Origin of the sequence: Caballeronia sp. SEWSISQ10-4 2, assembly GCF_030464885.1 — a bacterium.
Lineage (GTDB): Bacteria > Pseudomonadota > Gammaproteobacteria > Burkholderiales > Burkholderiaceae > Caballeronia.
Genome location: NZ_JALPRJ010000011.1, coordinates 56,090 through 165,119, shown reverse-complemented (window position 1 = coordinate 165,119; position 109,030 = coordinate 56,090). Strand labels below are relative to the sequence as shown.

Sequence of the window (109,030 nt, the reverse complement as noted above, 5' to 3'; positions counted from 1 at the left end):
AGCACCAAGCGCCCACACTTATCGGCTGTTAGTTTTTAAAGAACATTCGCCAAAATCGCCAAACCTGAATCCTTCCAGATCCGCCGCTTTCGCGTCGCTGCAGTCGCAGCACAGAAACGAGATTATGAAGAATCTTTTTCTCCTTGTCAACCAAGTTTGTGAGCATTTGCTTTCAAACTTACCGACTTTGGAGGCCGCCTGTTTCTTTAGCGGTCCTCGTTGCGAAACGAGGAGACGAATAATAGGCGATGGCGTGCACCAAGGCAAGGACATCTTCAAACTATTTTCGGCAATGTCCTAACGGCCCTTTGCCAGCCCCATTTCGTCGATGGGAACAGCCTCCGACATGGCCGCGTAACCCGCGTCGCTGGGATGGATATGGTCGCCACTGTCGTAGCGCCGCTGAAGCCGGTCGGGATGGGCCGGATCCCGCAGTGCGCGGTCGAAGTCGATTACGCCATCGAATGCGCGGCTCGAGCGGATCGAGTCGTTCACCGCCGTCCGGATGGCCTCACGTTCCGGCGGCAGCGCAGCCGGCGTCAAGGTTGCACCGTAGATCCGGACCCCGCGCTGGTGAGCCTGTGCAATCAACCGCTGGTAGCCACGCAACAGCGAATCGGCGGTCACGGAGGTGTGCGGATCGTCGCAATCAAGACCGGAGTGCGGGGGCATCGCGGGGAAGTTGATGTCGTTGATGCCGATCAGCAGGATCACGGCGCGCACCCCAGGCTGGCGCAACGCGTCGCGATCGAAGCGGTTCAGAAGTGCATCGCCGTAACACGGTGACGCGCTCAGCAAGCGATTGCCGCTGATTCCCGCGTTCACAACAGCTGTTCCGTCGATGCCTTTTTGCGTCAACCGGCGCGCCAAAGCATCCGGCCAGCGGCGGTTCGCATTCGGCGTGGAGCGCATGCCGTCGGTGATGGAGTCACCAATCGCGACCAGCGTCCGCGCCGGCGCGGTATCGACGGAAACGCTGGTCAGCCACACAAATTGCGTGAATCGGGTACGAAACGCAGCGGCGTCGGTATCAGCGGAATGGTTGCCGGGCGTCGACACGTAGTTCGTCTGGCTCGCCACCCGATGCCACGCGGCCATTTTTTGGCCTGCTCCCATATAAGTACTGACGGCGAGCGGCTGGTGGGCTGCGACGTCGAAGGCGATCGGGTCGCTGTCCATCTGGCCACCCGGCGCGATGGTCACACCCTGCTTGCCGCCGAACGTCACGGGATGGGTCGCTCCCGCGCGTGTCGCCGCCGCATTGCCGGATACGGCGCGCGCCACTTGTATACCCTCGATCACCAGCGGCGTGGTGCCGTATACATTGCTGAAGCGCAGCCGAACGTGCCGGCCGTCGATGGCGGGATAGACGATCTGCCGAACCGTCCGGCCACCGATCTCCGGCGCGCGATACAGCGCCGGCAAGTCGGCTCGCTCCGGAATTGCCTGCAATGCCGTGCTCCAGGCGCTCACCCAGTGTTCAGCCGGGGCGTCGTCGGCGCGAGCACTGGTGGACGGCAGCAGGGAAGCAAACAGCGTCGCGGCGGCAACGGCGGAAAGGGCGCGAAGGTTCATCGTGGAGCGTGGGTTAGGGGGGAAAAAGCGATTGTGCCTGAACGGGCAAACCAGGCGCTTACAGTTCCCGAGCACATCCATCGGCCGGCTTTTCTCGCCGAAAATCGGACCATTTTGTGAAAAGCCCTCAGAATGTCGGCATTCCGCCTCGCGGTTCTCACTTTGTCCGGTACTTATTCAGCATGCATTCCAAAACTTCTCCTAGCACCAGCGCCGCACCCTCCCAGATCCAATGGGAGGAAAAAGGCGAGAACCGTTCGGCGCTCTGGCACTCGGAAAGCGGAATCGCGCCGCCCAAACGCGTTGTGATCGGCGATGACCAGATGACCGCCGATTCCGCGTATCGGCTGGCTTGCGAAGGCACGGCAATCTTGTGGCGCGGCGATTTCCAGAACGCCCGGCAGTTGTTGCAGGCGGTCGCACGACGCATCGAAACACGGCCGAAAAAGTCGGCCAAAGCAAAAGCGAAAGAACGCAGCGCCGCCCCCGATGCACCGCCGGCAGCGCCGCCCGCTCCCGCCGAGGCGTTCAATTTGCATCGGCTCGCCCAGTCGCAGCGAGCGCGCACGCTCGGCATGCTGCTGTTGCCGCTCGACGCGGAGTACGCCATTCCGCTGCGTCGCGCGCCGGTCGTGAAGGAAGCGTGTGAGGAGGCTTATGGCGCGGCGTCAGGTGAGTCGGTCGTGTCGCTGCGTGAGGTGCTCGGGCTGGTCGGCGCGCACGAGTGGCGTAAAAAGGGCGTGGACGTCGAGGCGCTCGGTGCGCGGATTCACCCTTACTACGGGGTGTTTTCGCCGGTCCGCGGCGAGTACATCAAGCTGGTGGCGGATCAGCCGTTGCCATCGAAGGAATTGGCTTTCGATATCGGCACCGGAACCGGCGTGCTTGCCGCCTTGCTGGCGCAGCGCGGCGTGAAGCGTGTGGTGGCGACGGAAATCGATGCCCGCGCGCTCGCCTGCGCGCGCGAAAACATCGAGTTATTGGGATACACGCAGGAAGTGAAAGTGGTCGAGGCCGATCTGTTTCCGGAAGGCCGTGCGCCGTTGATCGTCTGCAATCCGCCGTGGCTGCCGGCCCGGCCGAGCTCGGCCATCGAACATGCAATCTACGACCCCGAAAGCCGCATGCTGCGTGGTTTTCTCGATGGGCTCGCCGCACATTTGACGCCGGGCGGCGAAGGCTGGCTGATTCTTTCCGATATCGCCGAGCACCTTGGTCTGCGTACGCGTGCGGAATTCCAGGAGTGGGTCGACCGCGCCGGGTTGAAGACGGACGGCCGGATGGATATCCGCCCGCATCACCCTCGCGCCGCCGATAAAACCGATCCGCTGTATCACGCGCGTTCGGCCGAAATTACGTCGTTGTGGCGTCTTGTGCCGGCTTGAGTTTCGTCTTTGGCGCGGGCGCTTGAACCCGGTTCACGCCCGCTTCAGATAGGCCAGCGCCGCCTCGCCCGCGATCAAACCGCTCGCGAAACACGCGGTGAGCAGATAACCGCCAGTCGGCGCTTCCCAATCCAGCATCTCGCCCGCGCAGAAAACGCCGGGCAGTGCGTCGAGCATCAAGTTCGAATTGAGCGATTCGAAGGTCACGCCACCCGCGCTGCTGATCGCTTCGGCAATCGGCCTCGGACGCGTCACGGTCAACGGCAACGCCTTGATAAGTTGCGCAAGACGCGCTGTATCGGAGAAATCTTCGCGGCCCAGCACCTCGCGCAGCAAACCCGCCTTCGCGCCCGTCAGGTTCAGACGGCTCTGCAAATGGCTCGACATAGAACGAGCGCCGCGTGGATGGGTCACTTCATCGTGGACACGCTGCTGCGTTAAAGCCGGTACGAGATCCAGAAAAAACGTGGCGTCACCGGCGGTCAGGCGATCGCGAATGCGCGCGGACATCGCGTAGATCAGACTGCCCTCGATACCCGTCGATGTCAGCAAACATTCGCCCGTCCGCCAATCGATCCCGCCGTCCAGCCGCGGCAAGCCGATCGCGACGGCTTTCAGCGGCTCGCCCGCAAAACGGCTGCTGAAGTGCTCGCTCCAGTTGATATCGAAGCCGCAATTCGACGGCACGAACGGCGACACGCCCACGTTGCGCGCTTCCAGATACGGAATCCACGCCGCGTCCGAGCCGAGCCGCGGCCAGCTCGCGCCGCCGAGCGCGAAGACAACAGCATCGGCTTGGACTGAGCGCTCGCCTTCCGGCGTGGCAAATCGCAAAGGCCGCCGCGCTTCGTCGCTCCAACCAATCCACTTATGCCGCATGTGAAATCGCACGCCCGACCCGCGTAGCCGATGCAGCCAGGCACGCAGCATGGGTGCGGCTTTCATGTCGGTGGGAAACACGCGGCCCGAGCTGCCAACGAAGGTTTCCACGCCCAACCCGTGAACCCATGCGCGTAACGCGGCGGCATCGAAACGGCGCAACAACGGTTCAACCTGCGACCGGCGCTCCGCGTAACGCGCGACAAACAATTCGGCGGGCTCGGAATGCGTGAGATTCATCCCGCCCTTGCCTGCCATCAGAAACTTGCGGCCGACCGACGGCATGGCGTCGTAAAGATCCACTTCGACGCCGCCTGCCGCGAGCGCTTCCGCAGCCATCAAGCCGGCAGGGCCGCCGCCAATAACGGCAACGCGCGCGCAATGAATTTCGGAGGATGACGGTGACGGCATGCAGGGGACACGGTTGAAAGCGAAGCCGCATTGTCGCATTCAGCGCCGGGAGCAAACTGAGTTCGCCCGACCTGCCACTGCATAATTCAGCCACAACGTTCAACAGGGGATGTCGATGCAAATCGATTGGTCGAGCATTCGCTCGGGTCAGGCCGACACGCTGCATGACAGCGTGGTCGAACTCTCAGGCTGGATGATTCCGCTCGAACCAGACCCATGCGTCGACTATTTCTTGCTGGCGGCCGACGCTCCGTGCTGTCCCGGTTGCACGCCAAACAATCCGCGATCGAGCATCGAAGTTATTGGTGCCTCACTGATCCGAGTGCAAGACGAACCGGTGACGATTCGCGGACGACTGCGCCGTTTGATCGACGATCCGGCGGGTTGGCGTTATCAACTCGTCGATGCGTGCGTGACAAGCCCCGACAAGCCATTCAGCCGGCGGGCGTTCCTGGCATCGACTGCCGCATTGGGTCTGGCCGCCTGTGCTCGCGGCCGTTTCGCCGGATATACCGACGATCAGGATGCAGCCAGGAATTGGCGCCTAAACGGCGCGCTGACGATGGACATGCACAGCCACGCCGGCCGCGTGATCATCTCCCACGATCCGGCGATTGGCGCCAACCGCCCTTTCGTCCCGCTCGCCGCGCCGATGCGCAGCGGCGGGATGAACGTCGTCACCTTGGCGATCGTCACCGATACCGTGGTCACGCGGGTATCGTCGGATCGCAAGCGTATCGAGGCGTACCGGCCTCCCGCGTCCGGCGAACTGTACGCGCTTGGACAAACCGAATTCGCGCGGGTGCACGCGTTGATCGAGCGCGAGCAATTGAATGTCACCACCGACAGCGCCTCGCTGAAGGCGCGTGCGAACGCGGGGCCGAGCGCGATTATCGCGTCGGAAGGCGGCGATTTCCTGGAGGGGCAACTGGATCGCGTCGATGAAGCGTACGCACAGCACCAGCTTCGCCACTTGCAACTGACGCACTACCGCGTCAACGAACTCGGCGATATCCAGACCGAGCCGCCCGAACATGGAGGTTTGACGGATTTCGGCGCGCAGGTCGTTCGGCGATGCAATGACCTCGGGATCGTCGTCGACGTTGCCCACGGCACATTCGATCTCGTCAAACGGGCGGCGACGGTATCGTCGAAACCGCTGGTTTTGTCTCACACCGCGCTGTCCGCGCATCCAGGCGGCCGAAGCCGGCTGATCAATCCCGACCACGCTCGCGCCGTCGCCGAAACGGGCGGTGTGATCGGCGTCTGGCCAAGCTCCGGGACATTCAGGGACCTGCGGGGGATGGCCGAAGGCGTCAAGCGGATGGCCGATCTGGTCGGCGTTGACCATGTCGGCATGGGCACGGACATGCTGGGCTTTATTTCTCCGCCGGTTTTTACTCACTATGGCCAATTGCCTGACTTTGCGAACGAGCTCCTTGCCGCAGGATTTTCGAACGAAGAAACGGGGAAAATTCTTGGGGAGAATTATCGGCGGGCGTTTGAAGCGAGCGTGGGGTAGGACTGGAAAGATCTGACGAATTCATTCGACACAAAAGCACTCCGCCCTCGCCCCGTCCGAATCTATCTCAAAAAATAACTATTAACCGACCGGACGGTCGGCTTATAATTGCGGCACAGTGACTTCCTAGAGCGAGCGATCGTCATGTACACGCAATCCCTCGATATCCCCGGCAACGTGCAGCCCATCGATCCGGCGTCCGAATCGCCGGAACTCAGCCGTTTCGACTCCGTGATGGCCGCCGACGGCAAGATCGAACCCCAGGACTGGATGCCCGATGCCTACCGCAAGACGCTGATTCGTCAGATCTCGCAGCACGCGCATTCGGAAATCGTCGGCATGCTGCCTGAAGGCAACTGGATTTCGCGCGCGCCGAGCCTGAAGCGCAAGGCGATCCTGCTCGCGAAGGTGCAGGACGAAGGCGGCCACGGCCTCTATCTATATAGCGCGGCGGAAACCATGGGGGTGTCGCGCGATCAGCTCGTCGATGCCCTGCACGCCGGAAAAGCCAAGTACTCGAGCATCTTCAATTATCCGACGCCCACCTGGGCGGACGTGGGTGTGATCGGCTGGCTGGTGGATGGCGCGGCGATCATGAACCAGATCCCGCTCTGCCGCTGCACGTATGGCCCGTATGCGCGCGCCATGATCCGCATCTGCAAGGAAGAGTCGTTCCATCAGCGGCAAGGTTTCGACGCGTTGCTCTCCATGATGAAAGGCACTGGAGCGCAGAAGGAAATGGTGCAGCAGGCGGTGGACCGCTGGTGGTGGCCGGTGCTGATGATGTTCGGCCCGAGCGACAAGGATTCCATCCACAGCGGCCAGTCGTTCAAATGGGGCATCAAGCGGATATCGAATGATGATCTGCGGCAGAAATTCGTCGATGCCACCGTCGAGCAAGCCAGGATTCTCGGCGTCACGCTGCCCGATTCCGACCTGAAGTGGAACGAAGAACGGCAGGCACACGACTATGGCGAGATCGATTGGGAAGAGTTCTGGCGCGTCGTGAACGGTGACGGCCCCTGCAACAAGGAGCGGCTCGCCACGCGCGTAAAAGCACACGACGACGGCCTCTGGGTGCGCGAAGCCGCCCTCGCCTACGCCGCCAAACAAGCTGCGCGTGCTCAAAAGCACGCTGCATAAGGAGAGCGAAAGATGAATAACGAATGGCCGATCTGGGAAGTGTTCGTGCGCAGCAAGCAGGGCCTTGATCACAAGCATTGCGGCAGCCTGCACGCGCCGGATGCCCCCGCAGCGTTGCGCATGGCGCGCGATGTCTACACGCGGCGCCAGGAAGGTGTGAGCATTTGGGTGGTTCCATCGGCGGCGATCACTGCCTCCGATCCCGCCGATAAAGCCGAGTTCTTCGACCCGGCCGGCGACAAGATCTATCGGCACCCCACGTTCTTCGTGCTGCCCGACGAAATCAACCACATGTGAGCGAAGGGTCAAGCCCCATGACGACGCCCCAACATCTCTCCTACGTCCTGCGCCTCGCCGATAACGCGCTGATCCTCGGTCAGCGCAACGGCGAATGGTGCGGACACGGCCCGGTGCTCGAGGAAGACATCGCGCTGGCAAACATCAGCCTCGATCTGATCGGCCAGGCGCGGCTGCTCTACTCGCACGCCGCCACACTCGATGCAGAACTCAACGGCACGAAGAAAACCGAAGACGACTACGCGTATTTCCGCAACGAACGCGACTTCCGCAATTACACGCTGACCGAGTTGCCGCACGCGGGTCCGCTGTCGGGCACGGCGCGTTCGGATCGCGATTACGCCGTGACGGTCGTGCGCAATTTCCTTTATTCGACGCTGATGGCGCATGTTTGGACGGCGCTCACGCAATCGACGGACGCACAACTCGCGGCGATCGCGTCGAAGTCGATCAAGGAAACGCGCTATCACCTGAATCACGCGAGCGACTGGCTGTTGCGTTTCGGCGATGGCACCGAGGAATCGCATCGTCGGGCGCAGGCGGCGGTGGATTACCTGATGCCTTACACGCGCGAGTTTTTCAGTATCGACGACGTGGAAACGAGCATCGCCGATGCGAACATCGGTCCGCTCACGGCGGATCTGGAAACAGCGTGGCGCGAGGACGTGGACGCGACGCTCGCCGAAGCCACGCTGCAAAAACCCGCCGATGCCAGACACGTGACAACCGGCAAGCTCGGCGAGCATTCCGAACACATGGGCTTCCTGCTTGCGGAATTGCAAAGCGTCGCTCGGCAGCATCCAGGCGCGAGCTGGTGAACGCGATGATGACCGCTGAAGCTTCGCTCGACCGCGTTTGGGAAGTGCTGGACGCCGTGCCCGATCCGGAAATCCCGGTGGTATCGATACGCGAGTTGGGCATTCTCCGCGACGTCCGCCGCACCGCCGACGACACGCTTGAAATCGTCATCACGCCCACGTATTCAGGCTGCCCGGCGATGTCCCAGATTGCGGAAGACATTGGCGCCGCGTTGAACGAAGCGGGCTTTGCAAAACATCGTATCGAGACAGTGCTGGCGCCGGCGTGGACCACCGACTGGATGACCGACGCGGCCCGCGACAAACTCAAGCAATACGGCATCGCCCCGCCAATGGGCAATTGCGGTTCAAACGAACACGCCCCGCAAGAGCGGCCGATCCGCTTCGTGCCGCGCGTCGTGGACAAACCGGCCTGCCCGCGCTGCGGGTCATCGCATACCGAACGCCTCGCGCAATTCGGCTCGACGGCGTGCAAGGCGCTGTATCGCTGCATGGATTGCCGCGAGCCGTTCGACTACTTCAAACCGTACTGAAAACGACCATGGCGACTCCGCAATTCCACTCGCTGCGCATCCGCGACGTCCGTCCCGAAACCGCCGACGCCGTCACGGTTTCCTTCGACGTCCCCGAAAATCTACGCGACGCATTCCGCTTCACGCAGGGCCAGTTCGTCACGTTGAAGACGCATATTGACGGTGAAGAAACGCGGCGCTCGTATTCCATTTGTGTCGGTGTGACGGATTACGATCGCGACGGCGAATTGCGTATCGGCATCAAGCGCGTGCGCGGCGGCCGCTTCTCGAACTTCGCTTTCGACACGTTGAAACCCGGCCATGAAATCGAAGTCATGACGCCCGATGGCCGCTTCTTCACGCACCTGAACGCCGATCACGTGAAGCATTACGCCGCGTTTTCGGGTGGTTCGGGCATCACGCCGGTGCTCGCGATCGTCAAGACGACACTGGAAACCGAGCCGACCAGCCGTTTCACGCTGATCTACGGCAACCGCAGCGTGGACGCGATCATGTTTGCCGAAGAACTGGAAGACCTGAAGAACCGTTTCATGAGCCGGTTCTCGCTGTATCACGTGCTATCGGATGATTTGCAGGACGTCGAGTTGTTCAACGGCGTGCTGAATCAGGAAAAGTGCGCGGCCTTCCTGGAGGTGCTCGTTCCCGCGAATGAAATCGATGAAGCCTTCATCTGCGGCCCCGGCCCGATGATGGACGCCGCCGAGGCAGCGCTGAAAAGCGCGGGCGTGCCGCCGCAGCAGGTTCATGTCGAACGCTTCGGGACGCCGTTGCCGCAAGCGGGCGTGCCGCCCATCGAAATCACCGACGACACGCCGGCGGCCGATCTGGAACTGGTTATCGATGGCAAAAAACGCAAGCTGCGCCTGCCGTATCAAGGCGTGAGCGTGCTCGACGTCGGGTTGAAGGCGGGGCTCGCGCTGCCTTATGCCTGTAAAGGCGGTGTGTGCTGCACGTGCCGGGCGAAAGTGCTGGAAGGCGAAGTGCGCATGGAGAAGAACTACACGCTGGAGCAGCATGAAATCGATGCGGGTTTTGTGCTCACCTGCCAGTGCCATCCGGTCTCGGATCGCGTGGTTGTGAGCTATGACGAACGTTGAGCGCCGGGTTGGCGGATTGCGCTGATTCGATTCGCTTACACTAGGGGTCGCCCGTTTCGAAAGCGGTGTGCCGCGTCTTGTCGCCGCACTCACCGCGCGCCGGGCGGCCTTCTTACGTTTGCGGTCACCGTTACTGATGAGCACCATTCACGTTACCAACGGCGACGACGCCGCCGAAAATTTGCGCGAAGCCTTGCAATTAGCGGCCCGCGACGAACGCGTCATCCCGCTCAAGGACGACCTTGCGGTCGGCCAGCTTAGGGGGATCGACGACAACCCGGAAACCCGCGCGCTGTTCTGGCAGCAGGTGCTGAACGAACACAAGTTCGACTTCATATCGAAGCTCAAGGAACAGGACGCACTCTTGCGCGAACTCGCGCAGGACAGCGGGCAGGTCGTGATCTGGCACGGCCAGAGCGCAAGTGACCAGCTAACGCTGCGGCGAGTGGCCTACACGCTGCGCAACGCGCCGCAACGCCTGAACGAAGCCAAACTCAGCCATGAAGACCTGCCCTTCGTCACCGCCGCCGACGGCACGCAACAACGCCGTGCCCGGGATGACAGCGCGACGGCGGCCGGCATGTTCACAGCAGCCGAACTAGGCGCCAAGTTGCCGACGGCCGCGCCCATTTCCGTATTGCGCATTAGCCGTCTGGCGCTGGAATGGCAGGAAGTGAAGCAGATCAATAGCGACACTCGCCGGTGGCGTGACAACACGTTCATTTCCGGCACGTATGCCGACGTCGATGAAACCATCCTCCAGATAGCCAGCGATGGCTGGCAGGAAGCGCGCCGGCTCGCCGGCCAGGTGATGGGCGCGAGCTTCGGCTTTCTGGTCAGCGATGCGATTGCTTTCTGGCGCTGTCGTGAACTCGTCGCGGCCGGCAAACTCCAGATTCGCGGCGATCTCGCCAAGATAGCCGAGGCCAGACTTCGCCGCGCCGTACATTAAATTTGCCGCGCAATAGCCGCGTTTAGAATCCCCGATCGACCCAGCACTTCTTCGAGACTCAATGGCCCGTACAAGAGCGCCTGACCACGACACACAACGCGAGCAGATCCTCGAACTCGCCGCCGCCAAATTCGCGCAGACCAGCTATCCGAGCACGTCGATGGCCGATCTCGCCGCAGCCAGTGGCACCTCAAAGGCGCGGCTTTATCACTATTACGCGAGCAAGGAAGCCATTCTTTTCGACCTGCTCGACCGCTACACGAAGCGGCTGATGCTGATCATCGCGGAAGTGGAAGGCGCGAGCCAGCGCCGCGGCTTGACCGAGCGCGAGGCATTCGCGGAACTGGTCCGCGCGTTCCTCACCGAATACGAAACGTCCCATAGCCGGCACGTCGCGTTGCTCAACGACGTGAAATACCTCGAGGACACGCAGCGTGAAATCGTGCTCGAACGCCAGCGCGGCATTGTCGCGGCGTTCGCCCGGCAACTCGCGCGCGCCTATCCGAAGCGGGCGACCAAGGAAAACCAGACCGCGCTCACCATGATGGTGTTCGGCATGATCAACTGGACGTTCACGTGGCTCAAGCCGGACGGGAAGCTGGGCTATCGCGAGTTCGCGGAGCAGGTTGTCAGCGTGATCGAGCACGGCATGAACGGGGACAGTTAATGTTGCAATGCGGCATTTTGTAGCCGAGGGACCGTGCGTTCCACACAACACGCCACAATTCATTGTTTTTTAACGATTTTTATTGTTAATACATAACAATTAGACGGTAGGCTCCATAGACAATTACGGGTTTTCCCTAGTGCTCATCGGGTGGTTCGGCTAAAATTCGTTTTGCGACGCACCATGTCGCACGACGAATCCAGGAGCCACCATCGTGAACATGCCTTTCAACCGCCACACCGCATCGATCCTCGCAGCAGCCGATCGCTCGCAGACAGCTGCCGGTCGTTCGCCCGTTCTCGTTCGTGAACTGTCCTCCACCGATCGCGAACGCCTGCTCACCCACTTCCTCGCTCTCGACGAAGACGACCGCCTGCTGCGCTTCGGCCAGATCGTGCCGGATCGTGTGATCGAGAACTATGTCGCGAATATCGACTTTTCGCGTGACACCGTGTTCGGCGTCTTCGACGACCGCTTGAACCTCGTCGGTGTCGGCCATCTGGCCTATCTGCCAGCCGAAGGCGACAAGCGTACGGCGGAGTTCGGCGTGTCGGTACTGGAAAGTGCGCGCGGCCGTGGCGTGGGTAGCCGCCTGTTCGAGCGTGCCGCCATCCGCGGCCGCAACACGCACGTTTCAATGCTCTACATGCATTGTTTGTCACGAAACTCGACCATGATGCACATCGCGAAGAAGTCGGGGATGAAGATCGAATATGCGTATGGCGAAGCCGACGCTTATCTGTCGCTGACACCCGCTGACCAGAGCAGCATCATCGCGGAGATGTTGCAGGAGCAAGCAGCGGTCTTCGATTACGCGGTCAAGCGCCAGGCGCGCCGGGCATCGCAAATGTTTCAGGCGTTCATGCCTACTGCGGACGCGGCCTGATTCAGGGCACAAATCAGCAAGCATGCGCAAAAGCACGAAAGGCGGCGAAAGCCGCCTTTTTTGCGTCTGGGGTTTCTAGCTGACAGGGTCAGCGGATGGGCAGCGCCGTCGTTTCCTTGAAGCGCTCCAGCGAGAAGCTGGTTTTAACGTCGATCACCGACGGATGGTGCAGCAATTCATCCTGCACAAAGCGTGAAAAGTGCTCCATGTCTTCCACCTGGACGCGCAGCAAATAGTCCATGTCACCGGTCATCGCGTCGCAGGCCACGACCTCCGGCCATGCGTGCACGGCTTCGCGAAACCGATCGGCGTGCGTCGGCGGATTTTTCATTCCCGCGGTTACCGTCGTCCCACCACGCTTTTCCAGCCGCACACTGACATACGCGAGCAGCCCAAGCCCGAGCAGCCGCGGCTCGAGCAGCGCGACGTAACCGCGAATCACGCCCTCTTCCTCCAGCCGCCGGATTCGGCGCAAGCAGGGACTCGGTGACAGGTTCACCTGATCGGCGATGTCCTGGTTCGACAGCCGTCCGTTCACCTGAAGAATCGCGAGAATTTTCCGATCGATGGCATCGAGTTCGACTTTAGCCATTTTCTGCCTCCCATTGACGTAATGACGGCATGAACGTGCGTCATCGTAGTCATGTGCGATTTAAATCGCAAGTATTCGCCGCGCTTTCATCGATAAACTTGTCTCAATAGTCCTCACGGTTCAGGAGACGAAGCATGCAGGCAACAACTTGGGACAACCCCGTCGGCACGGATGGTTTTGAATTCATCGAATACACCGCGCCCGATCCGGTCGCACTCGGGAAATTGTTTGAACAGATGGGATTTACGGCGATTGCCCGTCATCGTCACAAGGATGTGACGCTGTATCGGCAGGGCGAGATCAACTTCCTGGTGAACGCCGAACCCGACTCCTTCGCTCAACGCTTCGCGCGCCTGCATGGTCCGTCGATTTGCGCGATCGCGTTTCGCGTCGCCGATGCGGGCAAGGCGTACAAACGCGCGCTAGACCTGGGCGCGTGGGGCTTCGACAATAAAACCGGCCCGATGGAGCTGAACATTCCAGCGATCAAGGGCATTGGCGATTCGCTGATTTACTTCGTGGACCGGTGGCGCGGCAAGAATGGTGCGCAGCCCGGCAGCATCGGCGACATCAGCATCTACGACGTCGATTTCGAACCGATTCCCGGCGCTGAGCAAAATCCGGTCGGCCATGGTCTGACGTACATCGATCACTTGACGCACAACGTTCATCGCGGCCGGATGATCGAATGGGCCGAGTTTTACGAGCGGCTGTTCAATCCCCCCCCCCCCCCCCCCCCCCCCCCCCCCCCCCCCCCCCCCCCCCCCCCCCCCCGATGAGTTCGCCGTGCGGCAAGATTCGCATCCCAATCAACGAAGAAGGCTCGGATACGTCAGGGCAGATCCAGGAATACCTCGACGCCTACCACGGCGAAGGCATTCAGCACATCGCGCTGGGCAGCGACGATATCTACAGCACGGTCGACAATCTGCGGAGCGCGAAAATCGCGCTGCTAGATACCATCGACACGTATTACGAGCTCGTCGACCGGCGCGTGCCGAATCATGGCGAATCAGTCGCGGAATTGCGCAAGCGCAAGATCCTGATCGATGGCGTGCGGGATGAAATCCTGCTGCAGATCTTTACGGAGAACCAGATCGGCCCGATCTTCTTCGAGATCATTCAGCGCAAGGGCAATCAGGGTTTCGGCGAAGGCAACTTCAAGGCGCTGTTCGAATCGATTGAACTCGATCAGATTCGGCGCGGCGTGGTGAAGGACACAACAACGCCCGGCTAAGCGCGCCGCGTAGCACCATAAAAAAACCGGGAATCGAATCGATCCCCGGTTTTTTTTGCGGCGTTAACAACAATCCTCAAGCGTCGGAATTGTCCTCGTTATCCGTCGCTTGTTTAATCGAAACCTGTTCGACGCGAACCTGTGAAATTCGCGGGACGCCGGAGACCGTTACTTCCGATCCAGCCGGACCGCCGACGCGAACCGGCGTATTCATCGCAAAAAATGCTGCGGAAACCATCAGAAAGCTTTGGATATATCGTTGTTTCACTACTTCCTCCTTCAACTGCGTGCATCGGTATGTCCAACAATCGTGCGCTCGCCTGCAGGCCGAAACCCCGGCAAACGCGGAACGATCGGGCTGTTTGAATAGGCTCGACGCGAGCGGTTCCCCGATGACATCGAAATCCGGCCGTTTTTACACGTCGTAACACCTGTGCAAAGTTGAAATTACTTTTCAGCGGGTTTTTACCAGTGCTGGAAGAAATCCAAAACAGGCACACTCGGAATCCCGGCTGACGCGTTCACAAGACGCGAACGCCCTAAAGTGCTTTGGTGATCCCAAACGTTGGCGGAGAGACCCCACAATGAATGCCCCCCTTGACGCGGAACAACAAGCTTCCCTAGAAGCCGCGCTAAATTCCGTCACCCTCGACGACAAATACACGCTGGAGCGCGGTCGCGCGTACATGAGCGGCATACAGGCGCTGGTTCGGCTGCCGATGCTGCAACAACAACGCGATCATGCCGCGGGACTCAACACCGCCGGGTTCATTTCCGGCTATCGCGGTTCCCCGCTCGGCGCGCTCGATCAGCATCTGTGGAAAGCGAAAAAACATCTCGCTTCGCACCAGGTCGTGTTCCAGCCGGGCGTGAACGAAGACCTCGCGGCCACGGCCGTCTGGGGCTCGCAGCAGGTCAATCTTTATCCCAGCGCGAAATACGACGGCGTGTTCTCGATGTGGTACGGCAAGGGGCCGGGCGTCGATAGAACCGGTGATGTGTTCAAGCACGGCAATTCGGCGGGCTCCTCCCCGCATGGCGGTGTACTCGTGCTCGCAGGTGACGACCACGCCGCCAAATCGTCCACGCTCGCGCACCAGTCCGAACACATTTTCAAGGCGTGCGGTTTGCCGGTGCTGTTTCCGTCGAATGTGCAGGAATATCTGGACTTCGGCCTGCACGGCTGGGCGATGAGCCGTTACTCCGGCCTCTGGGTCGCGATGAAATGCGTGACCGATGTGGTGGAATCGTCGGCTTCTGTCGATATCGATCCGCATCGCACGCAAATTGTCCTGCCGACAGATTTCGCGATGCCCGATGGCGGCCTCAATATCCGCTGGCCTGATCCGCCTTTGGTTCAGGAAGCGCGGCTGCTCGACTACAAGTGGTACGCGGCGCTCGCCTATGTGCGCGCGAACAAACTGGATCGGATCGAGATCGAATCGCCGCATGCGCGCTTCGGGATCATGACGGCGGGCAAGGCTTATCTCGATGTGCGTCAGGCGTTGAGCGATCTGGGTCTCGACGACGAAACCTGCGCGCGCATCGGCATTCGTTTGTATAAGGTCGGTTGCGTGTGGCCGCTCGAAGCGCAAGGCGCGCATGCGTTCGCCCACGGACTGCAAGAAATTCTGGTCGTTGAAGAGAAGCGCCAGATCCTGGAATACGCGATCAAGGAAGAGCTTTATAACTGGCCCGATGCGCAACGGCCACGCGTGTTCGGCAAGTTCGACGAGAAGGATGGTGCAGGCGGCGAATGGTCCGTGCCGATGGGCAACTGGCTTCTACCTGCGCACTACGAGTTGTCGCCGGCGATCATCGCTAAAGCAATCGCCACGCGGCTCGACAAGTTCGATCTTCCCGCCGATGTCCGCGCGCGCATCGCCACGCGTATCGCGGTGATCGAAGCGAAGGAAAAAGCGCTGGCGCGACCGCGTGTGGAAGCGGAGCGCAAGCCGTGGTTTTGCTCGGGCTGCCCGCACAATACATCGACGAATGTGCCTGAAGGATCGCGTGCGCTTGCCGGTATCGGTTGCCACTATATGACCGTCTGGATGGACCGCAGCACGAGCACGTTCAGCCAGATGGGCGGCGAAGGCGTCGCGTGGATCGGGCAAGCGCCGTTCACCAACGACAAACACGTGTTCGCCAATCTCGGCGACGGCACGTACTTCCACTCCGGGCTGCTCGCAATCCGCGCGGCGATCGCGTCGAAGACCAACATCACGTACAAGATCCTCTACAACGATGCGGTGGCAATGACCGGCGGCCAGCCCGTCGATGGCGTGCTCACCGTGCCGCAAATCACGCATCAGCTCGCGGCCGAAGGTGCGACGAAGATCGTGATCGTCACCGATGAACCCGAGAAATATCAAGCGAACGTGGGATTGGCGCCGGGTATTGATGTGTTCCATCGCGAGAAACTCGACGAGGTCCAGCGTGCGCTACGCGAGATTACCGGCACCACGATCCTGATCTATGACCAGACCTGCGCGACGGAAAAACGCCGGCGCAGGAAACGCGGTACGTATCCAGATCCGGCGAAGCGCGTGGTCATCAATGAAGCCGTGTGCGAAGGCTGCGGCGATTGCTCGGTGAAATCGAATTGCCTGTCGGTCGAACCGCTCGACACCGAATATGGCACGAAACGCCAGATCAACCAGTCGACCTGCAACAAGGACTACTCGTGCGTGAACGGGTTCTGCCCGAGCTTCGTCACGGTTGAAGGCGGACAGTTGAAGAAGCCGAAGGTATCGAGTATTTCCGGCGACGCAATGCCACCGGTGCCCATGCCTGAGCTGCCGTTGATCGACCGGCCGTATGGCGTTTTGGTCACGGGCGTGGGCGGCACGGGCGTCGTGACGATCGGTGCGTTGCTCGGCATGGCATCGCATCTCGAGCAAAAGGGCGTGACCGTACTTGACGTCACCGGCCTCGCGCAAAAAGGCGGCGCCGTGATGAGCCATGTGCAGATCGCGACGCATCCCGGCGATATCCACGCAACCCGCATCGCAATGGGCGAAGCGGATCTGGTGATTGGGTGCGATCCGATCGTGACCGCCAGCGATGAGTGCGGCTCGCGCATGCAACCCGGCCATACCCGTGTGGTGGTGAACAGCGCCGAAACGCCGACTGCTGAATTCATCAAGAACCCGAACTGGCGCTTCCCGGGTGCGAGCGCGGAAGCCGATATCCGCACGGCCGCGGGCGAGCATGTTGCTCTCGTCGATGCCAATCGCTTTGCTGTTGCCTTGCTGGGCGATGCCATTTACACGAACCCGTTCGTGCTGGGTTTTGCGTGGCAGCGCGGCTGGGTGCCGTTGCGGCATGAGTCTTTGGTGCGTGCAATCGAATTAAACGCGGTGCAGGTTGAGAAAAATCTCGCGGCGTTCGAATGGGGACGTCACGCCGCGCATGATCTTGACGGCGTCGAACGGCTCGTCAGGGCGCAAGGTCGCGGCGGGGTATCGTCTGGTTCCTCTCAGCAAGGCGGCAGCAAGATCATCGCGCTGCACACGCCGAAGGCGCTGGATGCGCTGATTGAAAAGCGCATCGCTTATCTCTCCGACTACCAGAACGAAGCGTACGCGGCGCGTTACGGCCGGCTCGTGGCAGAAGTGCGCAAGGTGGAAGCCTCAATGGGTTCTGTCGATGGCCAGTACGCGCTGACCGAAGCTGTCGCGAGGAATCTGCACAAACTGATGGCGTACAAAGACGAGTACGAAGTCGCGCGTTTATATGCCGATCCGGCGTTTGTCGAGCGCTTGAAGGGTAGCTTCGAAGGCGACTGGAAGATCAATTTCCACCTCGCCCCGCCGATGTTCTCGAAGAAGGATGCGCACGGTCATCTCATCAAGAAGCAGTACGGCCCGTGGGTCTTATCCGCAATGAAGGTGCTGGCGAAGATGAAGTTCCTGCGCGGTACTTCGTTCGATGTCTTCGGCAAGACCGAAGAACGGAAGATGGAACGGGCGTTGATCGAGGAGTACGAGGCGCTGGTGAAGGAGTTGATCGGCGGCTTGACGGTCGAGAAATTGCCTTTGGCGATCGAACTGGCGAGTCTGCCCGATTCCATGCGCGGCTATGGCCATGTGAAGGACAACAACGTGAATGCGGCGCGTGTGAAGTGGAATGCGTTGCTCGTGCGGTGGCGTTCGTCACCAGGCGGTGAGACGCGGCAAGTCGCCTAGATTGCCGTTGAATGAAAAGCGCCCGATGATACTCATCGGGCGTTTTTCATTGGCAGTGTCATCGTTGCCCGGTTTTACGTTCGTTATGCCACGACTCGCCGCACGCCATGATGTCGCGACGTCCAATACGCGCTTTTCATCGATTCAACTCGAATGAAGCTTCCTCTCTTCGGTGCATGAATAAGCCGTTGGTCACCGACATAGATGCCGACGTGTGTCGCTTCACCACGGCGTGTATTAAAAAATACGAGATCCCCGGGATGCAAGTCCGACTCGGCAATCGCGCGGCCCTTCCGGCTGATTTGCGCGGAGAGAGGCGGCAACATTACGCCCGTCACGCTCTGATAGACATACCGCACAAAGCCGCTGCAATCGAGACCTTCTTCCGGTGTGTTCCCACCCCAAAGATAGGGCACGCCAATCATCGTTTCGGCTTTTTTCACGACACCGGCAAGCTTGCCGCCCCTGTTGCGGTTCGCCCCGAACGGACCTTGCGCCACCGGCTCCTTGTCGGGAAAAATTCGCTCGGCGAGCGCTTCGCTGTCCAGCGAATTCATATCGGCAATATCAATTGCATCAACGCCCAGTGTCCCGGCACCAGGATCCGAATGCCTCGCGTGCGCCGATGTTGTCGGCAATACGACGCTTACAAGCGCCCGGAGCTTCGCTCCAAACCGATTTAAAGACCTTGTTCATGCTGATTACCTGCAAAGAGTTGTGCGGAATGTGTCCGAAGCGAAACGAATTCAAGAAACGGTCCGTCATATCGGACAGAAGAATGAAACGATCCGCGACTCTACTCAGCATAACTTAGCATTCGAATCAGATTAGTCCGAGTAACGAAGGCATCGCCATACACGCCACACCCTTCTTCATCTCAATAAAAAATCACTAAGCTTTTTTATCGCATCCGGGTTACGTGAGACGGGCGCGCATGAAAAAACGGCGACTGGATCCAACCCGTCGCCGCTTCATGGCCATCTCAATTTACCGATATCAACTCTTCAGGATATCGTAATAAATTTTCACATCACGCTACGTTGCTCGTCGTCGTGACCCGTGCGTTCGCCGACGCCACCGCCGTCATGTTGATAATCCGCCGCACAGTCGCGGCGGGCGTGAGAATGTGCACCGGCTTGTCCGCGCCGAGCAGGAACGGCCCGACGGTCACGCCTTCGCCGCTCACCATCTTGAGCAGGTTGTACGTGATATTCGCAGCTTCCACGTTCGGCATGATCAGCAGATTGGCTTCACCCGTCAGCTTCGACCCCGGGAACGCGGCCTTGCGCACGACCTCCGACAACGCCGCGTCACCATGCATTTCCCCATCGACTTCCAGATCCGGCGCACGCTCGGCGATCAGCTTGCGCGCTTCCGCCATGCGCTTGGATGAAGCCGTCGGCACACTGCCGAAGTTCGAGTTCGACAACAACGCGACCTTAGGCGCGATCCCGAACTTCTCGATTTCGCGCGCCGCCAAAATCGTCATGTCAGCGAGTTGCGCGGGCGTTGGGATCTCGTTGACGTACGTATCGCTGATGAAGAGGTTGCGCCCTTGCAGCATCAGCAAATTCATCGCCGCGAAATTCTCCACTCCTTTCGCTTTACCCAACACTTGCTCAATGAATTTGAGATGGTCGTGATACGTATCGATCATGCCGCAGATCATGCCGTCCGCATCGCCGAGACGAACCAGGATCGCGCCAATCAGCGTGTTGAACTTGCGCAGCGCAGCCTTCGCGTTGTCCGGCGTCACACCTTCGCGCGCGGCGATATTGTGATATTCCTGCCAGCATTTCTGATAACGCGGGTCGTCTTCCGGATTCACTATCTCGAAATCGGCGCCGGGCTTGAGCTTCGAGCCCATCTTCTGAAGGCGCATTTCCACTACCGCCGGCCGCCCGATGATAATCGGCTTCGCAATCTTCTCCAGCAGCACGAATTGCGCGGCGCGCAGCACGCGCTCGTCCTCACCCTCGGCGAACACAATACGCGCCGGCGCCGACTTGGCCGCAGCAAACACCGGCCGCATCACCATGCCCGTGCGATAAACCGTCGTGCCCAGTTCCTCGCGATACGCGTCCATGTCGTGAATCGGCCGCGTGGCCACGCCCGAATCCATCGCGGCTTGTGCAACGGCCGGCGCGATCTTGATGATCAAGCGCGGATCGAACGGCTTCGGAATCAGGTAATCCGGGCCGAATTCGAGGGAATGCCCTTCGTAGGCTTTCGCGACTTCATCGCCTTGATCGGTCTCTTCGGCCAGTTCCGCGATCGCGCGCACGCACGCGAGTTTCATCTCTTCGGTGATTGTGGTCGCGCCCACATCCAGCGCACCGCGGAAGATGAACGGGAAGCACAGCACGTTGTTGACCTGGTTCGGATAGTCCGAACGGCCAGTCGCGATGATCGCATCGGGGCGCACCTTCTTCGCTTCTTCCGGGCGTATTTCCGGCTCGGGATTGGCAAGCGCGAGGATCAGCGGCTGCGTGCCCATGACCTTGACCATTTCCGGCTTGAGCACGCCGGCGCTCGAACAGCCGAGGAACACGTCGGCGTCGTGAATGGCATCGGCGAGCGTGCGGTCCGTCGTATTGGCCGCATACCGTTCCTTCGACGGATCCAGGTTGCCGCGTCCTTCGTAGATCACGCCTTTCGAATCGCAGACCAGGATATTCGACTTGTTCAGCCCCAAGTGAACGAGCAAATCGAGACACGCAATCGCCGCCGCGCCCGCGCCCGAACACACGAGTTTCACTTCGTCGAGCTTCTTGCCGACCACTTTCAGACCGTTGAGAATAGCCGCCGATGCAATGATCGCCGTGCCATGCTGGTCGTCGTGGAAGACGGGAATCTTCATGCGCTCGCGCAGCTTCTTCTCAATGTAGAAGCACTCCGGCGCCTTGATGTCCTCGAGGTTGATGCCGCCGAGCGTGGGCTCGAGCATCGCGATGGCATCGACGAGTTTGTCCGGATCGGTCTCCGCGAGTTCGATGTCGAACACGTCGATACCCGCAAACTTCTTGAAGAGACAGCCCTTGCCTTCCATCACCGGTTTGGCGGCGAGCGGTCCGATATTGCCAAGACCCAGCACGGCCGTACCGTTGGTCACGACGCCGACCAGATTGCCTCGCGCGGTGTATTTCTGGGCGTCGAGCGGTTCGTCGAAGATCGCCATGCAGGCAGCGGCGACGCCCGGCGAATAAGCCAGCGACAAATCCAGCTGGTTGGACAAAGGCTTGGTCGGCGTGACCGAGATCTTGCCGGGCTTCGGAAACTGGTGATACGCGAGGGCGCTGAGCTTCAGTTGTTCGTCCATGATTGGCCTGAGACGTTTAGGAAAAGAGTTGAGAAATTATTGGAATAGAGGGCTCGGAAGCTGTGCGTGGAAATGGTCGAATGTTGTTACGGATCAAAAGCACTTCGCGCGCCCGACCAGACTCGATGACGCCCCGCAACGACCCGGCACATAGGCAACAAAAGCGTTCGCACCGATGCGAAACACCCGGCCATAGCATTTTTCGGGGATAAATAGTGTACACCGCGCCATAAAATTGCCGCGCAGCACCATTTTCAACAGAAACGGTACGTGGGCATGCAAAACCGTATGCATCGATTGCACGGCAACTCCCGGATTCGCAAGACAATTCCAGCAACGAAACAACTGTGTCGCGATCGTCCGGGTCTTATCAGTCGGGTAAAATCCCGGGCTACGCGCGCATCGAACGCCGTCGATATTCCCCTCGACCGGACGTTACCGCTACGCCAGGCGCCAATGGCCGCCGCCGCTTGATCGCCAATCAAAACTGGCCCCAGGCGCCCCTTCAAAATCCAAGGATTCGCCCATGACAGGCTTCGACCGCCAGACGATCTCCGACACCACCGCCAAGATGCTGCTCGAAGTCCAGGCCGTGCATTTCAACGCGGACAAACCGTACATTTTCACGTCAGGATGGGCGAGTCCTGTGTACATCGACTGCCGCAAGCTGATTTCGTATCCGCGCGTGCGCCGCGCCCTGATGGAAATGGCCGAGACCACGATCCTGCGCGATGTCGGCTACGAGCAGATCGACGCGGTCGCGGGCGGCGAGACGGCGGGTATCCCTTTCGCCGCATGGCTATCCGACCGGCTGATGGTGCCCATGCAATATGTGCGCAAGAAGCCAAAGGGTTTCGGCCGGAACGCGCAAATTGAAGGATTGCTGACGGAAGGCCAGCGTGTGCTGCTGGTGGAAGACCTGACCACCGACAGCCGCAGCAAGATCAACTTCATCAACGCGCTGCGCGCGGCCGGCGCGAGAGTGAACCACTGCTTCGTGCTGTTTCATTACAACATCTTCAAGGAAAGCGTCTCGGTACTGAAAGATATCGACGTGGAACTGCACGCGCTGGCTACCTGGTGGGATGTGTTGCGCGTGGCGAAGGAAGCGGGTTATTTCGAAGCAAAGACGTTGGATGAAGTTGAGAAATTTTTGCATGCTCCAGCTGAATGGTCGGCGGCACACGGCGGCGTAACGGCATCGCCGCAATAATTCGTTGACACTGAATTTTCTTTGCCATTAAAAAAGCCGCTCGTTTCAATAAACGAGCGGCTTTTTTATGCAACGACATTAACGGTTATTACGTGTTGGCGGGAAGGGGATCGTCAGGATTTCCATCGCCCATGCAAGCCGAAAGATTTAACAACCCGTCACTCTGGGCATATTGAAACAATTCAGAATCCCGTTCAATTCCCAACTTGCGCATGGCGGTATTCTTTTGCGTGCTGATCGTTTTAATACTGCGCTTTAACTGCGCGGCAATTTCAGTAATGGTCATGCCGGACACGAATAAACGCACCACTTCCAGCTCCCGTTTCGACAACACCACGTCACGCTGCTGGCCACTCGCCGACAAGCCCATGCAGTGGAGCGCGAGACGCACCGACGGCCCGATATAGTCCTGCCCTCGCATCACATGAACAATGGCCAGTCCTATGTGGCTCAGATCGTCTAACTTGTTGATCACGGCCGTCACACCCACTTCACGCAAGCGTTTCAGGAGCGCGGGATTTTCGAGCATGGTCAACACGACGATGCGTACCGTCGGAAACTGACGCCCGATATAACCCAGCAACGGCATGCCGTCGCCATATTGACCGCCCGGCATGGCGAGGTCGGACACGACCACCTCGCAGGGCGATTTTTGCAAAAAGCTGAATCAATTCCGTCGATTGCCGCGCCTACCCAATCACTTCGATTTCGGGAAACTTCAATAGCGCCTGCGCGGCGCCAAACAGAATGACGGGATGGTCATCGGCGATAATGACTTTTATCCGTTGACCCGTTATTTACCCCTCGCTCGTAAATGGACAAATCCCTCGCGCATTATAGGCAATGTGCGCTCGTTCATTACATTGTCCCTTCGGCCGGGAGAGCGAAACTGCGGCTATACCCGACGTTACCGTGTTGCCCCTTGCTGAGTCTTGTTTTGAACATTTGAAAAGTTTTGTCCTTTCGCGCAATGTTAAACTTGAATCCGGCTCTAAGCCTATTTCTGAGACAAAATACATCGTTACAGTGGGTGAAACGCCAGATTTGGCTGCGTCCGTGACAGGAGAACTCGCACCATGCGCTTGGGGATCGGGCTTGTGGTTTGTGCTGTGTACCGCGTTGTTGGTTGGCGTGTCGTCAGGTTCCGAATTTCCCGCCGCTCGTTGCTGCTACCGGCTTTCTGCGCCGCGATGGGATCAAATGTGCCGCGTGCGGTCGCTGAAGTTGTTGTCGCAGTCCCTTTCACCTTGACAAGTACCGACGTCTCCGCGAACCAGCGAATGCCGCTCGCGCTCGTTTTCGACCAGAACGACTGCAAGGGTGGCAACCGGTCGCCGCAACTGTCATGGCGAGGCGCGCCGCCCAGCACGCAAAGTTTCGCCGTCACTGTCTTTGACCCGGACGCGCCCGGCCGCGGCTGGTGGCACTGGGCGGTCGCGGGCATTCCCGCGAGCGTCGCGCAGTTGCCGTCGAACGCAAGCGCCTCTGGCGCCTTGCGCAAGATGGGCGCGGTGGAATCGCGCAATGACTTCGATATCGACGGTTACGCGGGTCCTTGTCCGCCGCCGGGCAAACCGCATCGGTACATCATCACCGTCTACGCGCTCAACAGCAGCGACTTGCGCCTGCGTCAGAGCAGCCCCGCACTCATGTTCGAGCACGAAATCCGCACAACGACCATCGCGAGCGCGCAACTCGTGGTCACCTATGGGCGCTGAACGGCCTTTGTGGCGCGCCGGCGCGTCGAAATTAGCTTTGCTAGACTCGCCGGTGAACGTCACCGGCGTCGTTTCTTTACAGCCGGCCAACTTTTATCGCGAAGACGCGCGGCTCCGCTTGGTTCTTGGGCGACCTACGGCTTTGTATTGCAGACAGGGAAAGCAATGTCGAAAATTGTTATCGTTTATCACAGCGGCTACGGCCACACGAAAAAAGCCGCCGAAGCCGTACTGACCGGCACGATTGACGCCGGCGCGGACGCGAAGCTGCTCGCCGTCGGCGACCTGGACGATGCCGGCTGGGCCGAGCTCGACGCCGCCGACGCCATCATCTTCGGCGCGCCCACATACATGGGTGGCCCATCGGCGGACTTCAAGAAATTCGCCGACGCCAGCTCCAAACCGTGGTTCGCGCAATCGTGGAAGGACAAGATTGCGGCCGGGTTCACCAACTCGGCGACCATGAACGGCGACAAGCATTCGACTATCGCCTACCTCATCACGCTCGCGATGCAGCACAGCATGATCTGGGCTGGCACGGGCATGATGCCGTCGAACACGAAGGCGGCGACGCGCAACGACCTGAACTATGTCGGCGGTTTTTCAGGCTTGCTGACGCAATCGCCGGCTGACGCATCGCCCGACGAAGCCCCGCCGCCGGGCGACCTGGAGACGGCGAAAGCGTTCGGCGCACGAATCGCAGCGGTGACGGCGCGATGGAACGCGAAGTAGATTTTTAGACGGCGTTGCACCGTTTTTCAGGCCAATTGGCCGATGTCCCCGGCAATGCCATCGCGTTGTCGCGGAAGCGCATTAAAATGGCGTTTTGACCACGCTCGGGCGACATGACGTCCGGGCGGGACCGAACCCAGCGAGATCGAGATGACCACGAAAGTATTTGTCGACGGACAGGAAGGCACCACGGGCCTGAAGATTTTCGAATATCTGTCCGGACGGCGTGACGTCGAGGTATTGCGTATCGAGGAAACGCTCCGCAAGGACGTGGAGGAGCGCCGGCGCCTGATCAACGCGTCGGACGTCACGTTCCTGTGCTTGCCGGACGTTGCTTCACGCGAGTCGGTTTCGCTGGTAGACGCGGACAATCACCGCACGGTGGTGATCGATGCAAGCACGGCGTTTCGCACGCACGACGACTGGGCATACGGCCTTCCCGAGCTGATGCCGGCGCAACGCGAGCGCTTGCGCACAGCAAAGCGCATCGCGGTGCCGGGCTGCCACGCATCGGCATTCCTGCTTGCAATGAAACCCTTGGTGGCGGGCGGTCTCGTTTCCGCCGATTTCGCTGCGCACGCGTACTCCATCACCGGCTACAGCGGCGGCGGCAAGAAGATGATCGCGGATTATGAAGCGGGCGGAAATCCGCGGCTCGACAGCCCGCGGCCTTACGCGCTTGGCCTCACGCACAAGCATCTGCCGGAAATGGCAGTGCGCTCGGGACTGAAGCACGCGCCGGTGTTCACGCCGATCGTCGGCAACTTCCTGAAGGGCCTCGCCGTCACTACGTACTTTTCGCCCGACCAGCTCTCTCGCGCCACCAAGCCGCAAGACGTTCAGGCCTTGCTCGCCGAGTACTACACGAACGAACCGTTTGTGCGCGTGTTGCCGTTCAACGCGAATAGCAATCTCGACGACGGTTTCTTCGACGTCCAGGCCTGCAACGACACGAACCGCGTCGAGCTGTTTGTCTTCGGCAACGACGAGCGTTTTGTCACCGTCGCGCGCCTGGACAATCTGGGCAAGGGCGCCTCGGGGGCGGCGATCCAGTGCATGAACCTCGCGATTGGTGCTGACGAGGAATCGGGCCTCTCGCGCTAGTCCAATTATCGATTCGAGCGAATGGTGAGCGCGCCCGAGCGCTCATCGCTAAAAGCCGGTTTCCGCCATTGAGCGAAACCGGTTTTTTTACGCCTTCAATCTGCGCTCAGGGCGGTCTTCAAATCCCCATCTCGACATTCCCGCCCAGGTCAATCTGAACTTCGACTGTGTTTTTCATAGGGATTCTCCTAATTTATTTACGAACGTTCGTTCGTCGATGATTACGCGCTTTCGCACTTAAACTTTCTTCGTTTTGCATCGAAATGAAACGGATTTTCCCTAATCAACCTTACGGAAAAACTATTGTTTCAATGCGCCGTCTGCGCCTTGTCAGTCAAGGCACGGCCGGAAGACCGCTGTTTGAATCGATCTTTTAGACGTTTTAGTCGATTGACATACGAAAAAGTCATAGCGAAATTACACGCGCAAAACTAGATAAGGGAGACAGCGGTATGCCGTATGCCATTTCGAAAGGACTCGCGCTCGCACTTGCGACCGCCCCGTTGTTTGTTGCGTGCGGTGGCGGCAACGCCGACAACCCGGGTCCGATCAACACGCCGCAATGTTCCGGCGCGAGTTGTGGCACGCAAGGCGCGCCGGCTGTCGGCGCGGGCGCGGGACCGCTGTGTCCGGCCAACGCGGATATTGTCGCGAGCGCGTATCTGGGCGGCGCGGGCAGCGGTGAGATCGTGAGCCTGAACATCGATGCTGTGAACATGAAATACACGCTGAAGTGGCTCGAATCGCCAATTCCACTGGTCACGGGCACCGTCAATCCCACTCGCAAGGGCACGACGATCGTGGGCGCAGTGGTGCACCCGCCCGCAGGCACGCTGCCCACCGCGGAGCAAACGCGTTGCGCGTTTGTGCTGACGCCGGGAGGCGGGCTGGCATCGGACGGGTCGACGTATACGACCGCCGCCGCGTTCAACCAGGCGAATCCGCCGACCATTTTTATCGGCCAGGGTGTGGCAGGCGGCGGCATTCCGGGCGCGACCGTGCAATACAGCGGCGCGACGCTCACGGCCGACGGCGTCCATGCCGTTCCCGGCATTCCACCGTTGTTCCCGGTGCCGAACCGTCACTTCGACTTCTATCCGTTCATCGGTTTCTCGACGGTGAGCACGAACGTCGCGGATCTCAAGGGCACCTATAACGCGTTGCTTTACCACCTGGTTCCATCGAATAACTACTCAACCACGACCACGCAAGCCCAGGAGTCCTTCGATGCCGCCGGCAACTGCACGGTGCCCGTTCCGGCATCGAATACGGCTTGCCAGACGACGGGCGGCGCCTGGACGGCGAACGCCGGCGGCGCGTACTTCACCAGCGCGGTCGCGCCGCAAGTGCAGGGCAAACGCTCGTCACCGGCGTTGACGGCTCTCGGCTTCCCCGCGTTCCCTGCCGTCGCAAACGCGAACATGGTGATCGGCAAGATCAACGGCGCCATTGTGCCGATCGTCGTGCGCACGGGTCAGGTCTTCGTGCCATCGCCGCTCACGCCGCTGAACGCGAGTGCCTCGCAAGTCGACGATGAATCCGGCATCGCCATGCTCGCTCCGAACACGGTACTCAAGTCGGGCGCGTTCGATGGCGGTTATGTCGGCGCGGATTCGAACTTCAAGTACACGGCGACACTGCTGCAAGGTCCGGTCGGCTCGTTCATCAATCCGTCGACGCAAGCCTCCGAGACCGGTTTCGGCATGAGCTACGCGCAACAGTTGCCTGGCTTGATCGGCGTGCAGGACCAGAACGGTGGCCAGGGTGCGCTGATTTCGGCGGGCGGGATGTACGGGATCTTCATTGCAGGCAGCACGGTGAACGGTGGCCTGACTTCCACGTCCGCTAACGCCGATACGCCGGCGAGCCCGTACTTCGGTATCGGTGCGCTGCTCAGTAAATAAGCACTGCCAAGCACGCAACGCGTACACAAGCACGCAAAACCAGGGCAGCCGGCATGCGTCGGCTGCCGACGAACGAACAAATGTGGATGGAGACAGCGGTATGAAATGGAGAACTTTTGCGATGGGTGCGATGGGTGCGACAGTCGCCAGCGTCACGCCGTTCCTCGGCGCCTGCGGCGGCGGCAGCGACGCGCCTCAAGCACCAGTAGTCCGGCTATGCCCGGCATCGCTCGACTACACGACCACCTTCACCGGTGGTGGCGGCAGTGGCGAACTCATCAAGCTGCAACTCGACACGACGAAGCTCACGTGGCAAGTGACCTACGTGGAATCGCCGATCCCTGCCGTCACCGGCACGGTCTCCCCCACTCGGGCCGGCACGACGCAGACCGGCACGCTGACGATGGAAACCGGCCTGCCCACGCAAAAGCTGAATCAGTGCGCCTACCAGTTAAACGGTGCGACGCTCGATGCCACGCGTCCCGCGCGCATCTTCGTGGGCGAAGGTGTGGCGGGCGGCACGATTCCGGGCAAGGAACTCCAGTTCGGCGGGATTCTGGGCCAGGGCGTGGTCCCCGACCGGACCTTCCCGTATTACCCGTTCATCGGCTTCTCGACGCTCGAAACGAATCTCGCCAACGTCGCCGGGACGTATAACCAGCTGGGCTATCACGAGATTCCGTCGCAGAACTATGCGCGACTCTCCGTCGATTCGAAGATCACCATCAATGCCGACGGCACCTGGCAAGAGTGCGACAACACTGGCGTGAACACCGGCAAATGCCAGCAGGCGGGATCGAACTTCGCGCAATCGCCCGATGGCAGCGGCGCGTTCGTCACCAACAACTTCCTCGGGCAAGGGAGACCGACGCTCGCGGCCGGTGCGCTCGGCAAGGGCTACATGATCGTCGGCAAGCTGCGCGGCCAGAACGTGCCGATCCTCGTTCGCGCTGGCGCTGCGAACGCGACGATCACCACAGGCATCCCGCCTTTCGCCGACGACGAATCCGGCATTTCGATGATGTCGCCGCAAACCAACGTGGCGTTGGGATCGGTGAATGGCGAATACGTCGGCGTGGATAACGCCTTCAATTACCGGACGACCGCGCTCAGCGGCACGCAAGCCACCTTGATCGATCCGTTCCAGCCGTCGCAGGTCGCGTTGTCGCGCGCGCTGAATCTCGATTACACGGAAGCCCTTCCGGGTCTGGTGACATCGACTGTAGTGGGTGCGTCGAGCGGCACGACGCCGACCGGCAAGTTCATCTTCTCCGGGGGCGTGTTCGGCTACCTCGACCAGAGCGACCCGACGACACCGTATTTCACCATCGGCTCGTTTGTGCAGTAACCGTCCGGCAGCCCATCAAAAACGGCTGCATGCGAACAATGCCCGTCTTTCTACGAAGACGAGCAGCGTTCGCATGACGGCCTGTAACCGAAGAGAGACGAAATGAAAAAGCTTTTGGCTGCGGGAAAACCGTTGGCTGTAGCGGTGGCAGCGTGTGCGTCGCTGTCGGCACATGCGCAAAGTGCCGGCGATAACGTCGTGGGATTCGGCTGGTTCCACGTCATGCCACAGGACTCGAGCGATGCGCTGACCACGCATGTCGCGCCCACGCCGATCAATACGCCGCTGCGCTTGCCGTCGCAATTCACGTCGGCGGGCACGAGCTTGTCGACGAAGAGCGCCGATACCTTCGGCCTCGTCTTCACGCACTTTTTCACCGATCACATTGCGACCACGTTCGTGGGCGGTGTGCCGCCCGAGTTCGAACTCGATGGTCACGGCACGATTCAGCCGCCGGGGCCGGCGGGCGCGCTGGGCAACCAGAATCTCGATCAAACCAATCCGATCGTGAAAAGCGTGCGGCAGTGGAGCCCTGCGCTGATTTTCCAGTACTACTTCAATTCGCCGACCGCGGCGTTCCGGCCGTTCGCGGGCTTGGGCGTGTCGTACAACTTCTTCACGAACATTAAGCTGACCAACGGCTTCGTCACATCGACGCAGAATAATCTTGGTGCGGTGCTGGCGGCGGGTGCGGGCAAACCGGGACAGACGTCGGTGGAGGCGAAGGCTTCGTCGTCGTGGCAACCGGTGTTCAATATCGGCGCAACTTATAACTTCGACAAACACTGGGGTTTGATTGCTTCGCTAACCTACATTCCGTTGAAGACAACATCGTCGTTGATCATCAAGGCGGCTGACGGTACCGAGCTCGCTACGACGAAGTCAAAGCTGAACGCTAATCCGCTGATTACGTTTTTGGCGGTGTCGTACAGGTTTTGATGGGTGCGGGCGAAATGGAGCGAGCAGGCGAAAAAAAAGCCCGCCTAAGATGGGCGGGCTGAATCCATATCAGTGGAGACATGGAGGAGACAACTGAACTGTACCAAAACCATTGGTGCAGCGCAACATCTGCGTGTCACTTCACATTAATTCGTTGCACGCATACAACATCAAGGCTGCGTCATCGAGAGGATAAAACCCAATTGATCGATGGAAACGGGCTTCACCAGATGGATATCGAAACCGGCTTCCTGCGTCATCGCGTGGTGCTGCGGCTGGCCCCAGCCAGTCAGCGCAACCAGAAGCATCGACGGGCCGCCGGGCAACGCGCGCAACGCTCGCGCGGCGGAAAGACCGTCCATCGGCGACATGCCCAGATCCAGGATCACCACATCCGGCGAGAATTGCCGCGCGACATCGAGCGCCTGCGCTCCGCACGACGCTTGCGCCACTTGATGGCCCAGACCCGTCAGCAGATTGGCCAGACAGCTCAGGGCGTCGTCGTCGTCATCGGTTATGAGAACACGCTTGGTCACGACTGCCCCCTCATTTGCCCGACACCGCGAGCGTCAACTTTCCAGCACCGGCGGTGGTCGCGGTGATCTGCGTGCGCTGCCCACGCGCGCCAATATAAAAATGCTGGCGACCCGGTGAGTTTTGATCGTGTGTGGCGTCCGGCAGGCAGGCGGCAATGTCCGCCGCCACGCCCTGCAACGCGTCAGCCGCCGATCCGGCGTCCGCCGCTTTCGTCCACATGCAGGTAAAAGTGCCGGCTTTCGCCGCGCACTGCGCATCACGGCCGTACGGCTGCGCGACGGCTTTGCCATCGTCGGGTCGCAGGGAGGTGAAACCGTCAGGCGCGGCCGCCACGATGCGCTTCAATGCATCGCAGGCATTGGGAGTGTCGTCAGCGAGAGCGATCCCGGGCGTACTCAGGCAAGCCCACGCAAGGGCCGCCGATGCCGCCACGAACATGAGACCCCGAAGAGTGCTTTTCATAGTGGGCGCTGTCCTGTCTCCGCTTCATCTTTTTATAAGCTGGCTTTGAAGGCAACGTCCAAGTTGCTTCCATGCCAGCTTCCATGCCGGTTCGTCGCCAACGAGACCTTTTAAAAAGCCTGCACCTGCGACGTGTGCCCGTATGTGCGCCACCGAATGCTGTTCGATTCGAAACAATTCAAAACCTGAGGCAGACGGCGCGACAAGTATAGGGAACGTTCCCGTCCATTGCCGCTATTTCTTGTCGATACAACGCCGTCGCATCCGGACATTGCGACTCCCCTTTACAACTGCGCAAGAATCACACCTTCTTTCCCGCGCGCCGCGCCGCGACTTTTCCCAGCACCGCCAGATCCTTGTCGCCGTCGCCTTGAGCAAGAACGTCGATGAGGTTGTCGCGCACCAGGCTCGCCATGGGCAGCGCCACGTTCACGGCGTCGCCGGCTGCAAGCGCGAGCCGCACGTCTTTCAGCCCGAGCCGCGCCTTGAACAACGCCGGTTCATAGCGGTTGTCGGCAATCATCCGGCCATAGCCCTGGTACACCGGTCCCGGAAACAGCGTGTTCGTGATCACGTCGAGGAACGCATGGGGATCGATGCCATGCCCGGTCATCAGCGACGCCGCCTCCGCAGTTGTTTCGATCGCCGATGCCAGCATGAAGTTCGCCGCCAGCTTGAACACGTTCGCGTGTTGCGGTGCAGTACCGACGCGCCAGGTCTTCTGGCCGATGACATCGAAGATGGGCTGCACGCGCGCGATGGCATCGTCCGCACCCGCCGCCACGATGTTCAGCTTGCCCGCCGCCGCCACGTCCGGTCGCCCGAGCACGGGCGCCGCGACATACGCCACGCCGCGCCGTTCGTGCAGGCCCGCCAGCTCCTCGCAGAACGCGACGGAAATCGTCGCCATGTTCACGTGCACAAGGCCCTTCGGCGCGCGCTCGAGCAGGCCGCTGTCGATCAGGACCGCGCGCAACGCGGCGTCATCGGCGAGCATGGAAAACACCGCGTCGCCGGCGAACGCTTCATCCGGCGACGCAACCACGCGCGCGCCGTGTTCGGTGAGCGGTTTCGCCGCGTCGGGCGAACGGTTCCAGACGCGTACCGTGTGGCCTGCCTTCAATGCATTCAGCGCCATCGCGACGCCCATGTTGCCAAGTCCAATGAATCCGATATTCATGTCGTGCTCCTTTTTCGACAAATGCGATGAGTTCCCGATGAACCCGGCGCCAGCGCGACTCAAAGCAGGCGCGTCGAAGCGATGCGATACTCGAATCCATGACGACTGCCACGTTCCGTTTTCATCGGGAGTTAAATGAGTTCCTGGCGCGGCCGCAGCGCGAACAGGCGTTTGCGTGCGTGTGTCCGGCGGCGTCGACGACCAAGCATATGATCGAAGCACTCGGCGTGCCTCACACGGAGGTGACGCTGATTCTACGCAACGGCGTGTCGGCAGGTTTCGATGCACCCATCGAAAACGCTGACTTTATTGATGTCTATCCGCCCGGCGTCATGCCGCGCGCGCTTGAAATCGCGCATCCGCTGCGCGCGCCGTTGCGGCTCGAGACGCTGCGATTTATCGCCGATGCACATCTTGGCGCGCTCGCTCAACTGCTTCGGCTAGCCGGTTTCGATACCCGCTACGACAATCATTTTCCCGACGATGAAATCGAGCAGCTGGCGCTGACCGAACATCGCGTAGTGCTCACGCGCGATCGCGAATTGCTCAAGCGCCGCACGCTCGTCCACGGCTGCTATGTGCGCGCGCTGCAACCCGATGCGCAATGGCGCGAAGTCGCAACGCGGCTCGGACTCGCGCAACACGTCCGCCCTTTCCGCCTGTGCCTGATGTGCAATGCGCCGCTGCGTCGCGCGAATGCGGATGAAGTGAGCGATCGTGTGCCGGAAGGCGTGCTCGAACGGCACGCGCGTTTTGTCACTTGCGATGTGTGCCGGCGGGTATTTTGGGAAGGGTCGCACTGGAAACGGATGCGGGCGCGAATCGAAGAACTGATGGACGGCGCGCCGGGCAATCCGCCGGTTCCGGCATCCGGCTAACAGGCCGGTCGCGTGACGTGCGTACAATACGCGCCTCGGCCTTTGTGCCTCTATAGCTTTTGGAGCTTCGCGTGAAAAAATTCGATCTGGAAAAAAACAAGGCGCTTAAGCTCGCCAACGGCTTGAAGCAAAACAGCGCGTCGAGCTTCGGCCCGCAAGCCGCGCAGCCGAAACTCGACAAGCGCGAACAGCGCCGGCTGGATCAGGAGAAAGGGCTCGTGCCGTTCGCCTGCAAGCTGGACAGCGATCTCGTCAGGCAATTGCAGGACCTCGCGACAAAACATGAAGGCGGGATGACGGAAGCGTTGGCGGACTTGCTGGTGAAGGCAGGGCTGGAACGTAAGGCCGCGGTTTAAGCTTGGAGCGAGGAGTTTGGCCGAATGAACGCGGCGCTATCTATGACCGCAGAACGAAGCGGGGATAAAGCGCAGCGCGGGTTTATCGTCTGCTGAATAAAAGAGGCCGTTCCGGCGTGTCGCGGAACGGCTTTTTAACGCTTGCCTTCGGCCTCGCATTCGCCGCGGGGTTGATCGCGGGCTTGATTGAATAATCAGATCAATCAAACACTCCCTTGCTTCTCGATTACCAGAATTCGCGCGATACCCACCGGCTCGGCAATATGCTCATCGCCGGGCTGAGCATGAAAGATATCGCCGGCATCGAGCAGCACTTCTTCCTCCACGCCGTCTCGCCGCACGCGCATTCGCACCTGGCCGTGCATCACCGCGAAAACTTCCTCGCCATCGTTCACGTGCCATTTATACGGCGCGTCGGTCCAGTGCAGGCGGCATGAGACGCCATTCATCGTGGTGATATCGAGTGCGCCCCACGCGCGCTCGGCCGTAAATTCGCGGCTTTTAACGACTTTCATCAGTGTTCCATCAAAACATCAGGACAAGACCCGCGCTTCGTCGACATCGGCGTGGCGCGCGGCAGGAATGAAGGCGACCGCGATGATCGACAGTGCGATGCCCACCATCACGTAGAACGTCGGCGCCAGCGGTGAACCGGTCACCTTGATGAGCCACGTCACCACGAATTGCCCAAAGCCGCCGAACAGCATGACCGCGACGTTGTACGCAATCGATAACCCCGTCGAGCGGATATGCGCCGGAAACAACTCGGCGAGCAGCGCGCCGAACGGCCCGTAATACCCGGCGAGCGTGATCGACAAAATGCCCTGCACGATAATCAATCGCGTCACGCTGGGTTCAGCGGAAAGCCACACGAACAAGGGATAGATGATCAGGAGCGTGACGATCAGCGACCACAGCGACAATCCCTTTCGGCCGATCCTGTCAGACCACGCACCGGCGACCGGCGACAACACCGTCAGCAGCAAATTGCCCACGATCAACGCAGTGAACGACTGGCCGAATGGCAGCTTCAACTGCTTGACGGCGAACGTCGGCAGATAGCCGATCAACACATAAACGGTCACTGTCAGCGCGATGACCGCGCCGAGTCCGCACATGACTTCGCGGCTATGTTCGCGGAACACTTCGCCGAGCGTCGCGCGCCGCGCCATCTTTTGCGCGTGCATGAACGCCTCGGTTTCCAGCATGTTGCGCCGGAGATAAAACCCGACCGGTCCAATGATCAGCCCGAAGATAAACGGCACGCGCCATCCCCATGACATCAGCGCTTCGGGCGACATGTTGCGCGTAATGATCGATCCGACGATGGCACCCAGCAGCAGCGACGCCGCTTGGCTCGCCATCTGGAAGCTGCCGTAGAAACCGCGCCGGGAGAAAGGCGCTGCTTCGATCAGCAACGCCGTTGCGCTGCCGAACTCGCCGCCGGCCGAGAAACCTTGCAACAGCCGCGCAAACACAATGATCAACGGCGCACCGAGACCGATGGCCGCGTACGGCGGGGCGATCGCGAGCAGGAGAATGCCGAGCGTCATCAACGCAATCACCAGCGTCAGCGCCGCTTTGCGTCCGGCGCGATCGGCGTAGAGCCCGAGCACGATGCCGCCGATCGGTCGCATCACGAACGCCACGCCGAAGGTCGCGGTGGTGAGGAGGATGGAGGAGTAGTCGCTGGTGGTGGGGAAGAACAGCTTCGAGATCACGACGGTCATGAAGCTGAAGACCACGAAGTCATACCATTCGAGCGCATTGCCGATCACGGCCGCCACGATCGCGCGGGTGTTCGGCGTTCTGCGCAAAGCGCCGGAATCACTGGAACCGTTGGAGCTGCCTCGTCTCACCGTTGCCATGTCGCCTCCGCCCGCGAGGGCGTTTCGTCTGCGCTGGGTTGTGCCGCTTGCGTCGAAGGTGCGGCGATTCGACGCACCGGGTCAGATGCCATGCGAGTGTAAAGAGCGCTGAGATCGTTTTCAAGCGACGATAAAAAACGCGCCCGGTTCAAGTAGCGAGGCGCGTTTCGATGTTAGCCGGGTACGTCAGTTTCCAGTTCTGGGCGGCTCAGGCTTTCTTGTTATATGCGTTGCACCAGCCCTTCGATGCAACCTGCTTGCCGCCGAACATGGGACATCCGGCGAAAGCGTCGGTAGGTTTGCCTTGATAGAACGAGCAATTGCCGCAATCCTGGCCGGCGGCGTAGCGCGGGAATTTGGCTTTATCGACAGTCGTGGCGTCGAGCTTGTAGCCGAGGCCTTGCGCCATTGCGTCCGATTCAGCCAGTTTGACGGGGTCGGCGGCGAATGCGGTGCGCGATACCGCCAGTGCCGATGCCACGCCAATGCTCGAGATCAGGAACGTGCGTCGTGAGGATTTCATGAAGATGTGCTCCGTTGTATTGGGGGTGTGCGCCGTTCTTGTCGACGGCGATGCCAAAGGATATCAACGTGGAGCGCAACGTACTCGGCCAAATCTTTGAGATAAGCGAGCACCCATTTATCCGAGCATCTTCGCAACCTTTTCCGCAATCGCCAACGAAGCGGTCAATCCGGGGGACTCGATGCCGAACAAATTCACCAGCCCCGCCATGCCATGCGCCGCCCTTCCCTGAATCAGAAAGTCGGCCGCCGGCTGCCCGGGCCCGGAAAGCTTCGGCCGAATCCCTGCGTAAGCGGGTTGCAGTGCATCGTCGGGAAGATTCGGCCAATACGCGCGAATCGCGGCGTAAAAACCCGCCGCACGCTGCGGATCGACGGAGTAATCGATCTTCTGGATCCATTCCACGTCCGGACCAAACTTGGCCTGCCCACCCATATCCACGGTGAGATGCACGCCCAGTCCAGCTTCATTTGGCATTGGATAGATCAGGCGCTCGAACGGCGTCCGGCCGCTCACGCTGAAGTAATTGCCCTTCGCGAAATACAAGGGCGGCACATGGCGCGCGTCGAGCCCGCGGATAGTGCGCGCGATCTGGTTCGCCCACAGCCCCGCACTGTTGATCACGCAGCCGGCCTGGAAACGCATCGGCGCCTCGCCTCCGGTTTCCACAATAAACGACCCATCGCGAGCATCGATATCCGTCACCGGCGTATGGAATGCCACCGTCGCGCCTTCGCGTTCGGCGTCGCCTTGCAACGCAAGCATGAATTGATGGCTATCGATAATGCCGGTCTGCGGCGACAACACCGCTTCCACGCACTGAAGCTGCGGTTCCAGCTCCATTGCCTCGGCGCCGCTCACGCGTACCAGATCCGTGACGCCGTTCTCAACAGCCTTGTGCTGGATCGCCGCGAGTTGCGGCAACTGGTTGCGCGCCGTGGCAACGAGCAATTTGCCGCAGCGGTTGTACGGAACGCCACGCGCGTCGCAATACTCGTAGAGCATCGCGCGGCCGCGTACGCACAAGTCGGCCTTCAGCGAGCCGCGCGGGTAATAAAGACCCGCGTGGATCACCTCGCTGTTGCGCGAACTCGTGCCGATCCCGACCGCTTCGCCCGCCTCGAGCACGATCACCTCGCGACCGCGGGCGGCCATCGCCCGCGCGACGGCGAGTCCGACCACGCCAGCGCCAATCACCACACATTCGATTCTGTCCATCTCACTATTCTAGGCCAGCCGACGGAACCGGCTCAGGTGCTTTATTGCGCTTTATTGCGTGATTCTCAGTGTCAATTCCAGCGAGACCCCATTTTCCGAAACAATCGAGGCTAGATCGAGAAATATGGCCTTTTTGCCCGGAAAAAGTCAGTTTCAGGCCATATTTTGGAGTGTTTTTGCAGGTTTGGGCAATTCAGCCTGTTCAAAACCCGATCGATTTCTTCCGGCTGCCATTGCCGAGTTCGATGTCCTTCGCTTGCACCTCATGCCGGTTATCGATACGCGCATTGCCGAACGCATTGAGCATCGCCCGCCGCATTTCGCGTGGCGACGCCTTCGTCAAGGCATCGAGCGGCGCATCGCCGAGTGTTTCCGGAAAGCGCGCGCCCCACGCATGCGCGCTGCGGATCTCGTGATAAATCGATTGTGCGATACGGCGCGCGCCATCGCGATCCGGTGGTGCGATCTCGTAGACGTTCATCCGGTTCAGCAGCGGCTCGGGAATCGTGTTCGCCTGATTCGCCGTCGCGATCCACACGACGTTGCCGGCGTTGATCGGAATCTCGGCGAATTCATCGATGAAACTCTGCGCCGTATCGTGCTCCAGCAACGCGTACAGCGCGCCGAGCGGATCGTATTGCGCGTCGCCGGTCGCTTTGTCGATTTCATCGACGGTCATCACCGGATTGGCGTAACTGCCATTCACCAGCGCATCGAAAACCTTGCCCGGCTTCGCGTTGCGCCATTGCGACGACGCGCCCGACAAGATCCAGCCCGCGGTCAGCGAACTCATTGCGAGGTAATGACAGGACGTGCCGAGCAAGCGCGCAAGCTGCTTCGCGAAATGCGTCTTGCCAATACCCGGGTCGCCGAGCAGCAGCATCGGCATCAATTCGAGCCGGTCCTCGGTTTCGAGACACAGCGCGATCTGCTTGCGGATGTCGTTGAGCGGTTCCTCGAAATTGGGCAGATCGGCAACCAGATCGTCAATGGACGGCATCCTGTTCGGCTTCACGCAGAAGCGCAGATTGCCCGCTTTCAGCATCTTTTCGTACGTTGCGCGCAGCGCCTCGCTGCCCCCTTCGCTCATGCCGTTCAACGCGGTTTCGACTTCGTCCAGGTCGTAGACCTTGCTGAACGACGCCACGGCGAGCTCTTGTTTGACTACGGCGGTGGTCATCGTTTTCCCCGAATTGTTGATCGATAAATTCAGTTTATCGGCCATAAAAATGCACGCAAGCGAGCAGTCCCGGGCGTCTGCTGCTAAATCGGGGAAATTGCGATGGTGTCGGCAGGCGAGCCGAAGCGCTTGTATGATCGACAAGTTGCGCGGCGGAAAAAGCCGCTGCGAGCAGGTGCGAAAAGTGCGTCGCCCGACGCATCGGGGCGTGAAGGATAACTGCAGTTTTTGCGCTCGCGTTTGTAGCTTTTGGAAACAGACGGCGCTGAACGCCAGCATCAGATCAATGTCAGAAAACAAGCTACCCGGATCGAAGGGGCCATGGCCCATACGTAATAAGGGATCAGGAGAAAAGCTCATATGTTGAAACATCACACGGCAGCGTTGCTGTTCTGCGCCGCGATTGCCGCGCCTTTCGGCGCCCTTGCACAAAGCACGCCGCCGCAGCCGGTCAAATGGGAATTGCAGGTTTTGCAGGACGGTCAGCAGATCGACAGCTTCACCGGCACGACGAGCGTCGGCCAGGCCCGTACCGATACCCACCATCACGTGGTGAAGAACAACGTAGGTTGCGCGGACAAACCCGCCGGCGATATCGACCTGCAGCGCACCCTCACCGTTTCTCCGATCCACGCCAACAGCGACGACATCACGCTGCAAATCGACGCCCAGGAAACGCTGCAGGACAGCGCCGCGCCCGTCACCGCAGCGGGTTGCAAGCTGCCGCCGCAGCCGCGTCAGGTCAACGCCGCGCATCCCGGACTGGTTTTGAAGCCCGGCGAATGGTCAACGTGGCAGATCGTCGATAAAAACCCGTCGCTCGCCTACAAGGTTCGTGCGACGCTGGCGACGGCTGCGCAGTAGCGCGCGCCGCGCGTCGAATCACACTCGACGCCGCCGCGTCCCACACCGCGCCGTTCAACTCCGCGGTCAACTCATTCATCGCATGCGAAATCCAGAACATTTCACCTCCGGAATTCCCTCCGCTCACGACACCCTCGACTTCGTGGCCGTGAGCTGGAACCTGCACAAGGGGCGCTCACCGCTCGGCCTCCAGGCGTGGAGCGCCATGCAGCGCTGGGTTCAGTCGACCAAAGCCGATGCTTATTTCCTGCAGGAAGCCATGGCGCGCCGGATGCCGCAGCCGGTGCTAGCCGCGAGCTTCGGCAATCCGCTCGATGCCCCCGTCGACGACATCTGGCATTGCCAGGCGACGGAAATTGCGACATCGCTCGATATGCAGATCGCGCTCGGGCAGAACGTGTTCAAACCGTCGTGGCGGCATGGCAACGCAATTCTTTCGCCGCATCCGCTCGATCTGGGCGGACGCTGGGATATTTCGGCGCACCGGTTCGAGCGGCGGGGTTTGCTGGTCGCACGCGCCACGTTCGCCGGGCGTTCGGTCACGCTGCTGTGCGCGCATCTCGCGTTGACGCGGGCGGCGCGGTTGCGGCAGATGAACTGGATCGCTTTGTGGATTTCGAAGGAAGCGCCTGAAGGACCGCTCGTTCTGGCAGGCGATTTCAACGATTGGCGCAACGATTCCGTGCCGCTTTTCGGTGAACTCGGTTTGAGCGAAGTGGCGACCATGCTCGGTGAATCCGGGCGGACCTACCCGGCGTTTTCACCGGCGCTCGCGCTCGACAAGATGTTCGTGCGCGGGATGAAACCGGTGGAATGGATCACGCCGACGCAGGACACTGCTTGGCTGTCCGATCATCTGCCGTATATGGCGAAGCTGCGGGTGGAGTGAGGCGGAGTTTTACGACTTCTCACCGCCAGAAAACGACGTGGCGATCACCGTTTCTATCGCCGTGAACGACACGGGTTTCACCAGATGATGATCGAAGCCCGCATCACGGGCCGCTTGCTTGTCGCTGTCCGCGCCATAACCGGTCAACGCGATCAGCAACGCCGTTTTTGTCACTGCGCGCGTGCGCAATTCCCGCGCGACGTCGAAGCCGCTCATGCCGGGCAAACCGATATCCAGGATCACTACCTCGGGCGCGAAGTCATCGACTATCGCGAGGGCGCTCGGGCCGTCGTGCATGACGCGCACCTCATGACCGAGCGTCTCGAGCAACATCGACATGGCTTCGGCTGCATCGACGCTATCGTCGACGAGCAAAATCCGGCGCGGTTGTGTTGATTCGCCCGGCGCGCCGTCGATCGTCGTCATTGTGCTTCCCTGCATTTTTGAGATTTCTGAACGTGCTGTTGCGGTTGATGGATCAAGCACGCGAATAATTTCAGGATGATACCGGGAAAGGGGAAGGCGGCTGTCAGGTAAGTGCTGATCCGGGACCGCGCGGTGTCCAGCCGAAGCGTGCCGTGCTTGTTTCGCCCGGCATCAAAACCCCGCCGCCCACGTCCTCTCGCGTCGCATCGAGATTCAGAAAGTCCGCCGTATTCGTCACCGGTTCCACGCACAGCAGATCCCGGTTCGCCGCGGGCGCGTATAGAACCATGTGGTCGAACGGGGCATCGGCGGAAAGCCTGATGCTCCGGCGTTCGTCAGGCCAGTCGATGATCGCGGACCTCGACCAGCCGGCGAAGTTGTTGTCCAGATCGAAGGTATCGGCGGATAAGCCTCCCGGCGATGCCAGCAGATCGACGCAAGGATGTGCACCGAGAAACGTCGGCAGGAGATCCTTTGTGGCGTGCCACATCGCGCGCACGTTGGTGCGAATGCGCGTGGCGGGCGTTCGCGGGTAATAAGGATGGTGGCCCATGCCGAACGGCATGGGCCGATCGGCGAGATTGCGTATCGACATCGTGACGAACAAGCCTTCTGAAGCGTCAAGTTCAAAACGCTGCGTCGCTTCGTATCGATACGGCCAGTGGTGCGCCGGTTCATCGCCGGGTTCGTGGTTCAGGTGTAACTCGACCGCGGTTGCCGATACCGAGCCAACTCGCCACGACCGCCGCCATGCGTGCCCGTGCAGCGCGTGATCGAACGAATTGCCATCGCGGGATAGATCGACCTTGTGGCCGTCGAAGACAAAACGCGCGTCGCGTAGTCGATTGCAGTACGGCAGCAAGGGAAAGCTCGCCATGCCGAGCGGGTTGCAGGAGGCGAGTGCGTCGGCCGAAGCGGGACGCAGCCAATGCAACGGCGTTGCGCTAGTGGCGATCGTGGCACTGTCTGGCAGATCGTAGAACGCCGCGATCGCGCCGCCTACGTGCGGCGCAAGCAGCACCCGCCGATCCCCCGAACGCAGTTCGATTAGCTCGCCATCATTCAACGCGATGCGAAACGCGTCGTCAGCGTGCTTGGTAATGGTAGTGGGCGTGGCGGCGTCGTTCAATATGCAAACCGTTGATAACTTTCGTCGAAGGTCCGCGGTGTCTGCTCGACTTGCGGGCTATAACGCAGCAGCCGTTTCGCGCGGGCAGGCAGTGCGGCGAACACGTCGCGTGGCACTTGTATCTGCACTTCCGGCCTGAAATACCACGAACGGCTATAACCGATAACGACCATCGGACGCGGGGTATCGATGAAATTCGGCGTTCCTCGATGTAACCCGCGCACATCGCGGATCATCGCGTCGCCGAGTTGCATCGGGACGCGTTCAGCCGGGAACTTGCCACTCACCAAACCCGCAAGCGCCTCCTCCCGCGATATCCGATGCGTCCCGCGCGTCGTTTCCAGCGAGCCGTTTCGTTCATCTACATCGACGAGCGGAAAATTCACCGCCAACTGGAACGACGGCGTTTCTGGGAAATTATCGAACAAAGGCGGCGTGTCGCGATGCCAGCCCTGGAAGTCGGAACCACGCACGGGGGTATCGGTAGCGAGCTGACACATCACCGGATCAGGCCCGGCGATTCGCTCGACGATCCCCAGCACGTCGTCATCGCAAAAAATGGCGGGGTCGGCGAACTCGCCTTCGAACGGCAACGTGACGTAATACCGGCCCGGCCCGCGATTGCCGCTGCCACCCTGCTGCTGTGCCGCGTCTGCATGGGGCTTGAACAACAGCTCGAAAGCCGCGCGCCATGTTTCGAGCGTCGCACGCGGGAAATGGCTCGGCAGCAGGACAAAACCATCGCGTTCGAAATCCTCCGCAAGTGCATCGCGAGCGCGCTCGTCGTAGCGGGCCATCGTCGTCTCCTTGTGTTGCGCCACGCGAATCGGGCGCGGTCGGCACGCGCGGCTTGCATCCCGAGAATCGCACGATCGCTATCGGCTAGTCAATATTATTAGTAATAACACTTAGATTGGTTGAATCGCACGGTAAGCCATGCGCATCAATGGTTTCTGAGCGTTGTCGGTAGGAAATATTAGTGGTAACGTCGGCGGCATCCAAAGACCGTTTCAGCGCATCGACAACGCCGCTTTTTCGCGGCCTCACAAAATGAAAAAATCCACACAACGCCGTCCGACGATGACCGACATCGCGAAGCTGACCGGCGTCTCGCAATCCACCGTGTCGCTCGTGCTGAACAACGCGACCGGCGCGAAATTCTCCGATACCACCCGAAACAAAGTACTCAAGGCGGCGCAGGATCTCGGCTACCGGATGACGACGCGCGAACCGTCGGACGCGGCGATCACGGCGGACGAAAAGAACCTGATCGTGTATCTCGCCGATGAGATATCTACAAGTCCGCATCCGGTAGTGAACATTGACGGCGCACGCGATACAGCGTTCGCAAACGGCCGAATGCTTGCTGTTTACTCGACCCACGGCAACGCGGAAATCGAGCGGCAGGTGCTCGACGCGACGCTCACCAATCCCAACGTACTTGGCGTGATCTACGCGACCGTTTATACGCGCAAGGTGACGCTTCCGGCAGCGCTTTCAAAAGTGCCGACGGTCCTGTTGAACTGCTACACAAGTGATTCCGAGCTTTCATCGGTGGTCCCGGCGGAGGTCACGGGAGGCCATACCGCGACGGAATATTTGCTGAACGCGGGGCATCGAAGGATTGGGTATGTGAACGGTGAGCCCTGGCAAGACGCGTCGCGTGACCGGCTGAAGGGGTATCGGATGGCGCTCGCGACGGCTGATCTTCCATTCGCCGCCGAGTTGGTGCGTGAAGGCGACTGGAGCTCTGGCTCTGGCTTCGAACAAACACTTTCGCTCATGCGCGAATCCAACCCGCCAACCGCCATTTTCTGCGCGAACGACCTGATGGCGCTCGGCGCGATCGAAGCGCTCAAGCAGCTGGGACTGCGCGTGCCGGATGACGTATCGGTGCTCGGTTACGACGATCAGGAAATTGCCCGGCATACCCATCCGCCTCTTTCCACGGTCGTCTTGCCGAACTACGAACTGGGCCGATGGGCCGTCGAAACGCTGCTCCAGGAAGAGCACAACCGCGCCGCCGGCGCCCCCGTTCGCCGACGCACCGTGAAGCTCGATGGACCGTTGGTCGAGCGTGCATCGGTAAGGGTAATCACCGTAGCAAAACAGCCAGAAATTAATAATATTAGCGATTGATCAATAATAAAATACGGTGAAGTAATCATCGCATCATCGCACCCCGACTTATTGAGATGGAGCAGAGAAGACGGAAAACACAGCAGGACTGAGGCACCTAAAAAAACAGGACCATCCATACCGGAGGAAGACATGCTGTCGCTTGAAAACTTCAACAAACGCAAATTCCCGTTGCGCGTGCTTGCCGCGTCCGCGCTCGCGCTGTCGATGTCAGCGGGCCTCAGCATTGCCCACGCCGATGACGCCGGCCTGCCGAAACTCGCGAACAAGAAGCCGCTGCGCGTCGGCTTCGCTCAGACCGAGAGCAACAACCCGTGGCGTCTGGCCGAAACCAAGAGCTTCAAGGACATCGCGGCGAAGTGCGGCTGGCAATTGGTGATGACCGACGCGAACAGCTCGGCATCGAAACAAGTCGCCGATATCCAGAGCATGATCGCGCAGCACGTCGACCTGATCGTGTTCCCGCCGCGTGAAGAAAAGCCGCTTGCGCCGATCGTGTTGCAAGCGAAGAAAGCGGGCATTCCCGTGATCCTGGTCGACCGTAACGTGGATCAATCGGTGGCTAAAGCGGGCCAGGACTACATCACGTTTATCGGCTCGGATTTCATCGACCAAGGGCAACGCGCCGCCGACTGGCTGATTAAAGCGACCGGTGGCAAGGGCAAAATCGTCGAACTGGAAGGATCAACGGGTGCGTCCGCTGCGAACGATCGCAAGAGGGGTTTCGACGATGTGATCGCGAAGAATCCGGGCATGCAGATCGTGGCATCGCAGAGCGGCGATTTCGCGCGCGACAAGGGTCGGCAAGTCATGGAAACGCTGCTTCAGGCTCATCCCGATGTAACCGCCGTCTACGCGCATAACGACGAAATGGCGCTTGGCGCAATCGCTGCGATCAAGGCGGCCGGCAAGCAGCCGGGCAAGGACATCACGATTGTGACTATCGACGGGACGAAGGGCGGCATGGACGCCATCGCGGCCGGCGAACTCGGCGCGAGCGTGCAGTCGAGCCCGTTCTTCGGCCCGCTCGCATGCGATGTCGCGCAGAAGTTCGCGAAGGGTGAAACGATACCGCCATGGGTGAAAGTCTCCGACCGCTTCTACGATAAAAGCAACGTAGCGCAGAGCATGCAATACGGCTATTGAGCGAACGTGTATCGCTCTTGGTACAGAGCAATGAAGATGTTCGAAGCGGCGCGCCCGGTCTTTAGCGGGCCGTCGCTTCTTTTGTATCCGGCGGACGGACCGCATCTATCGCGGGAAACCAACGCCAGGGAGACGCGCTAGATGAACACGCCGCAATCTGGATCTTCCTCCATGACCCGCCCGCCGCTGCTCGAGATGCAGGACATTGACATCAGCTTTGGTGGCGTAGCCGCGTTGCGCCATGCGCGGCTGTCCGTGTCAGCCGGAGAGGTGCATGCGCTGATCGGGCAGAACGGCGCGGGTAAATCGACGCTCATCAAGATTCTCACCGGCGCCTATCGGCGCACGGCGGGCACCATTCGCTTCGATGGCCGCGAAGCCGATTTCCGCAGCCCGAAAGAAGCGCGCGAAGCCGGCATTAGCACGATCTATCAGGAGATCAATCTCGTCCCGTTCCGCTCGATTGCCGAGAACATTTTTCTGGGCCGCGAACCGCGCCGGTTTGGCTTGATCGACTGGAAGACGATTCATCGGCGTGCACAGGAATTGCTCGACTCCTTTGGCTTGCAGATCGATGTGAGCAAGCCCGTGCGTGAGTTTTCGACTGCCATTCAACAAATGGTGGCGTTGGCGCGGGCGGTATCGTCGGAGGCGAAGATGGTCATCATGGACGAGTCCACGTCCTCGCTCGATGAACGCGAAGTCGAACTGCTGTTCAGCGTCGTGCGGCGTTTGCGCGATGACGGCCGCGCGGTGATTTTCGTCTCGCATCGGCTGGATGAGTTGTATGCGCTGTGCGACCGCGTCACCGTGATGCGCGATGGGCAAACCGTCGCGGAAAGCCCGATGGCTGCGCTCGACAAACTGCAACTCGTGACCACCATGCTCGGGCGCACACTCGCTGCCGTCGTGCATGAAGACAGCGCCGTGAAGGAAGCCAATCTCGCGAAACGCGGGGCGACGGCGATCAGTGCGACAAACATAGGTGCGGGCGCGAAGGTGACGGACGTATCGCTCGATGTTCACTCGGGCGAGGCTGTGGGTCTAGCCGGGCTGCTCGGCTCGGGCCGCACGGAAACCATGCGGCTGATGTTCGGCGCGGATCCGGCCGAGCGCGGTTCGCTTTCCATCGACGGCAAGCCGGTCACGCTCAAGTCGCCGCAAGACGCGATTGCGCGTGGTATCGCGTATCTCACCGAGGATCGCAAAGGCGATGGCATCGTGCCGGAGCTGTCCGTGCGCGACAACCTCACGCTCGTGTGCCTGCGCACGCTGACCAAACGCGGCGTAGTCGATGTCGCGAAGCAACGGGAGATCGTGGATCGGTTTATCGAATCGCTGGGGATCAAGTTGCGTTCGCCCGATCAGCCGATTCGCGAATTGTCGGGCGGTAACCAACAGAAGGTTTTACTGGCGCGCTGGTTAGCGACGAATCCAAGCCTGCTGCTGCTCGATGAGCCCACACGCGGTATCGATGTCGGCGCGAAAGCCGATGTCGCGAAGATCATCCGCGACTTGCGCGACTCGGGGCTGGCGGTGTTGCTGTCGGCATCGGAACTGGAAGAGCTCACCGCCGTGGCCGACCGCGCCGTCGTGATCCGCGATGGCAAGACCGTCGCCGAACTCGACGGTGCGCGCATGAGCGAAGCGTCGATCATGGATGCGATTGCTTACGGATCGGGCGAGCAGTCCGCGCTGGCCGAAGCCGTCGATGCTAAAGAAGGTCAGCCATGAATCAGAAAACGCAACCGGCCACAGCCGCGCCGCTTGTGCAAGCAGCGCCGAAGAAAAAGTATCGAATCACGGTTCAACGCGAGATCGCAGTGCTGCTCGCGATGATCGTCTTCAACCTGCTCTTCACGCAGCACTTCTGGTCGCTGCAGACCTTCAACGTCAATCTGACGCAGGTGGTGACGATCGTGATCGTCGGCATTGGGATGACCTTGGTCGTGGCGACGGGGGGTATCGATTTATCGGTGGGCGCGTCGATGGCGATTGCGGGTTCGCTCGCACCGATGATCTTCATGAACATGGCGGGACCGTTCGGCATTGCATTGGCCTTTGTCTTGCCCGTTTTGGCAGCCGCCCTCTGCGGCGTGTTCAACGGCTTTCTTGTGACGAGGCTTGCCGTGCAGCCGATTGTCGCGACGTTGGTGCTGTTCATCGCGGGGCGCGGCATTGCGCAGGTGTTCACCGATGGAAGCCTGCAAGCCTTCAACAACCCCGCGTTCCAGTGGATCGCGCTGGGCCGTGTGGCGGGCGTACCGGCGCAAGTGTTCCTCATGCTTGCGCTCGTGGCGTTGTTTGCATGGATCGTGCGCAAGACCTTGTTCGGGCAGTACCTGCTCGTGACGGGCGGCAACGAACAGGCCGCCTACTTGAGCGGCATCCCAACGGCGCGCGTGAAGATGATCGCGTACACCTTGTGCGCGGCGCTCGCGGGGTTGGCAGGGTTGATATCGATATCCGTGAATTCTTCGTCGGACGCCAACGTGATTGGTGTAGGTTCCGAGCTCGATGCGATTGCTGCGGTGGCCGTCGGCGGAACGGCGTTGACGGGCGGCAAGGCGTACATAGTCGGGACGTTGATCGGCGCGCTGATCATTCAATTGCTGCGATATACCCTCCTCGCCCACGGCATTCCCGACGCTGCCGCGCTCGTGGTGAAAGCCGGGATCATCATTGCCGCAGTGTATGTACAGCGGCGTCAGCGTTAGGGAGATATCGACATGAAAAAGAACCTTCCCATTCTGTTGGCGTTAGCGGCGTTGCTCGTGCTGGGCGTGCTTCGATACGACCATTTTGCCTCGGCGTACAACATCAATTCATTCTGGCGATACAACTCGATGTTCGCGTTGATATCGGTGGGCATGGCGTTCGTGATCATCACGGGTGGCATTGACTTGTCCGTGGGCGCGGTGGCGGCGTTGGCGAGTGTTGTAGCGGCACTCGCGAGTCCACATGGCGGCGAGGTCGCAGTAGTGGCCGGCGCGGGAGCGGGACTCGCGGTCGGCGTGTTGAACGGCCTGGTCATTACGCACATGCGGATCTTGCCGTTCATCGTAACGTTGGCGACAAGCCTCGGGGCGCATGGAATGGCGTTATTGCTGGGGCATAACGATGCCGTGTCAATCGCGCCCAGTTCGAGTTTCGGCAACTTTGGCCAAGGCGACTTATTGTCCCTGCCGATACCGGGAATCGTGGCGGCCGTGGCTGCGATATTGGGCTGGCTGGCGCTACGAAGCACACGCTTCGGGCGACATGCGCTTGCAATAGGCGGCAGCGAAGAAGCCTCACGTTTGATGGGTTTGAACGTGGACCGGACGCTGGTTGCGGTCTATGCGCTAAGCGGTTTGCTGGCGGGATTAGCTGGAGCGATCCTGGCGGCGCAGTTCGGCGCAGGGCAACCGAATGAAGGCGTGGGTTGGGAGTTGTTCGCGATATCGGCAGTGGTGCTGGGCGGGACGTTATTGACCGGAGGACAAGGGTCGATCGCAATGACGATTGCCGGCGTCGCACTGCTGGGTTTGGTGTTCAACCTGCTCAACTTCGAGAATGGACTGGGCTTTATAAGTCTGTCGGCGTATTGGCAATCGGTGATACGGGGCGTGTTTTTGTTGCTGGTGATCGTGCTGCAAGCGCGCGTGCTGAGGAAGCGGGTGACGGTGACGAAGCTTGCTCATTGAGATATGAGAGCGCAAGCTCCGAGGCCGACAATCTGCTAACTTACGATGACTAATCCAGCTCCGCCCCAGAAGGCGAAAAGCCGCCATGTTCGACCTATTCGACGACATCCCCAAGCCCGACATTATCTGGCTGCCTGACTGGCTGGACCCGCCGACGGCGTCGGACACATTAGCTGCCTTGCTCGATGAAGTCGTCTGGCAGCAGGACATCATGAACACGCCCGCTGGCAAAGTGCCCTTCCCACGCCTGACGGCCTGGCAGGGGGACCCCGGCGCGGTCTACGTGTACTCCGGCATCCGCAACATTCCCAAGCCGTGGACCCCAACGGTCCTGGCGTTAAAAACACAGGCCGAAGCGGAATCGAAGACCCGCTTCAACAGCGTGTTGCTCAACCGCTACCGGACAGGCATGGACAGCATGGGCTGGCATGCGGACAAGGAGCGCGAACTGGGACCACAACCGGCCATAGCCTCAGTGAGTCTGGGAACAACGCGAACCTTCGAGTTCCGGCATACCAAGACGCGCCAAACTCATACGCTTCAACTCACGCACGGCAGCTTGCTTATCATGCAAGGCCGGACGCAACTTGAGTGGGCCCATCGAGTGCCGAAGGAACCGGAGGCACGCGGCGAACGGATCAACCTGACCTTCCGCTATGTGGACTCAACGGCAACTAAAAAGAGCCCGTAGAAAGCCTCAGCGCTTCGCCACGAAATCAATCTCTACGAGCGCATCGCGAGCCAACCCCGTCACGCCGATACACGTGCGCGCCGGCAACGGCTTCGGCAGAAAGTAGCTTTTATAAACCTCGTTCATCGCGGCGTAATCGCGTTTGAATTCGGTCAGAAAAATCCGCACGCTAACCACGTTATCCAACGACAACCCAATCCCTTCCAGCACAAGAATCAGGTTGTCCATCACCCGTCGCGTTTGCGCTTCAACGCCCTCGGGCAAGGGCTTTGAGTCATCGGCGGGATCGGTCGGCATTTGGCCGGTGAGAAACACCCAGTCATCCGCTTCGGCTGCGTGAGAAAAAGGACCGACCGGCGTGGGCGCGGCATCGACCATCGAAAAGGTGGGTAACGTCATTGCGTCTCCTTAAAAAGCACAGCTCGATAACGTAACGGATCAAAAATCCTGACGCCCGGCCAGGAGATCACAAGATGGGACACATGCGGCAATATTAAAGCCCGCGAAAAGCATCGCCCGAAAACCCTACAATTTCATTACGCAACGACGGCATGCGCCTTGCTCCATGTGAGCACCACAGGACGATCCCATGCCCAAGAGAAAGCAACTCAAGCTCCCCAGTCCCAACGATCGTCAGGCGCTCCTCAACGCGCGCCGCAACATGAAGATGGCCGAATCGGCGCATGCCTACGTGCGCGGCAATACGAGCAAGTTCTATGAATGGCTCGACGGCATCGAAGGCCACGCGCTGCCCGAAGGTCCGGCGATCTGGATCTGCGGCGATTGCCACACCGGCAATCTCGGGCCGGTCGCCAACGCCGATGGCCGCGTGGAGATCCAGATTCGCGATCTCGACCAGACCGTGATCGGTAATCCGGCGCACGACATTATCCGGCTGGGGTTATCGCTGGCAACGGCTGCACGCGGCTCCGACCTGCCCGGCGTGACGACGGCACGCATGATGGAAGCGCTCGCGCAAGGCTACGAACACGCCTTCGATCACCACCGCCATCGCCCTGCCAAGAACGCGAAGCCTGAAGCAGTACGCGTCATGATGAAGGAAGCCGTGCGGCGCACGTGGCAACAACTGGCGATCGAACGTATTGAAGATATTGAACCGAGCATTCCCCTCGGCAAGCGTTTCTGGCCACTCGACAAGAACGAGCGCGCCGAAATAAAGGCGTTGTTCGGGCGGCGCGAGATCGCGGATATCGCCACCACGCTGCGTAAGAACGCGGATGAAGAAAACGTCGCCGTAATCGATGCCGCGTATTGGGTGAAGGGCTGCAGCTCGCTCGGCCGCTTGCGTTATGCGGTGTTGCTGGACATCGATGGCGGCGCGATAGACGGCGACGATCTCTGTCTCATCGATATCAAGGAAGGCGCCAAAGCCGCAGCGCCGCGTTATACCGATCAGGACTCGACCAAGCGCATGCCGCGCGATAACGCAGAACGGATCGTGGAAGGAGCGCGGCATCTGACGCCGTGGCTTGGAGAACGGATGCGTTCGGCGCGCCTGAGCGACCGGTCGGTTGTGATTCGTGAATTGTTGCCGCAGGACATGAAGCTGACGGTGGAGCAACTGACGCAAGAAGAAGCGATGAAAGCGGCGTACTTCCTGGCGATGGTGGTCGGCAAGGCGCACGCGCGGCAGATGAATACGGCGGAACGGCGTGCGTGGTTATCGGAGTTGCGGCGCGCGAAGACGAAATCACTCGATGCACCGTCGTGGCTGTGGACAAGTATCGTGGAACTGGTGAGCAGTCACGAAGCGGGTTATCTCGAACATTGCCGTCGATACGCGCTAACGCCAGCTTCGTAGCGCACATGAAAAGGGCCGTTCCAACATCAGTTGGAACGGCCCTTCTTCGTACGCAATAGTTCTCGATCAAACCGGCGTCTTAACCGGTCAGAGCGCCGATCAAAACTCAATCACGGTCGCCGCGGTGGTCGCCGTGCCAGCGATGATCCCGCCCTTCGTCATGGCGCCATTCACGGTGACGCCATTCGCGCTCGCGCCAGCCCTCGTCGTCGCGATATCCGCCATAACCGCCGTAACCGCCATATCCATAGCCCACGACAACAGGCGGTGGTGGTGCAACGTACACCGGTGCCGGTGCGTAATAACCCGGTACGCCGATCCCCACGGCGACATCGACGTGAGCGCACGCCGCCGCTGACACCATCAACGCGCTCAAGCCCAGTACAGCACCCAGGATCTTCTTATTCATTGCGTCTCTCCGTGCACATGGTGTGCAAACGTGTTGTTTACGTAACCGAGTGTAGGAGGAGCGCGCTGATACAGGTGCTACCGGAATGCGATAAAGGTAACGAGGCGTATCTTTTCTTTTTTCTTAAAACCCCGCCGCCAGCCCATCGCGACGGCTATCGCTGGCCGCCACATACCCACGCTCAGGATCGTTGCGGTCCAGTTTCCAGATGTACTGGCCCGAGCCGAAGTCCATATAAGGATCGTCGACGGATTTGATCGTGTGGCCCAGCCCTTCCAGAGCCTTCACCGTTTCGCCATCAAGCGTCGATTCAACATCGACGGTGAAATCGCGGTTGACCTTCCAGCGGGGGGCATCGCAGGCGGCTTGCGGTTGCTGGCCGTAGTCGAGCAAACGCACGATGGATTGCAAATGCCCTTGCGGCTGCATGTCGCCGCCCATTACGCCGAAGCTCATCACCGCCTCTTCCGTGCCGTTCACTTGCTGCGTGAGGAACGCCGGAATGATTGTGTGGAACGGCCGCTTGCCGCCTTCCACCACGTTCGCGGATTTCGGGTCCATCGAGAAACCAAACCCGCGGTTCTGCATCGCGATGCCCGAATCGGGCACGACTACACCTGAGCCAAAACCCATGTAGTTCGACTGGATGAAGCTCACCATCATGCCGCGTTCGTCAGCCACCGACATATAGATAGTCCCGCCCGCCGGCGGCATGCCGAAGTCGAAATGCTTCGCCTTGTTCGGATCGATAAGCTTGGCGCGTTCGGTGAGATACACGTCGTCGAGCATCTGCTCCGGCGTGACGTCCATGGAACGCGGATCGGCGACGTACTGATAGACATCGGCGAAAGCGAGCTTCATGGCTTCAATCTGCAAATGCTGCGACTCGATCTTGTCGACGGCCAGCGACTTCACATCGAATTTATCGAGGATACCGAGCGCGATCAGCGCGGCGATTCCCTGCCCGTTCGGCGGAATTTCATGCACCGTATATCCGCGATAATCCTTCGATATCGGCTCAACCCAGTCGGCCTTGTAATTACGCAGATCGGCGGCTGTCATCGCGCCGCCGCCCTGCTTCGAGAACGCCGCAATCTTCTGCGCGATCTCACCTTCGTAGTACGCACGCGGTCCATGTTCGGCCAGAGCACGCAGGGTCTTCGCGTGACCCGGGTAACGCATCAGCTCACTGACCTCGGGCGCACGGCCGCGCGGCATGAAGGTATCGGCGAAACCGGGCTGGTCTTTCAACTCCGGGATCGCCGCCGCCCACTTGTACGCGACGATGTTCGCCACCGCATGCCCGCGCTCGGCGATTTCAATAGCCGGTTCCATCAGATCGCCGAACGGCAGCGAGCCGAACTTCACGTGCAGCGCTTCCCATCCCGCGATCACGCCGGGCACAGTCACCGCGTCCCAACCGCGCTTGGGCTGGTTCGCCAGGCCACCTTGCTCGCCGTATTTGTTCTTGAAGTAATCGACATTCCAGGCCGCCGGGGACACGCCCGACGCGTTCAGCCCGTGCAGTTTTCTGCCATCCCAGACGAGCGCAAACGCATCGCCGCCGAGGCCGCACGAAACCGGCTCGACCAGCGTAATCACAGCTGCCGCGGCGATGGCCGCATCGATGGCGTTACCGCCTTTCCACAACATCCTCAAGCCGGCTTGCGCGGCGAGCGGATGTGAAGTGGAGACAATATTGCGCGCGAACACAGGCAAGCGCGGCGTGGGATACGGGTTCTGCCAGTTGAAGCGGGTCATGGGAAACTCGTCTCTTTGATTGAAGAAGATGTTGGGTTCAACGATGTTCAAAGCTCACGCGGATCGAGTGCGTCACGCAATCCATCGCCGAGCAGGTTGAAGCCGAGCACCGCCAGAAAGATGGCGATGCCCGGAAAGATCGACATCCACGGCGCCTGGCTCACGAAGTCCTTCGCAGTGTTGAGCATCGATCCCCACGATGGCGCAGGCGGCAATTGCCCGAGACCGAGGAACGACAGGCTGGCTTCCGCGATGATCGCCATGGCGACCGTGAGGCTGGCCTGCACGATGATCGGCGGCAGGACGTTCGGAAAAATATAACGGACGATGATGCGAAAGTGCCCAAGCCCGATGGCTCGCGCGCCTTCCACATAGTCTTCGGCCTTGACGCTGATCGCCTGGCCGCGCGTGAGGCGCACGAAGCGCGGCATCGCGGAGACGCCGATGGCGATCATCGCGTTGGTGAGGCTGGGCCCAAGGAACGCCGCGAGCGCGATGGCGAGGATCAGGAACGGGATGGAGAGCAAGGCATCGGTGAAGCGCGAGATGACACCATCGACGAGTTTGCCGAAGTAGCCCGCGAGCAAACCGAGCGGTACGCCGATCACCACAGCAATACCCACCGACACCACACCCGCCAGCAACGAAGCACGCGCGCCCCATAGCAAGCGCGTGAGCACGTCACGGCCGAGTTCATCGGTTCCAAACCAATGACTAGCCGATGGTGCCTGCCGTACCGTCATGAAGCTCGCTTGAATCGGATCGTAGGGCGAGAGCCAGGGCGCAAAGATAGCTACGAGCATCACCAGGAGAACGATCGCAGCGCCGGCTACAGCAGCGCGATTGCGCATGAAGCGGCCCAGTGCGCGATTGCGCTTGCGACGCGGCAAAACAGTTTCCACGATAGTCGCCATCAGCTTCTCCTCAGCCGCGGATTGAGCAGAATGTACAGAACATCGGCGAACAGATTCACCACGATAAAACCCACCGCCGTGACGAGCACCACACCTTGAACGACGGCGTAATCGCGATTGAAAACGGCATCGACTACCAGCTTGCCGAAGCCCGGAATCGTGAACACTTGCTCCGTCAGTACAGCGCCCGCGAGCAGTTCGCCGAACAGCAAGGCAAGCACCGTGACGATTGGAATCAGCGCGTTACGGAAACCGTGCTTGACCACGACAGCGCCTCGTAACAGCCCTTTCGCACGCGCTGTCCGAATGTAGTCGCTGCGCAGCACGCTCAGCATCGCACTACGGGTATGTCTCATCAACTGTGCGCCGAGCGCCGCGCCAAGCACGAACGCGGGCATCAGCATGGTCTTGATACTCAGCCAGAAGTCCTCGGTCGGCGACACATATCCCGACGATGGCAACAACTGCCATTTCACCGACACCAGAAAGATCAGGATGATCCCGAGCCAGAAGTTCGGGATCGACATACCGGTAAGCGCGAGCACATTAGCGCCGTAATCGAGCGCACGTCCCTTGTTCGCCGCCGATAAAACCCCCAGCGGCAAACCAATGCCGATCGCGAAGATCATCGCCATGACGGCGAGTTGCAGCGTCACCGGCAACTTCTGCGCGATGAGCTTCGTCACCGGCACATCGGTTCTCAGCGACGCGCCGAGATCCCCATGCAGGATGTCCCGCACCCAGAGCGCGTACTGCACGGGCACGGGTTCATCGAGGTGATATTTCAGCCGCAACGTAGCGATGAGCTGCGGGTTCTGGTCTTCGCCGGCCATCGCCAAAACCGGATCGCCGGGTAGCATTTTTTGCAGGCCGAAGATCATCATCGACACCAGGATCAGTGTCGGGATAGCAACGAGCGCGCGGTTGGCGATGATTCGCAACATAAGAGTGCTTGCTATCCCTTGATGCTCGCGCCGCGCAGACGAATCAAGCCGTCGGGATAGGGCGTGAAGCCCTGCACCTTCTTCGACATCGCGTACGGCCACGGTTGGGCGTAGAGGTAGATGATCGGGTCTTCATCGGCGAGGAGCTTTTGCGCGGCATCGTAGATCGGCTTGCGTTCGGCGACCGTCGGTTTCACGCGCGCGTCGTCCAGCAGCTTGTCCACGTCGGGATTGCAATAGCGCCCGTAGTTCAGGTTGCCCTTGCAGGTGACGAACTGATGCAGGTTGCCATCCGGGTCCGTACGGCCTGACCAGCCGAGATACAGCAATTCAAAGTCGCCTTTCGTTGATGCATTGAGCGCCGCGGCGTAATCGGTCGGACGCAGCTTCAGGTTGATGCCAGCTTCCGAGAGCATGGCTTGCAGCATCTGCGCCATCTGGTTCGACACCGTGTTGTTGCCGAAGGTCAGCTCCACATTGAGCTGCTCGAAACCTGCGGCCTTCAGCAAGGCCTTCGCCTTCGGGATATCGCGTTTGGTGGTCTTGATCGATGCGTCGAAGTACGGGCTGTTGGACGGTATCGCCTGGCCGATGGGCGCAAAGATCCCGCCGCCGATGACCTGGTTGATCGCATCGCGGTCAATGGCAAGTTCGAACGCCTGGCGCACGCGTTTGTCCTTGAATGCTTTCGGCGCGCGCGGTCCGTTCGAGACGTTGAAGGTCAAGTCGTAGAAACCGAGTCCGCTCATCGAAATGAAGTTGAGGTTCTTGTCGCTTTTCACCGATGCCACATCGGAAGGCGCGAGACGCTCCAGCATGTCGAGCGAACCCGAACGCAGGTTCGCGAGGCGCACGGTGCTGTCGGGAATCGGCTGGAAGATGACTTTCTGGATCGGGTATTTATCGGCGTCCCAGTAGCCCGCGAATTTCTGCAGCACCACGCGGTCGTTCTGCACACGCTCGACGAACTTGTACGGACCCGAGCAAACCGGATGCGTGGAAACTCCCGCGTCATCGGTGAGCGTTTTCGGCGCGAGCATCATGCCGGCGCGATCGGTGAGCGTCGCGAGCAACGCGGCGTCGGGCGCTTTTAAAACGATCGCGACGGTGTTGTCGTCGACCACGTCTACATGATCTATCGATGCCAGTTCGCTCTTGCGATTGCTCGCGGGCATCGAGCGCGAACGGTCGAGATTCGCCTTTACGGCGGCGGCGTTGAACGGCTCGTCGTCGTGGAATTTCACGCCCTGGCGCAGCTTGAACGTGAGTGTCTTGGTGTCGGCGCTCATGCTCCAGGAAGTGGCGAGCATGGGCACGATCTTCAGGTCCGGGCCGATATCCACCAGCGAATTGCACAGCGAACTGAACACAATCCGGTCGACCACCTGACTGCTGCGTGCCGGATCGAGCGTACCGATATCGTCCTGCAAGCCGATCCGGATAGTCGAGTTCGACTGAGCCATTACGGCGCTGGTACTAGCGACACTCGCGGCAAGCGCCGCGGCCAAGAGAATTTTTCGCATCTGAATTTCCCCGTTTTATCGTGTGTTCGATTGTTCTTGAATGCTGTTGTCGGCCCGTGTCTGGCGCTGCCGATACACCGCGAGCCGCTCGGTGAGCTTCGGGCTGACGACGGAAACCAGCGGCGCGCCGCCGCCCGCGTTTTGTATCTCGCGCCAGAAATGGCACGCAACGCGATGACCGTTTTCCAGGGTTTCACTCACCGGCTGCTCGTCGGCGCAACGCGCTTTTGCGTGCGGACAACGTGGATGAAAACGGCAGCCCGAAGGCGGCGCGGTCGGACTTGGCAGATCGCCCGTCAATGAAGGTTTGCTGCGGCGCTGTTGCGGGCTGCTCGCCGGAATCGCCTGCAATAACGCTTGCGTGTACGGATGCAAAGCTTGATCGAAGAGATCGTCTACGTCTGCCATCTCCACGATTTCGCCGAGATACATCACCGCCACGCGATCACTCATGTGGCGGATCACCGCAAGGTCATGCGCGATCATGATCAGCGTCAGGCCAAGCTCCTGCTTCAGCGACTCGAGCAGATTGATCACCTGGGCCTGCACGGAGACATCGAGCGCGGACACGGGTTCATCGCCAACAATCAGTTTCGGCTCGCCCGCCAACGCACGAGCAATGCCGATACGCTGCCGCTGCCCGCCCGAAAACTCATGCGGATATCGCTCGGCGTAACCTGGCTGCAACCCGACTGTGCGCAGCAGTTCGGCTACGCGTTCATTGCGTGCGCTGCCCTTCGCAAGACCATGCAGCGCAATCGGCTCGCCGATAATCTGCCCCACCGTCATCCCCGGATTCAGCGATGCAAACGGGTCCTGGAAAATGATCTGCATCTCGCGTCGCAGACGGCGCATGGGCTCGGTGCCAAGGTGCGTGATATCGCGGCCTTGATAGATCACGCGGCCTTCGGTGCTGTCGATAAGACGCAGCAGCAGACGTCCGAGCGTCGACTTGCCGCAACCGGATTCACCGACGATGGCGAAGGTCTCTCCCTGCTGCACGGAGAACGAGACGCCGTTTACTGCGTAGACGGTCGGCGCACGCGTGAACATGTTGCGCGTGCCGCCGAAGTGCTTGGTGAGTTCTTGCGCTTCAATAATGGGGTTCATGCGGCCGCCTCGCTCAAAGCGACCGATTCAACCGGCGCGACCCAACACGCCACCCGATGCGAGCCGTCGACTACTTTATCAGGCGGCACTTGATCGATACATCGCTGCTCGGCGAACGGACAACGCGGCGCGAACCTGCAACCTCTCGGCATCTGCTCCGGCGATGGCACCGAGCCACGAATAGTCGCCAACGCGCCCTCGCGCTTTCCCACCGATGGAATCGCGCCCATCAAACCGATGGTGTAAGGATGCTGCGGGTCATCGAAGATTTCATTCACCGAGCCATATTCCACGATGCGCCCCGCATACATCACCGCGACGTAATCGGCCACTTCGGCCACGACACCGAGGTCGTGCGTAATCAACACCATCGCCGTGCCGGTTTCGGCCTGCAGGCTGCGCACCAGCAATAAAACCTGCGCCTGGATGGTCACATCGAGTGCGGTGGTGGGTTCATCGGCGATCAGCAATTGCGGGCGATTGGCAAGCGCCATCGCGATCATCACGCGCTGGCGCATACCGCCCGACAACTCGTGCGGATACGCGTCCAGCCGTGTTTCCGGCGCGGGAATGCGCACGAGGCGCAGCATATCCAGCGCAGCCTTGCGCGCCGCCGCGCCCTTCAATCCACGATGCCTTTGCACACATTCCGCGATCTGATGCCCGACGGTGAACGCGGGATTGAGCGAGGTCATCGGCTCCTGGAAGATCATTGACATCCGGTTGCCGCGGATATCGGCGAGTTCGCGTTCGGTCAGCTTGAAGAGGTCGCGGCCATCGAACATCGCCTTTCCCGCGACGATATTCGCCGGCGGGCTCGGCAGCAAACCCATCATCGCCAGCGACGTGACGCTTTTGCCGCAACCCGATTCCCCGACGATGCACAGCGTTTCGCCCGCGTTCACGGAGAACGAGACGTCCTCGACGAGATTCGGGACGTGCGCGGCGTGTGAGAATTTCAGCGAGAAACCGCTGACTTCGAGTACGGGGTGCTTGGCAGGTTGATTCACCTGATCGGGGAGATCGGGCTGATTCACAGGCAGCTTGTTTAACGTCGACAAATTTCAATACTCCGCTGCGTGGCAAAACGGGCGGCGAGCCAGAGCCTTGATTCGGTTGCGGGCTGGTTGCGGCAAAACGGCGACTCGCGAGTCACGAAACTTTCATAAGTAATTATGTCGGTCAGAATGCATCAGGAAATATTAAACTTTCTTTTTGATGCTTAACTTTCTCTTGAATAACCGATGCCGACTATCCGAATGCTGAAGACGTTTCGAGCGGTTGCGCGGACCGGCTCGTTCGCAGCCGCCGCCGACAAGGTCGCGCTCACCCAGGCGGCTGTCAGCTTGCAGATGCGCGGGCTGGAGCAGGCGCTTGGCCGCCAGTTGTTTGACCGCAGCGCGCGCCAGATCGTGCTGAGCCGGCAGGGGCACGAGATCCGTCCGAAGGTCGAACAGATACTGGATTTGCTTGATGAACTGGAAGCCACGCCGGCCGGGTCGATGCAGGGGCCCGTGGCGATCGGCGCGGTGGTCTCGGTGATCGGCGCGCTCTCATTGGGCGTCGCCCGGCTAAAGACGGCGCACCCCGGGCTGGATGTGCGCTTGTTGTCGGCCCGCTCGGACGAGTTGACGGTCATGGTGGAGCAGGGAGAAGTGGATATTGCGGCGGTGGTGGCGCGCCCCGACCAGCCCTTGCCTGACACGCTCAAGTGGACGCCGCTGTACACGGAGCCGCTGATGCTTATTGTGAGCCGCGAGATTGCGGATACGGATCCGCGGCGGATTTTGGCGTCACACGGTTTTTTGCGTTTCGACCGGCGAGTGCGCACGGGCGTGGTCGTGGATCAGGCGCTGACAGCACTCGGGCTGGAGGTGAAGGAGTATCTGGAACTGAACTCCATCGAGACGATTGTGGCGCTGGTGAGGAAAAACGTGGGAGTGACGGTGCTGCCGCAGCTGCATCGCGCGGGGTGGCAGACGGATCCGTCGCTGCGGCTGATTTCGATTGCGCAGCCAGCAATGCTGCGGACGGTCGGGATGATCGAGAGGGCGTCGTATGGGCGCAGCGGGATCACTGCGGCAATTATCGATACGCTGCACGATTAGCTTGCACGCGCCTGACGAACGCAAAAACCCGCATCTCATTATTCACCGATCCCGAATAGTTATTTCAAAACTATCAGGACAATACTTCGATAGTACGGGTATACACTGCATTTCATCGACGCAGTGAGCAACAAAACCCAGCCACTGCGCCCCTTAAAACCCAAGCAAATCGGAGCGCATCATGAACAAGAATCTTATCGCCACATTGTTGATCGCCACTTCTGCTGCCTTGGCAGCCCCGGCATTCGCAAGCAGCGGCTACGGCCCGGCACCGTCGTACAACCCCATCGTCGGCGCACCGGCATCGCAACGTGGCCAAAGCGCACAAACCGTTGCTGCGGAAAACGCGCAAGCCAACGCGAACACAACGTCGTACGGCGGCGTGCAAGACACGCAATCGCAATCGGGCAGCCGTGTCCGCGCGAGCAACGAACTGTCGACCTACTCGCATAGATAATTCCGAGGCCGTACGGCCGGGAGCGATCGATCAACATCCGCTCTCGTCGTAACGCCAAAGAGTGCAAAAGCCGATGCCGGGAGAACGCAAGTTCTCCCGGCATCGGCTTTTTGTGTTTCTACGTGGTGACCCGTATCTACGATTCGAAATAAACCAGACTGATATCGATATCGATTTATTATCGATTTGGCCTATGTGGAATTTGCCTGTATTTTTCCATTACAGCGCGCTCCGGCCAAATCCCTTGATGCCGTACCGCGCGTCAATCGTAAAACAGCCTCCACAAGCCATGAGTTCTTCTCTAATCACCGTCTGCGTCGATGCCGTGCGCGACGAAGCCCCCGGCATCCGCTCCTACGCCATCTCGCGCGTCGACGGCGCGCCGCTCGACGCATACGAGCCGGGCGCTCACATCGATGTAACCAGTCCCTCCGGCGTCACGCGGCAATATTCGTTGTGTGGCGACCCGGATCTTAGAGAGCAGCATCTTTTTGCGGTCAAGCGCGAAGACGCATCGCGAGGAGGATCGAGTTCGTTGCACGACCATGTAGAGGCTGGCACGCATCTGACGATCGGGCCGCCGCGCAACCTGTTTCGCCTCAACGCAACGGCGACCGAACATATCCTGATCGCGGCCGGGATTGGCATTACGCCGCTGCTCAGCATGGCGTACCGGCTGGTTCGTCAGAACGCCTCGTTCAAGCTGCACTATTTCGTTCGCGACCACGCCAGCGCGGCATTCGTCCCGTTGCTCTCGCAGACGCCATTCGCCAATCATCTGGTGCTTCACTGCGGCGTTGAACCGGATCGAGTCGATGCCGAAGTCACGGGGTGTCTTGCGGGCGTGGAGCGCAGCGCCCACGTCTACACATGCGGCCCGGGCGCGTTCATGGACAGAGTGGTGAGCGTCGCAGAACGGCACATCCCAGCCGAATCAATACATCTCGAACGCTTCGCAGCCGATCCCGCTGCGAACGGCGCCGCGGCGCCCGTTCTCGATTCGTTCGAAGTGGAAGTCGTCAGCACGGGATCGAGAGTGCGGGTGAACAAGGGCATGTCGATAGTGGAAGCGCTTGCGTCCATCGACATCCTGATCGACACGTCATGTGGCGAAGGCATTTGCGGCACCTGCATGGTCGATGTCGTCAGCGGCGAGCCCGAGCATCGCGATCAATGTCTGAGCAAAGCGGAACGCGCGAGCGGCGCGGTCATTTGCTGCTGCGTCTCGCGCTCGCGGTCTCCGCTTCTGGTCCTCGACCTCTAGCGCCGTCCTACGGAAACTGATCGAAGGTCTGCACCCGCTCGCTCAGCAGTTCTCGAAGCCAGGTGTTGCCTTCGTCGTTGTCGAAGTTCTCGTGCCAATGCATCGTGACGGTCGCACCGGGCAGTTGCACCGGCAATTCGTAGACCCGGAAGCGCCCATCGCGGTTAAAGATCTGGGCAAGCCGGCGCGGCAGGGTTGCGTAGTAATCCGTGACAGCGAGCACGCTGGGCAATGCGACGAAGTGCGGCAATTCCAGCAGCGTATTGCGCCCGACACCCTGCGAGCGGAACGCGTCTTCCAGTGCGTGGTGACTGTGTTCGACCGACAATATTTGCACATGCGGCGCTTCGGTAAACGCGGCCAGGTCGATTTGCGCGCCGCTCGGCAACCCCCGGCGCTTGCGCGTCATGCAGACATAGGTCTCCTCGAATAACAACCGATGGCGCGTTCGCGCCGTGAGCTCAGGCAAATTGCCGATCGCGAAATCAAGCCGGCTTACCCGCAACGCTTCTTCAATCTCTTCCACGGGCGTGGGCTCGATACGCAGCTTGACGCGCGGTGCAAGCTTTTGCAACGCCGCGCAGATCGGCGGCAGATACGCCAATTCGCCCGCATCCGATAACGACAGCCTGAAGGTCCGCGTACTGATGCTCGGATCGAAGCGTTCCGCATAGCGCAGTGCTTCGCGCACCGTATCCAGCGCCCGCGCCACGATAGTGGCCAGTTCGAGCGCGATCGGTGTCGGCTGCATACCAACGCGCGTGCGGATAAAAAGCGGGTCGTCGAAGAGCGTGCGCAGCCGCCCGAGCGAGTAGCTGATCGCCGGCTGCGACAACGCCAGCCGCTGCCCCGCGCGTGTCAGGCTGCGTTCTTCGATGATCGCGTTGAAGACACGTAGCAGGTTGAGGTCGACGTGATCGATAGAGGTCATGATATTTGCCACATTGATGGACCTACCAATTTTAGATGAATTTGACCTATGGGCAATAGCGGCCGACACTTTGATTCATAACTAGCGTCACGGCCCTCCACCTTACTCAGGTCATCGATGAGCGATTTTCACAATACGGCCTGTCAGGCCATCGACACGAGTGCGCTCTACAAGCGCGCCGAAGCCGACCGCGTTTCGCCCTCGCTTTATAACGATCCTGCGATATTCGAAGCGGAGCTCGAACGCATCTTCTACAAGACGTGGATCTGGGTTGCACACGAAAGCGAACTTCCGAAACCGGGCGACTTCCGCACGACGACAATCGGGCGCCAACCGGTGATCGTTGTCCGCGACAAGACCGGTGAAATCAATGTGCTCGAGAACCGCTGCCGCCATCGGGGCGCCACCGTATGCGAGCAGCACAAGGGCAACGCGCGCGGCTTTACCTGTCCTTATCACAGCTGGTCGTACGCGCTCGACGGCGCACTGCGCGCGCTGCCTTATGGCGACGGTTATGAAGGTATCGTCGATAAAACCGAACTGCCGCTGAAGAGCCTGCGTGTCGGCGTCTATCAGGGGCTGATTTTCGCGAGCTTCGACCAGTCGATCGAACCGCTCGAGGATTTTCTCGGCGGAGCGAAACCGTGGATCGACCTGTTCATGAAACAGGGCGCGGGATATCCGGTCAAGGCGAACGGCGAACACAAGTTCAAGTTCAAGGGCAACTGGAAGATCCAGCTTGAAAACACGACCGACCTGTATCACTTCCCGGTCGTCCACAAGTCGTGGATGAAGACCATCGACGACGAAACCGCTGCCGCCATTACCAGCTTCATGACCAGCGACAAAGCGTTTTGCCGCTCACTTGGCAATGGCCATAGTCTTGCTGTCCTGGTGCCTGAGATCGTCGACCTGGATGAAGACAACGGCGCGCCGATTCCGGCGCGCTACGAGGCACTGGCCGAGTCTCTGGCGAAAGACTCCCCGCCCGATCAGGTGAGGCGAATCGTTCGCTCGCTGATGGGCGTCGGCTTCAATCTGAACCTGTTTCCCAACCTGGCCTTGTCGATGGCGTTTTTCCGCGTGCTGCGGCCCATTTCGGTCGAGGAAACCGAGATCCGTCATGTTGCACTCGGCATGGACGGCGGCCCGGAGGAAGCAAACCGGGCGCGCTTGCGCGTGCATGAACATTTCCAGGGCCCATTCGGTTTTGGCAGCCCCGACGACGCCGAAGCATGGGAGCGCGTGCAACGCGGCTCGCATGCCGGACCCGATGTACCGATCCTCGTCAATCGCGGATTGAACCGCGAAACCACGGCAGCGAACGGCGAAAAAACGGCGCATGCCACCGACGAAACCGGCATGCGCGCCGCCTACGCGAAATGGCGCGAGATGATGGAGCAGCAATAACATGGACGATACCAACGCCCTCTTCACGCACCCCGCGTTTGCGAAAGCCGTGCAGTTCATCTGGCGTGAAGCCGAACTTCTGGATCGAAAGGATTATCGCGCGTGGCTGGAACTGTGGTCGCCCAAAGGCTTCTACGTGGTTCCCATCGACCCGGCGGCGACCGACTTCGCATCAACACTGAACTACGTCTACGACGATCACCACATGCGAGCCTTACGCGTGCAACGGCTGAGCTCGGGTTATTCACCGTCCGTCACCGACGCCGCGCGCACGGTACGCACCGTGTCGCGCTTCACGATGACGAGCGACTCGGCGGACACGGTCGACGTACGCTCCGCGCAGGTGGTCGTGGCGTACAAGCGCGGTGTCGCCACGCTGTTTGCGGCGGACGTGGAGCATCGCATCAACCTGTCCGGCGATGAACCGCGCATCGAGCAGAAGGTCGTCAGGCTGATCGATTCCACCGACGCGCTCAGCGCGATCGGTTTCCTGCTCTAGTGCACTCCCGGGAGAAATCCACCATGGTGGACAACGTATCGTTGCCTCTGCGCGTACTGTTTTGCTGCGGCGTAACCCAGAATTTCTTCGACCTTCCGCGCGAGCAGATTAGCGCGGTCTGGCAGGCGTACGGCGTCATGTTGAAGAGTATCGAAGCCATGGAAGGGGTCAAGGTCCTCGGCATCATGGACGACGACCGGCTCGTCGTGGGTCAGGCCGACAGCGCGCCGTGGACCTTCTACATCATGGCCGATGTCGCGAGCTTCGACACAGCGGCAGCCGTCTGCAACCTGTACCGGACCACGCCCGTGGGCGAATACAACCTGTGGCGCTACGGCAAGATCGAAGCCCGCGTAGGCCGCGCACTGACCGTGCCGAACCCGACATGAACGAGCCGTCGAACCATGCGATGAACGAGATGCTGGCCGAGATGACAGCCCGGCTCGCCGTGCTCGAGGCTGAGCGCGCGGTACGCCGGACCATGACGCGATACATGGCGCTGTGCGACGTTCCATCGGGCGGCTTTCAGAACGAGACGCTTGCCGCGCTGTTCAGCGAAGACGCCGTGTGGCAAGGCATCGGCCCGCAGTACGCAGAAAAGTTCGGCGCGCTCACCGGACGCGAATCGATCGTCGCGATGCTTGCGCGCTATCTGCCGCCCACGCCGCATTTTCGCGTCAACACGCACTTCCTGACATCGGAAACAATCGACGTCGATGCCCGTGCGACGCAGGCCACGGGACGCTGGATCATGTTGCAGGCATCGGGCTATGTGACGGGCGGCGCCGAGTTGATATCCGCGAGACTTGAAGTGGATTTCGTGCCGGCTGCCGATGGCAAGAGCTGGCTCATCAGGCATTTCCGTACGCAGCGCCTGTTCGATGCACCCTGGCAGGTTCATCCCTCTCCCACCGGCGCCCCCGGCACCCTTCGGCAATGAACGAATTCATCAGCGAATTTACGCTTGGCGACGCCGACGGCCCGTCCATTGCGCTCAAGGACACCATTGACGTAGCGGGTTATCCGACAACGGCGGCAAGCCGCGCGCTGGCTGACGCACCGCCGGCGGAACGTCATGCGGAGGTGGTGGACCGCCTGCTCGCGCAGGGCTGGCGAGTGGTCGGCAAGACCAACATGCACGAGCTCGCGTTCGGCATGACCGGAATCAACGACTACACCGGCACACCCGATAATCCGCAAGATGAGACGCTCATTCCCGGCGGCTCGTCGAGCGGATCGGCGGCGGCGGTCGGGTTGCATCTGTCGAGTGCGGCGCTCGGCACCGACACCGGCGGCTCCGTGCGCGGTCCGGCGGCGTGCTGCGGCGTGATCGGCATGAAGCCGACGTTCGGGCGTGTGTCGCGACGCGGCGTCGCGCCCGCACGGACCACGCTCGATTGCGTCGGACCGTTTGCGCGCGAGATGCTGACGCTGATCGACGTGATGGCGGCTATCGCTCCCGGTTTCGATGAAGGCGTGGCGAACACGTTGCCATCTTCGCTCAGGATCGGCGTGGTGTCCGTCGATGCAACCCGCGAGATCAGTGACGCCGTGACAACCGCGCCATCGCTCGCAGGCTTCGCATCGCGAAGTATCGAATTGCTCAACCTGCGCGCCGCTTTCGATGCCGGGCTGACCGTGATCAACGCCGAAACGTGGGCAGCGTTCGGGCATCTGCTTGAGACCGGCAAGCTCGGCGCGGATCTTGACGCGCGCCTGCGCGCTGCGTCGAAGACGACAGAGGCAGACTTGGCCGTCGCGGAATCGGTGCGCACGCGCTTCACCGCCGAGGTCGATCATGCGTTGCAAAGCGTCGATGCCATCGTGCTGCCGACGCTGCCCGCGCTGCCGATCACACTCGAGGCGGCGAGGAACGGCACGCCGGTGATTGCCATGTCATCGTTGATCCGGCCGTTCAATCTCAGCGGTCATCCAGCGCTCAGCCTGCCGCTGCCGATAGCCGGTTCGCCTCTGCGTGCAGGGTTGCAGATCGTCGGGCGCAAGGGTGCGGACGAACTCGTGTGTGCCATCGCTGCGTGCTTCGAGGCTCGTTTTGAAGTTTGTTTTGAAGGCGCGCTCGCTCAATGATCGGAGGCAGCATGACGGACAGGGTTGTCCTCGTCACCGGCGCGGCGCGGGGTCTCGGCGCGGTCATTGCGCGGCGCTTTCACGATTCGGGATATCGCGTGGCGATCGGCGACATTGCCTTCAACGCCGCGCAAGACCTGGCGGGCGAACTCAGCGCCGATCATTCGACGGCGTTTGCGTTGAATCTCGACGTGACATCGAAGGCTGATTTCGAAGCCGCGCGCGGTGCGATCCTGAACAAGTGGCAACGCATCGACGCGTTGATCAACAACGCGGGCGCGTCGAAGGTCGTGCCGGTGATGGAGATCACAGCGGAGCAATTCGACCACGTGATCCAGGTGAATCTGCGCAGTGTGTTGTTCGGCTGCCAGGTCTTCGGCCAGCATTTTGCCGATGCAGGCGCCGGGCGCATCGTCAATATCGCGTCGCTCGCGGGGCAGAATGGGGGCTCTGCAACGGGTGCGCACTACGCGGCATCGAAGGGCGGCGTCATTACGCTTACCAAGGTTTTCGCCCGTGACCTCGCCTCGCGCGGCGTCACGGTCAATGCGATTTCGCCCGGCCCGATGGACTTGGCCATAGTTCATGAAAGCGTGCCCGCCGACAAATTGAACGCGGTCATCGCGAGTATTCCAGGCGGACGTCTTGGCTCGGCCGATTACGTCGCCGATGTGGCAGTCACGCTCGCCGCGGAGAATGCGTACTTCGCAAACGGCGCGTGCTGGGATGTGAACGGCGGCTTGTTCATGCGCTGAAGTTTCGGCCTCTCAGGCGACGGGGGTTGTATGGTCCCGTCGCCGTTACCGAATCAAACCGGCTTGCCTTCACTCGATGCCCAGTTCGGCATCAACGTATTCGTCGGCAAGGTTTCATCGACCATCTTCTTGGCGGTCTGAATGCCGGCAACCGGCAAGCCCGTCGGATCGAGCACGCCGATCTGCACCAGCACAGATGCCTGGTCCCAGTAGATATGCTCGTTATACAGCTTGTCGCCGCGAAAACAGATGACCGCGAGCATGGGCACTTCGAAGTATTTTCCGGTCGGCTTGAGCCCCGGCAGCAGCCAGTCGATTTCGCGATCGTGCGTTGCACAGAACACGAACTCGTCGACCACGCGATCCGCGCCGATAGTGCGCGACACCGGAATCAAGCGCGTATCGGCGGGATTCGAATCGACGAAATGGTACTTGTAGAAACGCTTCAGTTGGTCGTGGCCCACGCCGCCTGTCATCGTGGGAACGTGGTTGACGTAAGGCTGCGCCACCATGGTCGGCATGACGGCGTTGACGTCACGCGTGCCGAATTCGTAGTAGCAATGCATCTCCCAAAGCTGGTTCAGGTCGTACACGGGACCGAGCACTTTGCGCAGCATCGCCATGGTCCGCGAATACGCCATCATGGCCGCGGGTTTGTCGAAGTGCTCGCGCTCGGGCGTGGCGAATGCGTGATCGCAACCCGGGTACACATAGGTTTCAATCGATGCTTTTTCCTTCAGCGCCGCGACGATCTTTTCACGCGATGCGGTCGGCGTCATCACGTCGTTCTCGGCGAAGTGGAAGATCATCGGACAGTGAATCGCCGGGATCTTGCTCGTGTATGCATCGAGTCCCACGCCGTAATAGCTCACGGCGCAATCCACATCGGTGCGCGCGGCTGCGAGCATCGCAAGACGGCCGCCCAGGCAGTAACCGATCGTGCCGACCTTGCCTGCCTGCTCAGGCAATGCGCGAATCGCGGCGAGGGTCGCGGCAATATCGTTGACCGCGCTCTCTTCGTCGAGCCTTTCGTTGTAACCGAGCGCTTCCTTGAAATCCGCTTCGCTGTAGCCGAGCTCGACGCCCGGCTTCATGCGCCAGAATAAATCGGGAACGAGCACCACGTAGCCTTCCTCGGCGTAGCGGTCGGCCATCGATTTCATGTACCCGTTGATGCCGAAAATCTCCTGAAGCAACACGAGGCCGGGACCGGACCCTTGCGCGGGCTTCGCGAGATACGCCGCGAACTTGCCGCCGTCGTGCGCCGTCACCTGTATTGTCTGACCGCTCATCATCTCTCTCCTTGTTCGACGTTCAAAGATAACCCGCGAACTGCTTTTGTACTGCATCGCGATCGGCCGCGAGACCCGCACTGACGCCCTGCGCCATGCCGCCAACATACACTTCGTCGGGACCGTTCGCGAGCGCGGCGAACACGGCATCGACCACTTCGTTTACAGAAAGCTTCGGCGGCGGAAAGTCGCGGCTCATGTCGGTATCGATCGCACCGGGCAAGACGGCGAGTACGCGCACGTGATGTTCCGCGAGCTCGGCGCGCAGGCATTCGGTCATCCGTAACGCAGCCGCCTTCGACGCGCACAACGAACCCATCATGGGCAAGGCGACGCGCGCGAGGATGGACAGCATGTTGACAACCGCGCCGCGATTGGCGATCAGCGCGGGCGCGAATGCGCGGCACATGGCGAGCGTGCCGAAGTAGTTCACCTCCATTTCGGCGCGGGCGGCGGCGTGGTCCCGGGGAAGAATGGCTCGCTCAAGCCGGTTGATGCCGGCGTTGTTGATCAGCAGCGTGACATCGCCTGCCGCGGCGGCGGCTTGCGCCACCTGTTCAGGATCCGTGATGTCGAGCGTGATCGGGACAATCCGCGAGTCGCCCGGCGCGAGTGCTGCGCAATCGCGTGCGGCAGCGTACACCTTGCGCGCGCCGCCTTCGAGCAGGCTCGTGACAAAGCGCGCGCCCACGCCGCGATTGGCGCCGGACACGAAGGCGACGGAATCTTCAATCTGCATCGCATGCTCCTGGTTAATAGGGTAATAGGGACTCGAATCGAGGGACCCGATATCACTTGCGCTTGTATTCGACAGGCAGGATATAGCCGCTATCGAACGTCTTCACGTCGATATTCGATCGATACGCAATCGTGGTCACAGCCTGCAGCAAGGGCACGACCCACGATTTCTCCGACGCCTCCTGACTGAGCGCGCGATACCCCGCCATGCGCTTTTGTTCGTCGACTTCAGTCATCAGCGCTTCGACGCGCGGCGCGAGCGCATCGTCTTTCCATGCGGAAAAACGCAGGCGCGGATCGAGAATGCGGCCTGTGTAGTTCTCGGGGTCACCGGTCGAATTGGCCCAGCTATAGAGCAGCACGCCGCTCATCTTCGTCGCCTGAATCTCGCCGATGACCTTCGCCATCGTGGTCTGCGTGAGGTCGGCCTGAATGCCCACGCGCTGCCACATACCGGCGATGGCGCGCGCCATGTCGTAGTCGCTCGGGAACGTGCCGTTGGTCGTGAGAAACGGCACCTTCACCGGTTTGTTCGGGCCATAACCCGATTTCGCCAGCGCCGCGATCGCGCGTTGCGGATCGAAGCCGATCTTGAAACCGGGCACGTCCGCAGGCGAACCGGGCGTCGCCGTGACCGACAACGGCACGGCCTGGCCGCCGTAGAACGCTTTGGACAGCGCGGCGGTATCGATGGAGTAATGCATGGCCGCGCGCACGTTTTCGTCGTCGAACGGCTTGACGTAGTTCGGCATGCGCAGCATGTAGATTTCACTGTACGGATAGATCTTCGTCGTGATGCCCTGCGTCTTTGCCAGACGCTGCGCCTCGCGCAGCGGAATCTGCACGGCAATGCCCGCGCGTCCGGACTCGACCGCTGCCACGCGCGCCGACGGTTCCGTCGTGATCTGGAACGTGACGTTCTTGATGGCCGGGACGCCGCCCCAGTATTTATCGAAGGCTTCGAGCACGATGCGCGAACCACGTTGATAGTCGACCAGCTTGTACGGTCCCGCACCGATTGGCTTCGCCAGGAAACCGTCAGTGCCGACCTTCTCCATGTACGCCTTCGGCACGATATAACCGGCGAGGAACGCGAGATAGATCGGCGCGGCCGGCGTCGGTTTGGCATACACCAGCACGGCGCGCGTGGGCGAAATGATCTCGACGTCCTTCAGCGTCTGGAACATGCCGCCGACAGCCAGCTTCTTGTCGGCGGACGGACGATCATGAAGGCTGTATTTCAGGTCGGTGGTCGTGAGTTTCGAGCCGTCATGAAACAGGATGTCGTCGCGCAAGGTGACTTCGAGTCGCTGGTCGGTTGTGTCCTGCCACTTCCATGCCGTGATCTGGCGCGCTTCCAGCGCCAGCTTCGGCGAGTAGCGCAACGGGGAATCGAAGACGGTCTCGTAGATGGATTGCGCCTGCGGCACCGTGATCGCCGTCGGGTCCCAGGTCGGCACGTCGGAGATATAAGCGATATTCAATACGTCCTCGCTTGCCTGCCCCTGTGCACGAGCGAAGTCCCACGGCAGGATGAGGCCGGCACCTGCGGCCAGCGAGCCCAACAGCCATTGCCTGCGCTTCGCGTCGATCTCGAAACTATCCATCGATACTCCTGTGTCCCGGCATCTGGCCGGATGAAGATGCACGAAAGCGTGCCGCAACCTTGGCTCGTAGCACGCGTGAAGATGAATTATTAACGCTCAGAAACGATGACGCAGCCCCAATCGCACTTCAATCTGATTGGGCGTGCTCGACCGCTGCAAAACCGGTGCGAGATCGGCATATTGAGCGTCACCGGCGGCGTGCATGTAAGTGGCCTGCAAGTAGGTATCGGTGCGTTTGGACAGGTAGTAGTCAACGATGGCATCGACATTGTGATATTTCGGCTTCTTCGAAGTCGCCGAGACTTCGCCTTCCGTATAGCTGTATCCGGTGCCGAGTTGCACGGACGGTGTCACGAAGTAGCTCGCCACGATTTCGAAAATATTAAACGTCACATGACCGCTGATGTTGGCGCCGACGGTGGGGTCCAGTCCGAGGAATTTCGTGTTCGTGTAGTCGGCGCTGATTTTTGCGTTACCGAACGAGTACTGGCCGCTGATACCAAACGACTGATACTTCGATGCAGCAAGGCCATAGTTGCCATCGACCGCGTTGGTCGCCGTCCACACGCCTTCGGGCACCGCTTCGGCGGGGTGATCGATCGATGTATACGCCGCTGCCAGTGCGATCGGACCGCCCGCGTATTTCACGCCGACTGACTTGACCGCGTCGCGGTTGGTCGCGCCCGCTACGTTCCCGAACCCGTACAACGCGGACGCCTGGATGCCCGAAATGATGGGCGAGGTGTATCGGACGGCGTTGTTGATGCGGAAGTCGATGCCGGTGTTGTCGAGATCGCCCGGGTGCGGGAACAGGATGCCCCAGTTGCCGTTCGCGGTGTACAAGCCCACGTAGTCGCCCATGAGCTCGTTTTGACGGCCGAGCGTGACCGTTCCCAGGGTCTTGCTTGACACACCAACGTAAGCGGCGCGGCCAAATTCGCGGCCTTGTTGCCCCAGCTTGCCCGTATTGATGTCGAAACCATTTTCGAGCCGGAAGATCGCCGACAAGCCTCCACCCAGATCTTCCGTACCTTGCATCCCCCAGCGGCTGCCCTGCGAAATGCCGCTTTGCATCTGATACGCCTTGTTGCCAAGCTGATTGTTCGAGAAGGTCAGGCCTTCGTCGATGATCCCGTACAGCGTCACACTGCTTTGAGCGCACACGGAGCCACTCGCGCACAACGCGACGAGCGATGCAGCAATAAGAGGAGTTTTCACTTGGGTTCCGTTAAAAGATCGAAGGTGGAGAACGTGATTTCGTCTGCAGGTAACTCCGGGGGGAACTAACCGCGCCGTGTGGATCGCCGGGGCGACAGTTTCCTGTGACGTATGAATGTTTTGTGTCTCCATCAACATTCTGAATTCAGATTATTTCAGTAAAAATCGGGCGTCAAGGACTTGCCAAAATTGTTTTTGGGGCGAAGGTGCGGTGTAAGGCTGAGGTGCTCAGCCGATGGGTCGGGTTTGTTCGCCCTTTGCGGGGCGATCCGTACGAAACGGAAGATCGCGAACGGGACATTCGCTAGCCGCAGGGGCGGCGTGATTGCAGCGCCGATTCAGCAGAAGCCCTTCCCTTAAGCCTCTATTGCGTTTTCGCCGCGTTTGTCGCAATCGCTCGCCCTCGCTGATCCAACCAACGCGACCGGCTTTGACGCCTCGACGCACGCCGGCGCACGGCCCTGCATCGTCGCGATTTTTATTTGACGCGCGCGTGCCCCAATACGATCAGTTTTCGCACAAGCGCAACGCATTGCACGTGAGCCTTGACATACTATTTTTCTGAATTCAGTATTCTTCAATAACCCGTGTCACCTCCAAGGAGCAAGTCATGCCGTCGATGCGCGAAGCCGGTTTGCGCAACGATCTCGACTGACCCTCTCGCTATTTGAGTACGGTGCTTTTTCTGAACGAGCTTCATTGGCTGGTTCGGGGACGCGCTCGTCCGTATGCGTTACATCACTCTCGCCTTATGACATCGACTTCGCCCTATCTCGCGTTCAGGCAAACCGCACTGCAGTATCCGGACAATGATTTTCTGCATATTCCTGCATCCGCTCGCAAGCATTACGCAACGCCGGAGCCGCTTACATTGCGCTATGGCGAAACGCTGGCGCGGATCGAAGAACAGGTCGGGCGCTATCGCAATGCGGGTTATCGCGCGGGCATGCGCGTGGCGCTGCTGCTCGATAACCGGCCAGATTTTTTCTTTCATTTCTTCGCGCTCAATGCACTCGGTATCAGCGTGGTTCCGCTCAACGCCGACTCGCGTGCGCATGAAATAGCGTATGTGGCCGAACACAGCGAGATCGTGCTGGCAGTTGGCATCGATACGACGCGGCCGCTTCTGCATGCTGCACTCGATGGCAAAGTCCCCGTTGCCGATGCGAACGCCTCTGCGCTGCCCAGGATTGAAAGCAATGGTCACGTGGTGACTACACCGTCCATCGACGATGAATGCGCCATTCTTTACACGTCCGGGACCACGGGCAAGCCTAAAGGGTGCATTCTCGACAATCGCTATTTTTTATCCATTGGCGAGATTTACATCACGGAAGGTGGATTGTGCAAAGTCCGTCCGGGCGTCGAACGTCTGATCACGCCGCTGCCGCTATTCCACATGAATGCGCTCGCCTGCTCCACCATGGCCATGGTGTTGTCCGCCGGCTGCGTGATCCAGCTCGACCGGTTTCATCCGCGCAGCTGGTGGGCGGACGTGGTGCAAAGCGGCGCGACGATCGTCCATTACCTCGGCGTCATGCCCGCGATTTTGCTAGGCATGGAAACCGATGATCCCGTCACGCATTCGGTGCGTTTCGGCTACGGCGCGAACGTCGATCCGAAACAACAGCAGGTGTTCGAGCAGCGCTTTGGCTTTCCGCTCATTGAAGGGTGGGCCATGACCGAGACCGGCGGCGCCGTGGTGATTGCATCGAGCCAGGAACCGCGCCACGCTGGCTCGCGATGTTTCGGCCGGCCGCGTTCAGGCATGGAGGTGAAACTCGTCGATGCTGAATACAACGAAGTCGCCAATGGCGTGCCGGGCCACATGCTGGTGCGCCGTGAAGGATCCAATCCGCGCGTCGGCTTTTTCCGCGGCTATCTGAAGGACACGTCCACAACCGAAGCCGCGTGGCAACACGACTGGTTCCATACCGGCGATATCGTGCGTCGCGGCGACGACGGCAGTCTTCATTTCGTCGACAGGCAGAAAAACATCATCCGTCGATCGGGAGAAAATATTGCGGCGCTGGAGGTGGAAGCGTGCCTGCTCGATCATCCCGATGTGCGCCAGACTGCAGTGATCGCCGCGCCCGATTCTCTGCGCGATGAAGAAGTGATGGCCTGCGTGATCGTGTCGCCGGAAACGCTGCGCAGTGAAGCGACCGCGCGCGCGTTGCAAGCGTGGTGTCTGGAACGGCTCGCGTATTACAAGGCGCCGGGCTATGTTGCGTTCGTGGACGCATTGCCGGTGACATCGACGAACAAGGTGCAGAAGACGCAGCTCGCCGCGTTCGGCGCAGACCCGTTGAACGCGCCGGAATGTTTTGACTTGCGGGCGTTGAAGAAGCGAGTGAGTTAGTCGCTGAAACCCACAATGGCGCCGTCGTTTTCGATACGAAGCGAGACGACGGTGCCGGGCGCGAACAAGCGCTCAAGCCGCGCAATCACGCGCGGCCCGGCCTGAGTCAGCACCGTCGCAATGTAAGCGATATCCCCTCCGGTCTTCCCCGCCCGATGGTGCAACGTCGTGACGTCTTCAACGCTACCCTTGTGAGCATCCACCTCGAGGAATTCATCGCGCCCACACGATGGACACAGCAAGCGCCGGGGAAAATCGACATGACCGCACGCTACGCAAGCAAAGACGTTCATCGCACGACTCCCCGTTCGAGCACCACGGCATTCGCACACATGCCGTATCGATACTGCACCATGCCGTAACCGCTCACCGCCGCGAAACGCGCATCGTCCACCTGCCGCGCGCCTGCGTGATGACGCAACTGGGTGATCGCTTCGACCAGTCCATGCATGCCCGCCGCCGCGCCCGCTTGCCCCGCCGACAATTGCCCGCCCGACGTGTTCACAGGCAAACGGCGCGAAGCAATGCGCTCGTGGATAAACGTATGCGAGTCGGGCTGGTCATCGGCGAACCCGAGGTCGTTCAGCTGCGCGAGAATCATCGACGGATAATCGTCATAGACCGAGACGAGGTTCATATCGCCGGGCTGGAGGTTCGCGTCACGCCAGAGTGCATTGCGAATACCTGCGAGGCCAGTTACCAGGCCGTCGCCATGCTGATGATCGACGTTATACGATGCGCGCAGTGCGCGAATGCGAACCGCTGAACGCGCAGCACAGCGATGCGTCGATGAGGTCAGCACAATCGCATTCGCCCCCGACACCACCGGCACGCAATCGAAGCGACATAACGGTTCGGCCACGAGCGGCGCGGCAAGATACGCATCGAGCGTCAACGGCTCGCGGTAGACCGCCAGCGGATTCACAGACGCCCACTCGCGTTGCGCAATGCACAGTGCCGCGTAATCCTCGCGCGTCAAGTGCGAGGTGCGCATCTGGCGTTGCGTGAGCATGGCGAACAAGGGGTTCGGACCGCCCGTGTTCAACGGCCGAAGATGCGTTCGCGTAGTGACGTTGTAGTTCTCGACGAGCGACGTGAAATCCGCCGCCTCGAAATGATCGCCGCTGACCAGGACGATCACATTCGCGTCGCCGGCCTGAATGGCGCGCGCGGCATGCTGCAACAGATTGATCCCGCTCGCGCCGCCGTGACAGTCGTCCATGCACCAGTTCACGCTCAAGCCCGCACGCCACGCGAAGTCGATAGCATGATCAGGCGGCAAGGTGAACGATGCTACGCCGAGACCGTCGACTTCATTCGCCGACAGTTCAGCCTGCAACAGGGCGGCCTTCAGGGCCTGAGCGAGCAAACCGGCCGTGCTCGTGCCGGCCGGTGCGTGACGCGTGTACGGCACTTCGACCGCGGCCACGATCGACACTCCGGTGAAGTCGTTCATCGCGTGGACGTGTCAGACCGCATCGTCGCTGCTAAGAAAATACTGCTGCTCGGCGTCATCGATAAAACCCTGGGTCGCCGAGCGTACCTTCATGGGATCGCGATCCAAGAAGCCTTTCAGCAACACCTGCATGCCGTCGGCAATCAGCTTCATCGTGCCCGGTTTCGTCATGGTTCCATGACGCACCTGGCGCGTGTGATCGGCGAAACGCAGGATCGTGCCTTTCAGGCGCATGTTCAACACGCCTTCGAGCCAGATCGCGCGAAACTCGACATTGGCCTCGGTCATCAGCGCAATGTCCTTGCGCTCGAACGCGCGACGGCATTTGCGACAAGCCGCGCCCATGCCGGCGAGTTGTTCATCCGTGAGCACGGCTGCCGCCGCAGCTGCCGCGCCCGGCTCGAGCATGCGGCGCACCTCGAAGATCTCGCGCACATCTTCGCCGGTCAGCACCGGCGTGACGAAACCGCGCGTGGTGCCGACCAGATACCCCTCGTTCACAAGTCGCAGCAGCGCCTGACGAACCGGCATGCGCGTGCACTCGAACTCCTCGGCGATCTCGTAATCGAGCACGCGGTCATCGGGGCCGATCTGACCGCGCTGAAGGCGGCCCAATACTTCCTGATACACCGACTCCATCAATGTAGCCGGGCGCAGCGCAGTCCGGCGCGGCTGCTTGATAACCGTCGGGTCGGCGGTTGCCATGGTGTTCTCCATTGTCTTGTCTTGCGGTCGCACGCCGCCGCGAAGGCGGCAGTGCCGTGCAAATAATTATTGTACTGGCTGACTTCAGGTCAGCGCTCTCAAAGCGCGGTGCTCATGCCGCTTCCTCCAGTTCGGCGGGCGGCCATGGTGTTCCCGCATGATCGCTCGGCACTGCGTCGATCAGCGCGCGCGTGTACGGATGGCGCGGCGCGGCGAATACCTCCTCGGTCAGCCCCTGCTCCACCACTTCGCCGCGACGCATCACGAGCACGCGGCTGCACAGGTAGCGGACCACGGACAAATCGTGCGAGATGAGCAGCAGCGCAATCTGCCGCTCGCGACGCAATTCCAGCAGCAGATTCAGGATCTGCGCCTGGACCGATACATCGAGCCCCGACACGATTTCATCGGCGACGATCAATTGCGGCGATGCACACAGCGCACGGCCAATATTCACGCGCTGCTTCTGGCCGCCCGACAACTGCGTGGGAAAGCGCGTGAGGGTATCGGCGGGAAGACCGACGTCGCGTTGAACCGACTGCGCGCGGGCGAGCCGCTGCTTTGCATCGAGCGACGCCACGCCGGCCGCTTCCAGCGCCTGCGTCAGGAGCCGCTCCACCGAGCGGCGCGGGTTCAGCGCCGACTGCGGATCCTGAAAGATGATCTGAACCTGCTCGCGGGCGCGCCGCACGCGCTCCGCGCTGCCGCGCGTCAAATCTTCGCCGCCGATCATCACCCGGCCATCGGTCGGCTGTTCGATACCCATCAACAGCCGCGCCACCGATGTCTTGCCGCTACCGCTTTCCCCCACGATCCCCACGAACTCGCCGGGGAAAATCTGCAGCGACAACGGCTTCACGGCATCGAACGAAGTCTTGCGCTGGCCGAACACACCGCTGCGGCTCGTGTACGTCAGCGCTGCCTCGCGCAGTTCCGCCACCGGTTGCGCGCCCGTGACAGGCGTAGGCGGCAACAGCGGCGCCTGCGAATTGTCGACCAGCGGTGCATGCTCGCACGCCTCGCTGCACGCGACCCGGTGCCCGTTCGGCGCCACGCGGTCATGCAACACAGCGGCGCACGCGGAACCTGCGCTGGGGCAACGCGGCGCGAAACGGCACCCGGCGATGCCGGCCAGCGCGGACAAGCCCGGCATTTGCTGTCCGAGTACCGGCAAGCGGCGCCGTGGTCCGGTGAGATCGGGCGTCGCGTATTTCAACGCGCGGGTGTATGGATGTCGCGGTTCATCGAGGACATCGCGGGCCGGGCCGTACTCCACCAGATCGCCCGCATACATCACGGCGACGTCGTCGCAAACATGGGCCGCCAGCCGCAGATCGTGCGTGATCAGCAGCACCGCGGTCGAATGTACACGCTGCTGCTCCGCGAGCATGCGCATCACGCGCGTTTGCGTGATGACGTCGAGCGCGGTCGTGGGTTCATCGGCAATCAGCAGTGCCGGGTTGCTCGCGAAGGCCATCGCGATCAGCACGCGCTGGCATTGCCCGCCCGAAAGCTGATGCGGATAGCGCTTGAGCATGTCAGCGGGCACCGGCAGTTGCACCGCTTCGAGCGCCTTTCGCGCGGTTTCCCAGCGTTCGTCCGAGGGCACGCCAACGCGCGCGAGATGTTCATTGAAAGTATCGGCGATGGTCCATAGCGGGTTCAACGCGGTCAGCGGTTCCTGCGCGATGAACGCGATTTTTCGGCCCAGCAGCTCGCGGCGTTTGGCTTGCGGCATGGCGAGCATGTCCTGTCCGTCGAAGTGCATACTGCCGCTCGTCACCGTGAAACCGCTTGGCAACAAGCCGGAGATCAGCCGCGCCAGCATGCTTTTCCCCGCACCCGATTCACCGACGACACCCAGCACGCGCCCCCGTCCTATCGATAACGTCAAATCCCGCAGCGCGGCGACCGGCACGCCGCCCAGCTTCGCGGTCAGCGTCACGCCGTCCAGTTGCAGCACCGCTTCGGTGGTTTGCGTCGCCATCATCATTCTCCCTTGCCGCGCATGCGGGGATCGAGCGCGACCCGCAGGCCGTCGCCAAGAAGATTGCAACCGAGCACCGTGATCACGATGGCAAGCACCGGTAACAAGAGTCCGGACAACGAGTCATGCATCGACACGCGCGCGTCCGCGATCATGACGCCCCAAGCGGTCACATTGGCCGGCACGCTCAAGCCGATGAAACTCAGCAGCGCTTCCACCGTGATCGCCACACCCATTTCGAGCGAGAACAACGTGATCATCAACGGCAGCGCAGCAGGCAATATTTCGCGCAGCATGATCCGCAGATGCGTGAAATTGAGCAGTTGCGCCGCGAGCACGTAGTCGCGCTGACGCACGACCATCACCTCAGAGCGTACGACGCGGCAAAAGCGCGTCCAGTCCACCAGCACGATCGACAGAATCACGTTCTCTATACCAACGCCGAGACTCACCATCAGCACCAGCGACAACACGACCGGCGGAAACGACATCCACAGATCCACCAGATAACTGATGCCGCGATCAACCCAGCCACCGAAATAGCCGGCGAGAATCGCCAGCACGCTGCCGACAATACCCGCGCCAAACGCGGCAATCACCGCGACCGTCAGCGCAATACGGCTGCCATATAACAAGCGCGATAACACGTCACGGCCCAGGCTATCTGTGCCGAGGGGAAAAGCGGCATCGCCACCGGCCATCCATGCGGGCGGCGACAACATGTGCAGCAAATCCTGATCGAGCGGATTATGCGGCGCGAGCCACGGCGCGAACACGGCGCAGAACAGCACGCCCAGCACGATCGCGCCGCCGAGCCACAGATTGACAGCGGGCTTTCGGCGCGCGCGAGGCGATTTACCGATAACCGGCGCAACCGGCGCGGCGGCTTCCGGCGATGGGTCGACTGAAGTGGATTCGCGCAGCATGTCGGCCTTCATATCGTGCTTCGAACTCAACGGGGTCGTGGACATTTCGTGTGTGCTCAAGCTGTTTTGCGCAGGCGCGGATTCATGATCACGTACAGCGTGTCGACGATCGCGTTGATCACCAGCATGAGCGCGCAGAACACGATCGCGATGCCCTGGATCAGCACCAGGTCGTTGTTGCGCACCGCCTGCACCATCAAATTGCCGACGCCCGGAAACGAGAAAATCATCTCGACGAGCAACGCGCCACCGAACAGGAACCCGAACTGCACCCCGATCATGGTCAAGGCGGGCAACGCTGCGTTCTTCAGCATGTGACGCCACAGGATCCGGCTCTCCGATACCCCGCGCAACCGCGCCACGCCCACATACGACTCGTTGCGCTGATCGAGCAAGCTCGAGCGCAGCACGCGGATCACGAGCGGCGCGAAACCAAAAGCAAGGGCAAGCGATGGCAACACAAGATGACTCGCCGCACTCAGCCAGTCGCTGAATTCGCCCTTCACCAGGAAGTCGATCAGCAGGAAGCCGGTGAGATGCGGCATCGGAATGCCGTCGCCGACGCGGCCGGAAAACGGCAGTACGGGCAAATACACGCCGAGCAGCGCGATCAGCAACAAGGCCCACAAGAACGACGGCACGGACTGCATCAGCACGACGGCGAGGCCGACCGGCAACTCACCGCGGCGATCGGTGACGGCGTAAGCGAACACGCCGCCGGGCACGCTGATGATCAGCGACATGACGAGCGCCGTGAGACAGAGTTCAAGCGTCGCGGGCAAGGTCGAGCCGATCAGCATGGCGACCGGTTGCTGGAACGAAATCGATGCCCCGAGGTTGCCGTGCAGCGCATTCACGAGCCAGATCAGGAACTGGCTGGGGATCGGTTTATCGAGGCCGAGCTGATGGCGCAATAAAGCGGCATCGGCGGGCGTGGCGTTGGGCGGCAGCATCATCGCGAGCGGATCGGCGGGGATGAGGCGCAGCACGACGAACACGATCAGCGAGAGCATCAGCAGCGTGGGGATCGCGGCAATGAGCCGGCGCGAAAGGACAGTAGAGATCAGCCGCAGCATCACAGCGCTCCAATGGGGCTCGACTTACCCGGCGAAGCTTCAACGAGCACCTTGCCGGGGTTGAGCAGGTTTAAGGGGTCGAGGGCGCGCTTGATCGCGCGCATTGCGCCGATCGCGCCGGCGTCGCGGGTGTAGCCGAGATACGCGCGCTTCTTGCCGCCGATGCCATGCTCCGCCGACACCGCGCCATGCCATTCGCGCGTGAGTTCATAGACGGCGGCGTCAACATGTTCTTCGAGGTCGGGCGGCGCGTTCTTTAAATGAGCGATGACGTGCAGGTTGCCATCGCCGAGATGGCCGTACACCAGTGTGCGCATATCGGGCCAGCGCGCATGCAACATGGCTTCACACTGCGCGGCGACCTGGCCGATGTCCGCAACCGCGAAGCTGATGTCGAAGGCGATAAGGCCCGGCAGAAGGATCGGGAATTCGGCGGGCGCGTCGCGAACGGCCCAGAAACGGGTGGCATCGGCGGCAGAACTGGCGAGCGAGGCGTTCTCGATCACGCCGGCTTCGAGCATCTCGGCCAGCATGGCCTCGAACTCTTCGGCGTGTCTTTCGGCATCGGAACCCATGCTTTCCAGCAGCACGTAGAACGCATGCGAGGTGTCGAGCGGCGCGCGCACGGTCTTGATGTTCGCGAGCACGTAGTCGTAATAGCTCGGCCACATGACTTCGAACGCCGAGACCCCGCCCGACATGCGCGCGCGGGCATGCTGCAGCAAACGCGTGACGGCCGCGAAGTCAGGCAGCCCGCACCATGCCGTCGATACCCCCGCCGGCCTCGGCGCAAGCCGCATGACCGCCCGCGTGATGACTCCAAGCGTGCCTTCGCTGCCGATCAACAGGTTCTTCAGGTCATAGCCGCTGTTGTTCTTGATCATCTTGTGGAGATCGCTGATCACGGTGCCGTCCGCGAGAACCGCTTCCAGACCCAGCACATGGTCGCGCGCCATGCCGTATTTGATGACGCGATTTCCGCCGGCGTTCGTCGCGAGATTGCCGCCAATCGTGCAACTGCCGCGCGCGCCCAGATCGAGGGGAAACATCATGCCTGCGGCATCAGCGGCTTCCTGCACGCGTTGCAGCACAACGCCCGCCTGCACGGTAATCGTGCCTGAGACGGTATCGACTTCCTCCACAGCGCTCATCCGTTCCAGGCTCAGCGCCACTTCGCCTCCGAACAGGTTGGCGCCACCCGCGAGGCCGGTCAAACCGCCCTGTGTGACGACCGCCTGCCGGTTGGCGTGGCAAAATGCGAGCGCTCTCGATACCTCTTGCGTCGTGCGCGGCCGGATCAACGCGATCGGTTCGGCGCCCGGCGTTCCGCTCCAGTCCCGCACGCGCCGGGTGCCGAGATCGGCGCCGGGCGTCACCACGTCGGCGCCTAGCTCGGCCACCAATCGTTCGACGAAACTGCCGGGCGATGACGTCATGATCCGGCTCAGGCTCCAAGCGCCGTAACGGCTTGTTCGAAGCCGGAACGCACGACTTCAATGTCGCTCGCGGCCACCACGAAATCAAAGCCCATCGCGCGAGCGGCAAGCGCGTCTTGCGTCGAGCCGGTGTAGATGCCGCACGGAAGATGGCTGGCGCGGGCGGCTTTCAAAATGCGCGCGCAGTCCTGTTCGATCACGTCCGGCATCACATCGCCCCGCGACAAAGACAGGTCGCCCGTGCCGATAAACAGATATCCCAACCCTTCCACGGCGGCGATCGCCTCGACTTGCTCCACGCCCGCAACCGTTTCGATCATCACGCCGATCGAGATGCGCTCGCCGTCGTTTTTCATCGCTGCGATGCCGGCAATCAGCGGCCTGACGCCGCCTGCCGAGCGCTGTCCGAAGGGTGGATAGCGGCCGAAGGAAACGGCGCGGCTGGCTTCATCGGCGGATTCGACCAGCGGAACCAGTGCCGACGCAGCGCCGGCGTCCAGCGCTTCGGCAATCGCCTGGGCCGAGTTCTCGCCCACGCGCACAATCACCGGAACCTGATACCGCATCTGGCCGATCACCGCTTCGAGTGCGGTGCGTTCCCACAACCCATGCTGCCGGTCGATCACGATCAAATCCGGCGCGGCAGTCATGCCAATCTCCACGAGCGGTGTGCTGCCCATCGCGAACCACGCGCACGACAGAGCGCGTTTTTCCGCGAACGCTTTTTGCAGCGACCGGGGCGCGGGGCGGACATCGGGAATTGTTTGCATCGTATAGTTGCAAGGACTTCTTCAAAAACGGTTGAAACGCGTTCAATCAGTCGATCTGAAACCACGTTTACGAAATTCTGAATTCAGATTATTGAGTTCAAAATTGGGCGTCAAGCGTTTTCAACTTCCCTCCGCCGCGTCGCGGTTCGACTCAAGCAGCGCCCGGATCAGGAACATCTCGGTTTCGTGCGTCGAGCAGATTTGCGCCCATGCGTCGTCGGATTGCGTAGCAAGCCGCCACGTGAAGAGCGTGATGACAGCCGTGCCTTCGGGATGCCCTAACGTGGGGCCGTCGAATACGCGCGCGGCATTACGAAATCGCAGGCCTTCTTCATTGCCGCCGACCTCGTAATCGATCGTCAGCGCGACCGGATCGGCATGAATTCGAACCCAGGTTTCAGCGCCCGTGAAGATCGATTCACCAACGAACGTCTGCGCCGCCACCGTTCTGCGCTTCCAGCTTCCCAGCGCCCATCGGCCTTGCCGCTCGCCGTCGGCCATCAATAAAAACGCTCGCTGAGCGTCAGCCTGAACGCGGATGCTGCTGCTATGACAATACGTGTCGATCACGGTGAGTTTCCGGGTAGTTTTTCAAAAAGGACGTGAACGCGAAAAACTGCGCTCAAAGCTTTTTGCAACATTCTGAATTCAGATTATTATCGGAAACAGTGTTCGTCAAGCGACGTTTCCAAATCGTTGTCCGCCTGTCCGACCGGAAGCAAAAATTCATGGATGTCTGCCTTTTTCTGATTGCGACCGAGCGCGCCACGACTGAGATGGCGCAAACGGTCGATCCTCAGACGATTCACGACATTGCCGCGACCTTCCCCGGCATCAAGCGCGTCGTGGTCCATATGCCCGTGGAAGGCGGTGCGAACGATCCGTATCTGCACGCCGAAGCGCCGCCGCGTTGCACGCTGCAGCTTTATTTCGACAGTATCGATGCATTGGAAAACGTCTTGCGCGAAGGCGGCAAGGCGCATGCGCTATTGAATTTGCCGGGGTTGAAAGAATGCGATCTGACGCAGCAGGTCATGGCCGTGCGGCGCTTTCCGGTGCCCGATCCGGGCTCGCTACCGGCCGATGACACGCGCTGCTCTTACATGGTCAGCTACGAGGGTCCTGCGGAAGATTTGAATGCGTGGCTGGGTCATTACATCGATAGTCACCCGCCGATCATGGCCCGTTTTCCCGGTATTCGGGAGATCGAGATCTACACACGGATGGATTATCGCGGCGCGCTGCCGGTTGCGCGATCGAACGCGATGCAGCGCAACAAAGTGGTCTTCGATTCGCCGGACGCGTTAAACGCCGCGCTGGCGTCGCCGGTGCGCCACGAGATGCGCGCCGACTTCAAGAACTTCCCGCCGTTCAGCGGCGCGAGCCCGCATTTCCCGGCGATCAGCATTGCGCGCGACTTCAAGAACGCCTGACGCGCGAGCTTGGCTCAGCTTTCAGCAAAGGGCCGGCGTGCTGGCCACACGCGCCAGCCGATGAAAATTGCGATCGAAATAAATCAAGCCGTCACCGTCGTGGCGCACCACCATGTCGGCCACTTCCACAAACATCACCGAGTGCGACCCGACCGTCTTCCTTTCGACAATACGGCCTTCCAGGCTCGCGAGGGCATCGGCCAGAACGGGCGTGCCGAGGAGCCCCGCAGTCCAAGTCTGCTGCTCGAAGCGCGCGTTCATCGGCAACTTGGTCATGCCGGCGAAGTGCCGCGCGAGTTCCTGATGATTACCGGGCAGCACATTGATGCAGACATGGCCATTCCCCGCGAACACCGCGTGCGCCGCGCTCGACTGGTTCACGCAGACGAGCATGGTGGGCGGGCTATCCGTTACCGAACAGACCGCGCTCGCGGTGATGCCGCACCGGCCGTGCGGGCCATCGGTCGTAATGATGTTCACGGCCGCCGACAGATGCGCCATGGCTTCGCGGAACAACTTGCGGTTATCGATTTCGTTCATGCTGTCTCCCGGCTTACGGATACGGCGTGATCGCGGGCGCAATGCCCGCGAAAATGGCGCCCGCGCCGTCGTAGGTCGCTTCGCCCAGGAAGGCGTGCTGCGTGACGACCATGGAATCGCGAACGAGGTGCTGCATCCGGTTGTTCCGGTAGATTGCCGCGACACCGGCCAGCCGGTAAGCCTGCTGGACCACATCCGCACACACATGGGCCGCGTGCGTGGCGCTCAGGCGCAACAGGCTCGCTTGCTCGAGCGTAACCGGGTGACCGGCCATGATCGCGTCCCAGGCATCCTCGGACGCTTGATAGAAGAACGCGCGGGCGCTGCGCCATTGCGCTTCAGCGCGACCCAGCTCGATGCGGAAGTACGCGCGATCCGCCAGGCGCGGCGCGCCGGTCGTGGTTTTCGTGCCGCCGGAGATCTCCGCGGCCAGATCGAGCGCCGCGCGTGCCAGTCCGACGTTGACCGCCGCGTGAACTTCGGCCTGATACGAAACAGCAGGATATCTGTACAGGGGTTCATCGATCACCGCGCTGCTGCCGCGCACGAAGGTCCACGGATCGGCGACGAACTTGTCTTTCAAACGCAGATCATGGCTGCCCGTGCCCTGCATGCCGACCACATTCCAGTTATCGACGATCTCGACTTCTTCCGCGCGAAACACCGCCGTCAGCGGCTTGCCGGCGCTCGGACTGTCGCTGGCTGCGGGCGCCCCGCCAATGCCCACGCCGATCCAGTCCGCGCCCTTACAGCCGCTCGCGAAGTGCCATTGGCCGCTCACGGTCCAGCCGCCTGCTGCGGCAACGGCGGGTTGTATGGGGTAAAGACCGCCGGCGAACACCTGGTCCGGGCCGCTCGCGTAGATTTCACGCTGGGTTTCCACGGGCAACGCCGCGAGATATACATTGGCGGAGCCAAACGCAGCCACCCACGCCGCCGACCCGTCCGCCACCGCGATGCGTTCCAGCACGCGCAGGAAATCAGCGGGTGCGAGCGCGTCGCCGCCGAAACACTTTGGCGTGCTTGCGCGGAAAATACGGGCACGTTTCATGGTCGCGATCATGTCGCGAGGAACGTGCGAGAGCTGATCGAATTCATCGCGGCGCGCGGCGATTTCGGCGATGACATCGTCCAGGGCGAGCGGATTGGCAATCGCGCTCGATGCGTGGGTGAGGGTCGCCAGCTTGGGATCGTCTGCGAGGTTCATCGGGAGCTCCGGCGTGGGTTTGTATCGGTGAAATGACTTGCCCTCAAGATAGAATCGCCCCACACATGCGTCAAATTCGCACCAATAATGGATGCCATGAACCCGACGAATAGCGGCCTCACCGACCTCAACCTGTTGCGCGTATTCCTTGCGATCTGGGACTTGCGCAGCCTCACCGCGGCGGGCGAACGGCTCGGTTTGACGCAACCCGCCGTGAGCCATTCGCTGCGGCGCCTGCGCACCTTGTTCGACGACCCCCTGTTCGTCCGGACGCCGCAAACCATGGTGCCGACCGAGGCCGCAATCCGCCTTCACGGTCCGCTCGATGAAGCGTTCAGCATCATCAGTCTTGCCATGCAGGCGCACGGCCACTTCGATCCCGCGACCGCGTCACGCGTGTTCAAGATCTCGATGTCGGATATGTCGGAGTTCTACTTCCTGCCGCCGTTGCTCGCCGCATTGGAAAGCACGGCGCCGAAGATTCGCTTCGAGATCGTGCAGTTCGCGTCCGAGTCGGCGGGTGCCGCCATGCGCGCGGGCGAGATCGATCTTGCGCTCGGCTACGTGCCCGGGCTGGAGGAAGGCTGCATCAGCGACACGCTGTTCTCCGACGAACACGTGTGCCTGATTCGCGCGGGACATCCGCTGAAGGTGAAGAAGGCGTCGAAGGAAGATCTGGCCGGTTTGCGATACGTCTATGCAAGCTCGAACGCCACGGGGCATCGGATGATCGAGCAATGGCTCGCGGAACTCGGCATGGAGCGCGATATCGTGCTGCGCCTGCCGCATTTCACGGTGGCGCCGGAGATTGTTCGGAGTACGGATCTCGCGGTGATATTTCCGCGCAGCATTGCCGAGCGCTTTAATCGTGGGCGCGCGTTCCGGTTGCTGCCGTTGCCCTTCGATCTGCCGGCCATCGAAGTGAAAATCCACACGCATGTGCGCTTCGCAAGCGATGCCGGCATTCAGTGGCTGCGCGATGTCCTGATGGACATGTTCGCGGTACAGCCGTGACGTTACTGCCTGTAGCTGGTGTCGGCGCGATCCAGGCGGCGAATCAATGCGTCCAGAACCTGATCTCCGCCGCCGAAGCGTGGGTCGTATTGAAGCGCGTCGCGTGTCGAGCGCTCGCTGATTTTCGGATCGACAAGCAGCGTTTTGCCGCGCATGGAATGGGTCGCGAGCTGAATTTCGCACGCGCGGTTCAAAGTCCAGATCAGCACGAAAGCATGGCCGAGCGTGGCGCCATGCGCGAGCAAGCCGTGGTTGCGCAGGATCATCAGCCGCTTGTTACTCAACGACGCCACCATGCGCGATTTTTCTTCATCGTGGACGGTCGTGCCTTCGAACGTGTGATACGCGACCATGCCGTGCAGTTGCGACGAATAGATGTTGTTGTCTTCCAGCCCCTCCTCCATGCAGGCAACCGCGACGCTTGCCGTGGTGTGGATATGCATGACGCAATGCGCATCCGGGACATTGCCGTGGACGGCGCTGTGGATGGTCAGGCCGGCCGGGTTGACGGGGTACTGACTGGCGCTGAGGACTTTGCCGGTCAGGTCGATCTTCACCAGATTCGATGCGGTGACTTCGTCGTAGGCGAGTCCGAACGGGTTGATAAGGAGTTGATCGTTGGTGCCCGGCACGCGCAGCGTGATGTGGTTGAAGATCAGTTCGTGCCAGCCCAGCATGAAGAACACACGATAGGTCGCGGCCAGTTTAAGACGCGCAGCCCATTCGGAATCGGTGCAAACGATCGGACGCGTTTCGGCGGTTTCCAGGACGGTCATGTTCAGCTCCAAGTCGGCTTCACTTAGTTTCAAGCGGATAAGGAATTCTGAATTCACTTTATCAGAACGAATTTTTTGCGTCCATTATTCGTTGGCGTGGCTTTTTCAATGCGCAATACATTTGGTAACAAAGATCAGAGCGCGGTCACTGCGGTTTAATGCTGTCTTAAGTCTCGCGTTTTAGCATTGATCTCATTGATCCCCCTGTAGTACCCCTCTTCAGGCCGCTTTATGCGGCCTTCTTTTTTTAGGTACGACGGATGAAGACCCTATGGCGTTTGTGCGCAGTAGCCGTATGCCTGGTCGGTGGAGTCGGCATCGCGGTATGGGTGTTTTCCGTGTTCGTGCGTTTCGCCTGATTCACGCGCGCTTCATCTGCGCTTGCATGTTGAATGCAAGCTTCATCGGTTGCCATTCAGCGCTAGTTGCATTCGGCAGCGGGCGTTGAAAACTCGCCATCAACGCGTTCCACTCTGTCACGCGCGGATGAACATCCGCCCCTGCCACGAGTTTGTCGAAGCTGAAGTCAGGCTCCGTTTCAATCAACATCATCAGCCGCGTTTCACGCCGCCAGATCGTCATATCGATGATGCCTGACGCCCGCAATGCATCCAGCACTTCAGGCCAGACCGCTTCGTGATATCGATCGTATTGCGCGATGACCGCGGGGTCATCGCGGAGATCGAGTGCGAGGCAATGGCGCATGATGTTCGTGCTCATGGCTTAAGCCGCCGCGCGGGCATCGACGGAAACATGCGTGCGCTGCGTTGCCTGGATAGCGTCCCAATCCCAGTCGATACCAATCCCCGGCTCCATCGGCGCGACGGCATAACCTTGCTCGATCCGGACCAGCTTGCCGGTCAGCGCATCGAGTTGCGGAATGTATTCGAGCCATGTCGCGTTCGGCACAGCCGCGCACAAACTCACATGCAACTCCATCAGGAAGTGCGGGCAGATGGACACGTTCATCGTTTCCGCCAGATGCGCCACCTTGAGCCACGGCGTGATTCCCCCGACGCGCGCGACATCGGCCTGCACGATCGAGCATGCATCCGCTTTCAGATAGTCAGCGAATTGCGCCGGGTGATACATCGATTCCCCCACTGCAATGGGCACCGAACTCGACGCGCAAAGCCGCTGATGTGCAGCGATATTTTCAGCCGGCATCGGCTCTTCCAACCACGCCAGGCGCAACGGTTCAAACGCGTGAGCGCGGCGAATGGCTTCGGATAACGTGAAGCCCTGGTTGGCATCGATCATGATCTCGAAGTCATCGCCCATGGCGTCGCGCACGGCTGCGAGCCGTCTCGTGTCTTCCGCCAGATGCGGCCGGCCGACCTTGATCTTCGCGCCGTGAAAGCCGGCATCGCGAGCCTGCAAGGTTTGATCGACAAGCTCCGCCTCCGATAAATGCAACCACCCGCCTTCCGTCGAATACGTGCGCGTGCGCGGCTTCGATCCGCCTGCTGCAACCCACAGCGGCAGGTTCGCCACGCGTGTGTTGCGGTCCCACAAAGCGGTATCGATTGCGGCAAGCGCCAGGCTCGTAATCGCGCCGACCGCGGTCGCGTGCGAGTGGAAAAACAGGTCGCGCCAGATGGCTTCGTACTCGGCGGGGTCTCGCCCGATCAGGCGCGGCGCGAGATGATCGTGCAGCAACGCGACGATGGACGATCCACCCGTGCCAATGGTGTACGTATAGCCCGTGCCCACGCTGCCATCGCTGCAATGGAGGGTGACCAGCACGGTTTCCTGCACCACGAACGACTGGATCGCGTCCGTGCGTTTGACCTTGGGTTGAAGGTCGACCTGACGGATGTCGACGGTGTCTATCGTTGTCATTTTTTGATTTCCTTTAAAGCGTGTTCAGCCTTTCACACCACCGAGCGTCAAGCCCGCGATCAGATGTTTTTGCACGATGAACGTCAGCACGATCGCCGGAATGATGATGATCACGGCCATCGCGCACATGCCGGCCCAGTCGACAGAAAACTGCGCCGTGAAGTCCATCAGTCCGACGGGCAGCGTCTTCGTATCGGGGCTTCGGCACAATTGCGTGGCAAGCGCGAACTCGTTCCAGCTAGTGAGAAACGCAAAGATTCCCGCCGATGCAATCCCGCTCTTCGCAAGCGGCAACTCGATGCGCCAGAACGCCTGCCAGCGGTTACATCCATCAATCTGCGCGGCCTGCGATAACTCGATAGGCACCTCGCGAAAGAAGCCATCGATGAGCCATACGGTGAAGGGCACATTCATCGCGAGATAAACGAGGATCACGCCTATGCGCGTATCGAGCAGGCCGGTCCACGCCCAAAGCATGAAGATAGGCAGCGACAACGCGATGCCCGGAATCGCGCGCGTGAGCATCAGCGCCACGAACATGACCTGCTTGTGCCTGAACTCAAAACGCGCGAATGCATAACCGCCGAGCACGCCGACCGCGAGCGCGGCAACTGTGCTGACACAAGAGATGATCAGCGAATTGACGAAGTACTGACTGATGGGCAACGACGCCATCTGACCGTAGCCGAACATGCTTTTGAAGTTGTCGAGCGTGTAACTCGCGCCGACCAGCGGCGATTGATTCGAGAGGATCGCGACGTTCGAACGGAACGCGTTGAGCACGACCCATAGCCCCGGCAAGCAGATGATCGCCATCACGATAAACACGCCGAACCACATGGCCGACTTGCGCACGAGCGCGCCCTTGATTGCCATATCGCTCATGATGTCAGGCAGGCCCCATGTGTTTGCGCGCGCCGCTCAGCTTGCGGAAGAAATACAGCGTGAAGAGGATGGACACCAGCACCGAGACGTACGCAATCGCGTTCGCGTAACCCATGCGAGAGTCGTCGTAGGCGATGCGGCCAACCATCGTCCAGAGCAACTCCGTGCGTCCGCCCGGACCACCGTTTGTCATGATGCGCACGATGTCGTAGGCACGGCCCACATCGAGCGAACGGATCGTCATGGAGATATAGATGAACGGCATCAGGTACGGCAGCGTCACATAGCGGAATGTCTGCCATGACGTGCAGCCGTCCACCTTCGATGCTTCGATAGGGTCTTTCGGCAACGCCATCAAACCGGCGAGCAGGATCACCGCGAAGATAGGAGTGGAATTCCAGACCTCGGCCGCGATCAACGACGCCAGCGCGGAGTTGGCATCGACGAGAAAGGGAAACGCCGACTTTGCGCCGAACAGCGTCTGCATCAGGTTATTCACGATGCCCGTGCTGTCGTTGAGCATGAACTTGAACTGGAAGCCGACAAGCACGGGCGAGAACATCATCGGGAACATCATCACGGTGCGCAGTGCGCGCTGCCCTTTCGTCACCTGGTTAAGCAGCAGGGCCACGCCGAGGCCGAGCAGCAGTTCGAGATTCAGCGCAATGGTGAGGAACAGGATCGTTCGGCCGAACGCCGCCCAGAAGTCGCCGTTCGAGAATGCGCGTTCGTAGTTGCGCCAGCCGATCCAGTGCGACAGCGTATCCGGATCGGTAAGGCGATACGCCGTGAAGCTCGTATAAAACGAGAACAACAGCGGCAGGATCACCACGATCCCCACCGCCAGGAACGCGGGCATGAGCAGCTTGATCGGCAGCGGTATCCGCCTGCGCGGTACGGCTAACACAGGCTCGCCGCCGATCGAATAAGGCGTGTTGGATTGCATGTTGATCGTCGGTTACTGGTTATCGGCCGCATCCTGCATGATGTCCGCGACCTTCTTCGCCGCTTTATCCAGGGCTTGCTGCGAGGTTTCATCGCCGATGATCGCCTTCTGCAATTCCGGCCACAACGCATTGGAAATCTCGTTCCATTGCGCGATGCGCGGCGGCGTGAACGAGTCTTCCTTGGCGGCCTGACTGAAGGTCGCGACCGCGTCCGCCATGAAGTGATCGTCCTTCGTCTTGAACTCCTGCACGATGGCCTGCTGCGCATCGATGCGCGAAGGAATCGAGCCGAGGCGCGCTTCGACCATTTGCGAATCCTTGCTCGTCAGGAACTGGATAAAACTCGCCGCCACTTCCGGCCGCGCACAGACCTTCGTGATCGAGAAGCTATGCGAACCCGACCAGCCCGGCCGCTTGTTACCCGCGCCAAGCGGGGCACGCACCACGCCGACGTTGCCAGCGAGCTTCGAGGTCTTCGGATCGTTATAGAACGATGCAAAACCCGGCCAGTCGAGATCGAGCGCGACCTTGCCCGATGCAAAGTTGTTGCCGAGATCGTCCCAGACGTAACTCGGTACGCCCTTCGGCACGACGCCCGCCTTGTAGAGATTCACGAACCAGTCGAGCGTCTTTACGCCGGCCGGCGAATTGAAGGTCGGCTGCATCTTGGCATCGAGTAACTGACCGCCATTTGCCACCAGCAACGAATAGAACGTGCCCGTCAGCGCTTCATCCTTGCCGGGGAATTGCGTACCGTAGAAGTTCGGCGCCTTCGTGAAGAACGTCGCCTGTTGTGTGAACTCGGCGAAATTCTTTGGCGGCGTGAGGTCCTGACCGAACTTCTTCTTATAGGCATCGCGATTCGCCGGATCGGCGTAAGCGGTCTTGTTGTAATAGAGCGCTTCTATATCCGTCGATCGCGGGATCTGCACAAGCTGGCCCTTCACCTCGGACTGCTTTAGCAACGCAGGCGCGAAGGCTGCGAGATAGCTCGCGGGGAACAGGCCCTTGAGATCGCGGAAGATCGGGTATTGAGCCGAAAAATTCGTATGATTCGACGACACGCAATAGTCGATATGCTGAGATGCAATGTCCTGCTTCAACTCGCGATCCAACTCGAAGTGGCTCTTGCGCGAGACGATCTCCACCTTCGCGCCGGTCTCTTTTTCCCATAGCGGAATGCGCGTGTAGAGCGCTTCATATTGCACGCCGCCGATCAGCTTGACCCGCAGCGTATAGCCCTTGTATTCGTTGTCGGCACGTGCCACCGTGGTGGCAATCAAACCCGCTAAAGCCAGTACCGACACGGCGATCTTCAGTCCGGTTTTCATCGAATCCCTACCCATGATTCATCTCCTTTGTTATGAGCCGTGACGTCGAGCGGGACGGCTTTCGTGTGGTTTTTTGCGTGGTTATTCAGCGCAGCCGGCGGCTGGTTTTGGTATCGAAGACGAGGGTGTTGTCCAGCTCGGCATCGAGCCGGATGCCCTGCTCCGGGCGCAACAACAAACGGCCGTTCGCGATGACGCAACAACGCTGCCCCGCGACCGTGCCAAATAACTCGGTGGACGCGCCCGTCGGTTCGACTACATCGACGATGAACGGAATGCCGCCCGTCTCCGCTACCAGCAGGTGCTCCGGCCGCACACCGACCGTTACTTCCTGGCCGTCACGAGCGTTGACCACCGGCACCCGCAACGAGAAATCGCCGATACGTACCCTCGCGCCGCTGCCTTGCAACTCATAGCGGCCGCTAAAAAGATTCATCGACGGTGAGCCGATAAAACTCGCGACGAACAGGTTGTCGGGGTCATCGTAGAGTTCGAGCGGCGCACCAATCTGCTCGATCACGCCGCCATTCAGCACGACGATGCGGTCCGCCATCGTCATCGCTTCGATCTGATCGTGGGTGACATATACGGTGGTTGCGCGCAGGCGCTGATGCAGCGCCTTGATCTCTGCCCGCATCTGCACGCGGAGCTTTGCGTCGAGGTTAGAGAGGGGTTCGTCGAAGAGAAAAACCTTGGGGTCGCGCACGATCGCGCGGCCCATTGCCACGCGTTGCCGCTGACCGCCCGACAAGTGGCGCGGATAGCGTCCGAGTAAATCCTGAAGCCCAAGAATGGTCGCTGCCTGATTCGCGCGCGCCGCGATTTCATCGGGCTTCAGATCGCGCAGCTTCAGTGCGAACGTCAGGTTCTCCAGCACGCTCATATGCGGATACAGCGCGTAGTTCTGGAACACCATCGCGATGTCGCGATCCTTCGGCGGCAAGTCGTTGACCACGCGGCCATCGATCAGAATCCGGCCATGTGTCACGCCCTCCAGCCCCGCCAGCGCGCGCAGCAATGTCGACTTTCCGCAACCGCTCGGACCTACGAGCACGAGGAATTCGCCGTCTGCAACCGTCAGGTCGATCTGCTTCAACACCTGTACGGCGCCGAACGACTTCTGCACCTGTTTGAATGCCACCTCAGCCATCAGCGTTGCCTCCAATGCGAATCACTCCGCGCTGCGGATTTCGTGTCTCGCACATCTCGCGGACCACTTTTCCACCGATTCAATTTATTTTAAAGATAAAACGATCTTTCATATATGAATTTTCATCGGTGTTTTCCCGATACCCGCAGAAGACCTTTTCCGTCGACGATGGCGTCGAACGTGAAGGTTTCGCCGGTCTACAATCACGCCATATAGAAGGCGGACACTTGGCTTAGGGACGGAGGGGTTTTGGACAACACGCGATATTCGGCGCCGGCGCTCGAAAAGGGGCTGGACATCATCGAACTGCTGGCGGGTCATCCAGAGGGCTTGTCACTGGCTGATCTGGGAAAGACGCTCGGGCGCACCACAGCAGAGATTTTTCGCATGGTCGTCACGCTGGAGACGCGTGGCTATCTGCTGGCGATGGGCGATCGATACGTGTTGTCGTTGTTGCTGTTCCAGCTTGCTCATCGACATCAACCGGTACGGTCGCTGGTGACCACCGCGCTGCCGTTGATGACGCAACTCGCCAACGACGTCAGGCAATCGTTCCATCTATGCGTGTATCAGGACGGCCGCGTGTTGATTGTCGCGGGCGTGGAGAGCCCGGAGCGCTGGGGCTTTTCGTTGAAGGTGGGAACGCTGATCGGCATGACCGATACCGCTTCAGGGCAAGTACTGATGGCGTTCCAGGAAGAGCTGGAACGCAAGCGGATGCTTAAGCTGCATGTGCCCGTGGATGGAGAATTGCCCGTCGACGCAAAACAGCTTGCCGCGGATCTGGCACGGATCAAGGAACGCGGACATGCGCGCATGCCTAGCCGTCAGGTCAAGGGCGTGAAGAACCTCGCTTATCCGGTGTTTGGACGAAACGGGCACGCGATTGCTTCGTTGACGACGCCGTTCATAGAACGCATCGACAAAGCGCCCGTGCCTTCGATGAACGAGGTGGGGGAACGGATGAAAGCGGCAGTGCAAACGCTGACGGAGTTGATGGGGTTAAATGTGTATTGGGAGCCCGGTGTGGGCGTGAACTGAACCACGCGCAGTCCGTTCTGCCGCGTCGGAATTAATTAAATGGAGAATTGAATATGAACCTGGCCTTTTCCGCCGGCCCTATCGATCTACAGGCCGCGTTCGACGCCGTCACGGAGTATTGGTCTCCCAAGGTCGTAGCGCAGGTAAATGACCAATACGTGAAAGTTGCCAAGGTGCGGGGCGAACTGGTCTGGCACAGCCACGCGGGCGAAGACGAACTGTTCTATGTGGTTCGAGGGAATTTGCGGATCGAATACGAAGGCGAGCGAGCGGTCCATCTGCACGAAGGATCGATGCACGTTGTGCCCCGCGGCGTTTTGCATAATCCGGTCGCGGAAGAGGAATGCTGGATTGTATTGATCGAGCCGGTGACGACCAAACATACCGGCGATGTAGACAGCCCGCTCACGAAATCGCTTGCGCAGCAATTGGCGTGACTAAGCTTGATGAATCTGCAAAAAATCGCAGCGCATCCGGCGACCAGACGTCTCGCCTCGTCCAGCCGCCGGCACGCTACCTCTCCCCTCGTTAACTTCTAATTCGCTTCGTTTCACTCGCCGATTACACGCCCCCGTTGTTCTATCCCCGTCGCGTCGTCACCGGCTTCTCCTACGCTGAACTTGCGTCAGCTTGTCCCCGTCTGATTCGTTAGGCTTATTTAGCCACGAGTTTTTCGTCCGCGCATCCCCACTAAAGCAGGCATACAAATGGGCATGTGAGCTCTGAGCAGCCCAAGGCTCACGAGTACGATCGTGGAGTTTTGTAGTACCTGTGATCGCTAGGAAGGCGCCATCGATACGTTGAATGCATCCAAATCCGGTGGCAGCCGCTCGACCGCATAACCAAGGCGCACCCATTCGTCCAGCCCGCCGTATAAAACGCGAACGTTCACCGCGCCCTTTTCGAGCAACTGCTTGCGAACCTTTCTGACGGCCGCGTCGTTCGGATACATGCCGTAGACAACAATATGGCCCGCCGAAAGATTGGCATCCATAGTCCCCAGCGATTTCAAGTCAAGCAGCAAAGCCCCCGGAATTCGATACGACTCCTCGCGCCGAACCGACGCCGTGCGTGCATCGAGAATCAAGGGCGGCGTGCTTGAACGCATCATGCGGTCAAGCCGTTCCGGCGAGGCGATCCTGCGGCTCAGCCACTTTCGAAAACGCCAGCGCAGTACATATCGATACGTCAGGTACAGAACGGCAGCCATGACCAGCACGTCGAGTATCGATCCGCCGTGGGGCCTAAGCATCATCAGCAACATCGCGAGCTGCCGCTCGAACAACGCGCCGCCAAGCAACCAGAATGAAGCCCACGCCACTGTGCCCAAAGCGTCCCATGCAACAAACACTGCCGGGGCAATAAGCGTGGTGCCCATCAGCGGCGGCGTGATGAGCGCGAGACCGGGAACGAACTTCGATACCGCCACGATCGGCACGCCAAAACGCTCGAACAAGGCGCGCGTGGTCCGCACACTCGCATCGAGTGACAAGGACATACGCCCGAGGATATGAGTCAGACGGCGTCCATAGATGCGCCCCGCCGAAAACCACACACAGTCGCCGATCAGCGCTGCGAGCACCGCGGCACACAGTACGTGAGAGAACACCAGCGATCCGCCGGCGATCGCGGAACCGGCGAAGATAAGCACGGGGATAGCCGGCAGCGGTGCACCAAGCCGCGTGACCAGCACATTGGCGAAGACCGCCACGCTTCCCCAGTTTGCGATTGCCGATGCTGGAATTTGTATCAAGTACTCGCCTCCTGGAGCATTCGACCCCGCACTGCCGCCACTTCATTTCATCGTGTGTTCAAAGCTCACTGCCCTTCGGACTCCACGAGCGTCACGGGAATGCCGCCGCAGCCCGCGCTTCGCGCCACCTCGAGGCCGTGCCATGGCGATACCTCTCCGTGCGCTGCAATCATCGAATCGATTCGCTTGTCCGGCCGCAAGACATTGAATGGCCACGACGGCCGCAGCAGCCGCTCGTGAACCAGCGAGCCGAGCCAGATAGGTGTGGGTGGCTGTCCGCCCCGGTGCTGCACGGCATATTGAGTCGGCCAGAATCGCAAGACATCGCGTTCGTCGGCATTCATGTGAGCGCGCGTAAATATCAGCGCCGACGGCTCGCCATTGTTCAACCTCGGCAACACGGGTAGCGCCGTGGCCGCCACGTTCGGTGAAACAAGCGACAGGACGCTGTGCGTGGACAAACGCGTGCCTTCTGTCCACCCTCTGCGCTCCAATTGAACGCTGATCTGCTCAGCCGTCGCGGCCCATTGGACGGTGATCGGTTCGAGCCGGTCGCCGTCCATGCCTGACCGATAGCAAGAAAAGGTCCGCCACACGGTATCTGTCCATTGCAACGGCGTCACCACGATAGCGGGCGGTGCCGGTTCAGCCGCCATCGCCTCAAGGCTCGTCCTGAATTGCAACGCGACGCTTGCGCACACGACCGCCAGAACGGCCACCGGCATCATGGCGCGCGGCATCGGTTTCGCGGGGTATCGCCACACGGCGGTCAACGCAACAACAAAGACCCAGGTGGCTGCAAGGGCGGCTCCGCCGACTGCATCGGAGAAGGTGAAGTGGCCGAAATAAAGTCCCGAGAACGCGACCGCAACCAGGATGGCGACCGTTGCCATCGCGACCAGTATTCTCACCACGCCACCCACCCGACGCGCCAGCAAGAACGACAGGAATCCGTAGATCACGACACTGGCTGCCACGTGATTGCTGGGAAACGCGCGCAGGCTGGACGCCACCGCACCCGGCAGCGGACGCTGGATCGTGATCTGGATCGCCAGGATCAATAGCTGGGAGAACATGACGGCAGTCAGCCAGTACGCGACAGTGCGCCAGCGGCGTTCAAACGTCATCCACACGACTACCAGCACCGTCAGCGCAGCGAGGGTCGGTACGCTGCCCAGCGTCGCGAGCACGGCGAGGATCACGTCGCCCCACGAGGACCGGAACGACTGGAGAAAGCGATAGACCGACACATCGACCTGGACCAGCGACTCGCCGTGCGAGACGCCATGCAGCGTGGAAAAGAACACGGCGGCGGAAGCGAGCAGCAACACGGAAATGACCGCGATCAGCGTAGCGGCCTGATGCTTGGGATCCAGAATGCCGAGGACAAAGCGGCCCGTTGCGCCGTGATGGCGGCGTGCCCAATGCAGCAGACTTCGACGCGAGGAGTCCGTCCACGTCCGCGCATGCGACACAACGAGACTCGTCAGCCGGAACGTCAGCCAGGTTACGGCAACGAGAATGGCAAGCACGGCGACGAGCCGGAACGACACCGCCCCCGCCAGTTCGATTGATGCCCCGAAGACAACACCCGGAAGAATATGCACGGGCGCCCAGATCAGCGCCGAAACGATATTGATCACGAGGAAGCGCAGCGGCCGCATCCCTAGCGTCCCGGCCACGACAGGAACAACCGCCCGCAGCGGCGCGATGAAGCGCGCGAAGATTACGCTTTTTGCGCCGTGCGCTTCGAAGTAGCGTTGCCCCGCTGCCAGCATGCCGGGGTGTGCGCGGAACGGCCACAACTTAGCGATGGTTTCCTTATGGCTGCAGCCGAACCAGTAGCTTGCGGCATCGCCCGCTACGGCGCCTGCGATGGCGTAGGCGAATACCCAGCCGAGATTGAGCGAACCGGTGCCGACCAGCGCACCCGCAACGAACATGGCGGTGCTGCCCGGAACGAAGGTGCCGATAAACGCAATGGATTCGAAAAATGCTGCCAGTAATACGACCGTGAGAGCCCACGCGGGATGCCCCGAAAGCACATGCAGCAATTTGAAGTAGGCATGCTCCATCGGCATCTCCGGACCGTTTTTTCCTGGTTTTTTACTTTAAACAGATTATGTTCCTGACAAGCGGTTGTTGCGTCGGTCATGCCCGCCAGTTTCCGATGCCTTGCGTCGAGCGACAGTGGGAACAAGTACGCGAGGACTTTTAGTGTCGAGGCACGCTCTCTCGTCAAGCAATGGGAAGCTGGCAGCCCGCTTTCCGGAACGCCGCGCCCGACCTGAACATATGACCAGGCAGCGCTCGCTAAGTCACGCTTAAGGTGATTTTTGAAGGCCTCTGGTGATTCTGATTCAGAGAACGTAGCAAGACTGCGACCTGGCAAGACCAGAGCGGTCTGGGAGAGCGGCTCGGTTACGAACGCAGCACGTTCCAGAAAGGCAGCCAGATGTCGGAAAACGAGCGCACGCGATCCGTGGGTATCGGGTCCTCTTCTTGCTGATCGCCGTGAGTCTCCTGCGCGATGTCCTCAGGTTCCGCCGATGCAACCTCGGCCTGCCTGGACGCGTGTAGCGCAAGCGCACTATCGGCGATGCGGCAAGCAAGCTCGTCGTCACAACCATGGCCCAGCAACACCCCGCGGACCACGTCGCGGTTATACCCTTGCGTGGCAAAGCGCATCGCCAACGCGACCGTGCTGGCGTATTCCGCCTCCTCTGCCGCGCGAGCCGCAGCCTCGCGTTCTGCCTGCTCCTGTTCCTCGCGCCGCCGCTGCTCCTCCTGCCGCTTCATTTCCTCAGCAAAAACGGAGTCGTAGACTTGCCTTTGCGCGGGGTCGGACAGAATGGCGTAAGCATTTCGAATGTCGAGGAATGCGGCGCGCGCGGCATGCTCCTGACCGACATTGCGGTCCGGATGCCAACGCATGACCGCTTTCCTGTAAGCCCGCTTTATCTCTTCGGCCGTCGCATGTTCCGAGACGGACAAGGTGTCATATAAGGTTGTCATCGCGATACCTCAAACTTATCCGTGAAGCATCCTAGCACGGGAAAAAAGACATTTTTATAGCGTGGCATGATCTAAGCGCGCGGCGCATGGACCAATCCTGCAAGCAATAAAGCACTCCGAATGCGGCGTCTGCTCGTCAACACAAGAGGCGACGCTCCTGTAACATAAACGCATGAATACGCGAAATGGTTAATGGAATGCACAACAAATCTTTGGAAGAAAAGCTTCGTTTGCACGCATACCATCTATGGGAAGCGGACGGTCGTCCAGAAGGACGTTCTACCGAGTATTGGGAGAAAGCGCGCGCCTTGCTCGGGCAAGAGGCTGCAGCGGCCGCGCCGGTTGTGCCGGTTACGTCGCCCGATGAGGCTGCCGACGCGAGCGCTATTATCAAGCAATCCGCGAAGAAGCCGGTCAAGGCAAAGTCAAAGGTGACGCCTCCCGGCGAGGAGAGCGTCAAAACATCAAAGACCAAGGCCAAGCCCAAGGACGACTCGAAGGTCGCGCGCAAGGCGGCGGCTAAGACAGCGGCCAAACCCAAGGCTGCCGATACCGCTCCCAAAAAGCCAAAGGCCGCCGCTAAGACGGCCAAGCCGAAAGCCACCGCCGAGGCTGCGGAAAAACCCGGTAAAAAACCGGCCGTTGAAAAAGCTCCGGCCAAGCCGGCGTCTAAAGCAGCGCCCAAGGTTTCGAAGACCCCGAAGAAGTAGCAATAGGGCGCTCTGTTTTTGTGGAGTAAGCATGCGAAGATTTTTCGCGGTTGTCTTGTTGGCCGCTGCAGCAAGCGCCGCCATTCCATCGGTAGCTGACGCACGGCCCCGGATGGAATGCCGGCGCGTCTGGGTCCACGGGCATTATGTGCGGCGCTGCCGTCCGTTGCCGCCGCCGAGACACCATCATCATCATCGTCCGCCGCACCATCGGCCGCCTCCTCACCGATATTAAATAACGCGCTCCGAACCCGTCGTTTCGCCAATCTGCATCGGTATCCTGCACGTTCACAAACGAGGGTTAACCGTCATCGGTCTCGTGTCATTGAATAACTCGGCGAAGAGCGGCAACACCTGCATTCCCTCTATTTGAATACGCCGCAAGCTGAGCGAATCGATGCCCAAGCATTCAACGCGCTAGGGGTAAAGCTTGGTCGTTTGTCATGGAATGAAACAAAGTGTATTAAGCCCTGCGCGCCTTAAATATTGTGGCGCTATTAGCCGCTTCCGAAATCAGAGAGCACATGGCATAGTGCGGGCAACCACTCTTAAGGAAACCATAATGCCGACTCTGGAACAGATTCAAGCCAAGCTGAAAAAGCTGCAGGCGCAAGCGGAAGCAATGATCGCGAAGCGGGCACAATCCGTCCTCAACGACATCCGCAAACTTATGGATGAGCATGGACTGACTACCACTGACATCGACGCTCACTCATCCACAAAGAAGCCCCGCGGCCGACCGGCGGGCACAACATCCAAAGCCAAGTCCAAGTCCAAGGAAAAAGCAGCGGCTAACGGGAAGCTGGCCGCCAAGTATCGCAATCCCAAAACCGGTGCCACGTGGAGCGGCTGGGCCCGGCCGCCGCTGTGGATCAAAGACGTTAAGGACCGCACGAAATTCTTGATCGCTGGTCACAGCGAAAGCAATGCTGCTGAAGCAAGCGCGACAAAACCTGCAAGCAAGAAAGCAGCAAAGAAAGTTTCCGGCAAGAAAGTAGCAGTGAAAACGCTAAGTGCAAAAGCGCCGGCCAAGAAGGCAGCCGCCAAGAAAGCGACGGTGGCGAATGCGCCTGCGAGGAAGATCGCAGCCAAGAAAACAACGACAAAACGCGTGTCGGTGAAGAAGGCTTCCGCCACGAAGAAATCCGCAACCTGAGCAAGCAAGACGAACTCTGCGGCTAATCAGGATTCAGGCGAGCGCGCATTGGCCGTATCGGCTACACCTGCCGTTTAATGGATAGCGAGAGCGCCCTTCATCGATGAACGAGGGGCGCGCCAATCCTGGCGAAATGATTTTTGCCCGAAGTCACTCGGCCACGATGGGCTTGGAAAATTTGACCGAGCTTATGACGACCGCGGTAAAGCTTTACCGGAGAACGCTGCGTTCGGTATTAGATCAACCGGGCGATGCGCAAGGGCCATTCGCCGGATAGTGGTTACTGACAAACTATCCGGGAAGTCGAACGCGCCAGACATTAGTAGTCGTTCAGCAAGCCACTCGGGACCTTGTTCTTAGCCCCGGCCACCGCCGTGCCCGCCACCGCTAGCGTGTCCGCCGCCACCCTGCTGCCACTGCCCGCCGCCACCGCCGCCGTGCCATCCGCCGCCACCATGATGGCCGCCTCCGTTCCCGTGGTCCCAACCATGCCAGTAGCCGCCGTGGTTGAAGTAATGTCCACCGCCCCATCCTCCGCCAACGTAAATGCCGCCGCCGTAGACAGACGGATATCCGTAATAGTAGGGCGCCGCGTAGCCGGTTTCGTAGGGGTCTGGATATCCGTAGCCCGGGGCAACGGCACAGCCGCCTAAACACGCAACAAGTGCGAATAATGCAATTGGCTTAAGCATGTGATCATCTCCCGCGCTTCTTAAGTAGGAGCCGAACAACTTTGCTTAGTTCAAGCGCAATTGTGTCTCTGGATTACACAGCGAAGCGCGTGGAGGAAGAAATATATCGTCGGCTAAATCCAGACACGGCTAAGGCTTCGCTTCTCTCCGCTATGCACAAGACAGTGTTTCCTTAAGCGATGCCGATACCTCAGCCGAAAGAAACTTTCGCAGCGTCCCGTACACGCTGGCACGGCTTTGCCCTACTGCCCATTCTTGACAACGCCCTTTGCGCTATTCGGCGCCATCGCGCCCATGTCGGCGCTATTTTCCATCCCTTGGTATTGCATATTGGCCGGCATGGAATTCGTCCGGGTGGCAACTGGGTCGCCCCAATGAGTCATTCCTGACGTGGCCGCGCCGTGAGCATTACCGCCGCCCGAGCCGCCATTCCCGTTGCCGCCACCTTGCGCGAATACCGCCGCCGAAGCGCACAGGGACGCGAGCGACGCGCCCACCAGAATCACCTTCCGCATTGCCTTTTTCATGGTTTTTCTCCAGTAGCCGCGAGTGCGAGGTTGCGTCGCGTCAAGGCTATATACGGCGTTGACGCGACGCTGGATGCACGGCAAAACGAATTGAAGAAATCCCACGCTTAGTGAATGTGGCGATGGTGGATATCGGGAAAATGTCCATGCGTATGCGTCATGGGCAGATGTCGATGCGGATGGGTGTGCGGCTCGTCTCCATCCCACTTGAAATCATGCGTGTGCTGGTGGTGCTCGTCGTGGCGGTGCCGGTGATTGTGGTCCATCAACACGTGCGTGTGCGCGTGCTCGTGCCGCTCACGAATATGCAGCCACACGCCCAGCACCATCAACGCGGCGGCTACCCAAAACAAAACACCCGGCATATCCGGCCACAGGATCAGCGAGAGCGTCACGCCGAATAGCGGCGCCACTGAAAAATACGCGCCCGTGCGCGCGGTGCCGAGGTTGCGCAACGCGACGACGAACAAAACCAGACTTACACCGTATCCGGCCAGACCGGTGAACATGGCCGCCGCCGTCTTGCCGAAACCGGGAAGATGCGCGCCGAGCAGAAGGGCAATGCCCAGATTCACCGATCCGGCGATCAACCCCTTCAGACAGGCAATGACCATTGCGTCATTTGTCGACACTTTGCGCGTCAGGTTGTTATCGATCGCCCAGCACACACACGCCGCGGCAACCAGCAACGCGCCAGCGGATACGCCGGACGCGCCCGGCTGCCATGACAGCGCAACGCCGCCCGCGACTATCGCCACCATGCCGAGAAAAATCTGCACGTCCACATTCTCACGAAACACGACCCACGCGATGACCGCCGTAAACACGCCCTCGAGGTTCAGTAACAGCGAACTCGTCGCGGCTGGCGTGGTGCTCAGGCCGAACATCAGCAGAACCGGGCCGGCGACACCCCCGGCGGCTATTGCGCCCAACAACCAGGGCACTTCAGCCAACTGAATCCGGCTCTCGTTAGCGCGCTCTTTTTCGGAGCGCCTGATGCGCTGGAACGCGATTGCAACGGCCAGGCCAACACCACTGCCCAGGTAGAACAAACCCGCGACCATGAAGGGCGACATCGTGCCAAGAAGCGTCTTGGCTAACGGCGTCGTCGCACCAAAGAGGGCGGCAGCGAGAAGTGCCGTGAACGCAGCGTTGTAGCGGACGGACATGGATGTTCCTGGCTCGGGAATCAACACCGATTTTAGAGAAGGTTTCGGCGCTGCGCCCGTAGCGTTCTGCTACGCGATAACGCCGTGTGCACGTGCAACCCAAACGCCGTCGAATACATCAGATCTTTGTGTCATTTTGCCAGTTTTAATCGACAGGCTACGCCTTGGCAGCATGGCCTGTCGTTAAGACGACCCGGTAGACGTTATTGCTTTTCCATCGTCACGATGGTCATCGTGCCGGCCACGTTCTCCACGCGCACCCTCACTTTGTCTCCTTGGTGAGCTTGCTTGAGCATGGCCGCGTCACGGGCTTTGAACGCCATGGTCATGGCCGGCATACCGACGTTTTCCAACGCGCCGTGCTTGAGCGTAACCATGCCTGACGCCGGATCGACCTTCCTGATCTCAGCATCGGTCAAGGCAGCTTTGGATGACGCTGCCAGACTCGTTGCGCCGGGTCCCATCTTCATGCCGGCCATATCGTCAGCAACAGCGGACTGGGATACCGCGAACGCGGCACCCATAACCAACGCGATATAAGTCAGTTTGTTCATTTCATTTCTCCAGAGTGAGTAGAGGGCACGTGAGCGCCAAGGGGACCATCGAATTCGCTACGCGCTTGCGCGCTGCGCCGCACTTGGCGACGCTTGAGCAACAACCACGCAGCGGGGATGACAAACATGGACAACAGCGGCGCGGTGACCATGCCGCCGACCATCGGAGCCGCAATACGCTGCATCACTTCCGACCCGGCGCCGTGGCCGAGCATGATGGGGATGAGACCCGCGAGGACCACGGCGACGGTCATCGCTTTCGGCCGCACGCGCAACACAGCGCCTTCGCGGATGGCGTCGAAGAGAAGCGCCTCGGTCAACACATTGCCCGCGTCGAGCCGATGGTCGAGCGCGCGTTTGAGGTACAGCAACATCACCACGCCGAACTCGGCCGCCACGCCGGCGAGCGCGATGAACCCGACTGCCGTTGCCACCGATACAGCGTGCCCCAGCCCCCAGATCAGCCAGAACCCGCCGACCAGTGCGAACGGAACAGTCGACATCAGCAGCAGTGCATCGGCGGCCGAATTGAAGGTCAGGAACAGCAGCACGAAGATGATCACGAGTGTGACCGGGATCACTGTGCGAAGCTTCGCCGACGCACGTTCCAGGTACTCGAACTGACCCGACCACGCGATGGAATACCCCGGCGGAAGAATCACTTTCTCCGCGACTGCCCGTTGCATCGCCGTCACTGCCGACTGCAGGTCCGTGTCTCGGATATCGACGTACACATAGCCCGCCAGCCGTGCATTCTCGCTGCGAATCATCGGCGGTCCATCGGCGATCCTTAGGGTTGCGACGTCGCCAAGCATGATCTGCGCGCCCCGCTCCGTGACAACAGGCAAGCGCCGCAGGTTCTCAAGCGAGTCGCGAACCTCACGCGGGTAACGGACGTTGATGGGAAAGCGCTGACGCCCATCGATGACCTCGCCTACGTTCTCCCCGCCCACCGCCGATGAAACAACCGACTGGATGTCTGCAATAGCGAGTCCGTACCTTGCGGCTTTAAGCCGGTCGATATCGACATCGATATAACGGCCGCCGTTCAAACGCTCGGCAAGCGCGGAGGAGACGCCCGGCACCGTCTTGACCACGGCCTCCACTTGCGTCGCGATGGTATCGATGACACCCAAATCGCTGCCCGATATCTTCACGCCGACCGGTGTCTTGATGCCCGTCGACAGCATGTCCAGACGGTTGCGTATCGGCGGCACCCATACGTTCGATAAACCCGGCACCTTCACCGTCCGATCCAGTTCATCGACCAGCTTTTCCGGCGTCATGCCGGGCCGCCACTGACTGCGCGGCTTGAACTGAATCGTGGTCTCGAACATCTCCAGAGGTGCGGGGTCGGTCGCGGTATCGGCTCTCCCGGACTTGCCGAATACAGTCGCTACTTCAGGCACCGTCTTGATCAACCGGTCGGTCTGCTGCAACAACTCGGACGCCTTCTCCGCCGAGATGCCCGGCAGCGCGGTCGGCATGTAGAGAAGATCGCCTTCATCGAGAGGCGGCAAAAATTCTCCGCCCAGCCGCGACAACGGGATCAGCGTGAGCACAAGCGCAATGACCGCAATACCAATCGCTGCCCACGGTCTGCGCAACGTTGCTTCAAGCAATGGCCGGTATAACCGGATCAGCACGCGGTTGATCGGGTTCGCGTTCTCATGCGGAATGCGGCCGCGGACCAAATAGCCCATCAGCACCGGCACCAGCGTGACCGACAACAACGCCGCGGCTGCGATCGTGTAGGTCTTGGTGAACGCTAACGGCGAGAACAATTTACCCTCTTGCCCTTCGAGCGAGAACACGGGGATAAACGACATCGTGATGATGAGCAGCGAGAAGAACAGCGCAGGCCCGACCTCGGCCGCCGACGCCGCTATGAGATCCCATCGTTGAGATGCTGTAATCGGCCGACCCGGATTCGCGTGATCAAAAGCTTCCAGATGCTTATGCGCATTTTCGATCATCACGATGGCCGCGTCGATCATCGCGCCGATCGCAATCGCGATGCCACCAAGCGACATCAGGTTCGCATTGACGCCCTGATAGCGCATCACAATGAACGCTGCGAGCACACCAAGCGGCAGCGACAGGATCGCAACAAAAGCGCTTCTCAGATGAAACAAAAAGAGCGCGCAGACCAGCCCGACGATGACAAACTCCTCGATAAGTTTGTCTCTCAGATTGTCGACAGCACGTTCGATCAACTTCGATCTATCGTAGGTGGTAACGACTTCCACGCCGGCCGGCAGCGACTTCTTCAGCGTATCGAGTTTCGCTTTCACGGCTTCGATTGTCGTGAGCGCATTCTTGCCTGAGCGCATCACGATCACGCCACCGGCCACCTCGCCTTCGCCGTTCAGCTCGGCAATGCCACGTCGCATCTCGGGTCCGATCTGGACACGTGCAACATCGCCGAGCAACACGGGCGTCCCCGCGTCGTTGGTGCGCAAGACAACGCTGCGGAAGTCATCGAGTGAACGCAGATAACCCGACGAACGAACCATGTAATCCGACTCGGCCAGCTCGACAACAGAACCGCCCGATTCCTGATTCGCTTTCTTGAGCGCGTCGGTCACGGTCGATTGCGTGATGCCGTAGGCGCGAAGCTTGTCGGGGTCAAGAACGACCTGATATTGACGCACCATTCCGCCGATAGACGCCACTTCCGACACATCCGGAACAGCCTTCAGTTCGAACTTGAGAAACCAGTCGTTGAGCGTGCGAAGCTGACCGAGATCGTGCTTACCGGTGCGATCGACGAGCGCGTATTCATAGACCCAGCCGACGCCGGTTGCATCGGGACCGAGCGAGACGGCCGCGCCCTGAGGGAGCCGGCTCTGCACCTGATTCAAGTACTCGAGCGCGCGTGAACGGGCCCAGTACTGGTCGGTCTTGTCGTCGAAGAGGACGTAGACAAATGCGTCGCCGAACGATGAATACGCCCGGATGGTTTTAGCACCCGGCACACCGAGAAGCGTCGTAGTCAGCGGATACGTCACCTGGTCTTCAACAACTTGCGGCGCTTTTCCCGGATACGACGCCTTGATGATGACCTGCGTATCCGAAAGATCGGGAAGCGCATCAAGCGGCGTTTGCGTCACCGAATAAACGCCCCAGCCTGTGACCAGGACGGTCGCGAGCAAGACCAGGAAACGGTTCAGAATAGACCAGCGAATGAGTCGCGCGATCATTTGTCGCCTCCTGCTGGCTCGACCTTCGTCAGCTCATAACCGTCGTCCGATTGCTTGAACGCGAAGTGCACCGTTTCACCGGCCTTTACATCGGAGAACGCGGCCGCGGAAGGCTTGCTGAACGCCATGGTCATTGCATCCCAGCCCAAGGCAGGCACCGGTTGATGCGAGAAGGTAATGTCGTGGCTTGTGACGGCTTCCACCTTGCCCGTCGTCTCATAGGTTTGAGCAGCGGCGGCCGCGCCGCTAGCCAGTCCCGACTCAAGCCTTGGAAGGACGGACTTGAGGCTCGCTTCAGAGTCGATCAGGAACTGGCCGGAAGCGACAACCTGCACGCCTTCGCTTAAGCCGCTTAGCACTTCGGTATCGCTGCCCGAGTCGTTGCCGGTCGCCACGGTGACAGGCTGGAGTCGTCCATCGGCTTGCTTGACGATAACGATCGAGCGCTTGCCCGTCGTGATCACCGCTTCAGACGGCACGACCAGCCGCGACGCAGTCGCCACGCCGCCAATGCGCGCACGCATGAGCATGCCGGGCGTGAGCAACAGATCCTTGTTATCGATGGAAAGACGCGCTTGCAAGGTACGGCTGCCGGTACTGATTCCCGGCAGGATTTCGCGGATGTGGCCAGTGAAGTGCTGCGTGGCATCTGCTGCAAACACGGCATCGACGCTCATGCCGGCTTTGACTTGCAACGCGAGTGCCTCGGGCACTTCGACCACGAGCCATAACGGGTTCAGGCCCGCGACTTTCGCGAGTGTCTGGCCCGGCGACACCATCGCGCCATCGCGGACGTTCAGCTCGGTGATCACGCCAGCCGATGGTGCCGATAGCGTGACGTGCGTCTGCGCCTTGCCGGTGCGCTCGAGGTTCGCAACAATGCC

The 109,030-nt window shown here is 60.5% G+C and carries 103 protein-coding genes and 2 pseudogenes (1 of these 105 only partly in view); 47 read left to right on the top strand and 58 right to left on the bottom strand.

All coding sequences use genetic code 11. The annotated features are described in order from the left end of the window. Positions 1–301 (top strand): hypothetical protein (locus M0D69_RS10340; RefSeq protein WP_301781923.1); only part of this gene is annotated, 301 nt, incomplete at its 5' end. Here the strand turns inward: M0D69_RS10340 and M0D69_RS10335 are convergent. After that, positions 298–1,575, bottom strand: coding sequence for an SGNH/GDSL hydrolase family protein (locus M0D69_RS10335; protein WP_301781922.1), 1,278 nt, complete (start codon positions 1,573–1,575; stop codon positions 298–300). The genes M0D69_RS10340 and M0D69_RS10335 overlap by 4 nt on opposite strands. 182 nt (positions 1,576–1,757) lie before the next feature. Between M0D69_RS10335 and M0D69_RS10330 the strand changes: the two genes are divergently transcribed. Continuing rightward, on the top strand, positions 1,758–2,960 hold the full coding sequence (locus M0D69_RS10330) for a class I SAM-dependent methyltransferase (RefSeq protein WP_301781921.1): 1,203 nt from the start codon (positions 1,758–1,760) through the stop codon (positions 2,958–2,960). Between the two features lie 33 nt (positions 2,961–2,993). Here M0D69_RS10330 and M0D69_RS10325 read toward each other — a convergent pair whose 3' ends face one another. Beyond that, positions 2,994–4,250: a TIGR03862 family flavoprotein gene (locus M0D69_RS10325; RefSeq protein ID WP_301781920.1), complete on the bottom strand. Its 1,257-nt coding sequence runs from the start codon at positions 4,248–4,250 to the stop codon at positions 2,994–2,996. A gap of 115 nt (positions 4,251–4,365) precedes the next feature. Here M0D69_RS10325 and M0D69_RS10320 point away from each other — a divergent pair, with 115 nt between their 5' ends. From M0D69_RS10320 to M0D69_RS10280, 9 genes are all read left to right on the top strand, one after another. Then, the gene (locus M0D69_RS10320) at positions 4,366–5,772 is read left to right on the top strand and encodes a dipeptidase (RefSeq protein ID WP_301781919.1); all 1,407 of its coding nucleotides are present in this window, start codon (positions 4,366–4,368) and stop codon (positions 5,770–5,772) included. A 144-nt stretch (positions 5,773–5,916) separates the two neighbouring features. Continuing rightward, complete coding sequence (gene paaA, locus M0D69_RS10315) at positions 5,917–6,915, top strand: 1,2-phenylacetyl-CoA epoxidase subunit PaaA (RefSeq protein WP_301781918.1); 999 nt, start codon at positions 5,917–5,919, stop codon at positions 6,913–6,915. A gap of 12 nt (positions 6,916–6,927) precedes the next feature. Continuing rightward, the gene (paaB, locus tag M0D69_RS10310) at positions 6,928–7,212 is read left to right on the top strand and encodes a 1,2-phenylacetyl-CoA epoxidase subunit PaaB (RefSeq protein ID WP_047894950.1); all 285 of its coding nucleotides are present in this window, start codon (positions 6,928–6,930) and stop codon (positions 7,210–7,212) included. Between the two features lie 17 nt (positions 7,213–7,229). Next, the gene (paaC, locus tag M0D69_RS10305; protein ID WP_301781917.1) at positions 7,230–8,030 is read left to right on the top strand and encodes a 1,2-phenylacetyl-CoA epoxidase subunit PaaC; all 801 of its coding nucleotides are present in this window, start codon (positions 7,230–7,232) and stop codon (positions 8,028–8,030) included. A gap of 5 nt (positions 8,031–8,035) precedes the next feature. Continuing rightward, positions 8,036–8,563: a 1,2-phenylacetyl-CoA epoxidase subunit PaaD gene (gene paaD / locus M0D69_RS10300; RefSeq protein ID WP_301781916.1), complete on the top strand. Its 528-nt coding sequence runs from the start codon at positions 8,036–8,038 to the stop codon at positions 8,561–8,563. 8 nt (positions 8,564–8,571) lie between these two features. After that, positions 8,572–9,660, top strand: a complete 1,089-nt coding sequence (gene paaE, locus M0D69_RS10295; protein WP_301781915.1) for a 1,2-phenylacetyl-CoA epoxidase subunit PaaE — start codon at positions 8,572–8,574, stop codon at positions 9,658–9,660. A gap of 136 nt (positions 9,661–9,796) precedes the next feature. Then, positions 9,797–10,612, top strand: a complete 816-nt coding sequence (locus M0D69_RS10290; protein ID WP_301781932.1) for a DUF1835 domain-containing protein — start codon at positions 9,797–9,799, stop codon at positions 10,610–10,612. A 61-nt stretch (positions 10,613–10,673) separates the two neighbouring features. Then, entirely contained in the window at positions 10,674–11,279 is a 606-nt protein-coding gene (locus M0D69_RS10285) for a TetR/AcrR family transcriptional regulator (protein WP_301781914.1), read from the top strand. 220 nt (positions 11,280–11,499) lie between these two features. After that, positions 11,500–12,165, top strand: a complete 666-nt coding sequence (locus M0D69_RS10280; RefSeq protein ID WP_301781931.1) for a GNAT family N-acetyltransferase — start codon at positions 11,500–11,502, stop codon at positions 12,163–12,165. Positions 12,166–12,253: 88 nt separating this feature from the next. Here M0D69_RS10280 and M0D69_RS10275 read toward each other — a convergent pair whose 3' ends face one another. Beyond that, the gene (locus M0D69_RS10275; RefSeq protein ID WP_301781913.1) at positions 12,254–12,757 is read right to left on the bottom strand and encodes an Lrp/AsnC family transcriptional regulator; all 504 of its coding nucleotides are present in this window, start codon (positions 12,755–12,757) and stop codon (positions 12,254–12,256) included. A 134-nt stretch (positions 12,758–12,891) separates the two neighbouring features. Between M0D69_RS10275 and M0D69_RS10270 the strand changes: the two are divergent. Further along, a pseudogene (locus tag M0D69_RS10270) lies at positions 12,892–13,994 on the top strand (4-hydroxyphenylpyruvate dioxygenase family protein). A 76-nt stretch (positions 13,995–14,070) separates the two neighbouring features. Here M0D69_RS10270 and M0D69_RS10265 read toward each other — a convergent pair. Continuing rightward, a complete protein-coding gene (locus tag M0D69_RS10265) occupies positions 14,071–14,262 on the bottom strand; it encodes a hypothetical protein (RefSeq protein WP_301781912.1) in 192 nt (63 codons plus the stop codon). A 316-nt stretch (positions 14,263–14,578) separates the two neighbouring features. On the opposite strand from M0D69_RS10265, the gene M0D69_RS10260 reads away from it, so the two are divergent. After that, positions 14,579–18,184, top strand: a complete 3,606-nt coding sequence (locus M0D69_RS10260) for an indolepyruvate ferredoxin oxidoreductase family protein (protein WP_301781911.1) — start codon at positions 14,579–14,581, stop codon at positions 18,182–18,184. 83 nt (positions 18,185–18,267) lie between these two features. Here the strand turns inward: M0D69_RS10260 and M0D69_RS10255 are convergent, their stop codons facing one another. Beyond that, on the bottom strand, positions 18,268–18,741 hold the full coding sequence (locus tag M0D69_RS10255) for a C40 family peptidase (RefSeq protein WP_301781910.1): 474 nt from the start codon (positions 18,739–18,741) through the stop codon (positions 18,268–18,270). 473 nt (positions 18,742–19,214) lie between these two features. Further along, positions 19,215–21,503 (bottom strand): NADP-dependent malic enzyme, encoded by a 2,289-nt coding sequence (locus tag M0D69_RS10250; protein ID WP_301781909.1) that lies wholly within the window; start codon positions 21,501–21,503, stop codon positions 19,215–19,217. Positions 21,504–22,029: 526 nt separating this feature from the next. Between M0D69_RS10250 and M0D69_RS10245 the strand changes: the two genes are divergently transcribed. After that, positions 22,030–22,716: an orotate phosphoribosyltransferase gene (locus M0D69_RS10245; RefSeq protein WP_301781908.1), complete on the top strand. Its 687-nt coding sequence runs from the start codon at positions 22,030–22,032 to the stop codon at positions 22,714–22,716. Between the two features lie 88 nt (positions 22,717–22,804). Here M0D69_RS10245 and M0D69_RS10240 read toward each other — a convergent pair. Next, a pseudogene (locus M0D69_RS10240) lies at positions 22,805–23,513 on the bottom strand (response regulator). A 393-nt stretch (positions 23,514–23,906) separates the two neighbouring features. Between M0D69_RS10240 and M0D69_RS10235 the strand changes: the two are divergent. From M0D69_RS10235 to M0D69_RS10210, 6 genes are all read left to right on the top strand, one after another. Beyond that, on the top strand, positions 23,907–24,434 hold the full coding sequence (locus M0D69_RS10235; RefSeq protein WP_301781907.1) for a YbhB/YbcL family Raf kinase inhibitor-like protein: 528 nt from the start codon (positions 23,907–23,909) through the stop codon (positions 24,432–24,434). A gap of 165 nt (positions 24,435–24,599) precedes the next feature. Then, a complete protein-coding gene (locus tag M0D69_RS10230; protein ID WP_301781906.1) occupies positions 24,600–25,166 on the top strand; it encodes a flavodoxin family protein in 567 nt (188 codons plus the stop codon). A gap of 150 nt (positions 25,167–25,316) precedes the next feature. Continuing rightward, positions 25,317–26,270, top strand: coding sequence for an N-acetyl-gamma-glutamyl-phosphate reductase (gene argC / locus M0D69_RS10225; protein ID WP_301781905.1), 954 nt, complete (start codon positions 25,317–25,319; stop codon positions 26,268–26,270). Positions 26,271–26,722: 452 nt separating this feature from the next. Further along, on the top strand, positions 26,723–28,174 hold the full coding sequence (locus M0D69_RS10220) for a DUF2957 domain-containing protein (protein ID WP_301781904.1): 1,452 nt from the start codon (positions 26,723–26,725) through the stop codon (positions 28,172–28,174). A 100-nt stretch (positions 28,175–28,274) separates the two neighbouring features. Continuing rightward, entirely contained in the window at positions 28,275–29,522 is a 1,248-nt protein-coding gene (locus tag M0D69_RS10215; protein ID WP_301781903.1) for a DUF2957 domain-containing protein, read from the top strand. Between the two features lie 102 nt (positions 29,523–29,624). Further along, positions 29,625–30,461: an OmpW family protein gene (locus M0D69_RS10210; RefSeq protein ID WP_301781902.1), complete on the top strand. Its 837-nt coding sequence runs from the start codon at positions 29,625–29,627 to the stop codon at positions 30,459–30,461. A gap of 170 nt (positions 30,462–30,631) precedes the next feature. On the opposite strand, the gene M0D69_RS10205 is transcribed toward M0D69_RS10210, so the two are convergent. The 3 genes from M0D69_RS10205 to M0D69_RS10195 form a co-directional block, all read right to left on the bottom strand. After that, positions 30,632–30,997, bottom strand: a complete 366-nt coding sequence (locus tag M0D69_RS10205) for a response regulator (RefSeq protein ID WP_301781901.1) — start codon at positions 30,995–30,997, stop codon at positions 30,632–30,634. 10 nt (positions 30,998–31,007) lie between these two features. Continuing rightward, positions 31,008–31,436: a hypothetical protein gene (locus M0D69_RS10200; RefSeq protein ID WP_301781930.1), complete on the bottom strand. Its 429-nt coding sequence runs from the start codon at positions 31,434–31,436 to the stop codon at positions 31,008–31,010. 325 nt (positions 31,437–31,761) lie between these two features. Then, on the bottom strand, positions 31,762–32,661 hold the full coding sequence (locus M0D69_RS10195; protein ID WP_367619699.1) for an NAD(P)-dependent oxidoreductase: 900 nt from the start codon (positions 32,659–32,661) through the stop codon (positions 31,762–31,764). Between the two features lie 77 nt (positions 32,662–32,738). On the opposite strand from M0D69_RS10195, the gene M0D69_RS10190 reads away from it, so the two are divergent. Both M0D69_RS10190 and M0D69_RS10185 read left to right on the top strand, forming a co-directional pair. Next, positions 32,739–33,518, top strand: coding sequence for a Mut7-C RNAse domain-containing protein (locus M0D69_RS10190; protein WP_301781900.1), 780 nt, complete (start codon positions 32,739–32,741; stop codon positions 33,516–33,518). Positions 33,519–33,589: 71 nt separating this feature from the next. Continuing rightward, positions 33,590–33,874: a hypothetical protein gene (locus tag M0D69_RS10185; RefSeq protein WP_301781899.1), complete on the top strand. Its 285-nt coding sequence runs from the start codon at positions 33,590–33,592 to the stop codon at positions 33,872–33,874. A gap of 203 nt (positions 33,875–34,077) precedes the next feature. On the opposite strand, the gene M0D69_RS10180 is transcribed toward M0D69_RS10185, so the two are convergent. The 5 genes from M0D69_RS10180 to M0D69_RS10160 form a co-directional block, all read right to left on the bottom strand. Then, positions 34,078–34,389: a cupin gene (locus M0D69_RS10180; protein WP_301781898.1), complete on the bottom strand. Its 312-nt coding sequence runs from the start codon at positions 34,387–34,389 to the stop codon at positions 34,078–34,080. Positions 34,390–34,407: 18 nt separating this feature from the next. Next, positions 34,408–35,742: an MFS transporter gene (locus M0D69_RS10175; protein ID WP_301781897.1), complete on the bottom strand. Its 1,335-nt coding sequence runs from the start codon at positions 35,740–35,742 to the stop codon at positions 34,408–34,410. A gap of 208 nt (positions 35,743–35,950) precedes the next feature. Next, positions 35,951–36,265 (bottom strand): high-potential iron-sulfur protein, encoded by a 315-nt coding sequence (locus M0D69_RS10170; protein ID WP_301781896.1) that lies wholly within the window; start codon positions 36,263–36,265, stop codon positions 35,951–35,953. 117 nt (positions 36,266–36,382) lie between these two features. Continuing rightward, complete coding sequence (locus M0D69_RS10165) at positions 36,383–37,483, bottom strand: NAD(P)/FAD-dependent oxidoreductase (RefSeq protein WP_301781895.1); 1,101 nt, start codon at positions 37,481–37,483, stop codon at positions 36,383–36,385. A gap of 202 nt (positions 37,484–37,685) precedes the next feature. Further along, positions 37,686–38,663 (bottom strand): AAA family ATPase, encoded by a 978-nt coding sequence (locus M0D69_RS10160; protein ID WP_301781894.1) that lies wholly within the window; start codon positions 38,661–38,663, stop codon positions 37,686–37,688. Between the two features lie 360 nt (positions 38,664–39,023). On the opposite strand from M0D69_RS10160, the gene M0D69_RS10155 reads away from it, so the two are divergent. Continuing rightward, positions 39,024–39,527, top strand: a complete 504-nt coding sequence (locus tag M0D69_RS10155; protein WP_301781893.1) for a hypothetical protein — start codon at positions 39,024–39,026, stop codon at positions 39,525–39,527. 82 nt (positions 39,528–39,609) lie between these two features. After that, complete coding sequence (locus M0D69_RS10150) at positions 39,610–40,416, top strand: endonuclease/exonuclease/phosphatase family protein (protein WP_301781892.1); 807 nt, start codon at positions 39,610–39,612, stop codon at positions 40,414–40,416. 9 nt (positions 40,417–40,425) lie between these two features. Here M0D69_RS10150 and M0D69_RS10145 read toward each other — a convergent pair whose 3' ends face one another. The 3 genes from M0D69_RS10145 to M0D69_RS10135 all read right to left on the bottom strand — a co-directional run bounded on the left by M0D69_RS10145 (position 40,426) and on the right by M0D69_RS10135 (position 42,768). Further along, positions 40,426–40,842 carry a response regulator gene (locus M0D69_RS10145; protein WP_301781891.1) on the bottom strand — a complete coding sequence of 139 codons (417 nt, stop codon included), beginning with the start codon at positions 40,840–40,842 and terminating at the stop codon, positions 40,426–40,428. 103 nt (positions 40,843–40,945) lie between these two features. Next, positions 40,946–41,914 carry an aldose 1-epimerase gene (locus M0D69_RS10140; RefSeq protein ID WP_301781928.1) on the bottom strand — a complete coding sequence of 323 codons (969 nt, stop codon included), beginning with the start codon at positions 41,912–41,914 and terminating at the stop codon, positions 40,946–40,948. Positions 41,915–41,967: 53 nt separating this feature from the next. Beyond that, the gene (locus M0D69_RS10135; RefSeq protein WP_301781890.1) at positions 41,968–42,768 is read right to left on the bottom strand and encodes a phytanoyl-CoA dioxygenase family protein; all 801 of its coding nucleotides are present in this window, start codon (positions 42,766–42,768) and stop codon (positions 41,968–41,970) included. A 283-nt stretch (positions 42,769–43,051) separates the two neighbouring features. Between M0D69_RS10135 and M0D69_RS10130 the strand changes: the two genes are divergently transcribed. From M0D69_RS10130 to M0D69_RS10105, 6 genes are all read left to right on the top strand, one after another. Then, on the top strand, positions 43,052–44,110 hold the full coding sequence (locus tag M0D69_RS10130) for a LacI family DNA-binding transcriptional regulator (protein ID WP_301781927.1): 1,059 nt from the start codon (positions 43,052–43,054) through the stop codon (positions 44,108–44,110). Between the two features lie 132 nt (positions 44,111–44,242). Next, on the top strand, positions 44,243–45,256 hold the full coding sequence (locus M0D69_RS10125) for an ABC transporter substrate-binding protein (protein WP_301781889.1): 1,014 nt from the start codon (positions 44,243–44,245) through the stop codon (positions 45,254–45,256). A 171-nt stretch (positions 45,257–45,427) separates the two neighbouring features. Continuing rightward, positions 45,428–46,990: a sugar ABC transporter ATP-binding protein gene (locus M0D69_RS10120; RefSeq protein WP_301781926.1), complete on the top strand. Its 1,563-nt coding sequence runs from the start codon at positions 45,428–45,430 to the stop codon at positions 46,988–46,990. Continuing rightward, entirely contained in the window at positions 46,987–47,973 is a 987-nt protein-coding gene (locus tag M0D69_RS10115; protein ID WP_301781888.1) for an ABC transporter permease, read from the top strand. Before M0D69_RS10120 ends, M0D69_RS10115 begins: the two co-directional genes overlap by 4 nt. Before the next feature lie 12 nt (positions 47,974–47,985). Then, the gene (locus M0D69_RS10110) at positions 47,986–48,942 is read left to right on the top strand and encodes an ABC transporter permease (RefSeq protein ID WP_301781887.1); all 957 of its coding nucleotides are present in this window, start codon (positions 47,986–47,988) and stop codon (positions 48,940–48,942) included. An 85-nt stretch (positions 48,943–49,027) separates the two neighbouring features. After that, positions 49,028–49,633, top strand: coding sequence for an alpha-ketoglutarate-dependent dioxygenase AlkB (locus tag M0D69_RS10105; protein ID WP_301781886.1), 606 nt, complete (start codon positions 49,028–49,030; stop codon positions 49,631–49,633). A gap of 6 nt (positions 49,634–49,639) precedes the next feature. Here M0D69_RS10105 and M0D69_RS10100 read toward each other — a convergent pair whose 3' ends face one another. Further along, positions 49,640–50,032: a RidA family protein gene (locus M0D69_RS10100; RefSeq protein WP_301781885.1), complete on the bottom strand. Its 393-nt coding sequence runs from the start codon at positions 50,030–50,032 to the stop codon at positions 49,640–49,642. A 190-nt stretch (positions 50,033–50,222) separates the two neighbouring features. On the opposite strand from M0D69_RS10100, the gene M0D69_RS10095 reads away from it, so the two are divergent. Next, complete coding sequence (locus M0D69_RS10095) at positions 50,223–51,455, top strand: DUF2252 domain-containing protein (protein ID WP_301781884.1); 1,233 nt, start codon at positions 50,223–50,225, stop codon at positions 51,453–51,455. Between the two features lie 106 nt (positions 51,456–51,561). Here the strand turns inward: M0D69_RS10095 and M0D69_RS10090 are convergent, their stop codons facing one another. The 7 genes from M0D69_RS10090 to M0D69_RS10060 all read right to left on the bottom strand — a co-directional run bounded on the left by M0D69_RS10090 (position 51,562) and on the right by M0D69_RS10060 (position 59,078). Next, positions 51,562–51,864 (bottom strand): hypothetical protein, encoded by a 303-nt coding sequence (locus tag M0D69_RS10090; protein WP_301781883.1) that lies wholly within the window; start codon positions 51,862–51,864, stop codon positions 51,562–51,564. Between the two features lie 123 nt (positions 51,865–51,987). Further along, positions 51,988–53,625 carry a gamma-glutamyltransferase family protein gene (locus M0D69_RS10085; protein WP_301781882.1) on the bottom strand — a complete coding sequence of 546 codons (1,638 nt, stop codon included), beginning with the start codon at positions 53,623–53,625 and terminating at the stop codon, positions 51,988–51,990. Positions 53,626–53,672: 47 nt separating this feature from the next. Next, positions 53,673–54,539 carry an ABC transporter permease gene (locus tag M0D69_RS10080; protein WP_301781881.1) on the bottom strand — a complete coding sequence of 289 codons (867 nt, stop codon included), beginning with the start codon at positions 54,537–54,539 and terminating at the stop codon, positions 53,673–53,675. Then, on the bottom strand, positions 54,539–55,483 hold the full coding sequence (locus tag M0D69_RS10075; protein WP_301781880.1) for an ABC transporter permease: 945 nt from the start codon (positions 55,481–55,483) through the stop codon (positions 54,539–54,541). Before M0D69_RS10075 ends, M0D69_RS10080 begins: the two co-directional genes overlap by 1 nt. A gap of 11 nt (positions 55,484–55,494) precedes the next feature. Beyond that, positions 55,495–57,006, bottom strand: a complete 1,512-nt coding sequence (locus M0D69_RS10070) for an ABC transporter substrate-binding protein (protein ID WP_301781879.1) — start codon at positions 57,004–57,006, stop codon at positions 55,495–55,497. 15 nt (positions 57,007–57,021) lie between these two features. Then, on the bottom strand, positions 57,022–58,116 hold the full coding sequence (locus tag M0D69_RS10065; protein WP_301781878.1) for an ABC transporter ATP-binding protein: 1,095 nt from the start codon (positions 58,114–58,116) through the stop codon (positions 57,022–57,024). Continuing rightward, entirely contained in the window at positions 58,113–59,078 is a 966-nt protein-coding gene (locus tag M0D69_RS10060) for an ABC transporter ATP-binding protein (protein ID WP_301781925.1), read from the bottom strand. Before M0D69_RS10060 ends, M0D69_RS10065 begins: the two co-directional genes overlap by 4 nt. 282 nt (positions 59,079–59,360) lie before the next feature. On the opposite strand from M0D69_RS10060, the gene M0D69_RS10055 reads away from it, so the two are divergent. From M0D69_RS10055 to M0D69_RS10045, 3 genes are all read left to right on the top strand, one after another. Next, on the top strand, positions 59,361–60,224 hold the full coding sequence (locus tag M0D69_RS10055) for a LysR substrate-binding domain-containing protein (protein ID WP_301781877.1): 864 nt from the start codon (positions 59,361–59,363) through the stop codon (positions 60,222–60,224). Positions 60,225–60,405: 181 nt separating this feature from the next. Beyond that, positions 60,406–60,681 (top strand): hypothetical protein, encoded by a 276-nt coding sequence (locus tag M0D69_RS10050; protein ID WP_301781876.1) that lies wholly within the window; start codon positions 60,406–60,408, stop codon positions 60,679–60,681. 289 nt (positions 60,682–60,970) lie between these two features. Further along, a complete protein-coding gene (locus M0D69_RS10045) occupies positions 60,971–61,945 on the top strand; it encodes a PDR/VanB family oxidoreductase (RefSeq protein WP_301781875.1) in 975 nt (324 codons plus the stop codon). Positions 61,946–61,952: 7 nt separating this feature from the next. Here M0D69_RS10045 and M0D69_RS10040 read toward each other — a convergent pair whose 3' ends face one another. Next, on the bottom strand, positions 61,953–62,876 hold the full coding sequence (locus tag M0D69_RS10040) for a LysR family transcriptional regulator (protein ID WP_301781874.1): 924 nt from the start codon (positions 62,874–62,876) through the stop codon (positions 61,953–61,955). 117 nt (positions 62,877–62,993) lie between these two features. Between M0D69_RS10040 and M0D69_RS10035 the strand changes: the two genes are divergently transcribed. Genes M0D69_RS10035 through M0D69_RS10010 form a run of 6 tightly spaced genes read left to right on the top strand, consistent with a single transcriptional unit; the run spans position 62,994 to position 67,628 of the window. After that, positions 62,994–64,286, top strand: coding sequence for an aromatic ring-hydroxylating dioxygenase subunit alpha (locus M0D69_RS10035; protein ID WP_301781873.1), 1,293 nt, complete (start codon positions 62,994–62,996; stop codon positions 64,284–64,286). Position 64,287: 1 nt separating this feature from the next. After that, a complete protein-coding gene (locus M0D69_RS10030; RefSeq protein WP_301781872.1) occupies positions 64,288–64,785 on the top strand; it encodes an aromatic-ring-hydroxylating dioxygenase subunit beta in 498 nt (165 codons plus the stop codon). Between the two features lie 23 nt (positions 64,786–64,808). Further along, positions 64,809–65,174 carry a hypothetical protein gene (locus tag M0D69_RS10025; protein ID WP_122175455.1) on the top strand — a complete coding sequence of 122 codons (366 nt, stop codon included), beginning with the start codon at positions 64,809–64,811 and terminating at the stop codon, positions 65,172–65,174. Continuing rightward, complete coding sequence (locus M0D69_RS10020; protein WP_301781871.1) at positions 65,171–65,725, top strand: nuclear transport factor 2 family protein; 555 nt, start codon at positions 65,171–65,173, stop codon at positions 65,723–65,725. Before M0D69_RS10025 ends, M0D69_RS10020 begins: the two co-directional genes overlap by 4 nt. Next, positions 65,722–66,873, top strand: coding sequence for an amidase (locus M0D69_RS10015; RefSeq protein WP_301781870.1), 1,152 nt, complete (start codon positions 65,722–65,724; stop codon positions 66,871–66,873). Before M0D69_RS10020 ends, M0D69_RS10015 begins: the two co-directional genes overlap by 4 nt. Positions 66,874–66,884: 11 nt before the next feature. Next, positions 66,885–67,628 carry an SDR family NAD(P)-dependent oxidoreductase gene (locus tag M0D69_RS10010; RefSeq protein ID WP_301781869.1) on the top strand — a complete coding sequence of 248 codons (744 nt, stop codon included), beginning with the start codon at positions 66,885–66,887 and terminating at the stop codon, positions 67,626–67,628. A gap of 53 nt (positions 67,629–67,681) precedes the next feature. On the opposite strand, the gene M0D69_RS10005 is transcribed toward M0D69_RS10010, so the two are convergent. The 4 genes from M0D69_RS10005 to M0D69_RS09990 form a co-directional block, all read right to left on the bottom strand. After that, positions 67,682–68,920, bottom strand: a complete 1,239-nt coding sequence (locus M0D69_RS10005) for a dienelactone hydrolase family protein (RefSeq protein WP_301781868.1) — start codon at positions 68,918–68,920, stop codon at positions 67,682–67,684. Positions 68,921–68,942: 22 nt separating this feature from the next. Further along, entirely contained in the window at positions 68,943–69,659 is a 717-nt protein-coding gene (locus M0D69_RS10000) for an SDR family oxidoreductase (RefSeq protein ID WP_301781867.1), read from the bottom strand. 52 nt (positions 69,660–69,711) lie between these two features. Then, a complete protein-coding gene (locus M0D69_RS09995; RefSeq protein WP_301781866.1) occupies positions 69,712–71,265 on the bottom strand; it encodes an ABC transporter substrate-binding protein in 1,554 nt (517 codons plus the stop codon). A 96-nt stretch (positions 71,266–71,361) separates the two neighbouring features. Continuing rightward, a complete protein-coding gene (locus M0D69_RS09990; RefSeq protein WP_301781865.1) occupies positions 71,362–72,483 on the bottom strand; it encodes a porin in 1,122 nt (373 codons plus the stop codon). Positions 72,484–73,234: 751 nt separating this feature from the next. Here M0D69_RS09990 and M0D69_RS09985 point away from each other — a divergent pair. After that, positions 73,235–74,845, top strand: a complete 1,611-nt coding sequence (locus tag M0D69_RS09985) for an AMP-binding protein (protein WP_301781864.1) — start codon at positions 73,235–73,237, stop codon at positions 74,843–74,845. Here the strand turns inward: M0D69_RS09985 and M0D69_RS09980 are convergent. The 9 genes from M0D69_RS09980 to M0D69_RS09940 form a co-directional block, all read right to left on the bottom strand. Next, positions 74,842–75,138 (bottom strand): zinc ribbon domain-containing protein, encoded by a 297-nt coding sequence (locus M0D69_RS09980; protein ID WP_301781863.1) that lies wholly within the window; start codon positions 75,136–75,138, stop codon positions 74,842–74,844. The two genes, M0D69_RS09985 and M0D69_RS09980, sit on opposite strands and share 4 nt — an antisense overlap. After that, positions 75,135–76,301: a thiolase family protein gene (locus M0D69_RS09975; RefSeq protein ID WP_301781862.1), complete on the bottom strand. Its 1,167-nt coding sequence runs from the start codon at positions 76,299–76,301 to the stop codon at positions 75,135–75,137. The genes M0D69_RS09980 and M0D69_RS09975 overlap by 4 nt, the downstream gene beginning before the upstream one ends. A gap of 12 nt (positions 76,302–76,313) precedes the next feature. Beyond that, positions 76,314–77,006 (bottom strand): GntR family transcriptional regulator, encoded by a 693-nt coding sequence (locus M0D69_RS09970; protein WP_301781861.1) that lies wholly within the window; start codon positions 77,004–77,006, stop codon positions 76,314–76,316. A gap of 112 nt (positions 77,007–77,118) precedes the next feature. Then, the gene (locus tag M0D69_RS09965; protein ID WP_301781860.1) at positions 77,119–78,993 is read right to left on the bottom strand and encodes an ABC transporter ATP-binding protein; all 1,875 of its coding nucleotides are present in this window, start codon (positions 78,991–78,993) and stop codon (positions 77,119–77,121) included. Between the two features lie 2 nt (positions 78,994–78,995). After that, positions 78,996–79,964: an ABC transporter permease gene (locus M0D69_RS09960; protein ID WP_301781859.1), complete on the bottom strand. Its 969-nt coding sequence runs from the start codon at positions 79,962–79,964 to the stop codon at positions 78,996–78,998. Positions 79,965–79,975: 11 nt separating this feature from the next. Beyond that, on the bottom strand, positions 79,976–80,995 hold the full coding sequence (locus M0D69_RS09955) for an ABC transporter permease (RefSeq protein WP_301781858.1): 1,020 nt from the start codon (positions 80,993–80,995) through the stop codon (positions 79,976–79,978). Next, a complete protein-coding gene (locus M0D69_RS09950; RefSeq protein WP_301781857.1) occupies positions 80,995–82,431 on the bottom strand; it encodes an FAD-binding oxidoreductase in 1,437 nt (478 codons plus the stop codon). The genes M0D69_RS09955 and M0D69_RS09950 overlap by 1 nt, the downstream gene beginning before the upstream one ends. Before the next feature lie 8 nt (positions 82,432–82,439). Further along, complete coding sequence (locus M0D69_RS09945; protein ID WP_301781856.1) at positions 82,440–83,201, bottom strand: HpcH/HpaI aldolase/citrate lyase family protein; 762 nt, start codon at positions 83,199–83,201, stop codon at positions 82,440–82,442. Positions 83,202–83,321: 120 nt separating this feature from the next. Then, positions 83,322–83,771 carry a hypothetical protein gene (locus M0D69_RS09940; RefSeq protein WP_301781855.1) on the bottom strand — a complete coding sequence of 150 codons (450 nt, stop codon included), beginning with the start codon at positions 83,769–83,771 and terminating at the stop codon, positions 83,322–83,324. A 158-nt stretch (positions 83,772–83,929) separates the two neighbouring features. On the opposite strand from M0D69_RS09940, the gene M0D69_RS09935 reads away from it, so the two are divergent. Continuing rightward, positions 83,930–84,634, top strand: a complete 705-nt coding sequence (locus M0D69_RS09935) for an EthD family reductase (protein ID WP_301781854.1) — start codon at positions 83,930–83,932, stop codon at positions 84,632–84,634. Between the two features lie 21 nt (positions 84,635–84,655). Here M0D69_RS09935 and hpaC read toward each other — a convergent pair whose 3' ends face one another. Both hpaC and M0D69_RS09925 read right to left on the bottom strand, forming a co-directional pair. Beyond that, a complete protein-coding gene (hpaC, locus tag M0D69_RS09930) occupies positions 84,656–85,174 on the bottom strand; it encodes a 4-hydroxyphenylacetate 3-monooxygenase, reductase component (RefSeq protein WP_301781853.1) in 519 nt (172 codons plus the stop codon). Between the two features lie 13 nt (positions 85,175–85,187). Continuing rightward, a complete protein-coding gene (locus tag M0D69_RS09925; protein ID WP_301781852.1) occupies positions 85,188–86,381 on the bottom strand; it encodes an acyl-CoA dehydrogenase family protein in 1,194 nt (397 codons plus the stop codon). 96 nt (positions 86,382–86,477) lie between these two features. Between M0D69_RS09925 and M0D69_RS09920 the strand changes: the two genes are divergently transcribed. Further along, on the top strand, positions 86,478–87,395 hold the full coding sequence (locus M0D69_RS09920; RefSeq protein WP_301781851.1) for a LysR family transcriptional regulator: 918 nt from the start codon (positions 86,478–86,480) through the stop codon (positions 87,393–87,395). 2 nt (positions 87,396–87,397) lie between these two features. Here the strand turns inward: M0D69_RS09920 and M0D69_RS09915 are convergent, their stop codons facing one another. The 7 genes from M0D69_RS09915 to M0D69_RS09885 all read right to left on the bottom strand — a co-directional run bounded on the left by M0D69_RS09915 (position 87,398) and on the right by M0D69_RS09885 (position 94,326). Continuing rightward, positions 87,398–88,171, bottom strand: a complete 774-nt coding sequence (locus M0D69_RS09915; protein ID WP_301781850.1) for a class II aldolase/adducin family protein — start codon at positions 88,169–88,171, stop codon at positions 87,398–87,400. Positions 88,172–88,531: 360 nt separating this feature from the next. Beyond that, a complete protein-coding gene (locus M0D69_RS09910; RefSeq protein WP_301781849.1) occupies positions 88,532–88,891 on the bottom strand; it encodes an L-rhamnose mutarotase in 360 nt (119 codons plus the stop codon). Between the two features lie 3 nt (positions 88,892–88,894). Continuing rightward, the gene (locus M0D69_RS09905) at positions 88,895–90,013 is read right to left on the bottom strand and encodes a mandelate racemase/muconate lactonizing enzyme family protein (RefSeq protein ID WP_301781848.1); all 1,119 of its coding nucleotides are present in this window, start codon (positions 90,011–90,013) and stop codon (positions 88,895–88,897) included. Positions 90,014–90,037: 24 nt separating this feature from the next. Beyond that, positions 90,038–90,898 (bottom strand): carbohydrate ABC transporter permease, encoded by an 861-nt coding sequence (locus tag M0D69_RS09900; RefSeq protein WP_301781847.1) that lies wholly within the window; start codon positions 90,896–90,898, stop codon positions 90,038–90,040. A gap of 4 nt (positions 90,899–90,902) precedes the next feature. Then, the gene (locus tag M0D69_RS09895; RefSeq protein ID WP_301781846.1) at positions 90,903–91,844 is read right to left on the bottom strand and encodes a carbohydrate ABC transporter permease; all 942 of its coding nucleotides are present in this window, start codon (positions 91,842–91,844) and stop codon (positions 90,903–90,905) included. A 12-nt stretch (positions 91,845–91,856) separates the two neighbouring features. Next, positions 91,857–93,191, bottom strand: a complete 1,335-nt coding sequence (locus M0D69_RS09890) for a sugar ABC transporter substrate-binding protein (protein WP_301781845.1) — start codon at positions 93,189–93,191, stop codon at positions 91,857–91,859. Between the two features lie 70 nt (positions 93,192–93,261). After that, positions 93,262–94,326, bottom strand: coding sequence for an ABC transporter ATP-binding protein (locus M0D69_RS09885; protein ID WP_301781844.1), 1,065 nt, complete (start codon positions 94,324–94,326; stop codon positions 93,262–93,264). A 249-nt stretch (positions 94,327–94,575) separates the two neighbouring features. Between M0D69_RS09885 and M0D69_RS09880 the strand changes: the two genes are divergently transcribed. Both M0D69_RS09880 and M0D69_RS09875 read left to right on the top strand, forming a co-directional pair. After that, positions 94,576–95,367, top strand: a complete 792-nt coding sequence (locus M0D69_RS09880; RefSeq protein ID WP_301781843.1) for an IclR family transcriptional regulator — start codon at positions 94,576–94,578, stop codon at positions 95,365–95,367. Between the two features lie 53 nt (positions 95,368–95,420). Further along, positions 95,421–95,804, top strand: coding sequence for a cupin domain-containing protein (locus M0D69_RS09875; protein WP_047895019.1), 384 nt, complete (start codon positions 95,421–95,423; stop codon positions 95,802–95,804). Between the two features lie 341 nt (positions 95,805–96,145). Here the strand turns inward: M0D69_RS09875 and M0D69_RS09870 are convergent, their stop codons facing one another. The 3 genes from M0D69_RS09870 to M0D69_RS09860 all read right to left on the bottom strand — a co-directional run bounded on the left by M0D69_RS09870 (position 96,146) and on the right by M0D69_RS09860 (position 100,135). Then, a complete protein-coding gene (locus M0D69_RS09870; protein ID WP_301781842.1) occupies positions 96,146–97,120 on the bottom strand; it encodes a VTT domain-containing protein in 975 nt (324 codons plus the stop codon). A 65-nt stretch (positions 97,121–97,185) separates the two neighbouring features. After that, complete coding sequence (locus M0D69_RS09865) at positions 97,186–99,195, bottom strand: bifunctional DedA family/phosphatase PAP2 family protein (protein WP_301781841.1); 2,010 nt, start codon at positions 99,193–99,195, stop codon at positions 97,186–97,188. A gap of 346 nt (positions 99,196–99,541) precedes the next feature. Beyond that, entirely contained in the window at positions 99,542–100,135 is a 594-nt protein-coding gene (locus M0D69_RS09860; RefSeq protein ID WP_301781840.1) for a J domain-containing protein, read from the bottom strand. A gap of 197 nt (positions 100,136–100,332) precedes the next feature. Here M0D69_RS09860 and M0D69_RS09855 point away from each other — a divergent pair, with 197 nt between their 5' ends. Further along, on the top strand, positions 100,333–100,845 hold the full coding sequence (locus tag M0D69_RS09855; RefSeq protein ID WP_301781839.1) for a DUF2934 domain-containing protein: 513 nt from the start codon (positions 100,333–100,335) through the stop codon (positions 100,843–100,845). A 562-nt stretch (positions 100,846–101,407) separates the two neighbouring features. Continuing rightward, complete coding sequence (locus tag M0D69_RS09850) at positions 101,408–102,001, top strand: H-NS histone family protein (protein ID WP_301781838.1); 594 nt, start codon at positions 101,408–101,410, stop codon at positions 101,999–102,001. A gap of 319 nt (positions 102,002–102,320) precedes the next feature. Here the strand turns inward: M0D69_RS09850 and M0D69_RS43715 are convergent, their stop codons facing one another. The 6 genes from M0D69_RS43715 to M0D69_RS09820 form a co-directional block, all read right to left on the bottom strand. Beyond that, positions 102,321–102,524 (bottom strand): hypothetical protein, encoded by a 204-nt coding sequence (locus tag M0D69_RS43715; protein WP_367619698.1) that lies wholly within the window; start codon positions 102,522–102,524, stop codon positions 102,321–102,323. A 411-nt stretch (positions 102,525–102,935) separates the two neighbouring features. After that, positions 102,936–103,220 carry a hypothetical protein gene (locus M0D69_RS09840; protein ID WP_301781836.1) on the bottom strand — a complete coding sequence of 95 codons (285 nt, stop codon included), beginning with the start codon at positions 103,218–103,220 and terminating at the stop codon, positions 102,936–102,938. A 107-nt stretch (positions 103,221–103,327) separates the two neighbouring features. Then, positions 103,328–104,389, bottom strand: coding sequence for a DMT family transporter (locus M0D69_RS09835; RefSeq protein ID WP_301781835.1), 1,062 nt, complete (start codon positions 104,387–104,389; stop codon positions 103,328–103,330). A gap of 203 nt (positions 104,390–104,592) precedes the next feature. Beyond that, on the bottom strand, positions 104,593–104,943 hold the full coding sequence (locus tag M0D69_RS09830; protein WP_301781834.1) for a copper-binding protein: 351 nt from the start codon (positions 104,941–104,943) through the stop codon (positions 104,593–104,595). After that, on the bottom strand, positions 104,940–108,146 hold the full coding sequence (locus M0D69_RS09825) for an efflux RND transporter permease subunit (protein ID WP_301781833.1): 3,207 nt from the start codon (positions 108,144–108,146) through the stop codon (positions 104,940–104,942). Before M0D69_RS09825 ends, M0D69_RS09830 begins: the two co-directional genes overlap by 4 nt. Next, positions 108,143–109,030, bottom strand: the 3' portion of a protein-coding gene (locus M0D69_RS09820; RefSeq protein WP_301781832.1) for an efflux RND transporter periplasmic adaptor subunit. It continues 600 nt past the right edge of the window; 888 of the gene's 1,488 nt are visible here — the last part of the coding sequence; the start codon falls outside the window, past its right edge; it ends in the stop codon at positions 108,143–108,145. The genes M0D69_RS09825 and M0D69_RS09820 overlap by 4 nt, the downstream gene beginning before the upstream one ends.

Coding starts and splice junctions, on each gene's coding strand:
- M0D69_RS10335 (WP_301781922.1), bottom strand. CDS start 1,575: ATGAACCTTCGCGCCCTTTCCGCCGTTGCCGCCGCGACGCTGTTTGCT.
- M0D69_RS10330 (WP_301781921.1), top strand. CDS start 1,758: ATGCATTCCAAAACTTCTCCTAGCACCAGCGCCGCACCCTCCCAGATC.
- M0D69_RS10325 (WP_301781920.1), bottom strand. CDS start 4,250: ATGCCGTCACCGTCATCCTCCGAAATTCATTGCGCGCGCGTTGCCGTT.
- M0D69_RS10320 (WP_301781919.1), top strand. CDS start 4,366: ATGCAAATCGATTGGTCGAGCATTCGCTCGGGTCAGGCCGACACGCTG.
- paaA (WP_301781918.1), top strand. CDS start 5,917: ATGTACACGCAATCCCTCGATATCCCCGGCAACGTGCAGCCCATCGAT.
- paaB (WP_047894950.1), top strand. CDS start 6,928: ATGAATAACGAATGGCCGATCTGGGAAGTGTTCGTGCGCAGCAAGCAG.
- paaC (WP_301781917.1), top strand. CDS start 7,230: ATGACGACGCCCCAACATCTCTCCTACGTCCTGCGCCTCGCCGATAAC.
- paaD (WP_301781916.1), top strand. CDS start 8,036: ATGATGACCGCTGAAGCTTCGCTCGACCGCGTTTGGGAAGTGCTGGAC.
- paaE (WP_301781915.1), top strand. CDS start 8,572: ATGGCGACTCCGCAATTCCACTCGCTGCGCATCCGCGACGTCCGTCCC.
- M0D69_RS10290 (WP_301781932.1), top strand. CDS start 9,797: ATGAGCACCATTCACGTTACCAACGGCGACGACGCCGCCGAAAATTTG.
- M0D69_RS10285 (WP_301781914.1), top strand. CDS start 10,674: ATGGCCCGTACAAGAGCGCCTGACCACGACACACAACGCGAGCAGATC.
- M0D69_RS10280 (WP_301781931.1), top strand. CDS start 11,500: ATGCCTTTCAACCGCCACACCGCATCGATCCTCGCAGCAGCCGATCGC.
- M0D69_RS10275 (WP_301781913.1), bottom strand. CDS start 12,757: ATGGCTAAAGTCGAACTCGATGCCATCGATCGGAAAATTCTCGCGATT.
- M0D69_RS10260 (WP_301781911.1), top strand. CDS start 14,579: ATGAATGCCCCCCTTGACGCGGAACAACAAGCTTCCCTAGAAGCCGCG.
- M0D69_RS10255 (WP_301781910.1), bottom strand. CDS start 18,741: ATGAATTCGCTGGACAGCGAAGCGCTCGCCGAGCGAATTTTTCCCGAC.
- M0D69_RS10250 (WP_301781909.1), bottom strand. CDS start 21,503: ATGGACGAACAACTGAAGCTCAGCGCCCTCGCGTATCACCAGTTTCCG.
- M0D69_RS10245 (WP_301781908.1), top strand. CDS start 22,030: ATGACAGGCTTCGACCGCCAGACGATCTCCGACACCACCGCCAAGATG.
- M0D69_RS10235 (WP_301781907.1), top strand. CDS start 23,907: ATGGGATCAAATGTGCCGCGTGCGGTCGCTGAAGTTGTTGTCGCAGTC.
- M0D69_RS10230 (WP_301781906.1), top strand. CDS start 24,600: ATGTCGAAAATTGTTATCGTTTATCACAGCGGCTACGGCCACACGAAA.
- argC (WP_301781905.1), top strand. CDS start 25,317: ATGACCACGAAAGTATTTGTCGACGGACAGGAAGGCACCACGGGCCTG.
- M0D69_RS10220 (WP_301781904.1), top strand. CDS start 26,723: ATGCCGTATGCCATTTCGAAAGGACTCGCGCTCGCACTTGCGACCGCC.
- M0D69_RS10215 (WP_301781903.1), top strand. CDS start 28,275: ATGAAATGGAGAACTTTTGCGATGGGTGCGATGGGTGCGACAGTCGCC.
- M0D69_RS10210 (WP_301781902.1), top strand. CDS start 29,625: ATGAAAAAGCTTTTGGCTGCGGGAAAACCGTTGGCTGTAGCGGTGGCA.
- M0D69_RS10200 (WP_301781930.1), bottom strand. CDS start 31,436: ATGTTCGTGGCGGCATCGGCGGCCCTTGCGTGGGCTTGCCTGAGTACG.
- M0D69_RS10190 (WP_301781900.1), top strand. CDS start 32,739: ATGACGACTGCCACGTTCCGTTTTCATCGGGAGTTAAATGAGTTCCTG.
- M0D69_RS10180 (WP_301781898.1), bottom strand. CDS start 34,389: ATGAAAGTCGTTAAAAGCCGCGAATTTACGGCCGAGCGCGCGTGGGGC.
- M0D69_RS10175 (WP_301781897.1), bottom strand. CDS start 35,742: ATGGCAACGGTGAGACGAGGCAGCTCCAACGGTTCCAGTGATTCCGGC.
- M0D69_RS10170 (WP_301781896.1), bottom strand. CDS start 36,265: ATGAAATCCTCACGACGCACGTTCCTGATCTCGAGCATTGGCGTGGCA.
- M0D69_RS10165 (WP_301781895.1), bottom strand. CDS start 37,483: ATGGACAGAATCGAATGTGTGGTGATTGGCGCTGGCGTGGTCGGACTC.
- M0D69_RS10160 (WP_301781894.1), bottom strand. CDS start 38,663: ATGACCACCGCCGTAGTCAAACAAGAGCTCGCCGTGGCGTCGTTCAGC.
- M0D69_RS10155 (WP_301781893.1), top strand. CDS start 39,024: ATGTTGAAACATCACACGGCAGCGTTGCTGTTCTGCGCCGCGATTGCC.
- M0D69_RS10150 (WP_301781892.1), top strand. CDS start 39,610: ATGCGAAATCCAGAACATTTCACCTCCGGAATTCCCTCCGCTCACGAC.
- M0D69_RS10145 (WP_301781891.1), bottom strand. CDS start 40,842: ATGACGACGATCGACGGCGCGCCGGGCGAATCAACACAACCGCGCCGG.
- M0D69_RS10135 (WP_301781890.1), bottom strand. CDS start 42,768: ATGGCCCGCTACGACGAGCGCGCTCGCGATGCACTTGCGGAGGATTTC.
- M0D69_RS10130 (WP_301781927.1), top strand. CDS start 43,052: ATGACCGACATCGCGAAGCTGACCGGCGTCTCGCAATCCACCGTGTCG.
- M0D69_RS10125 (WP_301781889.1), top strand. CDS start 44,243: ATGCTGTCGCTTGAAAACTTCAACAAACGCAAATTCCCGTTGCGCGTG.
- M0D69_RS10120 (WP_301781926.1), top strand. CDS start 45,428: ATGACCCGCCCGCCGCTGCTCGAGATGCAGGACATTGACATCAGCTTT.
- M0D69_RS10115 (WP_301781888.1), top strand. CDS start 46,987: ATGAATCAGAAAACGCAACCGGCCACAGCCGCGCCGCTTGTGCAAGCA.
- M0D69_RS10110 (WP_301781887.1), top strand. CDS start 47,986: ATGAAAAAGAACCTTCCCATTCTGTTGGCGTTAGCGGCGTTGCTCGTG.
- M0D69_RS10105 (WP_301781886.1), top strand. CDS start 49,028: ATGTTCGACCTATTCGACGACATCCCCAAGCCCGACATTATCTGGCTG.
- M0D69_RS10100 (WP_301781885.1), bottom strand. CDS start 50,032: ATGACGTTACCCACCTTTTCGATGGTCGATGCCGCGCCCACGCCGGTC.
- M0D69_RS10095 (WP_301781884.1), top strand. CDS start 50,223: ATGCCCAAGAGAAAGCAACTCAAGCTCCCCAGTCCCAACGATCGTCAG.
- M0D69_RS10090 (WP_301781883.1), bottom strand. CDS start 51,864: ATGAATAAGAAGATCCTGGGTGCTGTACTGGGCTTGAGCGCGTTGATG.
- M0D69_RS10085 (WP_301781882.1), bottom strand. CDS start 53,625: ATGACCCGCTTCAACTGGCAGAACCCGTATCCCACGCCGCGCTTGCCT.
- M0D69_RS10080 (WP_301781881.1), bottom strand. CDS start 54,539: ATGGCGACTATCGTGGAAACTGTTTTGCCGCGTCGCAAGCGCAATCGC.
- M0D69_RS10075 (WP_301781880.1), bottom strand. CDS start 55,483: ATGTTGCGAATCATCGCCAACCGCGCGCTCGTTGCTATCCCGACACTG.
- M0D69_RS10070 (WP_301781879.1), bottom strand. CDS start 57,006: ATGCGAAAAATTCTCTTGGCCGCGGCGCTTGCCGCGAGTGTCGCTAGT.
- M0D69_RS10065 (WP_301781878.1), bottom strand. CDS start 58,116: ATGAACCCCATTATTGAAGCGCAAGAACTCACCAAGCACTTCGGCGGC.
- M0D69_RS10055 (WP_301781877.1), top strand. CDS start 59,361: ATGCCGACTATCCGAATGCTGAAGACGTTTCGAGCGGTTGCGCGGACC.
- M0D69_RS10050 (WP_301781876.1), top strand. CDS start 60,406: ATGAACAAGAATCTTATCGCCACATTGTTGATCGCCACTTCTGCTGCC.
- M0D69_RS10045 (WP_301781875.1), top strand. CDS start 60,971: ATGAGTTCTTCTCTAATCACCGTCTGCGTCGATGCCGTGCGCGACGAA.
- M0D69_RS10040 (WP_301781874.1), bottom strand. CDS start 62,876: ATGACCTCTATCGATCACGTCGACCTCAACCTGCTACGTGTCTTCAAC.
- M0D69_RS10035 (WP_301781873.1), top strand. CDS start 62,994: ATGAGCGATTTTCACAATACGGCCTGTCAGGCCATCGACACGAGTGCG.
- M0D69_RS10030 (WP_301781872.1), top strand. CDS start 64,288: ATGGACGATACCAACGCCCTCTTCACGCACCCCGCGTTTGCGAAAGCC.
- M0D69_RS10025 (WP_122175455.1), top strand. CDS start 64,809: ATGGTGGACAACGTATCGTTGCCTCTGCGCGTACTGTTTTGCTGCGGC.
- M0D69_RS10020 (WP_301781871.1), top strand. CDS start 65,171: ATGAACGAGCCGTCGAACCATGCGATGAACGAGATGCTGGCCGAGATG.
- M0D69_RS10015 (WP_301781870.1), top strand. CDS start 65,722: ATGAACGAATTCATCAGCGAATTTACGCTTGGCGACGCCGACGGCCCG.
- M0D69_RS10010 (WP_301781869.1), top strand. CDS start 66,885: ATGACGGACAGGGTTGTCCTCGTCACCGGCGCGGCGCGGGGTCTCGGC.
- M0D69_RS10005 (WP_301781868.1), bottom strand. CDS start 68,920: ATGAGCGGTCAGACAATACAGGTGACGGCGCACGACGGCGGCAAGTTC.
- M0D69_RS10000 (WP_301781867.1), bottom strand. CDS start 69,659: ATGCAGATTGAAGATTCCGTCGCCTTCGTGTCCGGCGCCAATCGCGGC.
- M0D69_RS09995 (WP_301781866.1), bottom strand. CDS start 71,265: ATGGATAGTTTCGAGATCGACGCGAAGCGCAGGCAATGGCTGTTGGGC.
- M0D69_RS09985 (WP_301781864.1), top strand. CDS start 73,235: ATGACATCGACTTCGCCCTATCTCGCGTTCAGGCAAACCGCACTGCAG.
- M0D69_RS09980 (WP_301781863.1), bottom strand. CDS start 75,138: ATGAACGTCTTTGCTTGCGTAGCGTGCGGTCATGTCGATTTTCCCCGG.
- M0D69_RS09975 (WP_301781862.1), bottom strand. CDS start 76,301: ATGAACGACTTCACCGGAGTGTCGATCGTGGCCGCGGTCGAAGTGCCG.
- M0D69_RS09970 (WP_301781861.1), bottom strand. CDS start 77,006: ATGGCAACCGCCGACCCGACGGTTATCAAGCAGCCGCGCCGGACTGCG.
- M0D69_RS09965 (WP_301781860.1), bottom strand. CDS start 78,993: ATGGCGACGCAAACCACCGAAGCGGTGCTGCAACTGGACGGCGTGACG.
- M0D69_RS09960 (WP_301781859.1), bottom strand. CDS start 79,964: ATGTCCACGACCCCGTTGAGTTCGAAGCACGATATGAAGGCCGACATG.
- M0D69_RS09955 (WP_301781858.1), bottom strand. CDS start 80,995: ATGCTGCGGCTGATCTCTACTGTCCTTTCGCGCCGGCTCATTGCCGCG.
- M0D69_RS09950 (WP_301781857.1), bottom strand. CDS start 82,431: ATGACGTCATCGCCCGGCAGTTTCGTCGAACGATTGGTGGCCGAGCTA.
- M0D69_RS09945 (WP_301781856.1), bottom strand. CDS start 83,201: ATGCAAACAATTCCCGATGTCCGCCCCGCGCCCCGGTCGCTGCAAAAA.
- M0D69_RS09935 (WP_301781854.1), top strand. CDS start 83,930: ATGGATGTCTGCCTTTTTCTGATTGCGACCGAGCGCGCCACGACTGAG.
- hpaC (WP_301781853.1), bottom strand. CDS start 85,174: ATGAACGAAATCGATAACCGCAAGTTGTTCCGCGAAGCCATGGCGCAT.
- M0D69_RS09925 (WP_301781852.1), bottom strand. CDS start 86,381: ATGAACCTCGCAGACGATCCCAAGCTGGCGACCCTCACCCACGCATCG.
- M0D69_RS09920 (WP_301781851.1), top strand. CDS start 86,478: ATGAACCCGACGAATAGCGGCCTCACCGACCTCAACCTGTTGCGCGTA.
- M0D69_RS09915 (WP_301781850.1), bottom strand. CDS start 88,171: ATGACCGTCCTGGAAACCGCCGAAACGCGTCCGATCGTTTGCACCGAT.
- M0D69_RS09910 (WP_301781849.1), bottom strand. CDS start 88,891: ATGAGCACGAACATCATGCGCCATTGCCTCGCACTCGATCTCCGCGAT.
- M0D69_RS09905 (WP_301781848.1), bottom strand. CDS start 90,013: ATGACAACGATAGACACCGTCGACATCCGTCAGGTCGACCTTCAACCC.
- M0D69_RS09900 (WP_301781847.1), bottom strand. CDS start 90,898: ATGAGCGATATGGCAATCAAGGGCGCGCTCGTGCGCAAGTCGGCCATG.
- M0D69_RS09895 (WP_301781846.1), bottom strand. CDS start 91,844: ATGCAATCCAACACGCCTTATTCGATCGGCGGCGAGCCTGTGTTAGCC.
- M0D69_RS09890 (WP_301781845.1), bottom strand. CDS start 93,191: ATGGGTAGGGATTCGATGAAAACCGGACTGAAGATCGCCGTGTCGGTA.
- M0D69_RS09885 (WP_301781844.1), bottom strand. CDS start 94,326: ATGGCTGAGGTGGCATTCAAACAGGTGCAGAAGTCGTTCGGCGCCGTA.
- M0D69_RS09875 (WP_047895019.1), top strand. CDS start 95,421: ATGAACCTGGCCTTTTCCGCCGGCCCTATCGATCTACAGGCCGCGTTC.
- M0D69_RS09865 (WP_301781841.1), bottom strand. CDS start 99,195: ATGGAGCATGCCTACTTCAAATTGCTGCATGTGCTTTCGGGGCATCCC.
- M0D69_RS09860 (WP_301781840.1), bottom strand. CDS start 100,135: ATGACAACCTTATATGACACCTTGTCCGTCTCGGAACATGCGACGGCC.
- M0D69_RS09855 (WP_301781839.1), top strand. CDS start 100,333: ATGCACAACAAATCTTTGGAAGAAAAGCTTCGTTTGCACGCATACCAT.
- M0D69_RS09850 (WP_301781838.1), top strand. CDS start 101,408: ATGCCGACTCTGGAACAGATTCAAGCCAAGCTGAAAAAGCTGCAGGCG.
- M0D69_RS09840 (WP_301781836.1), bottom strand. CDS start 103,220: ATGAAAAAGGCAATGCGGAAGGTGATTCTGGTGGGCGCGTCGCTCGCG.
- M0D69_RS09835 (WP_301781835.1), bottom strand. CDS start 104,389: ATGTCCGTCCGCTACAACGCTGCGTTCACGGCACTTCTCGCTGCCGCC.
- M0D69_RS09830 (WP_301781834.1), bottom strand. CDS start 104,943: ATGAACAAACTGACTTATATCGCGTTGGTTATGGGTGCCGCGTTCGCG.
- M0D69_RS09825 (WP_301781833.1), bottom strand. CDS start 108,146: ATGATCGCGCGACTCATTCGCTGGTCTATTCTGAACCGTTTCCTGGTC.